Source organism: Paenibacillus sp. MMO-177 (genome assembly GCF_037147795.1).
GTDB lineage: Bacteria > Bacillota > Bacilli > Paenibacillales > Paenibacillaceae > Pristimantibacillus.
In genome coordinates, this window is record NZ_JBBCUR010000006.1 from 115,343 (window position 1) to 230,685 (window position 115,343).

Here is a 115,343-nt window from a genome sequence, read left to right on the forward strand (position 1 = left end):
TTAATTTTGACCGCTGGTGGCAGCTGCTTTAGCGGTCCTTTTTTATTACTTAAGTTTTTAATATAAGACAGGTATAGAAAGCATAGATTCCGTTCCCTCTAAGTTCGTTCTTTCAATAACTTGAACCGTATTATTTTGCTTTTCGTCCCAAACGATATACCATGGAAGTATCACAATGAATTAGGCGGGTGTATATAATTGTCATTTGAAATAAAAGTATCTTACTGTATTCATTTAATCAATATTCTTGATGATCTCCTTCATGATTTACGTATTAATAATCCTGAATACCGTACTGCTTTTGATGTTGGAAATAATCCAGTTGTAAAGACCTTGGCATCAGAGTTAGGACATTTATCTACTTATTACGCCTTACCAACGGAAAGAGGAGTTACTTTCGATATCAAAAGATTGCAAACTCTCCGTGAGGAACTACTGAGCGCAAAAGTCGAAGCAATCGATGTTGCCAACCAGGTAATAGCTTTCGAATTTGAACGGCTCTTAGCAACGGATAATAAAATCGAATTTACTTTTACAGAAGATAAATACCAACTATCTTATGAAGATAATATTTGGTACGGATCCGCTGAACATATCATAGGCTGCACGATGAATGTAACTGACCCGCTTCAGCCTAAAGATCTTTGGCATTTGATAACCGTATAAGAAAAAGTATATGAACTAGCTCATTCTCCTAAAGGATTCATAGAATAAAGAAAATTTGGCCCATGAAAAATGGCAGGCGTATATTGATTTATCTGTCATTGTTATTTCTAAATCTACATCTAGGTATATAGTAAAGTTAATGGGGAATAACTGATAGTATAGGTTCGATATTGCTAGACTTCAGTTTTACTTTGACGTACCTTTACTCCGGTAGTGCGCACCATCCGTTATGCGGATGCGGGGACAGTCTTCTGAGAGGAAGCAACTCGAACCCACGAGCGCTCGTGTGTGACAACGATTCGCGTTGCACTTCCATTAGGCGATCCGCGACTAATTGACAGGCTATACAGGCCAGAACATAGCATGACAAAGCCCCGAAGTACTGAAAGGTGATGCGGGGCTTTTGGTGCTGCTTTAATATAAATCCACCTGATTACTCGGATGTAGTGAATCAATATGTATTATTCCTGGATTTTACTAGTCCAACCGCATCTAGTACATCTTCTTTTCCCGTATGAATTTCTTATGTGAATGGTAGACTTTCCACAAATAAGGCACACCCTACTAACTTCAGTAGCAGCTGAGGCCATTTTCAAAGATTCGTTAATAAAGCTGACAGCAAATCTAGTAGCATAACCCACTTTCTTTAACCACTTAAACAACTTTTGCTCTCCTTTATGATGTTAGTATTATTTGGAAAAACATTACTCCAACAACACACCTAACCTTTAGCTGATGCTTCGTACTCCAATATAATCTTAATGCTTTCATCGTGTCCTAATTATTCAATACGATATACAAATTGAATAGAGCAAGTAATGCGACAATAATCAGACCGGTATTTTTTTGTTTATATTCTTCCCACATTACAGCAAGCAGCGCCATATCTATTTCTCCTTCTTTATTACATTGTAACAAGAAAACACCACTTTGGTTAGGGGACTGACCCCCAAAGTGGTTTTTTTCTAAATACTATTTAATATTAATAAGGTCCATAAGCAGTTTCATACATACAAGGACAGAATGACCACAGCATTCTAAGGAAGGTATTGGAATTAAGTAAGTACAAGAGAAAGTAATCTCTTAAGTAATAACTTCTTTATTCCAATTGTCGGCAGTGGTATAATTTCTTCATTGCATAGTATTAATAATTTTCCTTGCTTACATGATACAGCAGGGAAGGGGCAGCTTTTTTCAGCTATATATAAAGAGTACGAACAATGAGACGTTTAGAAAAACATACGGGATCCGTTTGTTTTTTGCCGTCTCTTTTTTGTGTTCTAAAAAAGGAGGTTAGGTTTTGCATACATTTATTAAGGTAATTAACGGATACAAGATTAAGTACTGGTCTTTTGGCGACGTTTATTACATTCCAATGTCTGCAGACTGGATTTATGAGGATAAAGAGCTTTCGAAAGTTGAAGAGTTTGCAAAGTCTTTAAAAAGTAAAAATTAGAGTAAAGGCTATTATTACAAACTAATAACCGTTATAAAGCGGAAGGAGGAAGTCCCTCAAAGCGAGTTGAGGGGGCTATCTCTCATCCGCTTTAGGACGAACATAAAATGTCAAATTTATTATTGAAGAAGGTCTATACCGTCAGTAGCAAGAGAGAAAAACCGCGACTCTGGCTTCAACACCTCATTTGTGAAGCTAGTAATTTCCAGCCAGGTGATCATCTCTTTATTCATGTTAATGAAGAAGAAAAGACGATTAGTATTCAAAATTCGCCGCATGGAAAAGAACTTGATTCTGACTATGGGGTAAGCGTATCATCACGAATGAACCGAATTAGCGGTAAACCGCGTCCACTGGTTGATGCTAGTGGAGATAAGTTCGCAAAGGTTCTTTGCATTCAGGATAAAATAGAAATTAGTGTTTATCGGGATGGTGAAAAGGGGAGAGTTATTGTTCGTCCTCTGCGTTATCGGTTATTTGAATCCGATACGATTGAGACATTAGATGATGAGCGGTTAAAGCTGCTATCCATCTGTGCTGGCTCTGGAATTGGCACAGCAATGTTTCGCGCATCCTCTTATTTTACACCTACCATGGAAATAGAGATGGAGGATGACAGCGCGTGTGTGTTGAAACATAATTTTCCTCATAGCTACTTGTTCCAAGGAGATTTAAGAGATTGTCATACCATAACCAAGGCAGATGTGGCTTTAGTAACGTTAGATTGTTCCGAACATTCTCAAATTGGGGATATGGATCAGGGCTATTTTGACAATCTGATATTGGGCACATACAAGATATTAGATGCTGCAGAGCCTCGTGTTATCTTTTATGAGAATGTACCGAATTTTTATAATTCTTCGGTGTATCAGGAACTGCAGGAGCTGCTTTCTCATGAGTATCCATACCAGATTGGACCCATTCGTTTAGACAGTTATGATTTCGGAAGTATCGCTCACCGTGATCGCTCTTATGCGGTATCTTTCCGGGATAAGGAAGACTTTGATCTATTCCGCGTTCCGAAGCCTCCTGCAGTACGTAGAAAGCGTCTGAAGGAGTTTCTAGACCCTAAATCCACGGAGCATGTCTGGAAACCGCTTGAGAAGTGGATGGAGAGCTTTCAATCGAAAGCTGAAAAAAATAATGCATGGGCAGACCGTAATATTGATAAAACCTTTGTGGATAGAGATGCTCTTGAGTTGCAATGCATACCAAGGCGATATCGGTCACAATCCGCGAGCAATTCTTACGTATTGAGTGAAGACCGGAAGAGCTGGAGATTTCTAACGATAAGCGAGCTGCGTCGTATTTTCTCAATACCAGAAGAATTCGAGTTTCCGGAATATATTCCGATGTATCGCATTTATGAAATGATTGGCCAAAGTGTATGTGGAAGGGTACTTCGAAGTTGGGCTAATAGTATCGCTTCTGTCTTCTTTCGCCGGCATGCTGCTGAGAAGAAGAATTTGAAGTCACCTGTGAGGCCGGATATGTCCCATATGGATCCGATGAGGTTCACGTTAGAACAGACGGGACAAATTGGATTTTTAATTTAGCGAAAAAGCCCTGCAATCTATGCAGGGCTTTTTTATCTAGATAAAGCATACTATGAAGTCCGATTAAATGCTTCTCTGCCAAGGGGGTGAATAAGGTCATCAGCGGATAATGGCCGCATATTCCGCTTTCTCCGATAATCGTTCGTTCTTTCTATTTCGTTTATAAGGTTAACGGTGAGTTCCCGCTTCGCCTCTTGATTCGATTTAATCTCTTCTTTCAGACATTGTTCGTAAAAAGAAATATTGTTAGCGATCCGTATATTCAATTGGGGGATAGAAGTCGTACGGTCGGTTTCGTCTTCCGGAGCATATACCTTTTCGGCGTCTGCGTAATTTTCTTTAATTGCTCTTATGATATAACCAGATAAATTAGCAATTTCCGCATTACGCTGCTTCTCAAATACATATTTGATATTGTTACGAATATGATCCTCACCATAAGCGTAAAGTAATTCATTCGCTGTTTTTTTATTGATTTCAAAGCGTTCCAGGAGTGAAAAGATGGATTCATTATCTATGTATTCTTCATCATTAAGACCGATCCGTGGGGAGCGGGAATTGGGATAGATGTGGAAGGTTACGCCAACCACTTTGTTTCCGTTTTTTATTTCTTCTATTGTAAATCGGATATCCGTTTTTTCTTCCAATTCACGCTGCGCATTTAATAAAATCCGATTTTTTAGATGGCTATAGAGGACGTATTTACCCTCTTCGATCTCGAGTTTTGCTTTTAGCTCAGCAAGCGTAGCAAATTTCCGTTTTCCAAGTGGTAAGTATTGCTTCAGCAACCGGTAGAGCTTTGATGAATAGAAGCTTTTAAGGTAAAGGACATTCCATAACTTGTAATTCGTAAAGTTATTCTTAAGCTCCAGTAGATAAGGCCCGAGCATTTGCGAAAATTCAAGTTCGATAGTCCCTTTTCCGTGATAGTAGCGCGAAGCTGATAACCACTGAGCTTTTAGGGTCGAATTTGTTGCTTTATCTTCGATAATGACCTGTTTATATTGCAGGCGGTCTATAATTTCACGAATTCGTTTGTAGAAGTTTTTTTCTTTGAGATCCAGTTTCTCAGCAATATCCTTAACACGGAAGAAACAAGTTCGGAAATGAGTATCATTGGGGTTAATCTGAGACGCCAGGATATAAATGAGCCGCTCTTCATAAATATCTAAGTTTGTACGGGCTTCAATGAGTGCATTAGACTCGGTAACGATATAGTGATCGGCGATGCGGTCTGGTTCAAAGTCAAATTGCAATTGAAATTGTTGTGTCAACAGCCGCGCCTCCTTCAATTTCATAGGTTCAAAGTGATTATAGATGAATTTGGTAGTTTATATCTACTCCTTTTCATGTGGCATCTTTTTCTTGTACAGAAATTGATTAAATGCCACACAAAAGGGAGTAATAACAGACTGGAGAAACCAAATGAGGGGTTATAAGGGCTGAAATTGGGTGATTTTAGAAGTGCCACACGAAAGGGCATTGTTATGGTTACTGCATTTAGGAAGTGCCACACCTGCGGGAGTCTCATATATCGACATAATTCTATTCTTTATGATTTATATTTATTTATTATTTTTAGGTTTTATGTTTTATATGTTTTAGATCTTGTTTTCTAAAGCTGAGATGCCTTGTTATAAAAGGGGTTTTAATAGGTTACTGCCACACGGAGGGGAGTTATATGCCACTTAGAAAGGAGTGAACTCTCACAATTAGAGGAGTTATACTGCCACACGAAACATTGTGGGCAGTTACATGAACGGGAGTGAAGTGCCACACGGAAAGGAGTTGGACCAAAGAGGACTTCACACTTCCTGAACTGCCACACAAAACATTGTGGACAATCACACAGAAGGGAGTACAGTGCCACACGAAGGGGAGTATAATAAAAATTAAGTATAAGCAGCAAACTGAGGGGATTTGGTTTTGTAGTATAGAATATGAATAAGAGAGAGTCATTATGACTAAAGGAGTGGGAAGTATGAACATAAATACGGTCATTTCCTATGCAGAAGAAAAAGGCTGGAAGCAGGTAAATTATACGTTGGTTTACGAGAACGGCGGGCAAAAGAATATAGAATTATTTGACGTTGCTCCAGAGGATATATTACTACAGGATGTTGCTTCTAGCAGTGCTACTTTGTCTGATGAAAGTGTTGAAGGCAGGGCCATGTTTATGAGTTATGCTGAAGCTAGGTCAGCCTTTCTTGATTTAAAGCAGCATTCTTCAACGGAGTCTCCTGAGAAAGTATTGATCATCATGGAGAAATCCGAACTGATTTAAAGCATACATTCCAATAGGAGTGCTTTTTACAAGTTGGCTTTCGTTACTCCCGTTTATGTGGCAGTTCTAAATTGAAGTAGGTATGACTAAAAAAGGAAGAAGGATTTAAATTACTCCCGTCTATGTGGCAGTATAGCCGACAATTGAATATTGTCAGTGCTGCTACATCCAAGGTATAATTTAGTTATTCTGATTCACTTTTTTATGTTCTCTGCCGTCTTCATTTTCAGCAGAGATAATGCGGGCTATTATTACGAGCCATTATTAATAAATGAGTTTTAAACTTAGAAGGCATGATAAGCATACGGGATCCGTGTGCTTTTTTCATGGCCTTCTTTTTTTATGGCTCGATAATTAGGAGGATTTTAGATGGAACGCTACGCGTTTGTTGAGAACAATCAAAAGGTAGAGACCAAACTCAAACTCAAGGATTATAACGGTATCGTTACGCTGGTATGGGATTACATGGAGCAGTCTGGATTTTCTTATCATGGAACGGTACGCGACTGGTCTGCCGTCTTTTATCAGGAGACCTATTATGTACGTACTGCATCATTTTATTAAAGACCAGCCTGACGAGGCCTGTATTGCTGCAGATAGCGGATTCCGTTGGGAGCAGATATTCAGACAGGATACGGAAGCCGGCTTCCTATTCACTCATTTGGAGCGGGTAGGCTTCCGTTTGTTTATCCCCGAGCAAGCTATGATTGATGCTCTGGTGGATGACGATGAAGATTGGCATTATCAAAGCCCAAAGCATAAATTCCAAATGTATGCATTTCACCAGGACTGTTCATTTCTTGTTGAGGTGTATATGCAAAATCAGATTCCGCCTTACGGTGCGAACAAAGACCCGCTTCCATATCCAGATAACCGGTGTCAATTGATGTTCGACATTGATTCTGAAGGATCTGAGAGTACTAGCAATCCTAAAAGAATGCGGATTATTGAAGGGGAAACATTAGATATATTGGATGAGCTCGATGAAGAGTTGCTTACGGCCACTCGTGCAGGTATTAAGAAGATCTATGACGAGAACAGTACGATCGCTCTATTAAATTCAGGTGGTAAGGATAGTAGAGTTGTGCTGCAGTTGATGCTTGAGCATGCTATCCAGCATCCGGATCCATCGAAGAAGATAATGGTCATCAGTGCGGATACGCTCGTTGAAAACCCTGGTGTAAAATCGATCATTCATGGGTTAAAGGATGCGTTAGCAGAGGCGCTGCCGTGGGTGGAATATCACGTGGTGAAACCAAGGGTTGATAATACGCTACTCGTTTGCATTATTGGTAAGGGGTATCAAGCTCCTTCTACAACCTTTCGCTATTGCGTCCGTAGACTCAAGATTGAACCTGCACGTGATTTTCTTGAATCTACCTTTCTTTCCGATGGTATTGTAGCGAATGAGAAGACATGCCTGGTGATGGGTAGTCGCGATAATGAGAGCGGAAACCGAAAGCGAAGTTTACAAAAGTATTTTGGAGAAGATTTTTATGGACAGCATCCTGTAGGTTCGATTCGTACAGCGAGTCCAATACGAGATTGGACAAGTCAAGAGGTTGTCACGTATTTAGCCTTTAATCGGGCGCCATGGAGCCGATATGGTGCACGTAATACAGAACTGCTTGCCTTCTATGGATCGGCAGCCGGCAGTGAATGTCCACTTGGTGCGGCCGTCATTAATGACAATGAAGCGATGATGCAATGCGGGAAAAGCGCGAGAACCGGTTGTTACCTATGCACGATCTCGAATGACAAGAGTATGGGTAACCTGATTTCGACGTACCCCGAGTACGAGAAATATTATCGCTTCAGAAGTCTCTTGAAGGCGATTGGCCAAGATATTCGTTATGGCGGAATCGTAGGACTTCAACGTATCGGTAAATCCAAAATTGGGAGCGGAATTGGTGATCTTACGATCGATGCCCGCACACAGCTGCTTCAATCTATGGTGAACCTGGGTATTGAATGGGAACGAGAAGAGATTATGACAGCCTATCAGATGGTTATGGAGCGGGAAGTAACCGAAGGATTTCCTGTGACAGAACGTTTTCGCTCGGTTATGTATCAGCTGCTAGGCCTTCGTCACGGCTTCCGCGGCGTATTCGGTCATTCCGTATTCGATCCTTATTGCACCGGCGTTGATCAACCTACCGAAGAAGATGCAAGAGTGATTCATCGCATTTTAGAAGAGCGAGCTGCAGCTGCTGTCTTTGAGTCAGGCTATTTGTTCTAGCCTCATTTTTTCCTCTCTAAGGGAATATATACCTGGCCAGGCGGGATGGATTAAAAAAATCCTCCGCCTGGAAGCGGGGGGGAACTATGGAGGAATTCGAAGATGAGTGAGCATGAATATTCTTTATTTGATTTTTCATTTGAAGATCAGCAAAATGGAGGGCAGCCGGCCCTTGCAGGGTGGTTCAACCAGGAAGCGCCCATTGTGGCTCCGGCAGGCAGGTCCTATGCCTATGATGTTGGAGAGGAGTTGCGGGGTGCACGAAAGCATTTGGCGGCGCTGACGAAGTTTACACCGGAATGGTATGACATGCTTAAATCCGATCATAAACAAGCCTTTGAAGAAATAAGCAAAGATAACCTGGTTGGTAAAATTATTGCTGATCAACTCCGCGAAAGAGGATTCTCTTCTGAAGCTGCTTATGCAATTAAGTTAGTTTGGCATAGAGTTGCCCAACGACCCGAAGATTCACATCAGAAGCGGGAGGATTACGTACAAGCCATTAATGCTTTACAAGAGATATTCGCAAAGACAATCAGTGAAGACCTTTTTCGTGAGGCATTCGAAAAGCTGAAAGTAGTTGTGAGGAAAGGGTACTACTCTGGCTATCAACTGCAGCTTGAGAAAGATAAGGATCTTATAAATTATCGCTATTGGGTGTCCCTTGGCGATCGCTTTGTAAATCTCTTTTTCAATTGGAGCAAGAAAAAATCCGGTTCTACTGAACTCTTTGAGAAAGCTTTCAAACTTGAAGAAGGAAAGGATTGGACTTGGGCAGATCCGAAGTCTCGATCTTCTGCAGCTGCAGTGAAAAGAGAATCGAATAAAGCACGCTGGGAACGTATGGTACCGGAGGAAGTGATCCGTCTATCTCAGCAACCATCGGGAGTAAGTAAACCCGACGATTTGCTCGAGCATTACGGGTATCGAGGAGCTCAATTCGGAAATTATGTTAATGATCATTCCGGGAGGTATCACGTACTCTGCAGTGGTAATGCACATGCAGACTTAGCAGACATTCTCTCTATCCCGCGGCAAGTGATCGGTTTTCACGGACGGCTCGGTATTGCCTACGGAGCCCGGGGATCAGGGGCTGCATCCGCACATTTTGAGCCTTTTAGTAACGTCATCAACCTCACGAAGCATCGTGGAGGTGGGGCACTTTGCCATGAATGGGCACATGCGCTTGACTTCAACCTATATTCTTTATCTCATGGTTTTACTAATGGTAAGCAAGCTGCCTTATCCGATGATTCGGCCGGGATGGAATTGCCTTATGTCGTTCGAAGTGCTTTTGAAGAACTCATGAAAACCATCATAGAAGGAAACGGAAAAAGGCGTGTTGATGTCCCAGAAGTATTGCCAGATGTAAAGGGGAGGTATCGAAGTTCGATTTACCAGTATTTAAGCCGCAATGATGGAGATATTTCTCGCGCACTTGCAGCTATAAAAGGTAATTATCGCATTAAGCCTAAGCAATGGGATGAAATAGGTTTTGCATTTTGTCATCGATTGAAAGAAGAAGGCAAGGAGATTCCTACTTCATTTTATGTTCCAACAGATAATAGCCAATATTATCTCGATGCAGTATCTCGTGGTGCCTATTGGTACCGCAAGCATGAACTATTTGCCCGTGCGTTTGAATCATGGATTGAAGACGAGCTTGCTGAGCGTGGAATGACCAATTCTTATTTGGTCAGCGGCACACAATATGGTGGTCCTTATCCAACCGGCAAAGAGCGCGAGACCATTAATGCTGCGTTTCGCATATGGTGGACACGATTGCTCAAATCCGGAATTCTCCAGGATGAGCAGCTATGGGAAGGGAAATAGTTTGCGAAATGAATGGAGGGCATGACATGGATAAGAAGGCTCGGATCAGAAATGATATTGAACGGAAGCGGGATGAAATGAATAAGGCCAGTGTTAGCCATGGGATCTCTTCAAAAATTGTTCTGAAGATATCTCAGGAGCTAGATAAGCTTCTCAATAAATATCATCATATTCAGCAGTAATAAAACTTTATTATGAGCCACTCCCAAAGAGGAGTGGCTTTTTATATTTTCATAGCCCTATATGGTGGATCCTTGTAGCAGCATTTTTCTTGAATGCGTGAAAGAAAGATTCAGACTCGTTTTTCGATGATGATGATTAATTGTATTTCTTAAAAATAAGTGCTTAATATATTGTATTTATTTGATCTCAATATCTGAGGGAGGGGGGTCAGATTTTGAGATAGGGGGGCTCAAAATTTGAGAATTGATATCATCCCTCAAATTTTGACATAGAGGGGTCAAATTTTGAGGAGCGTAGAATCTCGCCCCTCAAAATATGAGAGGCGAAAAATATTTCGCTCCTCAAATTTTGAGATAGGGGTGTCAATTTTTGAGATATATACATGTCAAAAATTGAGGAGCTGGTATAAGTTATGATCTAGCATGGGGTTTGCAAGCTGAATATTTATAAATCGAAGAAGGCAATGGAGTTTGCTTTGGAATTCATCGGTTATCAGAAAAGCAGGAATACTTGTCCATTTGCCGAATCATGATAACGAGGAGGAGATATGAGTGAAAGCACCCCGTGACCGTATTTCAATTGAAGAAGTGTTGTCTACTGAGCCCGAACTGATCGAGAAAATAACCGAGTTTCATGATGCATCTGCAGGAGAGTTTTTCTTTATGAAAGACGCACCTGATAAAGTTCATTACATCACTGAGGAAGTTTACGATGAGGCGGAGGGTTTTTGGAAAGTCCGGAACGAAAAAGAAGAAATAATCGATTATTACGGTAACGCAGTGCCACTTTTTTCATCAACCGCCATGATGGACATCATTCGGCAGCATTGCCGTTTGGAAATCCGGTCTTTCAAGGGTGGATGGCTGGTGATCTTGGAAGGATCTGAGTTAATGCAATCTGAAGAAGGTGATGATCTGGTTTCACTCCTGTGGAAGGTTATGAAGAAAGTTCATCTTGACTATCCGATATAAACGAGGTCGTATTTATGCGGCTTCTTTTTTTATAAGCTAAAAAATCTTGACCGTGATAAAATGGAAATAGAACAAATACTAATGAATAAGGACATGATCAACCGTGAATCATGGGAATACGATACGTACGAAGCTAAAAGACAACTGCGAATGTGTAAATTGCTTGATTGGAAAAGATTTGAAAGGTAAAGTTAATGCGACCTATTTAAACTGGGAAAGATCCACCGGACGAAAGATAGATGGTGGCAATCTAGCCATGGTAGCATTTGAAATCGATGGACATGTAGGGACATTTGGTGCTCACAGTAGGATCAATGACAGTGATCCATGGTTAAAAATTCCTGAAAAAAATCCATCTTTCTCATCGCTGACTGTTAATTTATTCCGTGAGATGGGTACCGGAAGCTACAAGGGCTCGAGCACTCGAATGCATGATTCTGAGATGCGTCTTTTAGATAAACTGCACAAATATATTATCCGATATGGGATTAAAGAAAAGCCGGGGAGAGTAAATCTTTACACCCGCCTTGAGCCATGTCTAAGCTGCGATAATGTCATCATACAGTTCTTAATCCAACACCCGGAGCTCTCAATCTACATCTATTATGATAACGACTACCCAGAAACGCCAAAAAAACATATGAAGTGAGGTGATTCAAATGCCCATTAAAAGAGACCAAACTCATAAGAATGAAGAGACGAAAACCAATCGTCCTAAATCTGATATTAAGTCCCGGTCGTATGCAAAGAATATGAATGAGAATGGATTTATTGCCCCGCTTCTTGGAAGTAATGTTAATGATAAGATTCACCGTTATAGGAATAAAGCTAGTCTAGCGAGGGTTATTGGAGCTAGATTGCGTAATCAATTTGCTAATATTCAAGAACCTGAAGATGACGAGGAGAATGATTTTGAATTTTTTACGGACTCAGCGTACTATTCTGCAGAACCTGTAGAGATTGATTTTTATGAAGATCAAGAAATAGCTTATGTAGTAAAGCGAATATGGGATCGCTATCGTGAAGAAGAAATTCCGCTCAATCAAATCCCGGACAAAGTAATCACGGATATGCTGGGATCCATCCGGGTAAAACGCAACCAGCACAATCTTGTGTTCGCTACTGTTGCCGAATTGTATGGTAAAACCGTTTCATATGAGGATGATTATTATATGACCCTTAGCCAGCTCCGTGTACGAGATGAGGACGATGAACAGCATTAGCCGCGATAGGCTGCGCCGGTTAAGTAATGTCTAAAGTAGAGGACTGTGAAACTGATTGATATTCCAACTCCTACAGGCCCTTAACAAGAAAGCTGATGGGAAAGTTAGGTGGGAAGTGAGTTCAACAAAACAGCAGCAGTCATGGACTTATTTTCAAGTCCATGACTGCTGCTGTTTTGTTTCCAGGGGTCATTCCAATATTTATGAGCCTGAAAGTTTGCAATTCGAAAGACAGCACAAATGCAATACATCCAGTCTAGAAAAGGAGCCTAACGGCTCCTAAGTTTGAAGAGTTTCAATGATAATATTTGTCATTGTTGGGTCAATGTTACGAAGTACATCTCCAATAACGGATAGGTAGCGATCCTTCAGCCAGTTTGTAACAAAGTCGCTTGGCGTATAGATCGTATATATTGTCCCGCGCTTAATCGCAAAGGTATTCTTAAACCAAGTATCATAAGTCGGTTTGGAAAGTTTTTCTTCTAAGCTTCTTAAGCAGGTTGCCCAAACCTGTATATCTTCTTCGGTTTGTTCTTTTAAAACGAGCTGCTTATGTATCAGTTGCTGCTTCTCTATTTCAAAGAGGGACATTTGTTTCGGCTTATTTTTTATAGCCTGAACATCACCTTTTTCAATAAGGTCCGAGTACAGTTCGTTATAATCTACATCGAAATCAAGCTCAAGATCGTCACGTTCACATGTATCGACCAGCTGCTGGAGATAGCGGTCATGATCAGCTTGTAGTATTGGGGGCAGCTGCTCATACAAAGCCTTAGAGAGGAACGGGACCTTCTTTCGTACTTTAAACAAAGCACTTTCATTGTTGTTGTAGTTCGATTTGTTTTTCACTTGGAATTGATAGACAAAGCCATAGGTCTCCAGGATTGCGAGGAACTTTTTGACCGTGTTTCGACTCTTGTTCATCTTAAGTGAAATTAGTTCGAGATTTGGCCAGCAGTAGTCCTTTTCACCGTAGCAATAGCGCTTCAAGTGACCAAATAAAGCGATCCCCTCAGCAGAGAGGAAATGACTCCAGTAGTCAAACATGTAATTATTAATAATCGTCAGATGGCCATCAACATAAGGAATGTTTTGACCATGCTTGTCGAGTGAGAATTTCTGCACATCGTCTTCTTTAAAGATAATTTGCTCGACTTCATCTTCGTAGTAGGGGACATCCTTGTCACCAACTTTTTTGGAACGTGCTATTTTATTTCCAGTGGGCCGGCTACGGTAGTATATGAGCTCGGAGGTACCGCCCTTCAAATTCTTCTTTTTTTCCATAAGAAAACTCCCTTGTTGACCCCAAAAAAAGGCAATACTCAAGAGAGAATAGATACTTTATTTTTCAAAATTGCTATGCTACAATAAAGGCATAGAATTTGGTGAATAAAGTCTCTACTCCTGATTCATTCATTGTCTGAACGCTGGCGGGCCGAAGGACAAAGAATGGTGACCTGGTAGGGGCTTTTTTTCTTGTGTATGTGGTTGAGAGAAAAAACGTAATAACAAAAAAAACACACAATCATTTATGTGTGCAAAAATAAGAGTATGAGTCTCGACGAATTTTTAACGAATCGTCAGACTATACCCAACTGCACGCACTTAAAATATAGCACTTCTCCTTAATGCGGTAAAGTAGTATTTTGTCAGATTTACGCGGAAGAAGGTCCTTGTACGGGGCAATAGGCTGTGTTACAATGATTTTAACTATATAGCGTAGCACGCGCAAAAAGCCCCGGAACTGGTTGATCCAGCCCCGGGGCTTTTTGTATGAGGCTAGGGCTTTTAACCCTATCATCTCTTTACCATTTGTAAGAAAGAGTGCTATAATACAAACATTATCGAGTACTAAATTATATTCTTCGCTGCTGTTATTTCAGCGAAGACCAAGCAGTATGAAACTGATGAAGTACATGAATGAACACTTTTAAAGACAAGCGCTATAGCTATGTCTTTTTTCGCGTTCATTCCAGGAGGCGCATTCTATCGAATGCGCCTTTTTTGTGCGATTTGAAGCAAGAAAAGATCATGGAGACATGATCGCTATTCTTGCAAGAAGCCAGGGTAATTGATATTAAAGAAAATGGAGGAATGCGCAAATGAGCAACAACCGTAGTCAACAACAACAAACTGGTGAAAGAGAATACTTGGCGGGAGGTCTCGAGCAGTTTTTGTTGAACACGGCACTTGAAAAGAGAATGTTAGCACATAAGCACATAGAGTCGGTTTATAGCAGAGTGCCGGCGGAATATCACAAACATATCAGGCTGCTATCCCAAAAAGAAAAAATATTTGATTGCGAATACAGGCTGTCTGCCGCACACAAGGAAAAAGGTCTACATTCCTATCACGGCAAAACCTATGTTGAAACTTTTCGTCCCTATGTTGATGTTGAAGGCAGAATTACTGAAATGATCGACACACACAAAAAGTTTGACAAAGGTTATTTGCTGGATACGTATGCAGAACAAATTGGATCAGTGTGGGTCATGACATGCGTATTTGAGGGTCTTAATAAAATGGGTCAACCATTTAAGACAAAGGAGCGGTCGATGATTGGTTTTGGAGGTTCCGGGGTTGATGCTTCAAATCCGGTTGAAAATGCCTCTACCAGTGCTGTCGGTCGTGCTTTGTCCCATGGTGGTTATGGCAATATAGGTTCCGGCTTAACTTCTTTTGAAGACACATATACCGGGATTTCTCGACAAAAAGCAGTTGATCAGTTAAATGGTAATGGAGATGAAAGTAAGCCAACGAACCTTCAGAATACAGATCATAACAGTGATCCGGGATCGGAAGCAGGGCAAACGAATAGCAGGCAGCAGCAAGGAAATAAGCAAGTTGCTCCTCCTATTGGACAAGGCAATCTTCGTTCACAATCAGGAACTGGTCAAGGGCAGCAGTATAACGGCGATGGACGCGATTCCAAGCAGGAGAAATATGTCTTGGTCAGCCGACTTATGGATATGACCAAAGGACTTAACTCTTCCTATTTGCAATCCCTTGTTATGTCGTGGATTGGATTACAATCCTGGAATGGGAAGTTTAATTCACTTGAACTTGCCCAGCTGCGTATTGTCGAAGAAAAAATGAAAGTAGAGCTTAATTACCACGCATCTTAGATAGGAGAATGACCATGAAGCTAAGAAGGACAAAAAATGAGAATTGGTTTGAGATCAGATCGCAATGTCCGATTTGCGGCCATAGCGGATGGTGCGCGATCAATCGTGAGCAAACGATCGTACACTGCATGCGTGTACCTTCCGATGAATTTATTGATACCGCAATCGGAAGACAATTCAAGCATTATCTTGATCCTAATGCCGTTCCTAAGACGAAAATTGAGATTGAGTTGAGCCAGTCGGTAGATAAGAAGCCGAATTATCAGCTTGATCGCGTTTATCGTGCCTTAGCGAGTGAGATTTCCCTATCTCCGGATCATGCTGCACATTTGCGGCATGATCGGAAAATGGATATGGATGCGATACGGTCGCGAGGATATCGAACGATGCCAACGCAGGAACGATACAAAATAGCGAAATCGGTTATTCGTCGCTTAAATGATCAAAGTGACCTGCTTGGTGTACCAGGTTTTTACTGTGTAGAAGGTCAATATGGACCTTACTGGACGATGTCTGGTGCGCAAGGTCTGATGATCCCCTATCGCTCGGTGACAAACGAGATAACAGGTTGGCAGATACGAGTAGATAAACCCATGCTCGAACTTCATATGAAGGGGCATATCAAAGGGGAAATTCTTGAAGAGCTAGCTCCCGAGAATGGTAAGCGTCGTGCCAGGTGCGAGATTCATGTTGGAGATAAGACATTACAAGTCACTCTTATTCAGAATGACAAAAAAGAGAGTTACTCGAGTTCGTCGGGGCAATTTATTTTTAGTATTGAGCTGAAACAGGGGAATAAGTATTGGTGGTGGAGCAGCGGAGATAAGCTAAATGGCTCGTCTATCGGTGGACCTCTTCCTGTACATTTGGCATTGCCACATCAGATACTAGGGGATTGGGCGAAAGGTGAATCGGCGAATACGATTATTGACTGCAAAGAAGTATGGGTAACGGAAGGCCCGCTTAAAGCGGATAAAACCGCGGATGGTCTTCAAAAACCTTGTTTTGGCATCCCAGGTGTAGGCTCCTTTTCTTTATTACTGGAGCCGCTTAAGCAACTTGGATGTGAGCATGTTGTGCTGGCTTATGATGCGGATGTCATTCATACCCCTGAGGTGCAGATGGCATTAGAACAATGTGCGAATTTCTTTGCAGAGAAAACGGATATGTCGATCAGTCTTGCGATGTGGAATTTAGCAGATGGTAAGGGAATCGATGATTTGCTAGACAACGGTTTTGTTCCCATGTTGGCACAAATGGTATGAAGAAATAATTAATGGCATTAAATAATAGATTGATATTCAATTATATTAATTTGGATATTGCTAAAGGGGAAAGGACAATCTCTTGCTACGAAAGGGATTGTCCTTTGAACCTTAGTGAAAATGGGAATAATAAATCACATATTATTGGAGGAATTCGAATGTTGAACCGCACAATATTGATAGGCAGATTAACAAGAGAAGTAGACTTGAGGTATACTCCCGCTGGTGTGGCAGTATGTCAATTTACGCTAGCAGTCGATCGCCCATTTACTAGTGGGCAAGGAGAAAGTGAAGCCGATTTTATACCGGTTGTGGTTTGGCGGCAGCTGGCTGAGACCTGTGCGAACTATTTGCGCAAAGGCCGTTTAACAGCAGTTGAGGGGCGAATCCAAGTTCGTAACTATGAAAATAACGAGGGCAAGAGGGTATATGTGACGGAGGTCATTGCGGATAATGTACGCTTCTTGGAATCGAATCGTGAACCTAGTGCCCAGCTGCGCGAGGAGAGCGGGAACAATAGAAGCAGCAATAACAATGCTGGTAATTCATTTGGTGGAAATGGTGGAAGTGCTGCAGGTCAATCTCGTAGTAGCGCTAATAACCACTATGATCCTTTTGCGAATGATGGAAGACCTATCGATATCTCCGAGGATGATCTACCATTCTGAGATTTTGTTGATGGTGATCCAATAGAAAGGGCGTGAAGCACATTTCATTGTGGTTCGAATTTCCAACAGAGATGCTTCCACAAGAGACGCAAAGCTGGTTAAGTCAGCATGACCGATCTATCTTACCGGTTTATAGTAAGGGTGATGGGTTTGTGATTCTGTTGCCGGAAGCGGGGCAGGATTTATCTAAGCTGCCCGCTGGGTTGATTCAACTAATAGAGATGGCGCGGGCACGTAAATGTAATCGAATTTATATCCGGTAACACCCCTGCATGGAGGGATAAGAAACTGCCCCTCCATCGCAACAGGGGCTGGTGAAGGAGAACATATATTGAAATGTTAACAGAACAGGACAATCGTACGGATACTCTTAAGGTAGATCGTGCGCTCGAGATTCAATTGACCTTAACTGAGCTCGAATCGCTACATGTGCAAATGCTAAAAAGTTGAATGGGATCGTTTTTTATTGATTCCTTCGAATAGTAGGAATGAACTTCAAAAGAGGTTTCACATTTGGCAGCCGGCAACAAAGCGTTTTGAGGTTATGTTATGGTTCGATAAACTATTACTTGATTTATTGACCGGCGGATCCGATAAACTTGACTTCAAAGAAAAAGGGATTACTAATAGTCGGATATGTGAGTGTGGTCAGGTGATTGCAGCAGAGATGCCATGCTATTGTAATCGAATAAGCAGCGTGGTCTATTGTCAATCCTGTGGTAATAGGTCCATGATGGATGAACGCATTTATCGTGGATTATTTGCTGCTTCACTTCTTTCTGAAGTATACGATGAGTTAGTTTGGCAGCCGTAATGACTTGAGCAAATAGGCTGCTCAAATGATATGAAGATGGTTAGTGTCCATAGTAGTGCCCTAGCATGGAGGGTGAAAAGCAGTACCCTCCATGTAAGAGGGGCTGATAAGGAGACGATCCGAATGACATTAGCGATGACATTACATCATAACGATTACGACACAAAACAAGCCACACTTTCTCCAGCTAATAAACCGTTGACGCTTGAGCAATTAAAAGCGCTGCAGGTAGTTCAGTTAAATGCAGAATGGCTAGTATTCCTTAGCTTACCTTGTAACAAGAAAGGTGAGATCATGAAAACCTTCCACATTTGGCCCTCTTCGACGAAGCGGATAAAAATTCTGGCATGGTTTGAAGATCAGCTGCTTAGCGTAATCAATCGTGCCAGCTCTTTCTCTTTCAAAGAAAAAGGAATGATTACAAACCGTTTTTGTGCGTGCGGAAAAGTGATACAAGCTGGTGAGCCATGCTATATACATTCGAGTAGTGGAAATGTTCATTGTGTCGAGTGTGGAGGATTGTATGATAATCGTATGAGTGATGGACTGGCGGCCTCGAAGATGCTTGTTCAAGTCTTTGAGCAGTTATTACTCGCTCGAAGGTAATCGTGGTCCAGAATACAGTTTGGTAGAGGCTATTTATTAATTGACAAGCCCATTATAATTTGTTATTCGACTAATGACCGAGTTGAAAGATATAACAATAAAAATGATTATAAAAATTAGTAGATTCTCTTTTAGCAAAGGCTAATCATGCCGTTATAATTAATATAATGAGTGAAGGGAATGGGTTATGAAATCATTAAGAAGTTATAAGAAACAATGGGAAAAGATCAGTATTATCCCAAGAGTCGCTACACTATTAATTTGCGCATTCGGAATATATAGCAACCTATCCGGAAATGTTGAATTTTCTCGTCCATGGGCAATTAGTCTAATTATCGTTTTTTTGTTTGTCGCTCAAGGCGACATTTGGATTGGACGGCCACCTAAAGAAGAACGTGGATGGATTTATGGATCTGTCAAAAGATAGAGCTGTGGACGCTCGCTGAAGAAATAGCTCGCATAAGCAAATAACAGAAGGAAATTCCACAAAAATAGTGGTACCTAGGGTTGATCCCTAGACCGCAATTTTTGTTTTTGGATCTCTTGCTGCTTTCTTTTATAAATTGTGGGCAAGAGAAGGCCTCCTGACCTCTAGACTGTCTCCTTTGGCAAGACTTGAAACAGGAACCGGCGGAATCTAGAATTATTCTTTATTTGATTCCTTCTTTCTGAGCAATGGCGATATTTGCTCTTATATACTTCCTATTGCTCATCAAAGTATGGACCTGTATAATAAAGGCATTATGTACCACTTTTAATTGTCACCGCCGCTACTTATTCGGCGTGTGAAGGAGCATGTCCTTAACCGGACAATTATCATATTAGAGGCATATTTGCCATGAAGATTTTTAGAAACATACCTGAGGTATGTTTCTTTGTCTTCATGGCCTTTTTTATGCCCAAAAACAAGGAGGAAATTGACAATGGTAGCAACTAAGATGAGAGAAATTAATGAGAATAAGGGTGGGGGCCAGGCAAAAGGGAAAACATCTTTTCAGATCGAGAAAGATACACTGCTCGATGCACTGTTGTTCTGTGCAAAGATTGTTCCTCGCGTTGCTTCGATCCCGCTTCTGTCTTGCATTAAACTCGATATTCAAAAGGATACTTTGTTTGTTACAGCGATGGACGTGGAGCAATCTGCGCTTCAATTTCTTAAAATCAACAATGTAGGTGGCGTAAACGGTAGTTACTTGCTGCCGGCGAAAGAAGGCATAGATCTTGTGAAAAAAATGCCTGCAGGCGAAATTACCTTCAATCAGAACGATAATATGGTGGAGATTACCTACGGTAGTCGCGGTAAAGCCCAACTGGTCGTCCTGAGTGCGGAAGAGTATCCTGCGCTGCCTAAACCCGCGGATATCCAATTTGTAGCTACGCCGATAGAGACGCTTAGAAAAGGAGCGCTTGCTTCTCGCTTCGCATCTACGGACGACAAAAGGCCGACCTTAACTGCTGTTTATATATACAGTGATCAAGGTCAATTAGCATTTATGGGAACCGATAGTCATCGAGTATACCGACATATCTCGAAGGTCAAAATCGATGATCCTGCTCTTTTTCACAATGCCATGATACCCGCCGTACGGTTTAAAAGCATTGTTGACTCGTTGAAATCGGAGAAAGTAGATCTTGCGATAGATCAGCAGACCAGTCATGTAGTCCTTCGAGACCAAAACGTCATTTATTTTGGACGGATGCTCGATGGTACCTATCCTGAACTTAGTAAATTCTTTGTCAAGAAGGATGAAGGTCCAGCAGTAACAGTTTCCCGAGGAGAGTTGGATGATACGCTCAATCGAATGCTATCCCTTGATGGCGTAGACAACAATCGCGTAACGCTGGAAGTGAATGAGGACAGTGAATTTACGATCCATTCACGTTCGCAGAAAGGCGAGATTTGTGAGGGATTCCCTGATGCCAAAGTGGACGAAGGGTTTCCAACGATCAAATTTAACGCCCGTTATTTGAAGGAAGCGCTCCTTGTAGGTGACCGGGAAGTCAAAACGGCTACTTTACGTGTTATGGGGGTTACTTATCCAGGGTATATCGAATTTGATGGCGACCAGAGTGTCTGTGTAGTGGTGAACCAGGTCAGATAATTGGAATGATTTCATATCGGAGTAGTGGCTGCTGCAGCTGCTACTCCGAATTTATGATTGTACAAGATGAAGGATATTGATATCGACAAATCAGTAAAGTGGCATCGGATGGCCAAACGTTGCCGAACCCGCCACTGAGCGCTAGGAGGAAATAAGTATGAAATCAAATCAAGTGCCGGCTCCACAACCTATGTTTGAGGTAACATACAACTACAACTACGATGGCAAGGTGTTTCCTTACCAAGAGGAAATGACCGAATCCCAGTTGCGGAGAATGGAAAAATACATTGCTGACGGCGGTGTAAACCAGTTTGGTTCGTTCTATTCCAACTTAGTAATTGTGAAGGAGTTGGGTATGACGGACGTATCCAATCTGGAAATTTGGTTGAAGATTGGAATGGAGAATCCGTGGATTGCCGAGGCGTATGATCCTACGTTCACTTATAACTCGTTTAGTGAATGCAAATCCTTGGATTACCTGATCTCTAAACTTGAGAGTGGTAACTGGTGCCTAGGGCAGGCGTTCTATTATAAGAACATGTGCTTTATCCAGCAGGTTGATAGTGGCGATGAATGGCTTGTTATCCGGGGAGGCATAAAGTTCGAGAGCTGGAGCTGCGGCCGCGTTATCAGAGAGGATGGCAAGGAAAAGTTCATCAATCAGCTCAACCGGATGTTCGCGGCTACTGATCAACAGCTTCGCACACTAGAGTACATGGATGCTGGGGAGATTAGCTATTGCGAACATTGCACTAATAAGATGTTCCCCGGTTGCGATAAGATATATCTTCGAGGTACTACCTGCAAAGATTGCTACATTAGCAAGAAACTGTACCTGCAAGCAATAGTCGATAAGGTGAAATCTGGTGAGCGACTGGTTAAATCCGACTTAAAGTATTTGGGGTACAGGGACAGCTTTTTCGGAATCGGCAAGGGTATGGAGGATAACCGAGGCTTGATTTTCTGGGATACAGAGGTTGCAATTGGTTACCCGTATGGTGAACGTGATTCACTAGATATCACGCTTTATAAGCCGATCTCTGGAAACGGCAATCCAACCCAACTCCAGTGGCAACTAGTGGATGAATATAAAGCTGAGGAAGACAAATAAGATGGCATTTCAACTGATGACGGTATTCTGAATTGGAAGCCGGACAAGCATTCTCGAACTGGTCTGTCAGTTCCAGAGTGCGAACAGATCGCAAATCGTATAGTCCGCACTTACTGTTGCGGCATTCCTGATGGCAATCATTAATCCAATCAATGCATTTAACTTTGGGAAGCATTCTTCTATGAGAAGAACCAATAAGAAAAGACCCGCTTCTAATTGGCGGGTCTTTTCTTATTGGTATTGGCTTATTTATTGTCGAGTAGTTTTGGAAGAATCGATACTTGATGAATTCACCATTAGTAAGTAACAAGCTTAGTTAACCCACCTTCTGTATATCCCGATCCCGGTCTTCAAATTCAATTGCGTTATGCAGTGACGGCTGGATCACTCCGGACCGGGCAGGCTCCTCTTATCACGAAAGACGATGCTTACCGCCTGTCGTTGATCAATGAAGCTGCGGCGTTGTCGCAGCGGCTCGGCCGGAAGGTCGAGCTGGCTAACTATCCGCTGCGCGGAATTAATAATATTTTCTCCATCCGATTTCTAAGCTAACCGGCTTGCCGGTTAGCTTATTTCTTTCGTCATGGAGACGCGGAATCAAGGGGCGTCTGTATAATGTTCGCTTTCCCCGTACGTTCGCTCATGATATAGTTTTCTATGCTTCGGCACTTGCCGGGATTCGATGCGGCGGGTTGAACTTGGGGAGCGGCCGTTCCGGCGTTCGCTGTCCGTCTATGGAGGGGGAATCGTGATGCATCATCTTGCAAACGGCAGACTCGGCGTGTTTCGTTTCCATACGCTGAAACAGAGACTGGTCTTTATTGTTCTGATGGAAGTCTGCGTAATCATCGGCGTTCTTGTACTCGCATCCTACAGTACGATCCGATCGATCGAAAATAACAAATTGAAAACGTCCATGGTGCTGGATTTGCAGCAGATCACCGACAAAATGACCGAGCAATACCGTAATATGACACAGATCTCGCAGCAAATGTCGACGGGGGGGGCCGTCGGTTCCTTATTGAACAGTTATTTCGAAAGCGGTACGAACTTTGAAAAATACGTAAGCGACCAACAAATTTCGCAAAACTTAATCAATATCACATTTGCAAATATGGACATCGTCTGTCGGGCTTATTATGACCCTGTTGACAAGCGATACTATTTCAACAATTACACCCCCAATATTGCAATCAATACCTTTAACTCCCTTTTGAAAACCGGTGTCATTCAATTTCACCCCCTGCACCGCTCCACGATCGAAGGTCTGGCGCATTATCAAGTTATCTCGCTGGCAAGATCAATTAGTCTTGATAGCGGCCGGGAGTTGATCATTTATCTGGAGTCCCGATTCGAGGCCCAAAAGCAAATTGACAATTTATCCGTGTCCCAACACATGAACTACGTGATGCTGCAGCTGGATGCCTCGGGTCACATTCAGTATTCCAACAGCGACGAGTTCCGGCTTGGAGACCGACTCGGGATAAAGGGAGAAGAGCGGGTAGGGAGTGGCTTCTTCGGCCGATACGGCAAATTTGTGACGGTGCGGCAAACGTCGGATATGGATTTCACCAATATCCTGCTGCTGCCGAGCGCCGACTATAATCGCGAGTTTAATGCATGGATACTCGATGTCATGCGGATCTTGGTCATTTCGCTGATCGTCTTCGCCGTCTCGATGATTGCGCTGCTGCGTCTGATCGTTTCACCGCTGTCTCGGTTTATGAGGGAAATGGGCAAGCTGGGAAGAGGAGACCTGAATGAAATTTCCATTCATACGGGGGTAAGGGAGTATGACAAGCTCTTCCAACAATTTAACACGATGAAGCTGGAAATCCAGAACCTGTTGATAGAAGCGGAAAAGATGGCGCATGACAAGCACATGCTCGAGATCGAAAAAATCTATTACCAGATCAATCCGCACTTTTTGATGAACGCGCTTCATTCGATTCATTGGCTTGCAAAGATGAACGGGCAGCATCAAACCGAAGCCTTCATTACAGAGCTCAATTATATCCTGGCCTACAGCCTCGGGAAAATTGACAAGCAGGCAACGATCCGTTCGGAAATCAAGATGCTGATGTCCTATCTAGAGCTTCAGAAAATGCGATATGATGTTCAGGTTCATGTAGTTGTAGAGGAAGGTGGCTATTTGGATACGCCTACGGCGCGGTTAATTCTGCAGCCGCTCGCGGAGAACGCAATCCAGCACGGCCTCGGAGAAGAAGGGGTTCTCCGCATTCAGGTAGGACATGATCCGGAGCACAAACGAATACGGATCGTGCTGGAGGATAACGGCAGGGGGCTGGCGCCGGACGAATTGAAGCGGATGAACGATCTGATCCATCATACCGGGGAATCGGGGTTAAGAATCGACGGCATCGGAATCAGATATGTGCATTCGATGCTGGAGTCGTTCTACGGCGACAAGGCGTCGATGGTCTTCGAAAGCGAAGTTTCGCAGGGCACCAAGGTTTCGCTTCTCCTCCCTGCGGAATGAACTGATCAAACAACTAGGCTTTAGAGAGGTGGAGGAACTATGTACCGCGTATTGATTGTGGACGACGATCGGCTGGCACGGCAAGGCATCATCTCTATGATGAAGTGGGAAACTTACAACATGACGGTCGTTGGCGAGGCGCAGAACGGGGAGAAAGCGATGCAGTTTCTAGCCCAAAATCCGGTGGATATTGTATTTGTCGATATCAGCATGCCGGTCATGAACGGTATTTCCTTTATTGAGGCCAGCAAACGGCTATATCCGGACCTGCTGTATGTGGTGCTTACGTTTCATGAGGAATTTCATTACGTACAGACGGCATTGCGGATGGGCGTCATCGATTACATCTCCAAGCTGCAAATGGAAAGTACGGATTGCAATTTATTGCTAAAGGATATCAGCCGTAAGGTGGACCTCTACTTGAAAAGCGACATCGGCCGCGACCCTATAGACGTCGGATCCGAACGCTCAGAGCCGAAGCTAACGGATGAAGAAGAATGGAATCGGGTGATCGCGGAATGGAGGAGCATGTATTGGCTGTATGACGATCTGGCTTTCGAGAGGCTGAGCTCACGCACCATCGAACTGAACGTTCCGATCTGGGAGGCCGCGCAGGTCCTGCTTCATTTGGTTACGGTTGCGGAAGAAACCATATGCAGGGTGGACAAGAACGTCCGGGAGTACGGGAACCTCCGCGACTTTTTCGAATGGATCCGGTCATTTCGGCTGGCTTTATACCGTAAGGCGGCGGACGAATCGAAATTCGATCGTCTTCCGCTTTGTATTCTGAAAGTGATCATCTACGTGAAGGAGCATCTGGATGAGAAGCTCTACGTCGATAAGCTTGCACAGCTCGTCAATCTGAGCAGAAGCTATTTATCGGTCAATTTTAAAAAGTATACCGGAAGGGCTTTGAATGAATTTATCCGTGAAGAACGGGTAGCCGCCGCCAAAAGGATGCTGTTCGACACGGAAGATCTGGTTTCGGACATTGCATTAAAGATCGGGTATGAGGACACGAACTACTTCATTCGGGTATTTCATGAGGTGACGGGTATGACGCCCGGAGAGTTTCGAAAGCGGGAGGCGGGGGGGCGAAGCCGTTCGGAAAAATAAAAACAAAAATGCTATCCGCCGCAGCTTGACTCCTCACGCTCGAATTCCTCCTTAAAGATCCGCCTCTCTTTAAACGACATCACTCTATACGTGCCGTTAAACGTGCGTTGCTATACTATGTGTGCGGCGAAATTCGGATAGGGTTATTATGAAAGCGTTTGAAATTGGAGGAGGGAAACGGATCGAATGTTTGACAGGAAGTACGTAAAGCATTACTGGCTCATGATGTCGCCAGGTTTCATCTGGTTGGTGCTATTCAGTATCGTTCCGATGTTCGGCATCGTGATGGCTTTTCAGGACTATAACCCGTCGCTCGGGATCTTGAAATCCGAATGGATCGGACTGGAGAACTTCAGCTACATGTTCAGCATGGACGATATCACACAGGTATTTATCAATACGATTGTGATCGCTGTTGGAAAGCTGGTCGGCAATATCGTCATCCCATTGATTTTTGCGCTGCTGCTTTATGAATTGACGGTGAAGAAATTGGTAAGGCCGATCCAAACCATTGTATACTTGCCCTATTTTTTATCCTGGGTCATTCTGGGCGGTATCGTTCTTAACATTTTCGGCACTGTCGGGCCGGTGAACCATTTCCTGCAGCTGTTTGGCATGGAGCCCATCGTCTTTTTCGGAAGAGAGGATCTGTTCCGACCGCTGGTCGTAGGCACGGATATTTGGAAAGGGTTCGGCTACAACGCGGTCATCTACCTTGCGGCGCTCACTGCCATCGATCCCTCGCTGCACGAGGCGGCTGCCATCGACGGCGCAGGACGCCTTAAGAGGCTGCTTCATATTACCCTTCCGGGGATTCGGCCTACGATTATGCTGCTTGTCATCCTGTCGCTTGGAAACGTCCTCAATGCCGGATTCGATCAAATTTACAATCTGTACAACCCACTTGTTTATTCCACGGGAGATATTATCGATACCTGGGTGTACCGGGCCGGTCTGGTTGAGATGCAGTTCGGCCTTGCCACCGCGGTTGGCCTGCTGAAATCCGTGATCAGCTTTATCCTGATCGTGACCAGTTATGTATTGGCAGATCGATTGACGGGCTATAAGATTTTCTGACGCATCCTAACCAATACAGAACTGGGGTTGAGCGATTTGGTTGAGCAAAAGACACTGGGTTCGCGACTGTTCAACGGATTCAATGTTGTAATTCTAGTATTGATAACGCTGACATGCCTGCTGCCGATTTGGTACATTCTGATGCTGTCGCTTAGTGAAAAAGCGGCGGTGAATGCGGGCACCGTCACATTCTGGCCAATCGGTTTCAATTTTCTGGCTTATAAAAAGATTGTATCCGAACATGCGTTTTTCATTTCCTTCTGGGTATCTGTCAAACGCGTTTTGCTCGGAACAACCGTTACGCTGGCGTCGGTTTTGATGATGGCCTATCCCTTGTCGAAAACAGCGAGGCAGCTTCCTGCCAGAAATGTTTATATGTGGGTCCTGCTCTTCTGTATGCTATTTAACGGCGGAACCATTCCGTGGTATCTCACCACTCGCAGCTACGGCTTGATCGATTCGATATGGGGACTGGTACTCGCGGGGAGCCTGCCGGTATTCAGCGTCATTCTGGTCATCAACTTCTTCCGGAACGTTCCTTCGGCGCTGGAAGAAGCGGCTTATGTCGACGGAGCGGGACCCTGGCGCACCTTTCTTCAGCTGTTTATTCCGATATCTGCACCAGTCATTGCAACCATTGCTTTATTTACGATCGTGGGGTATTGGAACGAATTCTTTCAGGGATTGGTCCTGAGTACCAAACAGTCCAATTATCCCTTGCAGACCTATATTCAGCAGCTCGTCGTCAGTCTGAATCTGTCTACCGTGGATACGGAGCAGCTTGAAATGATGGCGCAGCTCAACAACAAGTCGTTGAATGCGGCCAAAATTTTCATCGCGATGATTCCGGTCCTTCTGATCTATCCGTATTTGCAGAAGTTTTTTATCACAGGGATAACGCTGGGTTCCGTGAAGGAGTAATCGCGGCACACAGGAGATTTTAGTTGCGGCGCATGCGGCAATTAAGATAGATGCACATAATCATCTGGGGGGAAAACGAATGAAAGCCAGTAAGGTAATGATTGCAGGATTGATCACTTTAATGCTCGCGGCCGGCCTGGCCGCATGCAGCAACGACGCCGGCAGCAATACGGGCAACTCGGAAGGCAACGCGGAGCCCGCGGCCTCCCAGACCAAGACGCCCACTGCGGCATCGGCGGATCCTTTCGGGAAATATGAGGAGCCCGTGACTATCCATTTGGTCCGAACGCTCGACCCGAACGCGAAATTCGATCAAGGCAAGTCAATCGAGAATAACGATTTTCTCGATGAAATCAAAAAACAGTTCAATATTGAGGTCAAATACGACTGGATCAGCGCCCCCTCCGATTGGGATCAAAAAATCAGTCTGGCGATTTCCTCCAACAATCTTCCGGACGCTTTCGTGGTCAACCTGACGCAGCTGAAGTCGCTGGAGAAATTCAATTTGATCGGCGACCTGTCCGGCGCGTTTAACGACTACGGCAGCGACATGCTGAAAAAATTCTATAACAGCGGCGGCGATATCCTGAAGAAACTGGTGGAATCGGACGGTAAGATGATGGCGATTCCGGCACCGGTTCCGAAAGCGTCCGGCATGAGCGAAATGTGGATCCGCCAGGACTGGTTGGACAAGCTTGGCTTGCAGACGCCGAAGAATATCGATGAGTTGAAGAACGTAGCCAAAGCCTTTGTCGAACAGGACCCAGACGGTAACGGCAAGAAAGACACAATCGGAATCGTAGGGCCGTCCAAATCGGGCCTGCTCGCAAATACGGACGGCAATCTGTACGGTCTGGATCCGATTTTTGCGGCGTACAAATCGTTTCCGAACTACTGGTTAAAGGACAAGGACGGCAAAGTTGTATACGGCTCGACGCAGCCGGAGACCAAGCAGGCTCTCCAAACTTTGTCCGAGATGTACAAAGCGGGTCTGATCGATAAGGAAATGCTTGTCCGGGACGACAGCGTACAGCCGATTCTCGATAACAAGGCCGGCATCTTCTTCGGGCCATGGTGGACCGGATATGTCCTGTCCGACGTGTACAAGAAGAGTCCAGCACCGGATTGGCAGGCATACGCTTACCCGCAAGCCGCGGACGGCAAATACTATGCACATATGTCCGCTCCGGCGACATCGTTTATGGTCGTGAACAAAAACTTCAAACATCCTGAAGCCGCATTGAAGATCATCAATCTGCTGCTGCGTGACGAAGCGAAATGGGTGGAAACCGGGCTCGGCAAAAATCCCGGAACCGGCGGTGCCTACCCGCTGTATACCGTGTACGACAATCTGGACGAAATCGAAGTATCGTACGATACGCTGCACAAATATGTAAAGGGCGAAATCGGGATGGATCAAGTGGATTTCAGCTCCCATAAGCTGCTGAAGGACGACATGAACGCCATCAAGAAGCTCAAAAAGGAACCCTTTGACGATTATTCCATCAATAATTGGGATTTGAAGGGCGGCGGCGAGATGATCTCGACGAATCTGCCTCGTCTGGTTTCCATCATGGTCGGCGACAGACCGCTCTCTACCGATCAAAATATAGAGGAAGTATACAGCCTCTATTATGGCCAGACCGATACGATGGCGTCGAGATGGGCGAACCTCCAAAAGCTGGAGAAGGAGACCTTCGCCAAGATCATCATGGGCGGTGCCCCAATCAATTCTTTCGATGAATTCGTAGAGAAGTGGCATAAGCAAGGCGGAGACAAGATTCTTGGCGAAATTGCCGAAATAAGCCGCTAAGCAGAAGCAGGTCGACCGGCGTCTGCCGGCCGACCTGCTTCGTTTAACGATAGGTCCGCGTTTCGTAGAAACAGAAGCCGCTATCCCGTCGGGATGCCGCCGGGTCGGTGTAGCAACCATGCCGCCGATATCAAGCTATATCTCGTGGCCATTGGAACACCTCGCGATGAGGTGCTCTTTGTCGTTCATCAATAACCGTAATATAACTACATGGCTTGGGCTGTTCAGGCCGGCCTTGTGAACTACCGCTGCCGAGAATCCGCCTTCGATGAGGCACTTTTTGGTGTGGCCGCTTGCTTGTATCCGTTTTTTCCATATTATAGTCTTGAAATCCATTGAGCTTTTATTGCGATTACCCTAGCATTACAGGCAAAAGAGACTAGAGGGGGCAGGAGATGTGGTACAGCCCGCGTTATTTTCATTCTTGAAGCGTTGGAATTTGAAGCGCAAGCTGATCCTTTTCTATCTGCTGTTCCTGATCCCCATGCTGCTGCTGAATTTATTCGCCTACGTGTCTTCGACGCGCATGATCCAGAATCAAGTGAAGGATTCCCTTGCCGTACTGACCGGCCAGATCAACACCATGATCGAGCAGAAGCTAACCGACATCGAGAAAATCTCGTCCGCTGTCTATTCACCTGCGCTGCTCGACGTGGTCAGAAGGGGACGGTATATCGGCGACGACCCGGTCTATGTCAAGGATAATCGGGAGATGAACCGTTTCTTCTCCTATATCGTGAACGATATCGACGAACTGGACGGTGTCTATGTGTTTACCGAGAACGGCAATATGTTCTACAAATCGGTGATCGATCAAATGAAAGCGGTTTACGATCCCGAACGGGACGAATGGTATGGGGAGACGGTAGCCCGCATGGGCCGCCCCGTTATTTTTGGCGCGCACATGCCCTGGACGCTGCAGCTGTCCTCCAACAGACACGTGTATTCAGTGGCCAAGTCGATCCGCGGCATCGACGGCAGCCGAATCTGTACGCTTCTGCTGGACCTGAAGCTCAACTCCATCGGCGAGCTCGTCGCGTCCTATAAGAAGCAGTACGACAGCCAGATTCTGGTGGTGGATGAAACGAATCATGTGCTTTTCGGAGACGACCTGTACGATGTTGGGACAGAGCTTCAAGAGCCCGCCATTTTGACGCCCGTTCGCGGAGGAATGAGGCAGGCGGGCATCCGTGTGGGCGGTGAACGGCAGTTTCTCGTATACGATACGTCGGTCATCAGCGGCTGGAAATTGATCGGGCTTACCGCGCAAAGTACGCTCGACCGGGAAATCTCCGGCCTACGATCGCTGAATGTTGCGGTGACGGCCATCTCGAGTATTGTGTCGCTCGGATTTCTGACCGCCATCTATCTCACGAATTATAAGCCGATTCTAAGGCTCAGGCGGTCGATGAAAAAGGTAGAAATCGGAGACTTATCCGCACGGGCGGAAATCACAACGATGGACGAAATCGGCAGCCTGGGCAAGAGCTTCAACAATATGCTGGAGAAAATCAACGAATTGATTGAAAGCGAATACAAGGCAGAGCTGCGGAAACGGGATGCCGAATTCAGGGCGCTGCAGGCGCAGATCAACCCACATTTTCTGTATAACACGCTCCAAATGGTCAGCAGCATGTCGGTCGTTCACGGGCTTCCAGAGGTCGATCAGGTTGCAAATTCGTTGGCCGGTATGTTCCGCTATTCGATCGACAACGCCACAGACACGGTGCCGATCGAGAAGGAGGTTGAGCATATCCGAAACTATTTGTTCATTCAGCGTCTGAGGCTCAACGAAAGCTTCGACGTCGAGCTCGACATCGACGCTGAGGCCGCGTGGTGCTCGATCCTGAAGCTGACTCTTCAGCCGCTGGTCGAGAACATCTTCGTTCACGGCTTTCGGGAATTGCACATGAAGGGGATGGTCCGCATTTCTGTGAAACGCCACAGGTCGAGAATCATTGTGAAGATCATCGACAACGGAAGCGGCATGAGGATGGGCGCGTTGCGAAAGCTGAAGCAGAAGCTTTATGAGGAGAGCAACGATGACGCAGGCGTCCGAAGCGTCAATATAGGCATCATCAACGTGCACGGCAGGCTCAGGCATCATTTCGGCCACGGTTATCGAATGTACTTCAAAAGCATGGATGGGATCGGTACGAAAATCATGCTTGTCTTCCCGGCGATTCCCTATGAAGGAGCGTGAAGCCCGATGTACAAGGTGTTGCTTGTCGACGACGAGGTGTGGATCAAAAGGAGCCTGAGGAAGGAAATCGATTGGCCATCGTTTGAAATCGGCGATGTCGCGGAGGCGTCCGATGGCGAAGAGGCTTACCGGCTCGCGACGGAATATAAACCGGATGTCATCATCACCGACGTAAAGATGCCCCGGATGGACGGGATCGAGCTCGCCCGTATAGTTTCCCGATCCATGCCGGAAGTGAAAGTCATCATTCTGAGCGGTTATGCGGAATTTGGGCTGGTTCGGCAAGCGCTAAACGAGCGCGTGATTGACTATATTCTAAAGCCGATCAACCGGCAGGATCTGGTGACTGCCATTCGTCGCAGCGTAGACGAGATAGGCAAGGAGCGGAAACGTCGAGAGCAGGATTTCCGTCTCAAAACGCTGCTCGACCGTAGCCTGCCCTTATGGACGGAGAAATGCATCTACGACCTCCTGCACAAAGAGCTGGACGAAGACAAAGGCGCGGAACTAGCCCGGATGACCGAACTGCCCCTGACAGAGGAGCCGCATGCAGTCCTGTTAATTAAGGGAAGCGGGACCCTGTCGGCGGAGGCGATCAGCGCCGCCTACACTCGCGCCCGGGACGGGAGCCGGACACCCCACCTGATACTTCCGCATTTCCAGACCGAGCGCGAATACCTGCTGATCGCTCCGTTCCAGGGCGGCAGTGCGGCAGCGTACGCGGAGCTCTCCTGCCGCATCGCCGCCATAAGGCAATTCCTCTCCGACACGGGTGAACAGGTGCATATCGGGGCTGGCTCCATACGAGCAGGCTGGCATGAACTCGGCGCGTCGTACCGCGAGGCGGTCTACGCATGCCGACAGGCGGCGCTGGAGCCGGATGGCGGAGTTGTGCTTTATGCCGTACGCTTCGGCCGCAAAGAGACGAGTGAAGTGATCGAGCAGATCAAAACTTACCTTGAGTCCGCCTACCGCGAGCCGCTGACGTTGGAAGGTGTCGCACAGCGGTTCTATCTCAATCCTAGTTACTTGAGCCGCTTGTTCAAGCAAGTCACCGGTGAAAATTTCATCGGCTATATCACCCGCATCCGGATAGAAGAGGCCTATCGGCTGCTTATGCATACCGAAATGCCCGTCCATCAGGTGGGCGAACACGTCGGCTATGAAAATACGAATTATTTCAGCAAATCGTTCAAAAAGGTGAAAGGGTTCGCCCCTGCGGAGTGCAAAAAGCTCTTCAGGTAGAATGATGAAACCGGTAAAAATAGTACTTCCCCAAAGTAAAAAACGTTCATTCCTTCATCCGCCTATGTGCGGCATGATGGGAGTACCGAACGGATGGCGCCCCGATCGGATCGAAATGAAAGCGTTCTATCTTCTAGAAGGACTTCTAAATTGACGATTGCAAGCCAATCATGCGGGGGGAATCGGGGATGACAAAGCTTTTGAGAGGGATCAGTCTACCGCTGGTGCTGGCCGTGCTGGTTGTACTGCTGGCGGCATGCGGCGGGAACGACGGAGGCTCCGCCAATGCAGGGACCGATACGATTGCGAATGCCGGAAGCGAGACGGCCGGCCAAAAGGGATCGAATACGGGAGTGGCTTCGACCGCCGGCGACGAGAAGTTCACGCTGACGCTGTGGACCATTTCGGACAACGCCGATCCGATGACGAACCGGGCGCTGGCAAAGGCTATCGAAATGTTCAAGGAACAGTACCCGAAGGGTGAAATCAAGGTGGAGGGCAAGGGCCGTCCCGAACAGCTCTACGACCAGCTCAATATCGCCGTAAGTGCCGGCAACGCGCCGGACTTGTTCTGGTCGAACGTAGGACAGAACGTCTCGTTTTACATTAAGAACGGGAAAGTGGAAAGTCTCGACAGCTACGCGCAACAGTTCGGCTGGTATGACGCTTACCCGCAATCGGCGATCGATTACCAGAAGAAATTCCTCGGCGATTTCTACGCGTTGCCCAGCAACTACAACGCGATGGGTATCTGGTACAAAAAGGATCTGTTCGAGAAATACAACATCGCGATTCCGCAGACGTACGAAGACCTGCTCAAGGCGGCCGACAAGCTGAAGCAAAACAACGTGATCCCGATGGTTATGGCAGGCAAGTGGCCGGCGATCGTGACCCGGCTGTTTGACGGCATTCTCGAAATGGAGACGGGAGCGGAGCTGCACGACAACCTGCTGCTGGGCACCGCCCGTTTCAACGATCCTGCCGTCGTGGAGGCGTTCCGCAAGCTGAAGGAAGATTGGGTTGACAAAAAATACTTCCAGCCGGGTTATCTTTCCAACGAAGAGGCGCAGACAAACAATCTCTGGTATTCCTCCAAGGCGGCCATGTGGTACTCGGGCTCCTGGGAGTTCGGCAACCTGCGGAACAACAAACAGGATCTCGAAAATTACGGCTTTTTCCCGTTTCCGACAGGCGTATCGCCCTACCGGATTGTAGCGTTCGGCGACGGCTACTACATGTCGTCCGATTCGAAGCATAAGGATGAGGCGGCCGCGTTTCTGAACGCGATGAGCTCGCTCGACGCGCAGCAGGCGATTCTGGAGACGAATCCCGAAAGCTCCTCCGCACGTATCGGTGCGATCGATCTTAATAAAGTGAACGAGACGAAGAAGCAAATCGTGGATCTGCTGCAAAACTCGGGCTCGTACGTACCGACGAACGAAATGGGAACCGAGCCCCGGCTGACGGACGTGCTGTTCGACGTGCAGACCCGCGTGCTGACCGGAGAACTGCAGCCGGAAGAAGCCGCCGACATTCTCGACAAGAAGGCGGAGGAATTCGGCTGGTACAAGTAAGACCGCAAAATTACCCGGATGGGAGGGCAGGCATGAAAAACATGGTTTCCGAAGTGCGCGCATCAAGGCGCGCCGTGCTGTCGGTTCGTTCGGCACGACAGCTGGACGGTTTTACGCCTTATCTGTTTTTGTTGCCGGCGCTGATTGTCTACAGCGTGATCGTCGTCTATCCAATCCTGAACTCGCTGTGGCTCACCATGTTCCAGTGGGACGGGGTAAGTCCGGACAAGAAGTTCGTCGGGTTCGGCAACTTCATTTACATCTTTACGGAAGATCCCGTGTTCTACATCGCCCTCAAAAACAACTTGAAGTGGAGCGCCGCTTCGCTTCTGCTTCCGGTATCGCTCGGACTCGGCTTTGCACTTCTGTTCAGCAAGGCGATCAAAGGCTTCTCGTTCTTCCGGGGAGCGGTCTATTTCCCGGCCACACTGTCGCTGGTCATCATCGGAACCATCTGGACGTGGATGTACGACCCGAACTTCGGCCTGATCAACAACGCGTTGCAGCTGGTGTCCGGCGGACACGCCTCATTCGACTGGTTCGCGAAGCCGAACAACACCATCTTCTTTGTCGTGCTGGCAGCATCCTGGTCATACAGCGGCATCTGCATGCTGATGTTCATGTCCGGTCTGCAGGCCATCTCGCGGGAAATTTACGAATCGGCCCTGATCGACGGCGCGACCCGGTTCCGCAAACTGGTCTATATCACGCTGCCGCTGCTCAAAAATACGCTGAACGTCGTCCTCGTCACGACGCTGGTCAACTCGTTCCAGGTGTTCGATATTGTCTTCACCATGACGAACGGCGGTCCCGGACGGGCTACAAACGTACTTGCCAGCTGGTCTTACGCCCAGGTGTTCACGTATCACGACATGGGCCGCGGCACCGCGATCGCATGGGTACTGTCGATCATCGTGCTAAGCATTACGATCCTGTCCAATCGGATTTCATCGAAGAACGACTATTAGAAGGAGGAGGGGGACCGTGAATCTAACCAAAGCCAGGAACGGCATACTCGCCTTCTTCATCGCGTTGTTCGTTCTGTTGTGGCTTACGCCGTTCGTCTATGTATTGTTCACGGCGCTTAAGTCGCCAGACGAGTATTTCAGCACGAATCCGTTGGCCTTCCCGAAAGTGATCGCCTGGGAGAATTTCCATAAAGCCTATATGGTGCTGGATTCGTATTTCGTCAACAACGTGAAGCTGGTCGTCATCTGTCTGCCGGTCATTCTACTGTTCGCCTCGATGGCGGCCTATTCACTGGCGAGACTGACGTTCCGGGGAAGGGAATTTTGGGCGATTTTCTTTCTGGTCGGCATGATGGTCCCGATCAGCATCACGATCGTGCCGATCTACATCATGTTCAAGGGCATGGGGCTGCTGAACACGCACACGGCTCTCGTCCTGGCGCTTGTGGCGTTCGGGCTACCGTTTACGATTTTCCTGATGCGAGGCTTTTTCCTCGGCATTCCGAAGGAAATCGAGGAGTCCGCCCGCATTGACGGCTGCCGGCACTGGGGGATCTACGCCCGCATCATCATGCCTATCTCCCGGCCGATTCTGATCACGGCGGCGATCTTCAACTTCATGAGCGTATGGAACGACTTTTTCTTCTCGTACACATTCATTCAGGACAACGACAAGCTGACCCTGAACGTTGGGCTTCTCGCATTCACCAAGCAATTCGTTACGGAGTATAATTCGCTTACCGCCGGCATGATCCTGATCATTCTGCCTTCATTCGTGCTGTTCGTCATCTTCCAGCGCTATATCATGGCCCGGACGAACGACGGGGCGGTCAAGGGCTGAGCGACGCTGTAAAGCTTACAACAGACAGATAGGAGGAATCACGAATGCGGTTTACGCCTTCGCAGATCGGGGTGCAGCTCTATACGCTGAGGGACCATTTTCGAACGAGGGAAGATGTCGTGCATACGCTGAAGGCGGTTCGCGACATCGGCTACGAGGCGGTGCAGTTCTTCGAAATGCCGATTCCAGTCGAGGAGATGCGGGACATTCTGAAGGGTTTGGGCCTCCGTGTTTGCGGTGTCGACGTCACCGTCAAGCGGCTCAGAAGCGAACTTGGGCGAGTACTCGAGGAGATGAAGTTGCTGGAATGTCCGTACATCACCTACTCGTACGGCGGTGACTGGGGCCGGCCTTACGCACACGGCTTGGAGGGCTACATTGCGGATATATCCGCCGTGGGGGAGCAGTTGAAGGAAACGGACTGCCGGTTCGCCTACCATAATCACAGCTTTGAATTCATTTCGTATAAAGGCCGGAACGCGCTGGAATATTTCTATGAGCAAACGGAGCAGGCTGGCATTCTGGCGGAAATCGACACGTTCTGGGTGCAGCACGGCGGAGGCGACCCGGCAGCCTGGATTCGAAAATACAAGGGACGCGTGCCAATCATCCATTTGAAGGACCTGGCCATCGGGCAGTCGGAAGGCAAGGTCAACCAGCTGTTTGCAGAAGTGGGGAACGGCAACATGAACTGGGAAGCGATTATTAGCGCTGCGGACGAGTCGGATGTGGAGTGGCTCGTGGTTGAGCAGGATACGTGTAAACAGGACCCCTTCCTGAGCGTCAAGGAAAGTTACAACTATATCAAAGCCGTTATCACTCGGTAACGGATTAAAGGAGGAACAAACATGAACATGGTCAACATCGGCTTTCTCGGACTGGGGCGGGTATTGGAGTATCATCTGCCCGCGATCGAAAGGGTGTCGGAACGATTCCGGATCGCATCCGTGTTCGACATGAGCGAGAAGCGCCGGGCGGAAATTGCCGAACAGCTTGGCGCAAAGGCGGCAGGCAGCTATGAGGAAATGCTGCATGATCCGGACCTTCATCTGATCGTCGTGGCCACGCCGCCCTGCTTCCACGCAGAGCACGCGATTCAGGCGCTGGAAAGCGGCAAGCACGTGATTGTGGAAAAGCCGATGGCGCTTTCCGCAACCGATGCCGCCCGGATGGCAGAGGCGGCGGAGCGGAAGGGCCTCAAGCTTGTCGTGAACCACAATCACCGGTTCAGCGGACACCAGCAGTACCCGTTCATCAAGCGCACGCTGGACGAAGGCACGCTCGGACGGCCATATCAGTACCACATCCAGCTGATGTCGCCGTGGGGCGGCTACGAGGGCTCGCCGGACTACATCCCGAACTGGGAGTGCAAAAAGGAGCACGGCGGGGGCACGCTGTTCTCCTGGGGACCTCATCTGGTCGACATGTTGCTGCATGCCCATCCGGCAAAGCCGGTCAGCGTATATGCCAGACTGAACAGTGGCGGCTGGGAGTTTGACGGTGACAGCAACGCGGCGCTCGCCATAACATTCGAGGACGGAGCTTCCGCCCAGATTGACATTTCGTATGTGTCGCCGCACGTATTTAATCTCTTCTACGTGCAATGCGAAGGCGGATCGATCAAGTACGAGCAAGATACAAACCGTGTCACCATACGCAGAGGCGCCATCCGGAAAGGCTTCGATGAAGAGACCTTTGTGCCGGAGCAACTGCCGCCGGATCTCGTGTACGAGAACCTGCATCAGGCGATCCATCAGGGTGAGGGGCTACTGATCGAGCCGCGCGACATTGAACTCGTCATTGCAATTCTGGAAACGGCCGTCCTGTCGTCGGAAACCGGAAAGGCGGTTGCTGTCGCGGATGTGCTTCAGGTGAGCCGAACGGGGATTACCTAGCATGCGGGCTCCCATCCTCATGATCGGGGCGTTCGATACGAAGGAAGCGGAATTTTTCTATCTTCGGGATCGGCTTCTCGATCGCGGCTATGGCGTCATCTCGATGAATGTCGGCGTCATGGGATCCCCGGACACCTGGACGCCGGACATTGAAGCCGACCAGGTTGCTGAAGCCGGCGGCGTCTTGCTTCAGGAGCTGCGGCGCAACGGCGATCGCGGCCTGGCGATGGAGGCGATGGCTAGAGGAGCGGCGGCGCTGGCGCGCGAGCTGTTCGAAACGGGACGGTTCGTGGCGGCAATCGGTATGGGCGGGGGCGGCGGAACGTCTATCGTGACGGCCGCGATGAGGGAGCTTCCGCTGGGGGTGCCGAAGCTATGCGTTTCGACGGTGGCCTCCGGTAACGTATCGCCATATGTCGGCACCAGCGATATCGTAATGTTTCCTTCAATCGTCGACATCGCCGGTCTCAACCGGCTGTCCCGGGCCGTTCTTGCAAGAGCGGCTGGAGCGCTCGGCGGCATGCTGGAAGTGGAGGCGAAGCCGGCCGAGGGAGGCGAGCGGCCTGTCGTCGCCGCTACGATGTTCGGAAATACGACGCCCTGCGTCCAAATGTGCTCCGCTTTGCTGGAGGCTCGCGGTTATGAAACCATCGTCTTTCACACGACGGGGACGGGCGGTCGAACGATGGAGTCGCTGATCGCGCAGGGCTACTTCGACGGTGTCCTTGATCTGACGACGACGGAGCTGGCCGACGAGCTCTGCGGCGGTATCATGAGCGCCGGACCCGAACGGCTGACGGCGGCGGCGCGTAATGGTATTCCCCAGGTAGTGTCGGCGGGCTGCATTGACATGGTGAACTTTGGACCCGAGGCGACCGTTCCAGAACGCTGCCGGAACCGAACCTTGTACCGGTGGAACCGGGACAATACGCTCATGCGCACCAATGCGGACGAGAACCGCGAGATCGGCACGCGGATCACGGAGCGCCTGAACGGTGCCACTGGGCCGGCGGCCGTGCTGCTCCCGCTGAGAGGTCTGTCCCTTCTGGGCAGGGAAGACGGGCCGTTCCGGGATACCGGCGCCGATGCCGAGCTGTTCGAAACGATCAAGGCGGAACTGAAGACAGGCATCAGACTGAAGGAACTCGATACCGACATTAACGATCCGGCCTTTGCGGCGGAGGCGGTCGAAACGTTGCTGATGCTTATGAAAGAGCGGGAACATACTTTACACGACGAAGGAGAGATCACGCATGCCGGCAATTCCCCGCAGTGAAATTCTGGAAAGATTACGGACGCATATCCGAAATGGACGCCCAATCGTAGGTACGGGCGCCGGAACGGGCATCAGCGCCAAGTTTGAGGAAGAGGGCGGCAGCGACCTCATCATAATTTACAACTCCGGCAGGTTCCGCATGGCGGGACGCGGTTCGATGAGCGGCCTGATGCCTTACGGCGACGCGAACGCGATCGTGATGGAGATGGCGGGCGAAATTTTGCCTGTCGTCAAACGCACGCCCGTGCTGGCAGGCGTATGCGGCACCGACCCTTTCCGTTCAATGCCGCTGTTCCTGAAGCAGGTAAAAGAGGCGGGTTTCTCGGGTATCCAAAATTTCCCTACTGTCGGCCTATACGACGGTAAGTTCCGGGCAAATCTGGAGGAGACCGGCATATCGTATGAGCTTGAAGTCGAGATGGTGCGGCTTGCACGGGAGATGGAACTTCTGACGACGCCGTACTGCTTCAACCGAGACGAAGCCCGCAGAATGACGCAGGCGGGAGCGGACGTTATCGTGGCGCATGTCGGCACGACGACGAGCGGATCGATCGGGGCGAAGACGACGATGTCGCTCGAGGAAGCGGCCGCCATCGTCCAGGATATTTGCGACGGCGCGCGCGAGGTGAATCCGGACGTCATCGTGATCTGCCATGGCGGTCCGATCGCGGAGCCCGAGGATGCGGCCTTCATCCTGCAGCACACCGTTGGCGTGCACGGCTTCTATGGCGCTTCGAGCGCCGAGCGGCTGCCGGTCGAACGGGCCATCACGGAGCATATCCGCAAGTTCACGACGATCCCCGTCAAAACTCGTGTTTAGGAGGAGGTGCCCGTGACCGGTATGGCAATGGAGGAGCAAACGGCGAGAAGCCAGGCGCTGGCCCTTCTGGAACAGGCTGATATTCCGCTTACAGAATCGGAGAAAGCGTCGCTCGACGTCATCGACTTCGGGATTGGAGATATTGAACGGTACGGCGTTCAATTGATCGAATACATCAATAATGACCGGTATTGCGCCCGGCAGCTCGTCTTTCTGCCTTATCAGACGATACCCGAACACATGCATCCTCCCGTGGGAGAGGATCCTGGAAAAGTGGAAACATTCCGGGTCGTTTGGGGATCGGTCCTGGCCTATACGGAGCAGGGTGAGCAGTCCATGCAGCTATCGGCCCGTCTGGCTGAGGAGGATGAGGCTTACTTCCGCGCGCGGCATGAAATTCGGCTGGAGGCGGGCGAGCAGTGCACGATCGGCGGCAATCAGTTCCACTGGTTTCAAGCCGGAGAACGGGGCGCGGTCGTCATCGAGTTCTCCAGCCCGGCGCGGGACAGCTTTGACCGGTTCCGGGATCCGCGCGTCGTGCGGGAAACCGGGGCAGGCGGTTCCGGGAAGGAGCGCCCCTAGCGAAAAAAGCTTTGCTTTAACTCTTTAGGGGTAACGCCCTTCAGCTTCTTGAAGCACTTCAGGAAGTAGTAATAATCCTGGAAGCCGGATTTCTCCGCGGCGCTTGCGATGCTTTCTCCCAGCATGAGGAGATTGAAAGCGTGATCCACCCGCATCTCGACCGTTTTCTGCTTGATCGTGGTCTGAAACTGGTTTTTGAAAATCAGGTTGAGCTGTCTGTAGCTTAGGCCGAAGCGGCGTTCGAACGTCGCGGCGTCGAGGTCGCCGGACAGATGGGCGAGGATGAATTTCAGCATATCGTCGCAGAGCCGGCTGTTACGGCTGTTCATGAGAAGACGTTTCTGCATATGGAAGCTGAGCTGGTAGAGCAGCGCCTCCAGCTGGACGTGCAGAAACCGCTTGCCGGCCAGCTCCGACCGGAAAATCTCGTGCAGGTAATGGAAGCTTCGCTGCACATTGGCGTCGGCCGGCGATTCGCCGAAGATCGGCAGTACGAGATCGTCGGCGTTGAACCGGTTGGGCGGCTCCGCCGGTGCGCCGTCCATGACGAAGTGGATGAAGGTGACGTCGTGCACGTCCTCGTCAATCCCTTCGTGGTAGATATGGGGAGGGAGTAGAAAGTAGCCGCCCGTACCCAGGCGTCCCGCGTCCGCACCGACCTGAATCGTGCGTTCGCCGCTGTGGACGATACCGAGCACCCAACAGGGCAGTAACCGGTTCGGATGCTTGTAGTTGGCCGCGATCCGGCCGATTGTGTCGATAGACGACGTATTGCCCCAGAGCCTGTACCACGGTCTATTGCCTGCGGAAACGGTCATGCATGGATCATCCCAATCCTCAATAATGGAATATTTTCTGCCTTTACTATAATCTTTTTCGTCAATGACGAAAACCCCTGCAAAACTACAGTGAACACATTGGAGGTTAAACCATGAGCAAGAAAATCAAGGTTGCGGTCGTAGGCATGAGATTCGGCGCGGAGTTCGTTCCGATCTATCTTCATCATCCTTGGGTCGAGGCAGTGGCGATCTGCGACAGCAACCCGGATGCGCTAAATGAGGTCGGGAACAAATTCGGGGTGGAGCGCCGATTTACGAGCATGGACGATCTGCTGGCTTCCGGAGACTATGACGCCGTGCATCTCGTGACACCCGTTACCTATCATGCGGAGCATTCGATAGCTGTTCTGAACGCAGGGATGCACTGCGCCTGCACGATTCCGATGGGCCTGTCGATGGAGGAACTGTACAGGGTGCTTGAAGCGAAGCGGCAGTCTGGGAAAAATTACATGATGATGGAAACGGCCTGCTACACTCGGGAGTTTCTGTACGCCAAAGAGATGTACGAGAGCGGCGAAATGGGGAAAATCCAGTTCATGCGCTGCGCCCATTATCAGGATATGGACGGCTGGCCGGAGTACTGGAAAGGGTTCCCGCCGCTGATGCATCCGACACATGCGCTCGGACCCGTACTCGACCTGATCGGCAAGCGCCCGCTCAAGGTGTATGCGCTTGGCTCCGGTTCCATGCGGGAAGAGCTTGTCCGGAAATATAACAATCCGTTCCCGATCGAAACGGCGATTTACCAGCTCGAGGATTCCGACGTGGCGGTCGAGCTGACAAGAACGATGTTCCATACCGCGAAGGCTTATTCCGAGTCGTTCAACGTCTACGGGGATAAAGCGTCGTTCGAATGGCAGCAGATCGAGGAAGAGCTCCCGATCGTCATGCGGATTGGCGATCTGACGGAGCACCGCGGACGCCCGATCAGCATTGAGCGCGTCGAAGTGCCGGACCGCGCCGAACTTCTTCCGAAAGAGATTCAGCGGTTTACGAAACGAGGCGTGTACGACGAGAACAACCCCCACCTATCGTTCCTTCAAGGCGGGGGACATGGCGGTTCACACCCGCATCTGGTTCACGAGTTCGTCTCGAGCATTCTGGAAGGACGCGCGCCTCATATCGATGAAGTGAAATCCGCAACCTGGACCGCGGCAGGCATCTGTGCGCACGAATCGGCTTTGCAAGGCGGCCGGGAAATTGCGATACCCAATTTCAAAGAATACAGTCTAAATGAGACTGCATTAACCCAATCGGAGGGATAATCGATGCGTCTAAAAAGAAAGCTTGCATGGCTGTTGGCCGCAATGCTTATCGCTGGCCTGATGGCGTGCAGCAATGGGGGAACCAGAGACGGCGGCGGTAACGAAGGCAGCGGCGGGAATATGGCTCCCGCAGACAACACAGGTGCGTCGGACAAGACGACGCAGACCAGCGCCGAGAAGGGGCCGGTCAAGCTGCGCTACATGGTGTGGGGAAGTCCGAACGAGAAGAAGGCGGTGGAGGAATACTCCAAAAAGTACATGGAGTTGAATCCGAACGTCTCTATCGAGGTCATTCACGTTCCGAACGACAACTACGCCACGAAGGTGGCGACGATGGTGGACGGAAACGATGCGCCGGACCTGGCCTACATGTCGGAAGCGCAGGCATATGAATTGGCAGCACAGGGCAAGCTCGTGGATATCTTCGAACGGCTGGATGTCGATCCGGATTTCAAGCAGGAGAACTATGCGCCGAACGTATTCTATCAATACGAACCAGGCAAATCGCTGGGACGGCGGATCGGCATCGGCGCGATGGGCATGTATTACAACACCGAGATTTTCGAGAAAGCGGGCATCGATCCGTTGCCGCGAGACCCGGCCAATACGATGACATGGGATCAATTCGTGAACCTAGCGAAGAAGCTCACGATCGACGCGAGCGGCAAGAATGCGCTCGACCCGGCATTCAATCCGGAAAAAATCAAACAATACGGTTTCATGATGGAAACCTGGTGGGCGAATTATTTACCGATGGTCATGTCGAACGGCGGCAGCTTCGTGAACGAAGACGGCACGAAGTTCGGACTGTCCGAACCGGCCGCCTATGAAGCGATCCAAAAGCTGGCTGACCTGATCAACGTTCATCATGTGGCACCAAGCCCGGTGCAACTGAAGAGCTTACCGAACCTGGCGACGTCGCTTCAGACAGGCAAGGCAGCCATGATCTTCGGCGGCAACTGGCTTACGCTGGACCTGAGCGCGGCCAAGGCGAAGTTCGGGTACGGGCTGTTCCCAAAAATGAAAGAGAACGCGTCGATCATCCTCGCGTCGCCAGTCGTCATCTTCAAATCGACCAAAAATCTTGACGAAGCCTGGAAGTTTTATAAATACGCTGCCGACCCCAGCGCTGCGATCGGCATTTACGCGGACGGCCTTTCGATCCCGGTGCTGAAAGACTGGCTTACCGACGAAGAGAAGCTGAAGCAATGGGCCGTCAACGACAAGCACCCGGACGGCTACGTCGACGTCATGATCAAGCCGCTGTTTGCCGAAACGACGAAACCGGGACCGCCGGATTTGCTCAAAAATTACGGCAAAATTGACACGATCGTAACGCCTGCGCTCGATAATGTATGGCTTGGGAAAACATCCGCAAAAGAGGCAATGGATTCGATCAAGCGGCAAGTGGAAGCCGAACTGCAGGGCGTGTACGAATGGACAAATTAGTCCGTTAAATACCAAAGCGTAAGCTGCCCTGGGAAACGTGCCTGTGCCTGTTTCCCGGGGGTTCAACTTGCAAAGGATGGTGAAGGCCATGGCGCAAGCGGATCTTCGCACGTCGCTCATCAAAACTTCGCTCCGGAGGAGAAGGAGCGAGAAATACTTGGGAATCTTGTTCGCCATGCCGGCGATACTGGGCTTTCTACTGTTCACGTTCGCCCCGATGGCCGGAAGCTTCGTGCTAACGTTCACAGACCTCAAGCTGATCAATCCGCCGAAATTCATCGGCTTCGACAATTATGCGAAGCTGTTCGGGGGCAGCGACCAACTGTTTTACAAATCGCTGGGCACGACCTTCAAGTATGTGCTAATGAGCGTTCCGCTCAATATCGCATTCTCGTTCTGCGTCGCGCTGCTCATGAACAAGGAGATCAAGGGCCGTGCGGTTTTTCGCACGATATTCTACCTGCCCACCATCGTGCCGGTGTTCGCCTCGTCCATGATTTGGATCTGGATTCTCGACCCGGACCTCGGGCTGCTTAACAGCATACTTCGGTCCGTCGGTCTGCCAACGGGAATGTGGATCTACTCGCCGGACACGGTTCTTCCGTCGCTCGTACTGATGGGCTTGTGGACGACCGGCAATACCATGGTTATTTTTCTCGCGGGCTTGCAGGGCATACCGCGCCACCTCTATGAGGCGCTGGAAGTCGACGGCGGCAACAGCCTGCACAAACTGCTGTACGTGACGATTCCGATGATGACACCCACGATTTTCTTCAACCTTATTATGGCTTTCATCGGCGGGTTTCAGGTATTTGCCGAAGCGTTCATCATGACCCAGGGCGGACCGAACAATGCAAGCTTGTTCATCGTCTATTACCTTTACCGTGAAGCGTTCCAGCTTTCCAATATGGCTTATGCGAACACGGTCGCCTGGGTGCTGTTCTTGATAATCGTGGCGATCACGTTTGTCGTGTTCCGCACGTCGCGGAGTTGGGTTTACTACGAAGGGGAGGGCGCCAAATGAACAGGAGGACTGGAATCGCCGCCAAAGCATCGATCTATCTGTTTCTGGCCTTCGGCTGTATCGTTTGTCTCTTGCCGTTCTACTGGATGCTGAGAAGCTCGCTCATGTCGCTGGATCAGATTTTCGTTTCGCCGCCGATCTGGATTCCGCCTGCGCTGCATTTCGCCAACTATGTGGACGCCCTGACGATGTTTCCGTTCGACGCTTATTTTGTCAATACGCTGACGGTCGTCCTGCTCAGTGTCCTGGGCGTCGTGCTGACCAGCAGCCTATGCGCCTACAGCTTCGCACGCTTGTCATGGCCGGGCCGCGACCGTTGGTTTGCGCTGATCTTGACAAGCCTGATGCTGCCGGGCGCAGCGACGCTCATCCCTACTTTCCTGGGCTGGCGGGAAGTAGGGGCGATCAATACGTTTCTTCCTTTGATCCTCCCGTCTTGGTTCGGAGGAGGGGCGTTCAATATTTTTCTGCTGCGGCAGTTCATGAAGACGATTCCACAGGAGCTGGACGAGGCGGCGCTGATCGACGGCGCGGGCGTTTTCCGGATCTACACTACGATTCTGGTGCCGCTGATCAAGCCGGCGCTAGTCGTTGTCGCGATATTTGCCTTCCTGTATCACTGGAACGATTTTCTCAATCCGATCATTTACTTGAACTCGGAGAAGCTGTACACCCTTGCAATCGGACTTCAGCAGTTCAAGGGACAATTCAACGCTCAGTGGAATTATATGATGGCCGCTTCGACTGTCGTCATTCTGCCTACGATCGCAGTTTTCCTTGTCGGGCAGAAGTACTTTATCGAAGGCATCGCGCTGACGGGGCTCAAGGGGTAAGGGCGGATGAAGGTGCTGGTGGCGATGGATTCTTTTAAAGGCAGCGTCTCTTCGTGCGAAGCGGGACATGCAGTTGCATCTGGCATTCGGAGTGTCTATCCGGACGCACAACTCGACGTGCTTCCGCTGGCAGACGGCGGCGAAGGCACGATCGACGCAATGCTGGCGGCATGCGGCGGGCAGCGCAGGACGGTGAGCGTGATGGGGCCGCTTCGGGAGAAACTTAACGCGTCGTACGTTGTCCTCCCGGACGGCCGAACCGCGATCATCGAGACGGCGGCGGTCTGTGGACTGCCGCTCGTGCCCGAGGAGCGGCGCAGCCCGATGGAGACGACGACCTTCGGAGTCGGTGAATTGATTGCGGACGCAATCGGTGTGGGATGCCGGGAGATTATCGTCGGGTTGGGCGGGAGCGCGACGAACGATGCCGGAATCGGAATGCTCAGCGCGCTCGGCTGGTCGTTCCGCAGTTTGGACGGCAGACGGCTGCTGCATGGCGGTGCCGGGCTGCTGGAGGTGAGTTCGATCGCCCCCCCTGCTTCCGACACCCTTGCCGCGCTTCGGGCGTGCACGTTCTATGGGGCTTGCGACGTGAGGAATCCGCTGTATGGCCCTGAAGGAGCCGCGTTTGTCTATTCCCCGCAAAAAGGAGCGCAACCGGCGGAGGTGGAAGTGCTGGATCGCGGACTGAGACGGTTTGCGAATCTTGTGGAGGCAACGCTTGGCGAGGACATCGCTTCGTTTCCCGGAGCCGGCGCTGCGGGTGGATTGGGCGGGGCGCTGGCCGGCTTCCTCGGCGGACGGATGCGCTCCGGCGTCGGGTTACTTCTGGAAAAATCCGGCGTGGAGCGCCGCCTTAAGGGAGCTGATATCGTTGTTACCGGCGAAGGACGGCTCGACAGGCAGACCTCGATGGGCAAGGCCCCGCTCGGCCTTGCGGAGGTGGCCGGAAAGCAGGGCATACCCGTCATCGCTTTGGCCGGTGCGGTCGATCGTGAAGCCACAGTTCTTAACGGGCTCGGCGTGTCGGCTTTTTTCTCCATCGCGAACGGACCCTTATCGCTGGTGGAGGCGATGGAGCCGGAGCGCGCGCTGCAGAACCTGTCTCTTACAGCGGAGCAACTGTTCCGGCTGCTGCGAGCGGGTGGAATTTTAGAGCGAGTAAAACTTAAATCCATTTAGTTTCCCTGCTGCGGGGATACCTGGGGCACAGAGCGACCGACATGCCTTTTATACTTGGCTTAGCAGCCGAGCTTATAACGTTGAACTTGAAGGTGCTGTCATATAGAAGGGGAGGAGGAAGAAACTTGAAAATCGGCTATCAGACGAATACATGGGGAGGCGTTGTCGGCCATCCGGCCGGGGTGACGTCGGTCAAAGATCTCTATTATCTGGCCAACGGCTCCACGGAGCAGGCTATCCGCGACATTGCGGCCGCCGGCTATCAGGGGATCGAGCTGTTCGACGGCAATCTTGTTCAGTACGAGAATCGGATGGACGAATTCCGCCAGCTGTTGAGCGGCAGCGGCTTGGCATTGACCGGTGTGTACACCGGTGCCAACTTCATCTATGAGGACATCCTGCCGGACGAAATGGCTAAGATCGAGAAAACGGCCGAGCTTGCCGCCGCAGCCGGCGCGGAGCATCTGGTGCTCGGCGGGGGAGCCGTCCGCGCAGCCGGTATACGGGACGAGGACTTTGACGCGTTGGCCAAAGGGCTTGATATGGCTGCTGCGATTGCACGGAGACACGGCCTGAAGGCCAGCTATCACCCGCACCTGGGCACCATGGTGGAGCGCCCCGACCAGCTGGACCGGCTCATGCCGCTTACGGATATTCCGATATGCCCCGATACGGCGCATATCGAAGCGGGAGGAGGCGATCCGCTGGAGGTCATCCGGAAATACGGCAGCCGGATTACGTACATTCACTTCAAGGATTACCGTTCGGGCGCATTCGTGCCGCTCGGTGAAGGCAGACAGCCGTTCGGCGACATGCTGAGGCTTCTGTGGGAACAGGGCTACGACGGGTGGGTTACGATCGAACTGGACAGCCACGACGATCCGGCAAAGGCGGCGGGCATAAGCAAGGCATACCTGAGCGATATGCTGCACTTGCAATAGAAGGTTATTAATTACCAAATTGGGGGGCCATAAGCCATGAAGAAATCGACCCTGCTTTCCATTATGCTCGTCTCGTCGTATGGGATGTGCCCGCAGAAGGCGCCATCGATCTGGCACGAACGTCGCCCTGGAGATCGCCAAGGGCGGCATGATCAAGGGACTCGGCGCCCAGCTACCATACGATCAGGGCGTAGCGGAGGCCATCCTGGCCGCCTATGCGCTGATCGGTAAGGAGACATCTCTTTATGTAGCGGTTCCGGCGCTGCCCGTTAATCATAAGAACATCCTGGATTCGTGGAATACCGTGTACCATGCGGATGCGTCCAAAACGATTCAGGATGCGGCCAAGAAATAAGGCGTTAAAGCAAATGAGGAAGTTCCCGTTCCACACGAACAGGTACAGACAGAAAAGGAGAGAATGCCACATGCGTACGTTAAATGTTGGAATGATCGGCGGCGGCTTTATGGGCAAAGCCCACTCGCTGGCCTATGCGGGGATGCCGATGTTTTTCTGGCCGGCACCGGCCATTCCGTTCCGCAAGATGGTTGTCGATATCAGGGACGATCTGGCGCAAGAAGCGGCAGCCCGTTACGGCTTCGAATCCTACGCCTCCGACTGGAGAAAGGTTGTCGAGGATCCTTCCATCGACATTATTGACATCGTGACACCGAACAATACGCACGCCGAAATCGCGATCGCGGCGGCCAAGGCGGGAAAGCACATTATTTCCGAGAAGCCGCTTGCCCGGACGACCGAGGAAGCCAAACAGATGCTGGATGCTGTTACAGCAGCCGGCGTGAAGCATATGGTCGCTTTCAACTACCGCCGGACGCCGGCTGTCACGCTGGCGAAGAAATACATCGAGGAAGGCGCGATCGGCCGCGTGCTGAACTTCCGCGGTACCTACCTGCAGGACTGGTCCGCCGATGCCAATTCGCCGCTGTCCTGGCGGTTCCGGAAGGACATCGCGGGATCGGGTACACTGGGCGACATCGGCACCCACGTCATCGATTTTGCCCGCTATCTGGTTGGCGAAATCACGGAGGTCATGGGCACGGCGCAGACCTGGATCAAAGAGCGTCCGGTATCGACCGGGCCGGTCGACAAGCTGGGAACCGTGAAGGCTTCGGGCGAGGTCAAGAAGGAAGCTGTCGACGTCGACGACGAGATCAGTACGCTGCTCCGGTTCGAGAATGGAGCGGTCGGCAGCATCGAAGCGACGCGTAACGCGTGGGGACGAAATAACTTTCTGACGTTCGAAATCCACGGAGAAAAAGGTTCCATCGCGTTCAACTACGAACGCCGCGACGAGCTGCAGATCTGCTTCGCCGACGATCCGGACGAACGCCGCGGATTTCGGACGATCCATACGGGTCCAGCGCATCCGAACGGCCCGGCGCTTTGGCCGATTCCGGCGCTCGGCATCGGCTATGGCGAGACTAAAATCATCGAAGCGCATGACTTCATCTCCGCCATTGTAAACGATACCGACGTATCGCCGAACTTCCACGACGGCTACCGCATCCATGTGATCTCCGACGCCATCATGGCTTCCGCGGGGAGCGGCACATGGGTCAAGACCGTCGAGTAACCCTCCCGGAACACCCGAAACATGAGAAAGAGACAGTCCCGAACGGATCGCCGTTCGGGCCTGCCTCTTTGTTCTCCTATATTCATTACCATAAGGGGGTTACCCTGAAATTATTATGGATGGAAACCATATATGCCTTCTTTCGGTACATGGTGAGAAGTTGCAGATCAAACTAAACAAGCACATAAGTCTGATTTAATCTCATAATCTAGTATAAAGCTGCCCCCACCTATTAAAATAGGTGGGGTTTTCCAAGAAGGTCAAACGTTTGCCGTAAGAAGTCGACAGCATCGGTCATGGAATGGGTGTTGCCGGGACGTAGCCTCGCATTCAGATTCAAGTGAGTTTGCCCTTCAAAAGCAAGTAGCGGATGGTAGCTATGGCGTTCGGGCTTATGTGAATTGACGCCTTTGGCGGCACCGGCTTGCTCCGCGTAAACCGTTTCCACGGAAGAATCGAGATCGAGGATCTGCTTGTCGGGCAGGCAAGGGCGAACAACTTCCGAACTGAGCTTGCGCAGTTCCATAGGCAACTGTGGGCAGGATCGGCCCAGATGCGCAAGTTCCTTGTACAACAAGCTGTGATGCGGCAGACGTCCGCCTAGAAAACGAAGAAGTAACGCATCGTGTTGCAGCTTGCGGAAGTGAAAGATACGTCCGCAGCCGAGCATCAAGCCGATGATGAGATAGAGCAGGATACGATGTACGGGGAAAATGGCATTACGCGCTTTTTCGTCGGAGAAATCTCGTATGACCTCAACGAACTTGATTTTTTCGAGGTAACTCAGAAAAATTTTAACGCCACCGAATCGCCTTGGGGTTTTCGTTCCGGTGGAAGGAGTTCTTTAATTTTGTTCCATTGATCGTCACGTATCTCATATCGTCTTTTCATATGAAAAGATTATCATAGTTTATTAGATCCTGATAGTTTAAGACACGCTCTAGATCAACATGCGGAAGGTTGTCGGTTCGATTGACGTTAAAACGAAGGATATTTCTAATTTTTATCATCAGTTCGCTGGTTCCCTTTGTGAGTATTTTTTTCATCTCGAACTATACGATCGATCATATCTTCGATAACAAGATAGACAGCGGCATTAAAAGCAACCTGAGGCAGGTTGAGCTTTCCCTGGAAAATACGATCAGCAACCTGAATCATGTCTCACAGTATCTCGCATACGGCGAATCGGTCATCAAACAACTCGACGATGTATGGTACCGACCGATGGATGCCTATCAGCGCGTACAGGCCCGAACCCAGTTGAAAAGGGAACTGAACATGGTGACATTCACGAACCCAAGCATAGGATTATCCTTTTATTATATAAAGGACAACGACAAAATCGAGTTCGAAAACTTCCCGGTGAAACAGGCCTTTTCACTGAAATCGTTACCATTGCTTGCCCAATATTACGGGATTACCTATTTCGGCCCGCATCAAAGCATGAATGAATATGACGACCAAGTTGTGCTGTCTGCGCTGAGGAAGGTGGGCCTTCCGGATCGGGACGATGTCTATGTGTACATGGAATCGGGATTTTCCTTAACGCAAAATCTCCTCGACAGCAGTGAATACGGCGGAAGCCTTTCTCACCTGATCTTGGACGGCAACGGCCGGATTGCTTACAGTGAGAAACCGCATATATTCGCTGCCGGAAATCCCTTTCCCGGTTTTGATAAGGAGGCGGAGACAGGCCTGTTTAAGGGCTATCATTGGTTCAGGCAGACTTCCAATCAAGGCTGGAGTGTCGTGTCCATTATTTCCGAGACGGATTATAACAAGGAGAAAAACCGTTGGATTCTGCAAATAATTTTGGTTTCCCTGGTGTTTCTTAACTTGACGATATTGTTTGCCTGGCTGCTCTGGAAAATGGTGTACAGGCCGCTGAACATATTTCATGCGGAGATCAAGTCGATGTCTCGGAATCGGTCGCCATCGCAGCCGGTGCCAACGAAAATTCCCGAATTCGATCAATTGTTAAGAAAATTTTCGGAGATGAAAGACCAAATCTGGAACTTGTTTAACGAGAATGAGCGAAAAGAGAAAAACCGACTGGATCTCGAGGTGGAGAAGCTGCTCTACCAGATCAACCCCCACTTCTTGATGAATACGCTGGATACGGTACACTGGCTCGCAATGATGAACGGGCAAAAGGAGATCGGCCGGCTCGTCAAATCACTGAACAAACTGCTGTTTTACAATTTGGGCAAGCTTGGTCAAGTATCAACCATTCGGGAAGAAATCGATGCACTCAGGCAGTACCTGGTCTTGCAGCAAATCCGGTATGACTTCAAGTTTGATGTTCGCATCGAAGTGGACGACAGCATCCTTGAGATGACCGTACCCCGGTTTATTCTTCAGCCGCTAGTCGAGAACTCGCTTTATCATGGAGTAAGCGATGACGGTAATATTAACGTCAGTGTGAAGCGGGGCGAGGACGTGGTGATTACGATAGAGGACAATGGAGCGGGCATGTCAGAGGAGACGATTAGGAAGCTGCTGAACGATCGGACGGTCGCTCAGGAAAAGATCGGCATGGGGATCGGAATGAATTATGTAAGACGCATCCTCGAGGCCCGGTATGAGAACAAGGCAAGGCTGGAGATCAGGAGCGAGATCGGCAAAGGTACCCAAGTTGTGCTCACCCTGCCTTTGAATGGAGTGGATATGGCATCATGATCAACGTACTTGTGGTCGACGATGATAAACTGGTACGAAAAGGCCTGATAACATTTCTCCCTTGGGCCAAATTCGGCATGCATGTCTCAGGGGAGGCCGGCAATGGCGAGAAAGCAATGGAATTCCTGGAATCGCAGCCGGTTGACCTGCTGATAACCGACCTTTCCATGCCTGTCATGTCCGGCATTGAATTGCTGCGGATCGTCCGCAAAAAGTATCCCCGTATACATGTGGTTGTCTTAACACTTCATCGGGACTTTGAGTATATCCAGGAGGCGCTGAGGCTCGGAGCGATCGATTATATTGCGAAGGTACAGATGGAGGAGGACCAGTTCGAGGAGATTCTCGGCCGAATCGCCGAACGGATCGCCGAGTCAAACCCGCCGCTCCCGGCCGCTTTGCAGAATGATAGCATCGTGCCCTTCGTTAAACAGAGTTATGCGTTGCTGCACCTCGAACGCGAAATCGATCATGGATGGCTGAATCTAGCGCATGCTGACGTAACCCTTCTTGAGGCGGATGCACGCAGTTGGATATGTGTGCCCATGGCAGGCCGCGAGGATGAAGGATTTAAAGTCCTATCGGATATAGCGCGCCTGGAACCCAACGTTGTGCTGCTTATTTTGTCCGACTTCCAGGGAATGACCGTGAACGATATGAAGCGTTGGATAAGAGACTATTCGCAAAAAGCACTTTTCTATGCGTATCATCCGGACCAGACGATCATAACGGTTTCCAGGGCCGATCTCCAGATGGAGATTAGCGAAACGGATCATCTGGCAATGGAGAAAATAAAGGATCGGTGGTTGATATCCACATGGATTCATAACGAAGAAGAGTTTCAAAGCCTTCTGATTGAAACAAAATCGCTGCGGCTGCAGCTGAATCAGTTAATAGGCATGTTGTATTCGCTGGTCACAGAGTGGAAACGGATGTTTGTCCATACCCTGTCGGGAAACATTCCTGCGATTCCCGCGGTGCATTCGTGGTTTGCGGTCGAGCAGTGGTTAGGCGAAGTCCGCGGTTGCATCCGGCAGTCGATGAAGCATCTGTCCTATTCACCCGAAATCGTTGAACTCATCACGAAGGCAATCATGATCATCCACGAGGAAATGGACAGGCAGGTTACAGCCGCCGAACTGGCGCAGCGGCTCATTCTGAGCCGAAGCTACTTCAGTCAATGCTTTAAGGATATCATCGGAAAAACGTTCAACGAGTACTCCCGTTCCGTCCGTATAGAAAAGGCCAAGGAGTATTTGTTGAATACAAACAAGCCCATTGTCTGGATTGCGGAACAAACCGGGTACACGGACGAAAAGTATTTCAGCCGGATTTTCCGCGAATTGGTTGACGAGCTTCCGAGCGAATACCGCCAGAATCATCGAAGGTAGATAAATGGCACCCAGTTGGTGGGGGAAATGTCGGGAATTGCATTGGGAGATTGTTGGATGCAGTGATGATTACCTTCATTCCCCTACCTGAACACCCGTCCGCTTCCTATCTCGGCAAGCCCTTGGCAGCGTTTAAACTAATCGTGTAACCAACCATGATAGGGGAAAGAGGGGCTTAGAATGAACAAGAAGATTGCATTGGGGTTGCTTGTGGCATCCATGGTACTCGCAACGGCCTGTTCAAACGGAGCTAAGAACTCTGGTGCGGCTCAAACGAATACGTCGAAGGCGCCGACGTCAGCGTCGACCGACCAGACGGCCACCGCGGATCCGTTTGGCAAATATCAGGATCCGGTAACGGTAGGCATTGCCTACAGTGTGGACCCGAGCTTCAAGTCTACCAAAGGGGAAACACTCGAGAACAACGCCTGGAAGAAGGCATTGAAGGACGAATTGAATGTCGAATTTAAAATCAATTGGCAGACGTCTAAAGAAAACTTTGACCAGAAAATGAACTTGTCCATCGCCAGTAACGATCTGCCCGATGTGGCGGTTGTCAATCAAACGCAGCTGACACAAATGGTTAAAGGGGGCCAGCTCCAGGATTTAACGGAGGTTTTCAATCAATATGCGTCACCGGCCGTCAAAAAAATCATTGACAGCACGAATGGTCTTGCCTTGAAGCAGGTAACCTTCGACGGCAAAATGATGGCCGTTCCGAATGTGTCCGCCGAAGACTACAATTTCATGTGGATCCGTAAAGATTGGCTGGATAAGCTTGGCCTTGAGGTTCCGAAAACGGTGGAGGATGTCGAGAAGGTGGCGAAAGCCTTCGTTGAGCAGGATCCTGACGGCAACGGAAGGAAGGATACGATCGGAATTGCCTCCGGTACCACATTGTACAACGATTTCACGGGCGGCCCGGCGGGCTTTGACCTGACGCCTATCTTCAGCGCATTTAACGCATACCCTGGTTATGTGGTAAAAGGCGCGGATGGCCAGCCGGTATACGGTTCGACGCTGCCTGAAACGAAAACCGCCCTCGCCAAGCTGCGCGACATGTATGCCAATGGCCTGCTCGACAAGGAAATCGGCATTCGCAAAGCGGCTGAAGAGACGGTTATCAGCGGCAAAGCAGGCATGTTCTTCCTGGGCTTCTACGGCGGCTACTGGCCGCTGCCGACGGCATGGGCGAACGATCCGACAGCCGACTGGCAGGCTTATGCGGTACCGCTCGATGCGCAAGGCAAGTACAATGTGAAGGTGACGAACCCTTCGAACGGTTTCCTCGTCGTGCGCAAAGGCTACGAGCATCCGGAAGCGCCGATCAAGATCAACAACCTATATCTTCGCGATGAATCCATCAACGGCAATGACTTCATGCTGGCGCGCAATTTCTTTGCTCCGCTTGACGAAATCGGATTTGAATACAAAGCATTGCAAGAGGTGCTGGCCGGAACGAAGAAGCCGGAAGATTATGCGGATAAAACGGAGTATAAGCTTCTTAAGAACTCCCTGGAAACGATTAAGAATGCCAAGAAAGAGCCATACGACAAGCTTGATATCCAATACTGGAACCAGAAGGACAAAGACTTTATGCGTGCCTATTCCGTCATGGTCGGCGCGAAAAACCACTTCGATCCGAATCTGAACAAAGTAGAAAGTTTGAGCTATATGCGTACCAAAACGATGGAAAAGCGCTGGACGAACTTGACCAAGCTGGAGAACCAAGCCTTTCTGAAAATTATTATGGGCTCCGCGCCGATCGACTCTTTCGACCAATTCGTCAAGGACTGGAACAAGCAAGGCGGCGAGCAAATCCTGAAGGAATTGTCAGAAACGATCAATTAATTCGGTGTTCCAAGCAAAGAACCCTTTCAGCTGAAAGGGTTCTTTGCTTTTCGCGGGACACGGGTTAGATAAATGTAGGTTGGAGAGGGGTGCAAATGTGTGGTGGCCCGGCTGCGCCCGAATCCAAGTCCGCGTCATGCGTGTGTTTTCCCTTCATTTGTCTATCCAAACGTCCTTCCGCCTTCTAACTCGCTCCGCAGTCGTTCCTGTATATACTTGTACAAGTAACAGATACAGTGAGGAGTGACTGCAGCGTGAAAAATAAAGGGTTTGCCAAACATTATTATTTAATGTTACTGCCAGGATTAGTGTGGCTGATTATGTTCAGCATTGTTCCGATGTTCGGGATCCTCATTGCTTTTCAAGATTTCCAGCCTGTTGACGGGGTGTTCGGATCGGATTGGGTTGGACTCGAGAACTTTAGCTACATGTTCGATCTAACCGACAGCAAGGTTATTTTCATAAATACCATGCGAATCGCCGTCATGAAGATTATCGCCAATCTGATCGTTCCTGTCGTGTTTGCGTTGATGCTTAATGAGCTGCGGGCGGCCATTTTTAAAAGATGGGTCCAGACGATCGTCTATCTGCCGCACTTTCTGTCCTGGGTTATTCTGAGCGGCATCATTATCAATATCCTTTCGTACACGGGTCCTGTGAACAACTTGTTTGCTGCATTCCATATTGAACCGGTGCTGTTCATGGGAAAACCCGAGCTGTTCCCGTATCTGGCGGTCGGCAGCGACGTGTGGAAGGAATTTGGCTTTAATACCATCGTTTACCTGGCGGCCTTAACGGGTATCAATCCGTCGTTGTATGAGGCGGCCGCACTGGATGGAGCGAATCGTTGGCAGCGGCTGACGACTATTACGCTTCCGAGCATCACGCCAACCGTTATGCTCCTGCTCATCCTGAGTCTCGGCAACGTGCTAAATGCGGGATTCGACCAAATCTTCAACTTGTATAATCCGCTTGTCTATTCGACTGCCGATATCATCGACACCTGGGTGTACCGCGAAGGTCTGCTGAAGATGCAGTTTGGATTGGCTACCGCCGTCGGATTGCTGAAATCCGTCGTTGGCTTCCTGTTGATCACTTGTTCCTACTATCTCGCCAACCGGTTTACTAACTACCGGATTTTCTAACAAAGGAGTACTGATATGGTTAGAGAAACGACCGCAGTTTCCAGAATCGTCGATACCGTTCTGATTCTTGTGCTACTCGTTGTCACGCTGTTGTGTGTCCTTCCGATCTGGTACACATTAATGATCTCGCTCAGCGACAAAGCCGCCGCCGCCGGCGGGACTGTTAGCTTCAGGCCGATCGGCTTCAATGTGGCGTCTTACCGCGAAATCATGAAGGACACCGCATTTTTGCACTCGTTCTGGGTATCCATCCAGCGTGTCGTGCTGGGCGCCGCCGTCAGTTTTATCGTTACGGTGATGATGGCCTATCCGCTGTCCAAGAGCACCCGGGATTTTCGCTTGCGAAATGTGCTGATGTGGACCTTGGTATTTGCGATGCTGTTCAATGGTGGCCTGATTCCGCTTTATCAGACGGTTAAGGCTTACGGCTTGATCGACAACATCTGGGTATTGGTGCTGTCCGGTGGACTGCCCGTGTTTAACGTGATCCTGGTTATTAACTTCTTCAGAAATTTGCCCAAGGAGCTGGAGGAATCTGCTTTTGTAGATGGCGCCGGTCCCTGGTATACGTTGCTCAGGATTTTTGTCCCGCTGTCCGTACCCGTGTTGGCAACCGTTACCCTGTTCAGTATTGTAGGCCACTGGAACGAGTTTTTCAGCGGCTTGGTATTTATGACGAGGCCCGAAAATTATCCGCTGCAGACCTACATCCAGCAGATGGTCGTCCAGATAGACCTCTCGGAAATGAATAACGATCCGGAAGAACTGAAACGGCTGAGCGAATTGTCGAACCAGACGCTCAATGCCGCCAAAATCTTTATTGCTATGATTCCCATTCTCGCGGTATACCCGTTCCTGCAACGATTCTTTATCCATGGCATTACGCTGGGATCGGTCAAGGAGTAATACAGTCTGGGAGGATTGAAACAGAGATTCACGGAGCTGCATTGGTTCCGTTGAGTCATATACGTATTGGAGGGATGGATATGATTCGCGTTACGGTATGGAACGAGTATCTGCATGAGAAGATCCATAAGGAGGTTGCGGATATTTATCCGGACGGCATCCATCAGGCGATTGCAAACGGTATTTCATCGGAAGCGATTGCGGTGCGGGTGGCCACGCTGGAGCAGCCGGAGCATGGGCTAAGTGAGGGCGTACTTCAGGAGACGGATGTGCTCATATGGTGGGGGCATATGGGCCATGACAAAGTCGATGATGCCGTGGTCGAACGCGTTAACCAGCGCATCCTGGACGGCATGGGGCTCATCGTGCTGCACTCGGGTCACTTCTCAAAGATTTTCAAGAAGCTGATGGGCACGGGCTGCGATCTCAAATGGCGCGAAGCCGGCGAGAAAGAGCGGATCTGGACGGTCAACCCCGCCCACCCTATTGCTGCCGGCATTCCCGAAACGTTCGTCATTCCGCATGAGGAAATGTACGGAGAGCATTTCGATATTCCTGCACCCGATGAACTAATCTTCGTCAGTTGGTTCGAAGGCGGCGAAGTGTTCCGCAGCGGATGCACATTCCTTAGAGGGCAGGGGAAAATCTTTTATTTCCGTCCCGGTCACGAGACTTTCCCCACTTACTATCAGCCTGAAGTGCTGCAGGTGATCAAAAACGCGGTGAAATGGGCCGCTCCGTCCGAGGCGGCCAAGCCGGTCCGCGGATTGCACGCGCCGCTTGAAAACGAAGAGGTAAAGAAGAACTTCGAAGAGGTTCTGAGGCAGTGGGAGGCTTTCCGGGCGCAGCAGGAAACCGGGCAATAAGCCGCAAAGGCGAATTCCAAAGTACAGGCTTCTCATGAGTTCATCGAAACCATGAGAAGCCTGTTGTCATGTTACGTCCGTGCGTGTGTTTGGACAAATTCGGCAACGGTTTCAGCATAAAGCTCAGGCTGTCGTATCGCGGCATATGTCTACTTTGAAATAAAGACCACCTTTAACGATTAAGTTGAAAGGTGGTCTTTATTTCTTATTATTTATCTACCCGGTCGATTGCTTCATCCAGTGCTCTCTGGCCAACATGTGTGTAAATTACAGTAGTTTTAGGATCAGAATGACCTAATAGTTTCTGCAGTTGAAGATGATCTTTTTCCTCTCTATAGAAGCGGGTAGCAAACGTATGTCTGAGTTTATGCACGGTCAAGGGCTTACCGTAGTAATTTGCATATCGCATGATCATCTTTTGAATAGCATTTTTGGTAATAGGTCGACCACCTTTTGTAAGAAAGAAGGTGCTCTCATTATTTGAAGGTTTATATCTCGATGCTCTCACTTCTAAATAAGCACGAAGATCCATCTTTGCTCTCTGAGAAAGGTAAAGATTGCTCTTTATTTCCTTTCCGCCGTATCAGAATTCGTCTAGTATCCCAATTAAAAGAATCAAGGGTAATTGAAACAACCTCACTAACGCGAAGTCCTGAACTTAATATCAGGCTTACGATAGCAAGATCACGTTCTTTGTTATCTTCATACCAACTTAATTGTTTTTTTGATAAATCGGGAATTTTGGAATATCCACCGGCTACAAAACTTCGGAAGTCCTCGATTTGCTCCTCATCACTCAGAATCTTGTGTTCGATAATTGCGGCTTTTGTCTCAATGTCCTGACTAAGCCGAATCAAATCAATTTTAGCCATTACATCCCTTTGTAAAAGAGGACGTTTTTCACTATCTTCAGCCTTGTTTTGCAGATAATTAAATAATGATTTCAGTGAAGAGAGCTTACGATTAACCGTTGAATCGTTGTTACCGTTTTTAATTTTGGTGGTGCGTTTTAAAAATCTAGGAAAATTAGAAGCATCATCTAAGCTAAGAACTTCAAGATCAGAAAGAGGGATATCTCTCATTAAAGTTGCAGAGGTCAGTTGTTCGCTAATTAACCAAGAGAAAAAGATTTCGTAGTCTGATAAATAACCAAGTAGAGAAGAGGGCGAGAGTGTACCTTCTTTATTGTTAATAAAATTTGCCACATACCAGGGGAAGAAAGGCAATTTTTCATTTACTTTAATCTGATCGATTTCTCGTTGAAGTATTCTTGCCATTCATTTCACTTCAATTCAACTTTCAACAAAAAGTGGATTTTATTTGTATTTGAAATATAAAAATATTGTCCTATAATAGATTTATGGAAAAGACTGGTTTAAATTTTGTTTTCATATAAATAAGGAGGAGTCTATCTTGGACGAAAATAAGAACAATAAGTTGATTGACGCTTTGCTATCCAGATTTCCTTTAATTCGTAAAGAAATTTTAGCTGGGCCGCCTGATGATATAGTAAGACTAATTATACCAAATGGATTACTTCCGCAAGTTGATGATTTCATTAAATCACATCATCCAAGTAATATCCTTTCTCCATGTAACCCATTTAAGGAGGACGAAAACTACTCGGTAGCCGGTATCGCGCGAGTGGTTTGAGAATAAAAAAGTTCTAGGAATTGTGTGCGAGTTGCAAACTCAATACTTGAAACTAATCTTTACTCGTCATTTTGGTACTTATAATCTGAGACTGCACAATAGTGCAGCTGATCGATAGATTCAATTTAAAATTGTAGATATACAGTTATTAAAGAAAGACAATGGTAGGAGACTAAAAGAAATGTAAGAATTCTTAGCAGGAGCAGGAGGGGATTACATGACAAGAATATTTCTAACAGGTATTGAGTTGTTGAGAGAACGTGCAAAGGAACTACGAAATAATGATTATCAAAATTCAAAAAAAACTATCCGTATATCCCTTAAAACAGTTGATGAAGTGATTAAAAAAATAGAAGAACTGGAGCAAGAAAATAAAAAACTAAAGTACAAAGATAAACTAAGTTAATTATATTAACGTCCGCGAAAATCGCGGATTTTTTATGAGATCAAGTTTTTGTCATGCCCCAAGGAACAGTCTAATCACTTATGAGTTTAGGACGTTGATATATCAAGCCATCATCCAATGAGACCGCTAGCATTGGGATGCTAATCAGATATGATCGTTCAATCAAACGCGAGGGCAGTAAACTTCGTTGATTATGTAGTAGAAATACTTTCGTTCAATTAATCAGTATAAATATTCGTAACCGCCGTTTCTACCCAGGAATAGTAGTTAAATCGGAAACACATACGAGCTATCGACTCGCAGTTCCGGATTATGTCAAATAGAGATGTATAATTATAATCAAAGAGAAAACATGTTTAAGGTGGAGAGTTATATTGATTAGTGTACTGGTTAACGGGGAAATTACTGAAAAAATTTTCGTAGGAGATGAAAAAGAATTACAGCAGTTTACTGGTCCAGGTATTTATTTTCTTAAAGACAAAAGCGGAGGGATCTTATACATTGGCCAGGCAGTGAACATATGGAAACGATTGAAAGAACATATTGACGGCAGTGATGATGTAACAGGAAAGTGTGTAAAGTATATTCATCATATCGATATAATGTATTTTCTAGAAAACACTAAACAAAGAGAGGCTCTCGAGACGTTACTAATTATAGAACATCTTCCTCCTTTTAATGAAAAGGATACACCCGAACAAGGTAATCTAGCTAAAATGAAAGCAAAAATGGATAAATATTTAAAAGAAGTACCAGAAGGTTATCACATAAATAACTGGGCTAATTACGAAAAGTTATCTTATATAAACCGAGAATGTCTTGAACTCTCTGTTTTTATGGGAGCTGCAGAGATAAGTTGGGGGATAAAGCCTCATCTTCCAAACGAGTGGACATGGAGTGTTTGGCGTAATGTTAAGGATAATTATATTAGTGAAATGCAAGAAAAAGGTAAAAGTTATGAGGAGCTAAAGATAAAGGCTTGGGAAGTGATAAATGCTGATTACAATAGTGAAAAAGCCTTTCGGGAACTAATTTCTATTACTGAAACCACTGATTCCTATATGGGTAAGGACAGCATAAGTAGAATGAAAATTAGTAAGGTAAATCGAAGTAAAAGAGGTTCAACTGAAACTACAGAAACTGGCTTTGATTCGGTTAATTTCCATTCAGCGGAAGATTCAAGAGTGAACACAGAGGTAGAAGAAAAATTTGCTCAATTATTAGAAAACCTACAATCGGAGCACAAGTATACTGGTGTTGAGGTTTATCATAAAGTTTCAGTTGAGAAATTAAAAGATACAGAAATCTGGCCATATATATTAAGAAACTTACAAGGTAGATTTTTTGATACTCCTCTATGCCGAAAGGATGATGCCTCTGGGGAGTATATCCTTGCCATAGTGACTCATGATGAGTGGAGAGAGCTAAGTTTTCTTGCTGAAGATCCCCTCGTTACCATAGATGAAAGAGAAGAATAGGATGCAAAAAATCACATTGGCATCTGACCGCGCGTTTACAACAATGAATGAACTGCAGTCACAAAAAGTGCCGACATCGTCACGATGTCGGCGCTTGTTTTTGATTTCTAATCTTCGTTTGAATTCCTCGGTGGTACATACTTTTCCTTGATCACTCCACCATAAAAAATTCTGCTTTTTTTTCAAAATACATATCTTTCAGCACAGTAAAGCTATTCATTTGGGCGACAAACCTTTTGTTCGGCGCAGTGCCAACGGAAGGAAGATCATCTTCGAATCGTTTTATTAGCATGACTTCTCGTAAATTGTCGGATAACAATAACATATATACATTGAAGGTCGCATAAATTGCGGTTTTTTTATTTTTTGTATAGAAGTTCTTGTCGTGAGCGCAAGACAAGAACTTCTATACAAAGCCGTATTAGGACAAGAACTTCTATAATGTCAAACACTTCCCACCTACAACATCTAATTCCGCTATGAGATTATGAGCTACCGCGGTTTGCTTTTCTTGGCCTCGGAACGCAAAGGAGGAAAAGAGCTGCAAGCGAACGACTGATCGAGCTGGGGGATCCGATACAATGATTTACGACGGACAACGGGACCTGCAACGCCAAGATGGTCCAATGCCACGCAGCTTGTGGCCAAACAGGAGTCTCGCGAAAAATGTGTCATGAAGTGGCGTTTTTTAGTCTAACCATTGGGTATAGGCGCTGGCTGGGGCTCCAGTTTTAATGTTATTGCCACGCATAAGGCACATGGTCGCCTCGCCAGCAAAATAGCTGGTGTATTTGCCAGCAGGGTGTCGATACACTCCCCGGTGCAGCCATGCATGAAACATTGAACCGCCTAAGAACAGGGTACCTACACTGGTCCTCGAGACGTCTGTAGCGTTGACTGTAAAGGTCAAGGAATTTGTCGCCGGGTTGGATGCATTGACGGCTCTAACCGTTGAGGCTCCGTCTTTGAGGTACATGATATAAGCCTTGGACCTACGCGAAACGTTATGTTGGGCTGCAGTTTAGACGAAATCCACCGCCAATTGAAATTGACTGTTCTTCATTTACGCAAATGGTGTTTGCGAAAGATGGAATAAAATTCCCCCGTATATCAGGAGATCAAACTAGGCAGGGGATCAAGGTCAGCAAAGAAGATCTTCGTACTGGAGATTTGGTGTTTTATCATATCCCCGATCGGAACCCCGAAATAGGTGCGGTCGGGCATGTCGCCATTTATGCAGGTGATCAAAAGATCGTCCATTGTCTACCGACATCCAATTTCTTTTTAACGGATATGAATAAGCCGTATTGGAAGAGTAAATACCTATTCGCAAGAAGAATTTTATAATAATCGAAGATAGCATTTGGTTATTGACGGAGAACGTTAGCTCAATTAAGTGACCAGGACGAAGCTGGCGTTTAACTCGAAGCAATAACCTCCGCGCCGCCTGAATGCTATCACACCTTGAGTTTCCGATCACACGTTCGATAATATATGAAGCTTCTAATTTCAGGCTGTCGATTATCCGATGGCTCTTCTTATTACTTACAGGAGGTCAGCATATCCGTAGCTTCCTACCGTGGACTAAAGCAGTCGGTCAGATGATCGTCTGCTTTTTTTATTTTTGCTTGAATCGTCAATAGAACATAGGCTACCTGCAAACGAAGCGGGATTTGGTAAAGCAACCTAAAAACCGATTTTCATAATGCAAGTAGGCTGCTGGTCGGTTCAGGCGTATGGGAATTATTTACTAAATTAGTTAACATGGTATCATTTTCTTATACTACATATTAATATTAGTGGATATTTACTTAAAAGCTATCTATATCCGCTAATGGACATTTAGCGGACATTATAGAATGGCAATTTTCTTTTATAGTTTCAAGCGTACGGGTGATTTTTAACCAACCTAATGGGAAATAGAGAGGGGATCCTCTTAAGGAGATTGCGATGCTCTCAGTCAGAGTTTTTAACTCAATTTATTAGATAGGTAAGGCAGCAGATTGACCGACCGGCTGCCGTTTTAAAATTTCAGAATGGAGAGATCAGAATGCAAAAGAAGGAACTAGGAGAAGTGGGACAGCCAGAGGATGATTTCCTCGAAGAGGTTTCCTCTGACGATCCATTGAATGAGGAAGAACTGAAGAAAGCCCTCGATGAAAACCCAGAGTTAGCGGATGAAATCCGGAAAACCAAAGATGCTCTGATGAAGGATATAACCGATGAGGAACAGAAGAGTGGAGTATGGTTTGCAAAGCTCTTGGCTAAAGTGATGGAAACACACGCGAAAAACGTTAGCTTTGAGTACTTCCGGGACAAATACAAGACATCCGTTCGTGATATATTGGCCAAGAAGATAATTGATGGTGCAGCAAAACACGCTATGATAACAGGATTCGTTTTAGGAGCAGGTGGAGGATTCGGTGGAGTACTGACGGCCGTAGGAACTACAGCCGGGGAATTGGTATACTTAACACACATTCAATTGAAGATGATTTATGACCTCGCCCTTGTCTATGATAAACCAATTGATCTAGAAGACCCTGAGGAATCTTATCAAGTATTAATCCTTGCTCTAGGCATAAAATCAGCAGATCTTATGAACGGATTAATTAAAACAGGATCTCGTAAAATAGTAGTTCGCGTAGCTGCTCCCTTGGGTCGTAAAGTTGCAGTCCAAACGATTCAAAGACGACTAAAGCGTGTCGGCGTGGAGCTCACACAGCGAACAATTAAGAATGTTATAAGCAAATCGATCCCATTTATTGGAGCTGGTATCGGAGCTGTTGCATGTGCAACATTTGATTATCAATCTACAAAGTTAGTCTCTAGGCGGACCTTAACCATATACCGAGCACCGAAAACGCTGATTGAACTTTTTGAACGATATAACCGAATTGATATTCGGGACGAAGCTGGTTATGACGCACTCGCCCTTGGTTGTTTTGTCATGGCCAATACGGATAAACAGGTTGCAAATCTCAAATTGGCATTGATTGACTACCTGTACGATCGTATAGCTACACTCAAGGATTACAGCGGGCGAAATAAAATCTACGAGCGCGATTTCCTTGAAGCGTTCGATAAATTGAAGGACAACGAGGTGCAGCAAACCATTTTCTATTCACTCAAGTTAATGGCATGTTCGGATCAAGCCGTCTCCAAGAATGAGCGTAGGCTGCTGGAAATCGTAGCAGGTAAACTCGGTGAAGATAAGCGAACTCTAAAACGAGAACTCGATGAAATGATTAAAGAAAGTCAGCGCTTATCTTTAAGGAGTAGCTACGAATCATCATCTAAAGGTAATTGTTAGATTTGAAGTAACATATTGGCATGGGGCTATTTTCATATTAAAATAGTCCTGCTAGACATACAAATATTGGGGAGTGTATTAGTTCATGGCATTTATCGGTTTACTATCAATACTCGGGATTGTCTTCTTCATTTTGACAGCGATTATCCCTCCTCTCAGACGAAAGATTTCGTCAAAACTCACTGTTAAGAGGAGCCTGTTATGCAGTCTTATCTGTTTTGTTATTATGATTATCGCCATGATTAACACCGACACGCCAGATAATACGGCAACGACGGCTGCTGTCGAGGACAAGCCTGCTGTTGAAGCTAAGTCCGATGATACAGCGGAGCCAACTAAAGAACTTGCGAAAGAAGAACCTGCAAAAGCTGAGCCAACTAAGAAGCCTGAGAAAACGCCTGAGCCTATACCTGGAATCGGTACTCCTCTGCAGGTCGGAGACGTGGTGTTCACAGTATTAAAGAAAAGCAGCTCGAACAAAATCGGCGACGACTTTTTAACAAAGGAAGCGTCGGGCAGGTTCCTTATCCTTGAAGTTAGTATTAAGAACATGGATAAGAAAGCTATCACGACTGACTCGTCGTTCTTTAAACTGAAAATCGGTGATGTTGAATATAAAGCCGATGGGGAAGCCGATCTATACGTTAACTCGGCCGACCATATGATGTTCCTGCAATCCATTAATCCGGGCGTTGAGTTTAAAGGTAATGTAGCATTCGATATTCCTGCAGACAAAGTTGACTCTCCGGATCTTCTCCTCAACGTTCAAACTGGTTTTTGGGGTACTGAGCAAGATCAAATAGCATTGAAATAGATATAAAGGGGCACCGCACCATGAAACGGCTTATCGTACTATTTACATGCGTCTCAATCGTATTTATGGCTACTGCTTGTCAGTCGGAAAGCGATAAGAGAAAAGCTAGAATCGATCAGCTTCAAACAGAAATTGATGAAGCTAATAAGAAAACAGAAATGTATGACCGGATGTTGGATGCTTATGATAAGCAAGGAACAGACGACCCAATCATCTTAGGAAAATAAACTTTATGGCCGAGGACATTCGTGTTCTCGGTTATTTTTTATTTCTAGCAGGTTAAAGATGACACCGATACGAATTGTAAGATCATTAACCAGGTATAACGAAACATGGGGGCCTGGGGTATTTACTTAATGCTTAACATGCAGGGGTCATACTTAAAACTACCCGGTAATGGTAGTCCCCGTTCTAATTGTAATCATCAGAAAACCACGATTGAAACCAGTTTAGCCAGATGTGAGATAATTGCTTCTCACCAAATACCTTGGCATGGTATAATTGTCCTATTCTGATTTTATTATTTTCATGATCTCTGCCTCTCAAATTTAGGCAGAGAACGGGCCCGCTTGCGGGATATGACACAGGCTCAAGAAATCTAAGGCGATCTATATACTATAGGTCTGCCTTTTTTGTTGGGCACACATACGGAAATTAGAGCTTTTCGCTTCGGCGGAAGGCTCTTTTTTATTTCTCAGGGGAGGTAATAAGAAAATGGCAGCTGACAACATGAAAGGTATGTTTGACCGAACGCTCCGGAATAAGATCAGGATGGGGAACTTTGAAAGTACCGAGCAGGATATGCTCTGTCTTCGCAGTCTCTTTCAATTTCCATCAAAACCATTTTCCGTGGCAGATTTTTGTGCTGGAAGCGGGAGAGCCCTTGAGGTTCTAACGCAAGAAACAGCAGCCGTAACTTTTGGTATCGAACCGAACGAGGAGAAGTATTTACAGATGCGCGATCGTCTTTCACATGCGTTGTATGGAGGGTATGAAGAATGCAGGATATCCCGGGATACGTTCCGATTATTCTATCTAAATCCACCATATGACACTGACTCCAATACGGTTGAGGACAAGACTGAGCGTAAAGAAAAGCGATTTTTACGCCATCTATTGCTGTATGTCTCTGTTGATGGGCTTCTCGTTTATAACATCCCGCGAGGACGAATGACATCGGACATTGTAAAAATGTTGGTAGCCAACCTCGATGATATCCGAGTTTATCAGTCGCATGATGATACGTATGATCAGGTCTATGCGATTGGTCGGAAACGGAAGCAGAAGTTTTTAGACCGGAATGAAGTGGAACGGATTTTAGGGTTATTGGAGGAAGGCAGTGATCTGCAGCGGCTTCCGCTGCTCGATGATCCAATCTATAAGGTCTTTCCAGGCAATGTGACTCCAAAATTGTTCCGTTCAAATCGTATTGACGTGGACCAGCTACGAGAAATCGTACACCATTCCGCCCTTCATCAAAAAGGGAAGGAGTGGTCAACGCCAAAGCCGCCAGCTTTACGGCTTCAGCCGCTACTTCCGGATAAGGAGATGCACCGAGTACTTCGTATGGCCAGCGGGCGCCTGAACGGTAAAGTGGGAAAAGGCAATCTTCTTCATGTACTTAAAGGGATTGTGAAGAAGGAAGTCGTGACGAGTGTAGAAGAGACTGAAAGTGAGATTATTCAAAGTGACAGGGATACTTTCCGTATTTCATTTAAGATGGTTGACCGGTACGGTAACATGCGGAAGCTTGAAAACTAATTCGTAGAGGGGTTATTGGAATGAAACATATGGAGTTCCGGCATAAGGACATTAACGTGAGGGTTCATACGTCGCTCATGGTAACTCGACTGAATGGTGATCAGAAGCATGAGATGGTTTATGCGAGCATTATCGATATTGATTCGCGTATACAAGCGGTCTTCGCACAATTTCATCATTCACGGAAAGCATCCGATGTGGCCTTCTGGATTCGGCATGCGCCGAGAATTGGAGAAAAGGAATACGATCGATCAAATTTAGTCGTATATCCAAAGGGGAATTATAAGCATTTGTCCCAAAGGGAAAATGATACGTTTGTTACTGGCTTGGTTGCCAGTGAACGTGTGCTTTCTCGAACGGGGGAAGGATTCATTATCTTTGCATGGGACGGCAACATACACGAGAAGCTCTACCACGCCATCGATGCGTACTATGAGACGCCAATGCTGGAAGAGTGGACGCCGTATCTCTATCGCCAATTGATAAACGATCAATTAATAGTGCCTCTGGTCGTGCATGATTATATAGGGGATCATCCGGATTTGATTGCTTATGAACTGTTGGCAGGAGAGGATGCGCTTGATAGCTACATTTCTTTTGGGCTGCGCAGTGGTGCAATCGTACTTGCTGAAGATGTGAAGGAGGCTATCTAAAGATGATGAAGACATTGGAATTGGAACATGGTGAGTTAATTGCTGCGGGTTTGGAAGCGGGCGATACCGAACCCTCTCTCCAGGAACTGAATAACATCGGGGATTACTTGTCGTTGTTTGGTGCTGACTTGATCCGTCGGTTAAATACAGAATATCAGCCGCATCATCACCCGGTAAATGATGATATGCTCCCGCTTCTAGGCGAGCTAAAACGACCGCTTTTTAACGCGCAAGCGCATGTGGTAACCGCATTGATGAAAGGGTTTGAGGAGCATCGAAGATTACTTTTAATCGGTGAGCCAGGTACGGGGAAAACGGCAATGAGTATTGCGACTTTTTTTGCTTTGTTGAAGATGAAGTTCGACGGTAAGGGACGCGTCCTTTATATGGTGCCGAATCATCTGATTAAGAAGACGAAGCGGGAAATAGGTGTTCTCCTGGATAAGCAGCTTTTTGATGTCCACTTTATCCGTGATTACGTCGATGTGATTCGGTTGCGCGATAGCGGGAAGATGAATAGTAAGCCGACTAAAATGGAAGTTTACATTATCGCGAGGGACACGGCAAAGCTTGGTTATATCTATGAGATCGCTGCGAAGTGGGTTGATCGCACCTATACTAAACGTGTGAAAGGTGAGGGATCTGTACTAGGAGCAAAGCGTACGGCTTTTCGAGGTTTTGTATGCCCGGAATGTGGTGGCCAGCTAATGAAAGAAGAAGATGGCAGCATGGTTCCTATGGAATGGGATGACTTCCACAATAAGCATGGGAAAGCGACTCGTCGAAAGAACAATTTGTTTTGTTCAACTTTAATTCGCCAGTACAAAAATGCAGATCCGGATAAAGATTCGTATCGTCCATGTGGAGCTCCGCTGTGGCAGGCGAAGAACAAGGACAAATCGAGTATTTCTGGTGAACGCCGCAAAGTAGAAGGTACAGCTCCTCGTAAAGTCTCTCCTGCAGATTTGTTCAAACGTTATTTTAAGAATAAATTTGAAGTGGTCTTTGGAGATGAGGTCCATGAACTTGCAGGTGGTAGTGCACAAGCTCATGCTTTTCATGTCTTTATGGGATGTGCAAAATATTCTGTTGCGATGACCGGAACCTTATTGTCAGGCTACAGTAGTTCTATTTTTGAACTACTGTTCCGCATGTTTCCTGATCGATTACGTAAGATGGGCTTCCAATGGGGAGAGGTCGGCAGGTGGATTGATTATTATGGACTTCGAGAAAAAATAACGAAAATAAAGAAGGATAATGCATTAAATAGTTCTAGTAACGGGTCATCCAAACGGACGAACACGAAGGAATTGCCGGCTGCAGCACCGCAATTATTCACGGATATGTTAAGCGATGTTGCTTGTTTTATCCAAATGAGCGATATGTTTGAGAGGCTTCCGGAATTAAAGGAGTATCCGGCTACTATCCCGCTTCAGGGTTATAGAAACCTCATATCGTGTATAACGAAAGTTGAACATAGGCCAGGTCGTAAGACAAAACCACATAAGGGGATGAGGCTACTCGCTCCGAAGTGGTACTTAGAGCGTAATCTAAAGGCTGTTGAGGACCAGCTTCGTGAAGCGGTTGTAAAGGAGCTGCAAGGCGGCGGACAGTCTGTGCTGCTTGGCAGCTTACTTAGCACATCACTTAGTTATCCGGATGTACCGTTTAACTTTAAGGGTGTTTATCATCCGGATACGGGAGAAGAGATTGTTTCTCCTGATTATCGTCTTAGCGATCGTCTCCTATACCCGAAGGAACTCGACTTGATTCAGTTTGTTCGGAAGCGGCTGAAACTCGGACGCAAAGTTGGTGTCTATGCGACTTTCACAGGCGAACTAGGTACGCTCGAGCGATTACAGATGCTCTTTGAGGAGCGGGGTATTAAAACAGCCGTGTTAACTTCTGATGTTGATGGTCCGGAGAGGGAAGAATGGATTGCGAAGCGGGAACAAGAGGGTGTTCAGGTTTTACTAGTAAATCCCATTTTAGTTTCTACGGGTCTAGATTTGTACAACTTCCCGTCTCTATATTTTTATCAAACAGGATACAGGCTTTCCATTGTCCGACAAGCATCTAGACGACATTGGCGTATAGGTCAAATGAATACCTGTGAGACGGTTTATGCCGGCTATAAAGACAGCATGCAGGAACTGGCTATCAATCTGATGGGACAGAAAATGAACGCAGCACTTGCGATTGAAGGACAGTTTAGCCAGGAAGGTCTTTCGGCATTAACAGAAGGATCTGGGGGCAGTCTGACAAATGAGCTAGCTAAACGTTTTGTAGGCAACAATATAGAAGGCGTAGAGAGTGCAGAATCGATATGGGGCAAAATGTCATTTGATCCTACACAGCTCGCTATTGTAGCGCCTACTGCTCCTACAACTAATAATACTTCTACTGAGGAAGAAATGGAAGCGGGTCTTACGATATCAAACGTAGCAATTGCAGCTTCACCGGTGCCTGCTTCAGGTGTAAGAATGATTTATGCGGCATCGGTGCAAGAAGCGATTTTGGACTGGGCGTCTGAAGAGGTTCCTGCAGATCTCTTTGCTCGTATCGAACAACAAATTACATTCGTAGAAGAGAATGTTTTGAGTGGCTTTAAGGGACTTTCAATAGCCCAAGAATCACATTTAAGCGATTGTGCTTTGGTTTGGGATCCGACAGCTGCTCCTTCGGAAGAAGCCGACTTTAGACGATGGGTGTATAGCTTAACAAACAAGCCTATTGCTAAGGAAGTTAAGGCAGGTAAGGAATTGTCGGGATTTGAACTAGCTGTGGTTGAAGGTAAAAAGGCTAAAACGAGAACCAAAAAGGCTTATAATGTCACAGATGGTCAATATGCTTTTGTATTCTAATGAGAATGGTGCCAGGTCAACTGGCACCATTTTTTGGTTCTTCCGCAAGTCGTAATGATAATTGGGGAAATTTTGTATAGGGATTGTGTAATATGTATATAAGATGGTCTACAAGTATCTCAATGAAGCTATGAAGTAGGGGCGTATCATTAATACTAAGAGAAGAGAAAAGGAGTGGGAATATGACAGAAATCTCCCATAATGAAACAAGCATTTATTTGAGGTTTAAATCGACAGATAAGCTAGCAATTACGAATTATAGTGAGGAATTGTTTAATAAAATTACTGCGGTGGGCTGGAGCAAAAATGGCGACTATGTTAGGTCAAGTAAGTTAAAGATGTCACTACATCAACTGGTAATGGAGCATTACTACGGTGCCGAAGAGCTTGCAGCTGCCAGGAGTAAGGGCTTTATTATAGAACATCATAATAATGACGGGTTCGACTGCCAAATTAGTAATCTTAGTTTTGCTCCTGAAACCCAAAATAAAGCGAAAGCATTTACCTACGATAAAATGCGAGAAGATATGATGAATTCCGTTGCTGTTAACTTTTATAAAGATTTCGATTCAGGAAGGTATCAAATTACGATAGGTTTCAATAAAGAGCACTCTCTTATCGACTCTTCAAAGGGAATGGCAATACCTATTGTGGCTATGTACCTCGTTTATAATAATGATTTTTACCGAACTATGACCGATGCTACAACCATACTACATGAACTTAATCTTTATGGGAAATTTGATCTTACAAGTCTCAGATACGAACGATATCAATATAAAGAAGCTATACCTTTTCCAACGGATGTTGCTGACGATCAGGTGTTTTATTTCGATGAAAATGGGGAGGTGTTAATCAGATTAGGAACACCTCATCTGGTAATTAATCAGATTGCTGAGGATAAGGATCTTTATAAGGATGAAGGATAGCTAATAAAAAACAGTAACAGTTTGTTCTACCAAGGCTGCTACTGTTTTTTTATAAATTCCGGACATAAAAAGAATTTCATAAAAAATTTTGAAAAAGGCAATTTCCGTATTATGATAATTATCAAATAGCTGAGAGGAAGATTCTACATGGCGGAACAAATAAAGCAAACAAAATCGAAAATTCATCCGACTTGCCGCATTTGCGATAAGTTGAATGCTGAGATGACACACTGTGCGATCTTTGGAGCGCTTGTGCCAGGGCAACTTGATAACACAGCACTTGCAGCCACGTGTGATAAATCTGGTGATTATATTCGCTACATTCATGCTGTACCGAATAATTTCAACTATGGAAAGACCTCAACCGGTAAACCAATCGATGAGGAAGGCGACAGCCAGTTGCTCGTATATAGCGCCGATGATGAAACTCTAGATTTTAAAGAGAGACATGGAATAAGTTTAGAGCAATGGGCGCAGGAGACCTTTTCGAAAAATCAAGAGTAAGCAGTGAGTAGAAAGCAAGATAGTAAACATCAGGAGTGAATTCAAGATGAGTAACTTAGCGGAAAAGAAGAGAGCAGGAGACAATTTGCCTATATATCAACAGATTAAGGATGATCTAAAAACAAGAATAATCTGTGAAGTGTATAAACATGGGCAACAATTACCGTCTATTCGCGAATTATCTGTCCTTTATGAGTGTAGTGCTATTACAAGCAGGAAAGTGTATGAAGAGCTAGAGAAAGAAGGGTTTATTCGTACGACTCCTGGACGAGGAACATTTGTGAATGTCGATTCGGAGACTATCCAACATTTTCGCCGTCTCAATACAGAGAAGGCAATGAGGGATGCTGTTAATACCGGTTTGAACTGTGGTTATACAACAGAAGAAATGATTCATCTTTTTAGCGCATTGCTTTATCAGGCACAGAAGACACAAGAATAAGTGATTGAATTCATGTATATGTATATATTAATATATATGTATGGATTAAGGTTCGAAGGATTCATTCCCAAGGAGCCAATTGATCTACTACTGACTGTGTATGATGGTTACTTGAATAATGATTCTGATGAAATGAAAGTGCGATATTATATAGATCCATTCCATTATGTACAGTACAAAGCTCATAAGGAGGGGGGAAGTAATATTGGAGAAAATAAATAGTGTAGTCCGAACGCCGGTTGGAACGAAAGAACAAAAATTGAATGAGCAAAGCGATGAATTTGCCGAAAAGTATGTCGCTGCTTATATAAGGTTCAAAGAAAAATATACGGATAATCGATTTGCTCGGTGGACAATACTGACGACTCTCACTGTAAAAGCTCTCTTGGTTTGGTATGCTAAGAGAATAGTAGTGTCTTTTTCAAAATAAAAATTCGGGAGTGAGTACACATGAAAGAAGAAAAGAGCATTTTCTTTCATCCAGGCATTTATAAATTTCAGTGGCCGTATATCATGAATAACTTCGTTACGGACGATCAAGGGGAAGTGAGGGTATACAACTGCAACGTGGAGATACGAGTAGGTCAAGAGGATGATATGAATGATGGAAAATTGGTAACGGTTGTTATCTCGGGAACCGCTGCAACTCCAGGAGTACAACCCGTAATAACAGACATAGCTACTAAGGTCCGTCTTTCTTTCTTTGACTCCATTTTTATCGAAAAGCATTGGGAAAAATCAATCGTTCCAGAGCATCGTATTCGTTGGATCGAGCAAAACTTGTTTTCACTAAACTCCAATACGGTCGAAGATGAAATTTTTGAGGTAACTATGAACTGGGATGAGAAACGACATATCTATACTTCGCCATCATGGACAACTTCAAAAGTGAAGTATATGGTTACATCGAGAGATAATTAAATCTCTGCCCATAAAATTGATAAGTTCCCCCAATGGTAAAAGAGCAGCCTAACCGGCTGCTCTTTTACTTCTTCAGTGATAATTTTAATTAATTCCTTTCCTACTCATTATTAATGAAGACACCAAGCAATGTATTGTTTGGTATAATTATAGGAGTAAGTGGTGTATTACGTAATCTAACGGAACGGGTCCGAGCCCGATTTCAATGTCCGATAATATCAATTAGCGGACAGTAAGAAATCTTCCACCGAAGTCTCTTTTTAGACCTTAAATAGAGGAGAAATATCTAGTATGAATACATTATTCTCAGCCAGCTCTAGAACGTATATCGTGGCATTGCTGGTAGTTATTTTCATTTGGGCATTAAAAGAGCTAATAAGAGCAGGACGTCTTTCAAAAAATCCAACTATTATCATGTATGTAAATAAAATGAGTAACTCTGAACTAGAGAAGAATGAAATAAACCAGGAGGTGCTTTCCGAACTTCAACTACAATTAATGAAGAAAGATATACGAGCAAATAGGTTAACCATTAGACAGTCCATAACAATGGCCATTTCGAGTAAGAAACAAAGTGTGCGTGAGCAAGTAGTTATTGACCAAGTTCAAAAATCTATAAACGTAGATGAAATAGATAAATTAAGTGGAGTACAGTTTGAATCTTTACTGAGAGATTATTTTGTAAGTATTGGTTTCAAAGTAAGTATGACCAAAGCATCGGGTGATCAAGGCGCTGATTTAATTTTAGTAAAGGAGCAACGCAGAATAGCCGTTCAAGCGAAACGACATGCTACTCAAGCAAAGCTTGGAAACGCATCTGTTCAAGAAGTGATTTCGGGAAGAATTTATTACGAATGTACAGAGGCCTGCGTTATAACAACAACTTATTTTACAGCTCAAGCAGTAGAATTAGCTAGAAGAGCAAATGTTGTTCTAATTGATCGCCGTGAGCTGATTAAAATGTTAAATGGAAGATATTCCTTATGAACTCTATATGCTCGGATACTTAAAATGCCATAGCTACGGAACTTTGGAGCAGATTGCAAAAGAACTTACTCAGACATTCTTTTATAATGGAGGGGAGTGGACAGGTCATGATACTTAGCGTTGAAGAACGGGATCAGATATTAGCTCAGTTGAATGAAGAACAACGGCAATACCTAGCGGATTTTCTTGTTAGAGGTCATCGAACAATATTTGCTAATGTGATGGCCAAAGAGAAGGGCTTTCACATTCCAGAGGATTCGGATCCGGCAGAAATCGAAGGTTATTGCAAGACTGGATTTACGTTGGATATATTGATGGCGGCTATGTTCGGCAGGATCTACGATGTGAATGCGGCCGGCCGCTGAGATATCAGCACCAAGTGAAAAATAAATTCTCTGACGAAACAAAGTTTTTTGGTATTGAGCATTTAAAAGAGCATCTGGGCATTGGAGCAGCTACAGTAGCTGCCGTTAAAAAGGGGTTCGATGCCATTGATTATGAATTGGATGAGCTACTAACAAAGTGGAGAAATAAATGGGTCATGGACCCGGAGTTGCTTCAAGTTGAGAGTATTCCAACACCAGTGGACGAACAAATTAAGCTCGGCCTCCCGTTGCTTGAAAAACAAATACGTAACTTGAAACAGAATCGGATACGATTGCTCCCTAGTAAGCAAACCTTTGAGGAAAGAACGCCATCACCTGCACCTGTAGAAAGAGATTTATTCAGCTGGAACGATCCTCCCCAGGCTTCACAGAACGATCCTTTTTATCTACCGGAGAATTTTAAGTTAGCAATACAAAGTTATATTAAGGGCGGTACTCAAAGCGCCCGTATTATTTCTGATTTACTGATTCTTGAGCACGCAGCTTCGAATAAGCGCTTGATTACCGGTAAGCCAGAAATTTATGCTGCTGTCTGTATGTATATTGAACGTCATTATAATGTAGCAATTACTACATTGGGTTCGGAAGATCGTATTTACACGATTAATTCATAAGAAGGAGAAGTACTCCACATGGGGAAGAAGCGTCAAAAGGGGACATCACATAAGAACGGTGCTGCAGAGAAGCTCGCGAGGATTTCTTTCTCGGATGTTCGGTCTGCTATGCGTGGTCGGCCGGATCCGTCTCTACGTACAGCCGGGAAGAATGTTCGAGTCGTCTCGGGGGGACGCTGCTCGCCAAGATGAAATGTCTGATTTCCCCAATTGCACATGTTTCAATTTTACGGAAGGGGATAAGTTATGCAAGAGAAATATTCACTAAACGAACAAGCTCTTCGATTTATTCAAGAATTCGAAAAGAATGTAGAATCAGGTAAGTCTTATGATACACAAGAACTTGTCGCAATTTTTGATATCTCCACTTTTAATAAGGAACAATTTGATTCGTATAAGAAACCAAAAAATAGTTCAATTTGGTGGGCATTAACGCGTAGTGGAAAATGGTTAATGGTCAAGAAAGGAACATACATAAAGAAATAACGGAGACAAGAAGGCAGCCATTAGAAAAGGCTGCTTTTTCGTTAAACTAACGTGCAGCCGCAGCTATATTTTGATTCGACTATTGGCCACCAGTGAATTAAGTCTCCTTATATTTCATGTGGTAATGTAGGACCTTTCGGAGCTACATAACCAACTAAACTGTTTAACTCCTCACAAAACCGAAGATAATCACTTCCTTGACCATCATTTTCTCTGGAAACAATCGCCTTAGTCATATTCTTTCCTTCAACATCAATATACCCAATATGAATGACAAAGGATTCTCTAGGGGAGTGCATACCCGATCCAATATACTGATTTCTTGTATGTTTCGTCATTTCAGCATACCGAAGTCTTTCTTTGGATATGATTTGAAGATTATTAATTATTATCTTATTTGGATATAAGTAGACCGTAGAATTTTCAACTTTATCCACCTGTCCAATAACGAGCGCCAAATATCCCATGCTTTTTTTTCTATAGTAAGTAAATGCAAAAGGTGCCGTAATAATGAAAGGTAGCAAAATAAATAACCAGGGTTTAAAAATAGCCACAATAAAATAAAAAATAAACAGTATGATTAACCATCGTAGCAATACCACATCTGCACCTCAATCTATTTTGTTAGGACTTTCTTCGACAATTATCTAGGTATTTCCTTTAACTTAGGTTTTATTGCACAATACATTGCAGTAGAATATTTTCGCTGCTCAACAACGGAAACTAGACGGAGAACGTTAGTTCAAAAAAACAGCAGCAGTCTAGGACTTTATTTTCACGTCCATGACTGCTGCTGTTCCGTTTCTTTTCAAGACACCATAGGATGTCACCCTTGAATGATCACTCATGTATAGCAGTAACAATACCATCATCAAAATATACGTATCTGTTATCATCATAAACCCATTGTTCACTAACACCATACTTAGTTGTAGTTTTATTAATGTCTTTCGGTTTTCCCCAACTTGACAGGAGTACATCGTCTGTTGACATGCCAATTACAATTCCTCTTGCTCTTCGATCTTTAAGTTCTTGCTGTTGAGCATCGTGTTGTTGTTGCTGTGCATTGTATTGTTCACCAGCCAATGTTGATCCCACAGCTGCTTGCAGAATCGGGTATGCATCCATAATCTCTAGTATTTCATCTGGAGTCAAAACATTATCAATTGGACGAAGAAAGTTGACATACTTAAGAGCCTCATCATAGTTAGAGTCAAAAGCTTTTAATTTTACATATGAAATGAGATATAGAGACTCCTCATCATTACTGTCAGTTGAATTAATGGAATTCAATGAAACGGAGCTTCCAAGGGAAGATAGGACTTCCTCGTACCTCTTAGCTTTGTAAAGTTCGACTGCATGATTATAATCCACGGTTTTTGTAGCGGCTTTCGCTTCTTCGTTAACTATTGTAGACTCTGAATTTGCCATACATCCAGAAAGTAATATAGCAAGAAGAAGTAGAGGCAGGAGGAATCTATTCAAAATATACACCATCCGTGTGCATCAATTTATTTTTGTCCTGCTTTCCAATTGTGACCACATTTTAAACAAGTAATCACTATTTTCTTACTTCCCACTAATCCACCAAGCAATCCAACTGGGCCAAGAGCAAGACCACCTACAGCAGCTTTACCTAAACCAAACCCTTTAGTGTTGGCTGTTATTTGCGTTGAGCGACAATTTGGACATTGGATCGCTGCGTCATTGTCTTCGTTAACTCCAGTAGTTAATTCATGATTAAAAAACTCTTTGTTGGCTGGTTTCTTTATGAAGTTTGAAGTTTCTCCACAGGAGCACATGACGGGGGAGAGGGATTTATATCCAATGTTATCACTAATGCAGTTGGATACAAGAACGCGATTTTCTTTAGAACATTTTTCACAAGTTACGTAATAGTATTTTCCTGTGGCATGTATAAGCTTCAAATTAGTCACCTCGTAATCGGCATTGGTAATATTATACAACATAATGTATAAAAGATCGATGAATATTAGCTTCAGGAAGTGACTGGGATCCAATGTAATAGCATAATGAAGAGCCTCATAGCGTGCTTTCCTAATATTTAGAGCCTGGTTAACTCAAGGTTCTTTTTCATTTGAACGTATTTTCTTATCTTTTATTTTTTGACGTGAAAATGCCTTATTAAGCGCAGGCGCCAGAAGATCACCTTATTAAGTGTTTTATGAGCACTATTTGAGCTAGTTAGGGTGAATAAAGACAGACAAGCCTTCTTTAAGCAACGAGGAACGTTCAAAAAACAGCAGTAGTCAGAAGACCAGGATTATCTTTTTACTTTTAATCAATATACGTGTAAACACGCATCTCTAGCGCCTGCCCATGCGACATTCGCTTCACCGGCGATCTCTGCCACGTTATCCCGCTTCGCAATCTTTACTTTCGTTCGATCGCCGCGGACTTACTTACGGCATCCGCTGACTGCAACACCCACAGCAGCAAAGCTCTGATCCCGCTTCATCCATCTACGTATCTAGCCCGTTTGTACATGGGCCATTATTACGCACTTAAGTTTACCCGTTTACTGGACCTGCTGCATCACGACTCTTTTTGTAACTTTCAACTTTAGTTTCTTCTTTTAGAAATCCCGTTTCGACCATATTTTGATTTTGCGCGTGTGCGCGGCGGCCGCCCCGGCGGACGGGAACTGCAACTTGATCCGGATTAAGTTGCAGGGAGGTGGTCTGCTACTTGGTAAAGAAACCCCAAAGGATAAACACGGATATAGGAGGAGAGTTGAAATCTGCAACTAGATATAAATCTAGGTACAGAATGAGTAGAAAAGATGGTCGGAAGGGGATAGAAGAAAAGAAAGGGAAGCGGGGATGACAGCCTTCGATATGCGTGTTTACAAGTATATTGTTTGCGAGTGGTTGTGGTATAATTAGGAGGGGTGGTTTGAAATTTAGCGCCCTCCCCTGCCAGCAGTCTATATGTCTATAGGAAGGTGGATGATTTTATGGGACGTAGTGAAAAGCCTATCGAAAAAGAAGAAGCTCTCGGGTATGTTGTTAAGGTCCAACAAGTCATTGATTTTGTTGTGCTCTCTGAGCTGCAGGAAGGCCGTTTATATCAAAGAGAACTTGATGCCCGTATTATAGCAGCACTCGGCGGAAAAGTTGGCGTAAATGACGCTTACTTAAGCCAGCGTCTTAAAACATTAGCTGAAAAAGGACATGTTACGCGTGAGTGGAGTACGGATAATCGGTATAACCGGTATTATGCGATCACCGATCATGGTCTGGAGTATTTTAAAGAGCTCATGCGAGAATTGCCTGGGCGGGTTAAGCGAGCTCAAGAAGTATACAATCAATTTGAAACTTACATAAGTAAGTACGATCTGATGGATTTACGATAGGAGGTAATGGGAATGGATGAACTGGAATACAAGAGTATTATCGAGCAATTGAGAGCCCCGTTCCCTCCAGGAACGGTTCAAAAACGGGGAGATAATAATCGGGCCTACATTCCGATCCAAGTTTATAATGATCGGGTAGAAACTGCTACATCAGGACGATGGAGCTTAGACATAAAAGATATTCAAATTGATGTGCCAAACGCGTTTGTATGTGTGATTGTCCGGGTAACGATCGGAGAGCATTACCGTGACGGCAAAGGGTTTGCTGTCCTTGATCTTGGGACCGAAGCCAAGAGCAAAACGATTACTAATAAAGTCGATCAAGCTTACTCAGAAGCGCTGCGTGAAGCTCTGGATACTTGGGAGATGGGGTGGAAGGATCTTGCTCCTCATTATCAAACAGAAAGGGATTGGGCCAGTAATCCGGCTCTGCATCATTTATTGCAATCTGTTCCGCCAGTAAACGATGTTTCTGGCCAGTCACCAAAAACAGTTGTAAGACATGAATGTAATATCTGCCATCAGCAAATTTCACATGAAGATTGGGAATTCTTAAGATCGATACCTGCGATTAATCTTAAAACTATGAAATATTGCTTTAAAGATTTGCCGGGTCATTTGAAGAAAAAAGCACCGGCAGACGTATTGCTTCGGTATGAACAATCAATGAGACAGCAATAGATAAGTATCTCTAGTATTATGGTGAGGGGGCTCACTGTTCATGCAACTAATTAATGATTGGCAGCATCCGTTTTTAATTTGAGCTCAATGTTGATTTTTATGATATGGGGGAAACAATGTGACTAAATATCAGAATACAAGTCAACAAATTGGGGAGCTGGGAGAGGCCATTTTTAACTTGCACGCAAGGGAAAAGCTTAATCTCATACCAAACAAAGTGGGGTCTGACTATGGTATAGACTTCAATTGCCAGATTGTCGGTGAAACTATTGGAAGCAAAAGGTCAATAGTTGCAGAGTTCCTTATGGCTAACGTAAAGAGCTCATCTTATCCGAACCCGGCCGCAACACTGGAACAATCTGATCTGGAATTCAGTTTAAAAACATCACAACCACTTGTATTCATCCTGGTTAATGTGAATACAAAAGAGGTTTATCATCGCTTCCTTGATGAAGATTTAATATCAATGTTCTTTGATAGGCTAATGAAAGGGAAGAAGTCTTTTAGTCTAAATAGCAAAATAATGAGTAAAGATCCCGATAATTTTACAGAGCAGCTTACTCTTGTTAATACACGTAAGTATCAAAACAAACTGGGTTTAATGAAGGCACGCCTTGGCCTTGAAAAAATAATTGGGAAGACTCGGCTTGATATACACCAAACGGAAGATGGCAGCATTGCAATCGTTGAAGTTGACCAATTAGAAAACCTCTTTGAGAAAACTCATGCGCTATTTCCACATGTCAGAGTATCTTTCCTTGCACATGATCTCGATAAGTTGGAACTACCTCGTGACGCATTTAAAGATTTCTCTGCTAATCTTGACGACATAGCCGATCACACTTCACTTGTTGCTCCCATCCATAATGATGTAGTTCAGTTGTCATTATGCCGCAATGGAAGAGAAGTAATGTCCTGTAATTGGGAGTTTAGATGGTTTGGAGACGAGATGGCCTATTATCATCCGAGTGGGTTAAGCCTAGTCTTTTCGCAGAGAAGAAGGGGGGATGATGATCACTATCACCACCACATGGAAATTATTTTCTCTGAAAAGAATGCAAATAGTCTGTTTGAGCATCCCGATATTGTGCTCTTTCTAGGCAGAATGAGACCTGGCGACACCATAAAGAGTTCGCTAAGTAATGCGGAATTTTCGTTTGTTGACTATTGGCCAGACCTTCTTCAAATCACTAAAATTATTAAAGTCATCCCCAACATCTACAACAAGCTCGATATAGAACCTATTGTTCAGTTGAGACACTTGCAGGAGCGGGATATTGCTTGCACGTATCTGATTATCAACCAATTCGTACAAAAGACAAAATCAATAATCGGATTTGTTGTCGGAAATGAGGACATTGACATTTCCGTTTATAGGGTTATGAAGACAGTGATGGTATGTCCATTTATTGTTACTTTGCCTGAGGGTCAATCTCTACTGAAAATTAAATATGACGGCGAAGTATTGTATAGTGAAACCCCCGATCAGATAGTTGGAGTCAAGTCAGCTAAAAATCCAATTGTCATATCGTGTACACCAATAGAGATTCCTGGTTTTAATGGACCCGCTCTACTAGTAATACCTGATAAAGTCGCAATTATTTACTCAGGCTATCAAGAACCGGAATCAATAAAGAATCCTTTGAATGAAGGTATATCATTTATAAATTAACTATATAAGATTCAAACACTGGGTTATCGTGAATGCTTACGATTACCCTAATTTGTATTAAAACTTGCTGCAAAACAATCTTCTGAAGAAGCGGGTCAGTGCCAGTTCTCATTATTCCTCAGACCCGCTTCAGCTGCGAAATAAGGAAAGACAAACGGTAGAGTAGCAGAGAAATGGGTGAATAATATGACTTGGAGTTTTGATGTATATATATTAATATGTATATATACATATATAAATATTATCAGGAGGCGACATCTTGGAAGACTTTATTCATAGGGCTCTCGGCGATGGTGGTCATCTTTCCAAGCTTGTTAAAGGATATAGCCCTCGATCGCCACAGATACTGATTTCAACCAAGGTAGGTAATGCTCTTGAGCAAGGAAGGCATTTACTTGCAGAAGCCGGCACAGGAACCGGTAAATCCCTTGGCTATTTGATACCTGCAGCGAAGTGGGCCGTGAGTAATAATAAAACCGTGATCATCTGTACACATACGATTCCGCTCATGACACAGATCGTTAACGAGGAGCTGCCGCGTGTTGCTCAAATTATGAAGATGGAGAATCAAAAGCTGAAATATCAGCTCGTTAAAGGTAAGGCACATTACATTTGCCAAACTAAGCTGGAAGCCTTATGGCAGGATACCCTTCGAAACAACAACGAGGAATCAAAAATGATACAGCGCATTTCAAGAAAGGTTAGTCAAGAAGGTATAGCTGATCGTACAGAGCTTGGTTTTGATGTTGATGATCGACTATGGAGTAAAATATCCGCCTCCAATTGTCCTGCCCTTAAAAAGCCAGATAACTGCATGCTTGAAGATTTGAAAGAGAAGATGCAGAAGGCTCACATCATCGTCACAAACCATGCTTTCTTCTTCAGCGATCTAATTATGCGTAAGAAAACGGGAAATGGATCACTTCCTGCCTATGACGCCGTTATTTTTGATGAAGCCCATGAGATAGAAGATACCGTAGGGGGTATCTTTGAGAAACAGGTGTCTATTGAGCATTTTGAGAAACTCTTTGAATTTCTATTCAAGAAGGAATCTTTTGCAGATCTTGATCAAGGTACGCAAATCGAACTCACACAGCTGCGACAGGATTTTCAAATGAAGCTCGACGAATTATACGGAAAAATCGCTCTAGGCATGAACAACGAAGCCTTTAAATTGCTCGATAACAAAATCGATGTCTCTGAATGTTGCCAGGCTATGACCGCCTTCATCGAAAGAACAAAGAGTCTTAATATCCGCGGCATATCCGATGTCCTTGACCGGCTCTTTGAAGGAAACGATAACCTGGATTTTATCGGAGAGAATGAAAAGAAGTCTTGGGGGTATTGGGTAACAGTCAAGGATAGAGGATCCATTACCTTGCATGCAGCGCCGCTCTTTCCAAAAGTTGTTCTTGCTTACGGACTGTTTGACCAAGTTCCCGTGATCCTCGCTAGTGCCACCATGTCAACGAACGGCACATTCTCCTTTTTTGCTGGCAGGGTAGGGGTTAAGGATTATGACAGTGTGATGGTTGGCAGCCCTTTTGATTACGAGAACAAAACGATGATTATCTGTCCGAGTGACGCACCTAATCCAGATAGCCCTGAATTTATCTCATATACCGCAGAAAAACTTGAAGAGATCCTTATGTTCTCCGGCGGACGTATGTTAGTACTTTTTACAAGCTTCGATACAATGAACACGGTAGCTAAGGGTTTTCAAAGACATTGTGAAGAACGTGGGTATCATCTACTTACCCAATACCCAGGTTGTGATCGTGAGAAGATCGTTCATCAGTTAAAGACTAATCCACGGACCATTGTCTTTGGATGTACTAGCTTCTGGACAGGTGTGGACGTTGCCGGCGATGCCTTAACAACGCTCGTTATCCCTAAGCTACCGTTTCCGATGCCGAATGAGCCTCTTATGCAGGCACAAATTTCTTTAATTGAGAAGGCCAATAGAAGTAGTTTCTTTGATTTCATGTTCCCTAAAATGATGATTAAGCTAAAGCAGGGGTTTGGCCGGCTTAATCGTTCCATTTATTGTCAAGGCGCTGTCATTATTTTGGACAATAGAATTCGTACAAAACGGTATGGAAAAATGATCATCAAGAGTCTTCCAAAGTGTAAGTATTCCGATACCGTTGACGATATGATCTACATTTTACCAACCTAAAAGGAGACGAATCGTTATGATGGGAAAATCCCACTTAGTTATTAGCACAGGTCTTACACTTTCTGTTCTTGGCTTGACTGGCCAGTCGATTACGCTGCCACTTATCGCTGTCACAGCTATAAGCGCTCTCTTACCAGATATCGACGAGCCCAATTCTTTGCTTGTTTCTAGTGCGCTTCCTAAGAGTTTTCTTCAATATCTTCAAGGATTACTGGTGTTGCTGAGTCTCGCAGTATTCTTCTTCGGACAAGCTTTTACACCTTGGAATATGGTTATAGCGGCTCTAACGGGACTACTTGCATTCTTGCCATTCCGTTCCATGCGTAAGGTTGTAATGATCGTCATAGGTGTCAGTTTAATAGCATTCGCACCATTATTTGTACCGTGGTGCTACATTATTGGAAGTTTGTTAATTGTCTGCGCACTTCTGCCACATCGTGGTCTTACACATACGGTTTACGGGTTACTGGTATGGTCAGGGATCCTATACTTTACTTTAAAATCCTATGATCAAAACATTTGGCTAGCCGGCGGTCTATCCTACTTGCTCCACTTACTCGCAGATTCACTTACTAATCATGGTATTAGACCAATCCCGCCTTTTAAATGGCGCTTACGCATTGATTTGATGAGTACTGGCACATGGAAAGGCTCCGTTGTAGAGGGTATCTTCATCGCTCTCACGATCGTAGCTGTATGGTCCGTATTCATCCAACATCTTGAGCTGTAGCGGATTCTCAACGAAAGGGGATTTCTATGTATTTAGATCAAATTAATAACCAGCTCATTAAAAATTTCTATTTAACGATTAAACAGAAGTTTTCCTTAACCAATCGAGAACTGGATGTACTGGTGGCGTTATCTATAAAAGGTGGAAGCAATCGTGAGTTAGCAGATACTCTTGGGATTGCAGAGAAAACAATCAAAAATCACATCTCGAACTTGCAAGCAAAATTAAATGCTCACTCCAGTAGAGAAATTCAAGCTGTTGTATTCCGAGAGACTTTACTGCCGGTATTCGTTTTTGGTCATGAGAATAAGCAGAAAGGACGACGCAAAAATGGGATTGCTTTTTCAGTCTAATAAAAGGGTAGCGGAAGCAAAAGGTATCACTGATCCGCAGCTGCGTAATCAAGAACTGCAGGCCATTGCGAGACAATATAGTATTAATCCGCCAGCTACTACTAATCTAAAACCACAATCCAAACCCTTACCATCTTAATAAAAGGCGCCCGCTCCATCTGGGCGCTTTTTCCTTTATAACGGGCATTTTCTATGCTATACTACTAATATTACGTTATTCTTTATTTTTTATCTTCGTCGTTACTTATTCGATGAAGAGCAAGTTATGTCGGCTTATTGCTGTCAAATTCAAATTAGGATGTAAATCTACCGGAAAACATTAGTATGCCTATTTAGGCGTGCTTTTTTTGTTTTCCGGTTTTTTTGTGTCCAAAAAAGAGGAGGAAGTTAGAAAGATGCACCTTAATTTGGAGACCTTTAAATCAAACTTAGAACCTATCTCGACGGAAGGATCGCCTTATTCAGATGGTCTTTTCCGTGCTATTGATGCTGCGCACAATTATACCAAAAGCAGTTCAGTGGATTGGGGCTCATTTACTTTACAGGAAGCTAAACAAGCACTCGACCATGCTCTAGGCTATGTAGATTCAGAAGCTGTCGATGACATCGACCTAAGTGGTATGGAGAGTTGGAGTGAGGAGAGAAAGCGGATGGCGACATTTCCAAATGAGAAAAACGCGATCCATCAATTTCTCCATTCTTGTGAGGCGATTCTAAAATTGAAAAAGATTTCCCCTCTTCCTTTAGATGAGGGCGATTTTTTTTAAGGGAGCGTGAGGTAATTGGAAAAATCGTATTTGTGTGCTGAACAGGTTTATCAGATGCAAGCGGTTTATGATGGAATGGTGATGGTCAAGATTGCACATGATGCTGGCTGCGATGTGAAGACAAATCCGATTACGTATTATGTGTATGAGTTTGGCTACCAAGGATCCGTTTTTGAGAACTGTTTAAAGCTCATGTTTGAAGAGCTCACTATGCATGAAGGGGAAAATGAAGAAGGTATGCCTGTCACAACTTACCGTTTAGTTTTTCCGGAACTGCTCGAGTTTTTCAGATTAATCTCTCCGTCAGAAAAAGACCACATTGTAAATCGACTGAATGCACTAATGGGTCATTCAGACGACTATTTTTGTGAATTTGAGATGGAAGGATTCATAGCTGAAAACTGTATTCACTTTACGCTAACGGAGTCCTATGGCATTTATTCAGAAAAACTTCAGTGTCTTGCTGCTGTTAGAAATGAAGTTTTAATGGAAATTCAAAAAAGAAAGATGAGACTTATTCAAAATTTGAAGAATCTCGTCCTACTTAAAACCGTCTATGACCGCTTCGGTGTAAAGATCGAAGTACCGCTTGATGAACAGGAACATGTAATTTGTCATTTGATTAATGAGCAGCTAAAGCTTGATCTAGAAGCAGATGCTGCACTAACTTATGACACGATGTCCCAGCTGTTAAGCACGTTTATAGACCATAGGGCTAATCAGATTGATAAAGGGGAAGAGGCAGCATGACAAATAAGGTTGATCAAAAAATGGAAACTGGTATAAAAATGGTGATTACTCTTGCAGAACATAGTTTGCCGGTCATTGAAGAGTATTCGAACGGAGTACGAATGGCATCGGGTCAATACTCAAGTGAGAGTGTCGTTCAAGCTATTCTTCTCTCAATGGGAACAATAAATAACAGGACACCTATCCTACCTCGAAATGCTCTTTTTTATGCAGAGGGACCTGGAATGCGTTTCTGCGTTATTGAAATGCCTGCGCAAACACGGAAGGCCTTCTATCACGAAGCTGAAATAAAGGCTGTTCCTTTTCCGCGGCTTCTCTTTGGATTCAAGTTATATGCAGAGCAAGAACAATTCAAGATAACAGACGTAATGGTAGCAGCGTTAGAGAGTGATACGATCGTTTCAGATGAGGCTAAAGTATATTTCTACCCCTATACCAATGTGAATAACACGGTAGATTATCGAGTTTGCTGGGGCGGAACTACCTTACCAAGGCTGAATCATATCTCTCAACTGTCAACGATTCCTGAGCTTTTTTTTAACACGCCTAACTCAGATAGCTACTATTCTTCGGCCAACTTAAGTGGTTTGACGTATCGGGAATTAACGAATTCCTTAACAGGATTAGCTTTTCCGGATTCGATCTTAAAACCGAGTGGTTTAACACTTAAATCTTGGATTGATCAAATAACTGGTAATTAGTATTTCTTACAAAATTAACTGGAGGTAATCGATATGTCTAATGATAATTATGATTTGTTTACTTATTTTGGTGACTCTTCTTCATTTTCCACTGGTACGACTAGCGATAAAGCAGAACCCGCTCCTGTAAGCCCTTCTGTAGTAACAGAATCAACTTCAGAAGATCCGAATGGAAAAGAGACAAATGTTGTTTCTTTTTCTTCAAGACGGGGAACTCATATCGATCAAACGAGTACAGTTAAGGATAACGATAGTTGTGAGACAGAGGAGCCGGAAGAAGACGACGAAGATAGAGATGCAATGAGCGATGAACCGGTCGAGGATGAATCTGCTGCAAATAAAGCAGAACTTGCCGGCAAGTCATCGATTGCTACCAGTAATTCCACCGCTAAAGGAAAGAAAGAAGAGGAAAAGCCGGTCTTTAATCAAACGACGTACATTTGTTATTCGGGCATGTCTTTGCCGATAACCAAGTATTTCATGGATGATCTGGCCAACCTCACTCTTGAAGATGTGCGTAAACGCTTAGAGAAAGATTTTCCGGAATTGTCTAAGCAACGCACCAAAATGGAATGGGATAAGAGTAAGAATATTATCTGCCCTATGGTAACAGGGGGCAAAAAAGGGCTCCTTCTTCAGCCAAGGGCTGAAAGGTTTCTTTTTCCGCTCCAAGGATCTTGCAGAAAATAAACAACCTATTAATATCCTGGCCGCACGAAATGGTTATTTTGAGGTTCGTGAAAATGCGATCGGTGTTTTTGTTTCCAAGCTCGATCAGGTCGATGAGCTGGAAGCATGCCGGGAAGCATTTAAAATGAACCTGCCTAAAATACCAAAAGCAATGTTATGTCAGTTGATCACATTTTTTGCTGATTATGCTGACCAGGATGTTGAAGTAATGGGTGCGTTTTATTGGTGGCGGCAGACGATGTCTGCATAGTATCGTGACAACAAAGTCACCGCGGCGGACTAGCAATGGAAAGCTTAGGGTAGTACGGTGCCCGCGACCTAGTCCCTCTCCACATTAAGAAAATACTTTCTTAATGGCGGGTAAGCTTGGAGGGTGAAAAAGGGGATGTTGAGCCGAAAGGATTGTAGGCAAAATGACATTTCTTTATGGTGTATGAATCCATGGTTAACGGGTTATTCGTGAAGTCGAGATGTGCGGGGGAGAACGTCACCCTTGAGCGTAGAATCCTTGATAAGCTCTATCTGTCAGACGTTTACTTATCCCAATAGAGTGAATGTCCCTGCGGACTTGTCCCTTGGAAACCAAATCCCGTATTGATGGGGTTTTTGACAGACGCATACACAGATTGTGTAGGCATCGGAAGACAACCTAAAGATTCACTTTCATACTATGTAGATAACCTGCAACGGTATCTGTTGGGAGAATGGTGATTATTCGATGAAAAACAGATACCTAAAGATGCATCGGAGTAGTCGGAGCTAGGGAAATCCTACGCACATCGGTATTGAGGAATATCGGACATTCATTTGAATGATGGCGAAAGATGCGAGGTCAATCGGAGGTAATTCATAAAATAGAATCGGAGGCGAAGCCCCATGTTTGAGGCTATTGAAAGAATTACCTATCTATCCAAACTCGCAGGGAAGAACAAGGATTTACGCTTTAAAGACCTCTACAAAATCATTGAACGCAGAGAATTTCTAGAGTTTGCCTATCAAGAGATCCGAAGCAACAAGGGTTCCATGACTTCAGGGGTTGACTCAATGAACAGGAACGACCTCGAGGAAACCGAGGAAAACAAATGGGATGAAATCTTTAATCTTCTCACTATGAAGCTTAAGGACAAATCCTATAGTCCGCTTCCAGTTCGCAGAGTCAGTATTCCTAAAAAGGGCAAAGGAAAGAGACATCTCGGCATTCCTGCGTTGAGAGACAGAATTGTACAATCTGCCATAAAATTGATTCTCGAAGCAATCTTTGAACCTACATTCAGTAAAACCTCTCACGGTTTTAGACCTAAGCATAGCTGCCAAACAGCGATTAACGATATCGTTACTCGAAAATATGATTGGGTCATTGAAGGAGACATAAAAGGATGCTTCGACCATATCAAGCACGGTAAACTTCTAGATATTCTTAGAAAAAGAATTGCGGATGAGGACTTGATCCAGCTAATAAATAAGTTCCTTAAAAGTGGCTATCAAATTGGTTATGGAACTGATGGGAAAACTCCGTATTTCCAAACTCCAGAAGGTACTCCGCAAGGTGGAATCATAAGTCCAATCCTGGCCAACGTTTATCTTAGTGAATTTGATAAATTTATGGAAAAGAAAATCCATACAATGGATCAATCCATTAAAAGGCCGGGAGCTGAATACAGATTCCTTACTAATAAGGTAACTAGGCTAAAGAAAGCTCTCAAAGAAGGTAAGTCCCAATTCAGAATATCCCTAGAAAGAGGCAACCAGAAGACAATTCTGTTAGAAAATCGTGAAGCAATGGTTAATGCTCTACGTCAATTTAAGAAGGAGAGAGCTAAAACTCCTTCAATTGACACTGAGAATTATTTCAGCAACACGAGCTTAGGATACGTACGGTACGCGGACGATTTCGTAATACTCATGGGCAATTATCATAAAGAGGACGCCAAAGTCCTGAAATCACAGATTTCCGAATGGTTCTTTATCAATCTTGGATTAACCCTGAGTGCAGAGAAAACTGCAATTACTCATTCGACCAAAGGTTTTAATTTCTTGGGATATCATATCCTACAAATCCCTTCAGATAAAGGAATCGGATATCTACCATTTGCTAAGGTATACGTTAAAAGGGAAGCTATCGATAACATCTCCGTCAAGTTGGAGACTTACGCGAAGCTTCATACAAACTATCCAGCTGTTGATGTGATTGTTGGATTAAATCGTATCATTACCGGATGGAGTAACTATTATCGGGTATCTAACAACTGGCACAGCGTAGCCTCCTCCTTAGACAATAAATTGTTTTGGCTTATGATGCACTGGCTGGCCAGGAAATACAAGAGCTCAATACCAGCTATGTACAGAAACCATGTCAAGAACAACAAAATTGTCATTATCTCGGGTGATAAAAGATATGTGCTTAAGAAATTTAGTGATTTCAAGTTCATGGTCCTAAGTGATTTTGCGAGCAAAGTGAGAAAAGGTCAGAGTAACGTAGATTTGCTATTCCCGATTTCAAAGGAATATCAGAGAACCGTTGGTAAAGCGTTAAGTGGACATTCATTGGAGTTTCGTGATGAACTTTCCAGCAAGTCGGGAGAGATATGCGCAAAATGTGGCGAAACCTCTAAACAACTTGTAGTCCACCATACTCGAATGGTGAAGCGATCTACGAGAAGAAATGGAATTGCTGTCATGCAAGCTAGTAGAGACCTCCCGAAAATCCTTATCTGCGAACACTGTCATCGAAATGTTCATCCGAACACTAAAATGATAAGAGGATAGTTAGGTTGATCGTGAGCCGTATGCTTGGAAACTTGCTCGTACGGTTCTAACGGGGGCTGGAGGGAAACATGCCGAAGGGCAGTGCGCCTTCCTTCTACCCAGTGATTCTATACGCAACCGATACATTTTAGATGTTCCTCAACAATACGTCACCAAAGTCTCTGTAGATGCCCGTTACAGCGAGTTTCCGCAACATTATATAAAAGTCTGCGAGCTCCATTCACACAATACCATGCGGGCATATTTTAGTTCTATTGATGACAAAGATGAGGTTGCCACAATGCTATATGGTGTAGCCGGGAGAATGCAGTATATCGATAGTAGAATCTCTTTCGATATGTTAACTCGGGCAGGTGTTGCCGGTCGATTTATTCCAATTGAGCCAGGAATCATCTTTGCCGAGCTGTCGGATGGTCCGATAACTCCTGTTCCTTACCCTAGTGATTGGCAGCATAATGTTAAAATCGGAAAAGGTAATTAGGAGGTTTCATCCCTTGATCAATTTACTTAAATATCACAAACAAATTCTCTATTACATCGTAATGGTTGGCTGCGGCGGAAACGGCGGGTATGCAGTTCAACGGATTACCAAGATGATGCATGCCTTTACACATGTGCCAAGCTATCTAATGTTAGCCGATCCGGATCAAATTGAAGAAAAGAACCTGCTTAGGCAGCCGTTCGTAAAGCAGGACCTTGCTAAGAAAAAGAGTGAAGTGCTTGCTAACCGCTATGGTGCAACGTATGGTTTAAGAATCGGCTCCTATTCAGATTCGTATATTGAATCTGTTGAGCAACTAGAAAATTTGTTTAACCAAACGGATTATATGCATAAACAAGGCCAACACATTCAAAAGGTGTTGATTGGTGCCGTGGATAATGGATTTTCACGGAAGATCATGGATGATTACTTTCAAAAGTCTGACGATATCATATATATCGACGCCGGCATTGAAGGTGTCTATGTACCTTCCGGTGACCGCTCTCCGGAAGAATGGACAGCGGATGAGCAACAGGAACATATTGAGAGTGGATATTCAGGACAAGTGGTCATTGGCTTAAAGAAAAATGGGAAGGTGCTCCTTCCTCCACTTAATGAGGTTTATCCAATAGATGTGAAAGATGCAATCCCGCCTTCTCATAACTGTGGACTTGAACCATATCAACCACAGCGCATGATAGCAAATGAAAATGCAGCCTTGCAGATTTCCACAATAGTAAATGAACTTTTTTCTTCAAATAGCATTCTTGTGAATGTAGTAAACTTTAATGCTAGGACAATGCTTTCACGTCCTACGTATGTCGATGAGATGAAATAATGTTCAAAAAGCAGAGAGGCACAGCTTCTCTGCTTTATTCTATTATTCAGTAAGAGAAGAAGGGTCAAAAGTCTCAATTTTTCATTGACGGCATTAATGATTTGTAATAATATGGTGTTATTACGAAGCAAATGCATTTTTCTTTTCTTTGTCGCTACTATTTCGACAAAGATCAAGTACACCAGATTACGCTATTTATTTACTGGTATTCATATATAAGGCTTATTTAGCCATGGAGACGCTAGACACCCTGAATTGGTGTCTTTTTGTGTTTCTATGGCTATTTTTATGCCTTAAATTCCAAGGAGGTATTATTCATATGGCAGCTTCTAATGGATACAAAACACTTATTCACTATTACCTGCAAAAAGACTGCTGGAGTATTCATGTTAAATCCTGTTGCTATCAAGGGCATTACGTTATCGTCCAAGGGCCTTGGGAAACTGAGGTTAAGCCTACTCGGAAAAGTAACCCTCGAGGATGGGTAACAGCGCGATCACACCAGGTTACATACTTTTGCAAGGAAGATGCTGCATTATCGGATAATCATCTGGCCCTACAGGATGCTCTAAAACGAGCAGGAGACCGATTGCAGTATGACAAGGTGAATATGACGTTTAATCATACACAAGGGAATGGCGGGCTATTATTTACGCCAGAAGGAGCCTTTATCCTTCAGCTGCAGCAGACCGATGGTTTCTGTGATTACCTTTTTGATTTTATAGAACCGGAGGTAGCAGCCCATGTCGGTTAATCTTGTAGATTGGTACAAAAATGTAAGTGCTGAAGCTTATGTTTTACCCGAGTTGCCGGAAGGCATGCTCCCGATCAATGAATATGATCAAGTTCATGTGAATGTTTCCGGAGGAGCTGATAGCGTAGCTACTGCATTAGTGGCATTGTACGGTTATCGTATTCCCAAAGAGAAAATCACACTCGTTCATATGCGTGTTGATGGCGATCCAAACGATAAAACCAAGCGCCAGTTATTTGATTGGCCGCAAACCGATGACTACCTGGAATACTTGAGCAAAGCGCTCGATCTTCCATTGGTGACGATTTGGGGCGATATGAGCTTGGAAGAGCGGATCCGGAGTAGAGGGATGTTTCCTGACTCAAAATGCCGCTTCTGTACCTCTTATCAGAAACGAGATGTTTACGCAAAGTGGGTACGTCAGTTTAACGATTGTAAAATATTACTTTTAACCGGCGAGCGATCGGAAGAATCAACCGAACGGGCCGCAAAGAATGTATTTCAGATTCACTCCGCTCAAGCAACGGGCAGGAAGGATCGAATCGTTCATTGGCTAAAGCCGATTAAAGATATGCTGAAAATACAAGTTCGTCAGCTGATAGCCGATTATGGAATCGAATTACATCCTTGCTATCAATGGGTGTCCCGCTGCTCCTGCAAATTCTGCATCTTTAATACCTCTGCAGAGATGCAGCACACGTCCAAATTATTCCCGGATGACTGGGAGTACCTAAAACAAATGGAACGTGAGCTCGGACATACCATGAAGAGTAAGAATGGCGGCTCTCATTCACTTGCTTCCTTTATTAACGAAGATCAAATATCACTCTTTATATAAAGGACTTCTCGAATAGAAAAATTAACTTGGAGGTTGATTTATATATGAAGATTAAATTCACGGAACGTACTGTGAACACCGAACTTCCTGACTTAATAGCAAAGATGCGTAATATCGTTCACACGATAGTTGCAAATCCTAAGTTTCATGCTGATTTTGAAACAAATGATTGCCACGTGTTAGCTCGCTGCGAGAAACCAGGAATATTTGCTTGGTACGTCTACGATAGCGGAACGCATCTCTTTTCCTTAATTGATATGAACGAGGTTCTAGCCTTTCAACGTGAATGGCTCGATAACAATGTAGAAACTAACAAAGAAAACAGCAAAAATCGTCTTTATGTAATCGATGTTTTTGCCGGTCAACTTTACCGTGTTTACGAGTATCACAAACAGAAAGATCTGGCTGCTCATCTGATCCAATCCGTTGGATGAACGGACACCTTGAGGACAATGGAATAAGCCCTGTGGCATATTCGGTTGTCCGATTAGGTTGCCCGTTCCCCTTGCAGCCTGCTTATTACCCAAACCACATATTCTAGGAGGAATTTTTTATGTCAAACCAAAACAATATTACATTTCAAGTATTGATCGAAGAAGATAAAGTAGCTGGTGATTTTACTGCATACGTGCCCGCTCTACGTCTTGGTGCGCAAGGAGAAACGCTAGAAGAGGTGAGGAAGAATGTTACTGACCTCATTTCAATGGAGTTAGAGTCCCGCTCCCGCAAAGGTCAAACGCAGTTACCAGATGATAATACGGCTTTTATGGAATCCCTTGAAATTCCGATTCCTGTCGTGTTCTAATGGAACTTATCGAACGGGTGTACGTAATAGAAAATATAGGAAGAACAGGGGCCTTACAAAGCGAGTGCTCCTGTTTTATTAACTACACCAATCGTGAGGGGTTATATGGATGAAGAAGAAAATGTCGATAGAGGACCAAATAGTAGTATTAACAGAAAAGACAGCAGAATTCAGAAAAATGGATCTCAATCTTCTTAAAACTCATAAAGCTTTGTACACAGGGAAAAGGGATCACCTTAATGTAAAAATAAACACATTTGCTTTTATCTCAGGTTTGTTTGCGTTGATAGTAGCTGTCTGCGGTTTTATCATTCAATCTTTTGATGGAAAAGAACCGGATTTAGTAACCGCTAAGATCGTTTACTCTTGTGCCATTGGCATTTTAGTCTTCATTATGGCCTTCTATTTACTTGGTAAAAGTAAAAGAAACGATGAAATCTTTGAATATTCTTCCTATGTAAGCATAATTGATGATGTGATTAAAGAGAAAGAAAGAGAAGTTGAGGAGCAGCAAGTAAAACATCAAAATGATCTTCATGCGATCCCATCAGTAGAACCAGCCAGAGTAAGTTAGAAAATACATTTCATCATATGACCAATGTGCTTTTCAATGCCGATGCTCCAGGCTTAAAAATGGAGCTTATTTATTATAGTCATTCGGTTGCATAGATATTATCTAATAGGAAAATTTCCATCAACATAGTAAAATGGAAGAAATACCAAAAGAGAGGTCATAAAAATACATATGAAAAAATTACGCAATCTTACGCTCGCAACCACACTGTTCGCATCTATTTTTGCATCTCCAGCATATGCAGCTGCACCTACCAAACCTGAAAAAGGTAAGCTCTCCGTGTATTTTCTCGATGTAGGCCAAGGCGACGCAACTTACATCAAAACACCGAATGGTGACGATATCCTCATTGACGGGGGTAACAATAAATATGGTGACACTGTCGTTGACGATTTGAAGAAGCTCGGTGTTGATGATATCGAAATTATGATTTCAACGCACCCGGATGCTGACCACGTTGGTGGCATGGACACAATTCTCAGCGCTTTTAAGGTAGAGGCCGTTTACGCACCAAAAGTGTCCCATACAACGCAGACTTTCAAGGACTTCCTTACCGCGGTTAAAAATGAAAAGTTGACGATCAAAGAAGCAAAAGCCGGTGTTACACTGCCTCTAAAAGGAATTACAGCTACTTTCGTTGGTCCTACCAAAGAATACGCGAAGAGTGATCTTAACGACTGGAGCGCCGTGCTGCGCGTGGTCAACGGTAAAAACTCGTTCTTATTCACCGGTGATGCGGAACAGAAGTCAGAGGCCGATATGATCTCGTCAAAAGCCACGCTAAAATCAGACGTATTAAAGGTAGGCCACCACGGGTCGGATACCAGCTCATCAACTGCCTTCATTAAGGCTGTCGCTCCAAAATACGCAGTCATCAGTGTGGGTGCTAAGAACAGTTACGGTCACCCAACGGCAACGACTTTAAATACGCTGAAAACCGCGAATGCTACCGTTTACCGTACGGATAAGAGCGGCACTATCACATTTGTAAGTGATGGAACAAAAATCACAGTAAAAACGGAGAAGTGATGCAATGAAACGCGGCGTAATCGATCGGTTCGAAGGTGATCTCGCTGTTATTGAGGTGGATGGTGATACCATCGATGTTGCTAAAACGCTATTACCCAAGAAGGCTCGTGTTGGTGATGCAATCGTCATCGAAGACGACGGGACCTTCCGTATTGATAAGGAGGCCACTAAGAAGCTGCGCAAAGAAATTGATGCGTTAATGGACGAATTATTCGAGTGAGGTAGTCACTAAGACGGACAGCGGGATTAAGTATGATCCGGGATTATTACGATACAGAATGGGAACAGTATGAAGAGCTCTTAGATATTTCATATTTTCAATTAAATCATTGCTGGGGGATATCCCTCAGCAATTTTTGCGCCAGTAACTCCCATTACATCACCTAAACGATCAATGTTACCATTAATACGGGTGATTATTATGAATTCTTTTTATCCGCAAATGCTTCTTCAAAATGCCATTAACAACGAGCCATTTGACCATCCTGATTACCTTGCAAGCCTAAAATTAGATGGGATTCGGTTACTTGTATCTAATATGGATAGTTTAAGGCTATATACAAAGAATATGGACGTCACAGCCCGCTTCCCTGAGCTTCACAACCCTCCAATCAGTAAAGGTACTATTTTGGACGGGGAGCTAATTGTAACGGATGAGAAAGGCCATCCTGACTTCGAGGCATGTATGGCACGATTCCAATCCCAAAAATCGAAGCATCGTATTCTTTTTTGTGCATTTGATATCCTCTATTACCGTGGACAGCGGGTTACCAATCTGCCACTCGAGCAGCGACTTGCGCTATTAGAGGATGAACTAATTGAAACCGAATATTACTCCAGGATGCGGATTTTGAACGGCAGTTCGACAAAACTGTTTGATATCGTGAAAGCAGCTGGTCTTGAAGGCATTATACTGAAAAAACGTGAAAGCCGCTACGAAACGAGTATCCGGCCATGTGCGCCAGGTTCGAAAGCGATCCGATCGTGGTCATGGCAAAAGGTAATTAACTATGATTATTCAGATGTGGTAATCACAGGCTATTCAAAACAATCTGGCGCTTGGTTAATTGGTGGATTTGAGGGAGAGCGTATTAAACCGTTAGGAACAATGGAACTTGGGATCACTGGACCGCTCAGGAAAGCTGTATGGCCGCGTCTAAGACGTCTCAATGAGAATAAGCAGTTTGTGTTCGTTAAACCCGAGATCTTGTGTAGGGTGAAACATAGAGGCTTTTATAAATCAGGGCTAATGAGACTCCCAGTGCTTGAGTCTGTTATTAATTAAAGAAAAAGGAGGCAAACTATATGCCTCCTTTTTCTGTTGCTTAGTTAGCCCGAAAGCTTTCTAGAAGAGGAGGGATCCGTACAGGCCAATCAGTTTTCATCTCATTGTTACTTTAATCTGGAGCTAAGTTTTTAATATACACAAAATGGAAATACTTATCTCTAAATGATACCCCAAGGGAAGGCGATACACATGATTCAAAATCGAAAAGACATTTGGACACCGGACGAAGATCAAACACTGGCGAGTATCGTGTTGAGTTATATACGTGATGGAAAAACTCAATTGAATGCTTTTAAAACAGTAGGAGAAAATATAGGTCGAACTGCTGCAGCTTGTGGTTTTCGGTGGAATGGCGATGTTCGTAAAAGGTTTGAGGAGTCTATTAATGAGGCAAAGAGAGAAAGATTGAAGAAAAAATCCCGTCAAAAAGGCAATGTCTTACCTTTTAGCACTCCTGGGACACCTGAATCCATAGTGGAGATTAGTGATCTTTTAGCAAGTATACGCCAGCTTGCAGAGAGCTATAAGTCACAAATACACACCCAACAAGAAACTATAAGCGCATTGAGGTCACAACTTTTAATTCGAGATGAGGAAATTCTGATTCTTAAAGAACAAGTAGCTAAAAATGCACCTTCTGATTTAGAAACCTTAATGGGGATCATGGATCGTGCCAGGAGTCTCGGAATTATTGAAAGAGCACAGCAGCATTAGTGTGAAATATCGCTTGTTTGCCCGTCCGCAATCAGTACCTAAAAATATTAGCGGTCGAATTCAATCCGGATTCGGCCGCCTTTAATTGATGATATAACAAAAATGGTCTTTAAATTGAAGCACTTAATAATGTTGCATTTATTGTTCTAGAATGAAAGTTCGAGTACTTTAGAGGTATTATTCCGAAATATCCTAAATAGAATAATTGTAGGTTATGTTATAAGGCGCGCATAACCTTTCAATGCAGACCTCTAATTATGGGGTCTGTTTTGCATTTCATTTCTATTCGTCTAGTAATCAGTTATGCGGGGATAATGGATTTATCGAAACCGTTAGGAGGGGCGTATTATTGACAATTGGGATCTCAACCATTCCGCCGATAAATCAAATATAGATATTTTAAAGGCTGCTGGTCTTGAAAGGCAGCCTTTTTCTGTTACTATGAAAAATATGGGATTATAACGTTAGGATGTTCAACGAATAAGGGAGAGGCTAAATGTCATGTGGAAAGCTAAAATTGCAGTTATAGTACTGATTCTACTACTTACTGCTGCTTGCGCTGAACGAGAGTTAAAAAATGATACACCAATGGAGGCAGCAGAAACTTTCATGAGCTCGGCAATAGCTGGGGATATCACAGCTAATGCAAAAATAAATCATTCAGATGACATGGACTTCCCACCACAGTATATTATTGACTTGGCTAATGAATATGACATCGTTGACAGGAAACCTAAAGAGATTTTCTTAGGTGTTAGTAGTGACAATGCCCGAGTTATTATTGCGACTTGGAAAGACAACAATGGGGAAGAGCAAGTCTGGAATCTAAAGTTTAATAAAGAGAAAGATGGTTACTACTTCAGATCCGTTGATATCGAATAATAAGATCATTCTTCATCTTTTAACCGGAAGGGCACACCCGCTTCCGGTTTATCTTTTATTCCCTGATCGTTCCCGACTAATATCGTGTGCAGGAGTCGGTCTTCTTTGGATTTGGAATCGCGCTATAATCGCCATTGTTATAATCGTCTTATACTCTTAGAATCAAATGCAGTTTAGGAGGAACAATATGAGTGAAAATAATAAAAATTTAACAGCAAGAAAAAAATTTTTGATTGGGGTTGCAGGGGTTGCTCTTCTAGCAGTAGCATATACCCTCGGTGAAATTGAATGGACTGGCAAAAACACGTCTCCAGTTTATGATCAAACAACAGATAAAATAAAGTCCATTACAACTGAAGAAAGTCCAGACACATCAGAATCCAGTTCCAGTAGCCTAAATGGTAGCACAGATACTAATGAACCAGATCAGAACTATTCCTTTCTTATTAACTCCTATCCAGATTCTGATTCAAATAATGTTTATGGTGAAAATTGGGACGGATCCTACTGGATATATCTATCACAAGAAGAAAAAGCTTCACTGATTTCCCCCTACTTAAAAAAGCTTCAGAATCAAGGAGTGACCACCAATGAAACTGAATGGTTTGTGGAGGCTCTCGATGCTTTCTACGGCCAATGGGACAATGATGAGAATACTGATAATGAAAAAATAATCGATGTACTTAAGCTATGCGCTAGAGCGGGTGGTTAGTGTTATAGTATTACAGGACGATGATGCCAATAGAGCACGATTTCTACGACCTGTCGAGTGCCTAACGAAAAATTTCATGAGGGTATTAAACGACGTCCTCTACAAGAACCGTCGGATCCTGACTGGAAAGAAAAATTGAACACAATTGCCCTTGGAAAATCAAGGTCAAAGTGAATTTCGAAATAAGAAGGAACTATCCTAAAAGAGATGGAGAAATGTCATCCATTTTGAAACTGAAATCTTGCCTTCAGCATCTGAGCTCATAGTGGATAAAATTAAACGTGATCTTAGAAAATATGAAGTGGAATCTTTTAAAGATGTTCCGTATGAACCTTGGTTATTGCTGGGTTTTGTCACACCCAACAGTGAAACAAGTATTGCATTTTCGCCTTCGTTTGAAGTACCAAAGCTACTATGGGAAAGTGATACCGAGGTCCTTCAAATGGAATTAACTCCTTTGCTGTTGCTTAATATTGTCGAGAGAATAATAAAGATATTTACACGGCCATATAAAATAACAGAGAATACTGACCCACTCTTTACTGATCTATTTTTGCAAGCCCGGTATCAATTAGAAAATGAATATCCTTTCACAGATCGAACGAAGATGTTTTTCCATAACTTCCGTGAAAGTAAAAAATGGAAAGCTGCTTTTGCTGCATTCGTTAGAAATAACGATGATAATGAGAAAACTGGAGTTCCAAGTGGATAACCTAGCGAGTGCTGTCGGGTGACAAGAACATATATGCCTAAGAAGCCGCTAATTACGGCTTTTTTCTTTTTAACGATATATGTTCATGTCAAAAGCCAGTGACAAGAACATATATCGTTAACCGATTTAGGACAAGAACTTGAAATGTTAGCCTTAGTTAAACGGGAATGGGGAGCGCACTTATGTCGAATGACAATAACATCTATACAATGGAAGTCGCATAAATTGCGGCTTTTTTATTTTTAGTATAGAAGTTCTTGTCGTGAGCTCACGACAAGAACTTCTATACTAAGCCGTATTAGGACAAGAACTTCTATACAAGGCCGTGTTCCCCAAGAACATCAGATCGAGTTATTAACCTAAGGGGAGTCAAAAAGCTCAATAAAAAATAAGGCAGCAGATCAAAGGATCCCCTGCCTTATTTTATTTCGGTATATGACATTATTTCGGTCGAGATTGCATTAGCTCTGCCTTTGCTTCGGCTAGAAAAGTTTCTTCTCTTACTCTATCCAAAGCAGATGAGGATAATATCTCATTCAACGCAGTGTTCATTTGTACCTGAGAATCCGCAGCATTAATACGAAGCATAAATTGTTGCCGCAACTCTTTAGCGGTTTGCAGCTTGTTCTCTATTTGAGCTAAAGTTTCTTTCATCTGATCGGTGCTTTGCTGTAATCTCTCCACCTCTGGCTCTAACTTGGCTAGGTAAGATTCCTGTGAATGTGCTTGCACCAGCCAATGCTTTGCCATGTCTGCATTTCCAACTTTAGCTTCTTGATCGGCTTTATCCCGGTACATAGCCGAATTGACTAAATGAAGATCCATTTTTCGTTTTTGAAGCAGCCATTCCGATTCCGATCTGTTTACGGAAACAGTTAGTTCGCGTAGTTTTTCTGAGGAAGACTCGATAAAGGCACTCAAGACTTGCAGTGGATGATCTTCCTGAGGGGAATTCGCTTTGAAGAGAACCCTTATGCGGTCAAAAAGCCCCATCGGCTGACCTCCTTCTAACTCGTTAATTAATCTTCACAATATTTCCGATCCACACCAGTCTGGAAAGAAACTGCCGTAATAAACCTTCCAGCTGCTCCATCATCACCATATTCATAAACAAAAACATGGCCTCGAGGAAGTATTCTGCCTAGCACATCAACCGAATTACTGGTGACCTTATATACAGCAGGGAAGGGGCAACAGTACCAATAGCCATCTTCTCTAATGAGATTTTGTTTCAGAAGGTCTTCAACTGTAGTTTCATACTCACGTTCAATAGGCGTAATTTTACAAGAACCCCAATGTTCTTCCAAGTCTTCAACCGCTTGTGCATATTCTCCGGACTTAATAATATCATTTCTTGCTTCAGTCGAAGTTACTTTCCAAATGTCTGATGAATCAAGTTTGCAACGAGGGTCTGCAAAGGAGCCTTTTGATGTGTTCAGGGTTTGACGCTTAATTAAGTCAGGTGCTTCCAGTCCCTGCGCAACAAGCAGGTAATCTGAAAGTGCCATCCAATACTGCTTTTCTGCATCTTCATGACTCTCTGTGGATACTTTACGACCATTCGTGATATTTCCGACAATCGCATCGCCGGCTTGTTTGCGTGTTTTAGCCGATTCGTACAATAAAATAATTTCTTTAAACTTCTCCCCTTGATTTCGGATCGATTCAACGGTTTGTGCAATCATCTCATCCATCTGTTCCGCAGAACGTCTCAAACCTGCCAGGTGTTCAACAGGGCAGGGGGAAGGGCCTTCCTCTTGCTGTCCAAGATAGATAGGTAATTGCATGGCCGCAGCGTTTGCAAATGCAGCTTCTTGCCTTGTAGCCACCATTAAGTCGGGAATTTTGCCATACCAAATATCTGCCTGATTGTGTGTGATCACTGGCACGGCTTTTGGTTCACTCAAGAATGCATCTCCTAAAAGAGCGTCTGCCATGGTTTGCATGCTTCTGGCAGCCTGCAGGAATGCACGAGCTCGGGGCGTATCGCTTTGGGCAAGCTCCACATGCAAGCCGTACACTTGTTCTCCAAGTCGTTTATAGCTTTCAAGATGCTCCGGAGGACAAATTTTTTGTCCTGTAATACTCTCACGAATCCAATCGAAAAGTCCCATTATTGCACCTCCATAAAATTTCACGCATTGTAATTTACTTTATCACTAAAAGTCTTACCATATAATACGTATTGAATTAGACGATAGTTTCTGCCTGTAATTTTTATTGCAGGAAATATCGTCCCACACATTACCATGCTCATTACTTTGATCAAATTTATTAGCATGATACAATGAATCAGAAGAAGAATGTCCGGAGGTATCAGACATGAAGATTAAAAAAATCAATATGGAAGAAGAAGGGCTGCTTCGTTTTTTTGGAACACTAGAACTGAAAATTATGAACCTTATGTGGAAAAAAGAAAAGCTGACCATTAAACAAGCTCATGAACTTATAAATCATGAAGATCCCATTTCACTGAACGCTGTAATGACAGTCATGATCCGTCTGGTAGATAAAGGTCTTCTTTATAAAGAAACAACTGGCAAGAGCAGAAACCGCTTGACCTATTTTTATCCAGTACATACAAAGGATCAATTTATTAATGAACAAACAAAAATTGTAACAGATGAATTAATTGATGATTTTGGATCTGTCGTTGTAATCCACTTTATTGAGCGTCTTGATAAAGCAGATGCATCTTTGATCGAAAAGCTGCAGCGTAAACTGGAAGAGATGAATGGACAATGATTGATAAGGTGAAAATGCCTCGAAAACCTAAGATAGCCTTTATTGCCCTTTTACTGATTACAGGTTGGATCGTATCCCAAATAACCTTTAATTTAGTGCATCAATTAATAGATGTACCCAATACATCTGATTTCCGGCATTTATGGTTAGCGATTATTCGTGATTTAACAACCAATCATTTTTTTACGGAGCAAATGATAAATGGCTTTATTGTATATGCTCTGGCCACTACCGTATCGTATTTATCAATTCAAACGATAAAACAAATACGACTCAAAAAACTTATTTTGGATCGTAGAGAAGACGATCTGACTAAAGAATGGAATCAACGCTATAGTCCTACAAAGAAGAATATAGTAATTATCCAAGAGCCCGTTTTTATTGCATTATCATATGGAATATGCAAACCTAAAATCCTCATTTCTACTTACGCGCTCTCTAAGTTTAGTGAAGATGAGATTGAGGCTATTTTATATCATGAACAATATCATTGTTTAGCCTATCACCCTCTGCAAATAAACATGTTGAAGTTACTAAGTAAAGTGTTATTTTTTATCCCTGTGATCAAAGAATTATCTCATTTTTATTATATCTGGATGGAAATCATGGCAGATCGGTATGCTATTTATCGAATGAAAAATACAGCACCTATAGGGAGAGTACTTCTTGGACTGGTCGAAGATGTAAGGACCACGCATAAACGCTTTCCAATAAGTTCTCATTTTGCAAATGAGGCAATCAATTATCGAATGCAACAAATCATTGATCCTTCTAATGAACTGAATATTCCCTTTTTGAAGAGAAGGAGCATTATTATATCCATCTCTATTCTCATTACATTAACGTTGTTTGGCTTTGTCTGTAATCAATTTGGAGGGCTTGTATAAGCCCTCCATTTTTTATGTGCCCGAGCTGTTTACAAGAAAGGAGCTACTCAAATGAAAAGAATCTAATGAATAGATGAAGGAAAAACAACAAAATAAATCGAATTATACTACTCTGTGTAGTTTAATGTCGCAATATCTTATGTTGTGACTTAGCTTGATAATTCATTCGAAAGGAAAAATGAGGAGGCTTAAAATTAGGAATTAATCATAATGGTTAACAACATGCAGAGAATTAGAAAATGTAGGTGAAAATTTTGCGAAAAACGAAAATAATTTTAATGGTTATCGCAACGGCGCTCTTGATACAACCTAACGAAAAGGTAGAGGCAAGTACTTGGGATCAAATCAATCAGGAGATAAACTCGGTTCAGGAACAAATTCAAGACACAAAGAAAGAATCAAATCGAACCAATGATCAATTAGAAGAAATACAAGCTGGAAAGGTCAATGTGGAGCAGGCTATCGAAACCGTTATGGCAGAGTTAAATATGGTCAATGACAACTTAAATGCCGTTCAAACTCGAATTACAAGTAAGGAAAAAGAACTCATACAGATTCAGAATGAACTAGAAGAGGCCAAACAGCGTGCTAATGAACGAGATACATTATTGCAATCCCGTATGCGACTCCTCTATATGAATGGGGCAGTATCATATGTAGATGTCTTATTAAATGCAACAAGCTTTTCCGATTTTATAGATCGATTTGATGCATTGCATTCAATCTTGAGTCGAGATCGTGATCTGTTAGAGCAAACTAGAAAAGAGAAAGCAAGTATTGAAGAGACAAAACTTCAAGCCGCAAAGCAATTGCAGGAAATTAACAATATGTATGCAAAGTTAGAAACCTATAAAAGAGAATTGAGGAATAAAGAAAATGAAAAAGCTTTATTACTTGCCCGTTATGAACAAAAAATTGAAGAACTTGAGGACATCTCAGAACAGCAAGAACAGACCTTAATTTTGCTTGCAAATCAAGCGTCAAAATTGGAAGCACAGAAAAAGCAGCAGAACCCAGGAACTAAAACGTATCATGGTGGTAAGCTAGGGATGCCTATTATTGACTATTCCCGTATGAGTTCTCCATATGGCTCTCGGGTTCATCCCGTAACAGGTGTCAAAAAAATGCATACGGGAATGGATTTTGCCGCGTCGAGCGGAACAGAGATTATTGCCGCTGAATCAGGAGTGGTCTTGTTGGCTCAAACTGTAAGTGGTTATGGGAACACTGTAATTATAGATCACGGGCAAGGAGTATGGACATTATACGCTCATATTAGAAACGATGGAATAAAAGTTGCTGCTGGTGACAAAGTTTCGAAAGGACAAAAAATTGCTGAAGTGGGGATGACGGGTACAGCAACAGGTAATAATCTTCACTTTGAGGTAAGAATTAATGAAAACGCAGTTAATCCGGAACCATACATTCAATAACCTGAACGTATGTCTTTAATCAAGTAGAGATCTACGCAATTAAACTATTTATTGTAGTATAATTTTCCGCAGTTCCTTCTAACCGGAGGGAACTGCTTTATTCTTGTTGGTATATAAGAGCTTTCTATTACATTCAAGCCTTTAATTAAAATTAACTTCGAAAAAAATAGGTGTTATCTTTTGTGTGATTTATTAATTCAGCTTTAGCTTCGGCGAGAAATTTTTTCTCTTTCACTGTGTCTAATGAAGAAGGGGAGAAGGTTTTCATTTCTAACGGGGAATTGGCTGCTTCCAGACGAAGCGTGAATTGTTTATGCATCTCTGTAGCAATAAACAATTTGTTTTCCAACTGGGATAAGGCATCTTTCAATTGAGAGGTGGAGCGGTGCAATCTTTCCATCTCCAGGATTAACCTCTCATAGTCCAGTTCCTCCGAGTTTGCTTGTATAAGCCATTGTTTAGCCATGTCGTTATTTCCAAGATTACTTTCCAGTTCTGCTTTTTCTCGATAAATGGCCATATTGACTAGATGTAACTTCATTCTCCCTTTAATAAGTAGACACTCAGATTTCGATTTATTCAATGATATAGATAGTTCATGAACTTTATCTGAATAGAATTCAATAAAAGCATTTAAAATTTGCACCGGCTGATCTTCTTCCGGTTTGGCTTTGAAAAAATGTTTCAACCGGCTAAAAAGCCCCATGAAATGACCTCCTTTATTCTCCTTAGATCATCATTATTAATTCATTTCGGTCTAAATAACCGATTCATGACAGGGAAGTGGCAATAGCTTATAATTCATATATAAGACGATCAAAAAATAAAGCCCTAACAACTGTTGTATTAGGGCTTCATGTCTTTTACATCTTATTTTTTTTACCTTCAATTAAAATGGTCAAACTTACAAGTGTAACAAATATGGTTGCTCCCATGTCGGATAGAATAGCAATCCATAAAGTCAGCCATCCCGGAATGGTCAATAATAATGCAATGATCTTCAAACCGAGTGCAACTATAATATTAAAACGGATAACTCGATTGACGCGTTTAGCAACTGAAACCGCAGCCGGCAATTTACCTAAGTGATCCTGCATAAGTACAATATCTGCTGTCTCAATTGCGCTGTCTGTTCCTTTACCCATTGCAATTCCTAATTGGGCTGTAGCAAGAGCAGGGGCATCGTTAATCCCATCTCCAATCATGGCTACAATACCTTTATCAGATAATTCCTTTATATGATTAACCTTGTCTTCAGGCAGCAAACCTCCAAAATATTTCGTGACACCAACTGTACTAGCTACCTTCTCAGCTGTTTTTTGATGATCACCAGTAAGCATTACAGTATTTTTTATTCCCAATCGATGCAAAGCGTTAATGACCGACTTACTTTCTGGACGAATTTCATCTGCAATGCCAAAGATCCCGAGAATTTGATGCTCATCCGCAACTATAACTAAGGTGAGACCATCATTCTTAAGTTCTTCAACCCGTGTTCTAATGGAATCAATGATTTGAATATGTTCAATACTTTTTTCATTCCCCAGCCAGTAGGATTGGCCCTTAACCTTGGCTTTTATGCCTTGACCAGTTACAGTTTGAATTTCATCTGGTTCTGGTGTAATAATGTTTCTGCTTGCAATTTCCTTCATTATAGCTTTTGCCAGCGGATGAGACGAAGATTTTTCAATGGCTCCAGCTACTTCGAAAAAGCGATCTTTATCATAGACCTCAAGTTGTGCTACATGTGGCTCACCTTTTGTTAGGGTACCTGTCTTATCAAATGCAAGGGTATCGATTTTCCCGAGTTGTTCCAGGAACACGCCGCCTTTCACGAGGATACCATTTCTCGCGTTACGTGTAATACCGGATACAATGGCAATAGGCGAGGACAGAATTAATGCACAAGGACATCCGACGATCAGAACCGACAAGCCTTGATAAAGCCATGTTACCCAGTCCCCTTGTAAGAGAAGAGGAGGGACCACTGTAACTAATGCTGCAACAATCATAATTAGCGGTGTATAGTATTTGGCAAATTTATTGATGAACAATTCAGTAGGTGTTTTCGTTTCCTGAGCTTCTTGAACAAGGTGAAGAATCTTCGCTAAAGAGGAGTCATTATAGGCCTTTTCAATTTTTACAATAAGTAGTCCTTCATTGTTAATGCTTCCGCCAAAAACAGGCTCACCGGCTTCTTTCTCAAGGGGGAGAGATTCCCCAGTTATGGCAGCTTCGTTAACTGAGCTTTTCCCCTCTAGAACGACACCATCTGATGGAATTTTTTCACCCGGTTTAATTTTTACGAGGTCTCCAACTTGTAAGGAAGAGATAGGTACAACGATTTCTTGACCATTTTCCAGCTTTATTGCCTCTTTTGGAGCAACTTGAAGTAGAGTCTCCATGGAACGTCTTGCCTTCTCCATGCCATAGCCTTCGAGGAGCTCATTTAATCCAAATAAAATAGCTACTAAAGTCGCTTCTTTCCATTCACCAATCGCAACTGCGCCAACCAATGCAATAGTCATAAGCGTATCTATGTTAAATTTAAGCTTTCTCAAGTTCTTTAAACCGCGGAAGAAAGTCGTGTATCCACTAATAACGGTAGCGACTAAATAAAGAAGAATAATGGACCATTTCGCCAAAGTACCATCCAAAAAGATTGCCGCAATATAAATGACACCTGAGGCAATAAGGAGTTTTAACATTTTGTTTCCATCACCATGTTCGTGATCATGATCACCATGACTATGCCCGTGATGTTTGTGATCGCCATGCCCGTGATCATGATCATCGTGTTTGTGATCGCCATGTGTGTGATTATGATGACTGTGATTCTTACTAATCGCTTGCTCATTTAACTGCTCAGAGATATATGCACCGTCTGACTTTAGGATCCGTTTGACATCCGTCAATGAAACATCCGAATTAACCTTTAATTTGCCTGAGTTATAGCTAAGAGTCGCATCATTACCATGATCTAACTGTTTAATTTCATCTTCTATCCTTTGCGCACAACCTGCACAGGATAGCCCTTTAATGCGATATTCATTCATGTGAACTTCCTTCTTTCTTTATATGAATAGTTGCTCATATATTATGCCATTAACATAAAAATGTCAAACCTAATTTGCCCAAAAGTAACGAATCAATTGCATTTCATTATTTGAATTCGAATTTATTTTACAGATAGAAGGAGACCCAAAAAAGGAAATACCACGGCAATTAAAGATAAAGTGAAGAAATGACCAATTTTGTACCTTCTGTACGCTGTAAACAATAGAGCAATTGAGATAGCTCCCATTAGAAAACAACCTATTCCAAGAAAACTCCAGTTCCATTGCAGGGATAGATCGACCAAATTTGGATGTAGAATTTTAAATAAGGAAGAGGCTACTGCTTCTTCTGATTCCGTCTCGTGAGGAGGCTCTTGGATTCCCATAAAGGCAGTCGTTATAAGAATGAGTACGGCAATAAGACTCTCTGCCTTAAGCCAGGAACTTAGACCACGACTATTGTGGCCATTTGCATACACTTTGGTAAGAATCCCATTCATAAAAGCTAATAAAATAAGTGGAATAAACAATAAATGTTTGAGTAACAAGGCCTCGCCATAATCAATGCCCCATGAATTGATATACCCAACTTCTATAATTATTGACATCATTACAAATCCTGCGATCAAAATAATTATCATACAAACAATAGACAGTGGGGTATACCATCGAGTAAAAGCTTTCCAATTCCAATTTCCTTTATTAAACCATGCAACAAGAATAAGGATTCCTAGCCAAACAGAGACTGCTCCAACATGAAGAGATTGTGATAAAAGTCCCCATGTCTTAGAAAGGGATGCGGGGTGACTTGCATAACCATGAATAAATACCATGCAAAGCCAAATTCCAACTGCAATCCATTTTGATGGCTTGTGTTTTAAACCATTAAAAGAAATGACCATAAATAAAGCGCTGCCGAGAATAAAATTCATAATCCAAGCACGTCCAAATGAATAGTCATTCAAAACAATTAAGAGGACTTCCCAAAAAGACATTTGTGGAGCAAAATCCATCAGAATGATGGATGTTCTTACGATTGATGCGAAAGAAAATAATGGAATTCCAATTGCAGCCAATTGAAATAATCGAAAAGGTACATTGGTTTCTGGCTTTAACCCTTTTGGGACAAACTCAAGTAAAAGGTAACCAGCAGAGAGTGCAAACGAAAGATAAAGAAGAGTTTCAAATAGGTAAATATACAACGTATCAACTCCAAAAATAGGGAATGGTTGCTTTAATCTATTTTATCATGAACTGCACACTTGAGAATATGTTCATTTGTTCGAATGTAGAATATAATTAAATACATGTTCATGTATCTAATTGTCATGATTTTGTGATAAATAATATGATCTTGGTTTTTAATCATTTGCTATAATCAACAGCAATTGAAAAATTCCGGAGGGAAGGTAAAATGAGTCGATCTAAAGCTATCGTATGTTTATCATTGATTTTGTTATTTATTTTTCCGCAGTTGTCAAACGCACAGACCAACATGGAATTCTCAGAACCTGCATCAAACGCTACAGTATTAAAACCTGTAAACCACATTACCATGCAATTTAATACAGAAGTCGAGAATCTCAGTACGATTCAATTGCTAAACGGGAAAGGTGAGGAGATAAAAAACTCAGAAATAAAAATTAAAGATGAAAAAATGGAAGCAGAATGGAGTGAGCCTCTACCAAATGATACCTATACCGTGAAGTGGAAGATCGTAGGTGGGGATGGATATCCCATTGAAGGGGAATATAATTTTCTGGTAGCTGTGGCTAATCAACCAGAAGAAACTCCAGAACCGACCACTGAAAATGGATCTGAATCAACAATAATATCAAATCCAAGTCCTACGATAGAACCTTTGCAAAGCTCGGATTATACGGACATTTCAACAACTACAAGTAAACAAGATAACTTTGCCCAAGGTACTTTCTGGATTGTATGTGGGATTGTTATAGTAGCCATCATCGTATTTTTCACAAGAACAAAAAAGAGAAAATAAACGTGCATCAGGCATCCTGTTTAACAGGATGCCTGATGCATTTTAAAAATTAAAATTTCCCCATTCTTTTGTTCGACAATTGATGAATACTTGTTCATATGATACTTTTTAGGTGAGTAGATATTAAGGAGGTAGGAATGATCCATTCATTACAACAAAAGTTGAAGTTAGTTCTTGTTATTTTCCTTTTAACACTATGTACATGTCTTATATTGGGTATGCAACTTAAAACAGTATACCAAGTTGAATTTGATGGAAAAAAACTTGGTTATATTTCAGAGATGAATTTACTTAAAAAGTGGGGCCAAGAACAATCATCCATCGTTCAATTCAAGTATCCGGATGCTGAGTTAGTATCAAATCAGGCTTTGTTTAAAATTAAATCGGTCAAGCGATTTTTTACTAAAGCTCAAGATGAAAAGGTGGAACAAGAATTTAATCAGAGGTTTATTGTTGAAAGTTCAGGTTATACGATTCAAGTGGATGGAGAAGTAGTAGGAGTTGTTGCAAATAAAGAAATGGCTGAGCTCATCCTCCAAAAAATTAAAAACAATTTCTCCGTTCGAAATCAAAGTATGGAAGTAACGTCTCTTTCATGGAAAAAGGAGCAACAACAATATAAAACAGTGACTTATAAATCAGTTCAATTTGTTGAAAATGTTATTGTATCCACTGTGAAAACAGATCCAGCTCTACTTTCCAATCCTGAGGAAGTCATCAAGAAATTAAAAGGAGAAGATATAAAAAGAACAAGCTATACCGTAAAAGAGGGGGATTGTGTTTCTTGTATTGCACAAGATTTCAATGTTTCTCAAGAAGTTATTTACTCGAATAATCCCTGGATTCAAGACGATTTTATTGCTATAGGTGATAAATTGGATTTAACTATTAGTAAACCCAAGCTATCTGTAAAAACAACCGAAGAATATACTGAGCGGCTTCAAGTACCGAGCGGGGTCAAGATCATATACGATAACAGCATGAGAGTCGGACGTTCGAAAGTTTTAGATCAGGGGAAGCCAGGTATGAAAAAAATCACATACTTGCGAACTAAAATTAATGGGAAGCTAATAGATGAAAAAGTAGTTAAATCTGAGATTCAACAAAAAGCAGTTCCAAAAAAAGTTCTGCAAGGCGCTAAGATTATTAAAGGCATAGGATCTGGCGTATTTGACTGGCCCATTATAGATCCAACAGTGACAAGCCAGTTTGGTAAACGTTGGGGAAGATTTCATGCTGGAACGGATAGTGTTTCATCAAATCGTACGATTTACGCAGCCGATAGTGGTAAGGTAATTTATGCGGGGTTTACATCTGATTACGGTAATCATGTCATTATTGATCATCAGAACGGCTACCAGACCTTGTATGCTCACATGAGTAAAATCAATACTAAGAAGGGGAGTCTCGTTGAAAAGGGGGACACGATCGGTATTATGGGGACAACAGGTCGCTCCACCGGCGTGCATCTTCATTTTGAAATTAGGAATAAGGATAATGAAAAAATTAACCCACTAACTTTCTTAAATGAATGACAAATTTCTGAACGATCAGTTAAACGAATTGTTGAATATATGTTCATGTGATATTTTAGTCATAGTCGAAATTCAAGGAGAGGTGATTTGCGTATGCTTCAGGTGACTATTTACTTTGCTGTTGTGGTTGTTGCGGTATTATTTCTTGGCTTTAATATCTACAGGTTGATTAAATCTTCTACAACCGCTTCAACACGATCTAAAGGTGAAGATAGCAATCAATAAACGTAAGCATATGGAAATATCATCTAAAACTCTTGAAGTCAGATGGCGATATGACTCTTGCTTCTAACACAATAAAAAAGCCCAATGATAACTCACCATTCTTTTTGAATTGGATAGATAACAAAAGTGCCGAGCTATATAAAAAGCGGCATTTTTTGTTTGCTTCATAATAAACTCACAAGCCAAGTTATTTTGAGTTCAATCAATTTTCATTTAGAAACATGATATGAATAGATGATAATGTCTTGTAGAAAGGGGAAGGCGATGAAAAGGTTAAGTTTAAAAATGATCTTGTTATTGCTAGTCTGTGTAGTTTTCTCTGGATGTTCGATTTTAGGACAAGATGATTTGTTTGATATAAAAATATCTATTAAAGACATCTCAGATTCCAGTGATAGTGTTCGCGTTACATTAGCTATTGATGAATCGGTTGTTACCGATGAATCATGGGTGCTTTTTGAAATTCGGAATTCTGAAAATAACGGTTCTGCCTGGCTAGAAACCAAGTATGAGGGAAAAGGTATCTATACAACAGAAACGGATCAATTAAAAGGAAAATATAAATTAATCGGACATTTTTATGCTAGTGGCGGGATTCACTACTCTAGGGTATATAATCCGAGTAATGATCCTTCTAGATAGTGCCCTCAGGTGCTTGGGGGCACAAATAAGTCAGGGGTTCCATTTGAATAGTGATATGATCGATATTAAACTTTTCATGTAATGCTTCCCGGCATGCTGTTAATTGATTGTCGTAATTAACCGTTTGATTTAAGACTAAATGTACGGTTAGGGCGATTTCGGTTGTACTGATTCCCCAGATGTGCAGATCGTGAACATCTTGGACACCAGGAAGTCCCTCAAAATAAGCTTTAACTTGTACAAAGTCGATATCCTTAGGAACGGCATCAAGGGACATGTTTATCGAATCCTTTAACAAACTCCAAGTACTAATGAATATAACGACGGAAATTACCAAACTGACTGTAGGGTCAAGCCATAGCCAATCAGTAAATTTAATGATGAGACCAGCGATGACTACACCGAAGGATACGCCAGCATCAGCTGCCATATGTAAGAATGCTCCTCGAATATTGATATCGCCTTTGCTGCCACTAAGAAACATAATGGCTGTTAGGGTATTAATTATTATTCCGATTGCCGCTACCCAAATAACGGTATTTCCTTCAATTGGAGAGGGCTCTGCAAAGCGGCGGATCGCTTCCCAAGCGATTGCTCCCAATGCAATAAGCAAAAAAATGGAATTAAATAAAGCAGCTAATATGGAGGATCGTCTGAATCCGTAAGTTCGGCTCGAGGTTGGGCTTTTTTTAGTAAGCAAACTTGCAATCCATGCAAGTACAAGGGCTAAGACATCGCTTAGATTATGACCTGCATCAGCGACTAGCGCTAATGAGTTGCTTATAATTCCATATGTTGCTTCAGTGGCAACAAAAATGGTATTTAGGATGATACCGATTAAGAAGGCCTTGTTATAATTTGCAGTTCCATGGTTATGACCGTTATGATTATGTGAGTGTCCCACAGCTGATTCCTCCATTGCATTATGTATTAAGATGACCCCTGAAAATACAGGAGTCATCTATCTTGATTATTGGGGCTTATTTCATTTTAGATATTTGACTCGTGCTTCCAAGTTGTTGCTTTCCCGGTCTTAGGACAGTTAGGGAACGTATCTCCAGCTTGCAGCACGACATGTCCTCCATCACTGTCAGTGTAATGTCCATTTTCAGTTACTTTTTCACCACTTCTATGACGATGGTTTGCGTTTGCCATGTAGTTCTAGCCTCCAAGTTTAATTTGGTGTTTTGCCTGTCTAATTATTTTCAATATTGCTCAAAATCATTCATATGAAATGCCGAGTTAAAATTACGTTTTAAAATCCATTGTTCAATTATTGAGCGTATGGTTTAATCCATAATTCAACCAATGAAAAGGGGGAGCGAAGTGGTTTATTACTTGATTGCAGTATTGATGATTCTAATGGATCAATTGAGTAAGTGGATAATTACGAAATATTTGGTGATCGGTGAAACAATT

112 protein-coding genes and 2 pseudogenes (1 of these 114 cut by a window edge) are annotated in these 115,343 nt (G+C 44.6%); 98 read left to right on the forward strand and 16 right to left on the reverse strand.

What is annotated here, in order from left to right:
* Positions 1-198 precede the first annotated feature (198 nt).
* The 3 genes from WFK81_RS21265 to WFK81_RS21275 all read left to right on the forward strand — a co-directional run bounded on the left by WFK81_RS21265 (position 199) and on the right by WFK81_RS21275 (position 3,678).
* Positions 199-666: a hypothetical protein gene (locus WFK81_RS21265; protein WP_336788383.1), complete on the forward strand. Its 468-nt coding sequence runs from the start codon at positions 199-201 to the stop codon at positions 664-666.
* Between the two features lie 1,300 nt (positions 667-1,966).
* Positions 1,967-2,122: a hypothetical protein gene (locus WFK81_RS21270; protein WP_336788384.1), complete on the forward strand. Its 156-nt coding sequence runs from the start codon at positions 1,967-1,969 to the stop codon at positions 2,120-2,122.
* Between the two features lie 107 nt (positions 2,123-2,229).
* Positions 2,230-3,678: a DNA cytosine methyltransferase gene (locus tag WFK81_RS21275; RefSeq protein ID WP_336788385.1), complete on the forward strand. Its 1,449-nt coding sequence runs from the start codon at positions 2,230-2,232 to the stop codon at positions 3,676-3,678.
* Between the two features lie 50 nt (positions 3,679-3,728).
* Here the strand turns inward: WFK81_RS21275 and WFK81_RS21280 are convergent, their stop codons facing one another.
* A complete protein-coding gene (locus WFK81_RS21280) occupies positions 3,729-4,952 on the reverse strand; it encodes a replication initiation protein (RefSeq protein ID WP_336788386.1) in 1,224 nt (407 codons plus the stop codon).
* Between the two features lie 707 nt (positions 4,953-5,659).
* On the opposite strand from WFK81_RS21280, the gene WFK81_RS21285 reads away from it, so the two are divergent.
* From WFK81_RS21285 to WFK81_RS21320, 8 genes are all read left to right on the forward strand, one after another.
* Positions 5,660-5,962, forward strand: a complete 303-nt coding sequence (locus tag WFK81_RS21285; RefSeq protein ID WP_336788387.1) for a hypothetical protein — start codon at positions 5,660-5,662, stop codon at positions 5,960-5,962.
* Between the two features lie 369 nt (positions 5,963-6,331).
* Positions 6,332-6,526, forward strand: coding sequence for a hypothetical protein (locus WFK81_RS21290; RefSeq protein WP_336788388.1), 195 nt, complete (start codon positions 6,332-6,334; stop codon positions 6,524-6,526).
* The gene (locus WFK81_RS21295) at positions 6,501-8,201 is read left to right on the forward strand and encodes a phosphoadenosine phosphosulfate reductase domain-containing protein (RefSeq protein ID WP_442956085.1); all 1,701 of its coding nucleotides are present in this window, start codon (positions 6,501-6,503) and stop codon (positions 8,199-8,201) included. Before WFK81_RS21290 ends, WFK81_RS21295 begins: the two co-directional genes overlap by 26 nt.
* Positions 8,202-8,303: 102 nt before the next feature.
* Entirely contained in the window at positions 8,304-10,034 is a 1,731-nt protein-coding gene (locus tag WFK81_RS21300) for an LPD1 domain-containing protein (protein WP_336788389.1), read from the forward strand.
* A 26-nt stretch (positions 10,035-10,060) separates the two neighbouring features.
* Positions 10,061-10,216, forward strand: a complete 156-nt coding sequence (locus WFK81_RS21305) for an aspartyl-phosphate phosphatase Spo0E family protein (protein WP_336788390.1) — start codon at positions 10,061-10,063, stop codon at positions 10,214-10,216.
* 552 nt (positions 10,217-10,768) lie between these two features.
* Positions 10,769-11,188: a hypothetical protein gene (locus WFK81_RS21310; RefSeq protein ID WP_336788391.1), complete on the forward strand. Its 420-nt coding sequence runs from the start codon at positions 10,769-10,771 to the stop codon at positions 11,186-11,188.
* A gap of 163 nt (positions 11,189-11,351) precedes the next feature.
* Positions 11,352-11,837 carry a deaminase domain-containing protein gene (locus tag WFK81_RS21315; RefSeq protein WP_336788392.1) on the forward strand — a complete coding sequence of 162 codons (486 nt, stop codon included), beginning with the start codon at positions 11,352-11,354 and terminating at the stop codon, positions 11,835-11,837.
* Between the two features lie 10 nt (positions 11,838-11,847).
* A complete protein-coding gene (locus WFK81_RS21320; RefSeq protein ID WP_336788393.1) occupies positions 11,848-12,411 on the forward strand; it encodes a hypothetical protein in 564 nt (187 codons plus the stop codon).
* Positions 12,412-12,690: 279 nt separating this feature from the next.
* On the opposite strand, the gene WFK81_RS21325 is transcribed toward WFK81_RS21320, so the two are convergent.
* Positions 12,691-13,695 carry a DnaA N-terminal domain-containing protein gene (locus WFK81_RS21325; RefSeq protein ID WP_336788394.1) on the reverse strand — a complete coding sequence of 335 codons (1,005 nt, stop codon included), beginning with the start codon at positions 13,693-13,695 and terminating at the stop codon, positions 12,691-12,693.
* An 818-nt stretch (positions 13,696-14,513) separates the two neighbouring features.
* Here WFK81_RS21325 and WFK81_RS21330 point away from each other — a divergent pair.
* From WFK81_RS21330 to WFK81_RS21435, 22 genes are all read left to right on the forward strand, one after another.
* The gene (locus tag WFK81_RS21330; protein ID WP_336788395.1) at positions 14,514-15,536 is read left to right on the forward strand and encodes a hypothetical protein; all 1,023 of its coding nucleotides are present in this window, start codon (positions 14,514-14,516) and stop codon (positions 15,534-15,536) included.
* 14 nt (positions 15,537-15,550) lie between these two features.
* The gene (locus WFK81_RS21335; RefSeq protein WP_336775104.1) at positions 15,551-16,801 is read left to right on the forward strand and encodes a hypothetical protein; all 1,251 of its coding nucleotides are present in this window, start codon (positions 15,551-15,553) and stop codon (positions 16,799-16,801) included.
* 158 nt (positions 16,802-16,959) lie between these two features.
* Complete coding sequence (gene ssb, locus WFK81_RS21340) at positions 16,960-17,469, forward strand: single-stranded DNA-binding protein (RefSeq protein ID WP_336788531.1); 510 nt, start codon at positions 16,960-16,962, stop codon at positions 17,467-17,469.
* A gap of 937 nt (positions 17,470-18,406) precedes the next feature.
* Positions 18,407-18,889 (forward strand): hypothetical protein, encoded by a 483-nt coding sequence (locus WFK81_RS21345; protein ID WP_336788396.1) that lies wholly within the window; start codon positions 18,407-18,409, stop codon positions 18,887-18,889.
* A 923-nt stretch (positions 18,890-19,812) separates the two neighbouring features.
* On the forward strand, positions 19,813-20,991 hold the full coding sequence (locus WFK81_RS21350; protein WP_336788397.1) for a DNA polymerase III subunit beta: 1,179 nt from the start codon (positions 19,813-19,815) through the stop codon (positions 20,989-20,991).
* Between the two features lie 157 nt (positions 20,992-21,148).
* Entirely contained in the window at positions 21,149-22,102 is a 954-nt protein-coding gene (locus WFK81_RS21355; protein WP_336788398.1) for a hypothetical protein, read from the forward strand.
* 372 nt (positions 22,103-22,474) lie between these two features.
* Complete coding sequence (locus WFK81_RS21360) at positions 22,475-22,654, forward strand: hypothetical protein (RefSeq protein WP_336788399.1); 180 nt, start codon at positions 22,475-22,477, stop codon at positions 22,652-22,654.
* A 130-nt stretch (positions 22,655-22,784) separates the two neighbouring features.
* Complete coding sequence (locus tag WFK81_RS21365; RefSeq protein ID WP_336788400.1) at positions 22,785-24,602, forward strand: sensor histidine kinase; 1,818 nt, start codon at positions 22,785-22,787, stop codon at positions 24,600-24,602.
* 39 nt (positions 24,603-24,641) lie between these two features.
* Positions 24,642-25,718, forward strand: a complete 1,077-nt coding sequence (locus WFK81_RS21370; RefSeq protein WP_336788401.1) for a response regulator transcription factor — start codon at positions 24,642-24,644, stop codon at positions 25,716-25,718.
* A gap of 186 nt (positions 25,719-25,904) precedes the next feature.
* The gene (locus tag WFK81_RS21375; RefSeq protein ID WP_336788402.1) at positions 25,905-26,795 is read left to right on the forward strand and encodes an ABC transporter permease; all 891 of its coding nucleotides are present in this window, start codon (positions 25,905-25,907) and stop codon (positions 26,793-26,795) included.
* A gap of 36 nt (positions 26,796-26,831) precedes the next feature.
* Entirely contained in the window at positions 26,832-27,716 is an 885-nt protein-coding gene (locus WFK81_RS21380) for a carbohydrate ABC transporter permease (RefSeq protein WP_336788403.1), read from the forward strand.
* Between the two features lie 79 nt (positions 27,717-27,795).
* Positions 27,796-29,529 carry an extracellular solute-binding protein gene (locus WFK81_RS21385; RefSeq protein WP_336788404.1) on the forward strand — a complete coding sequence of 578 codons (1,734 nt, stop codon included), beginning with the start codon at positions 27,796-27,798 and terminating at the stop codon, positions 29,527-29,529.
* 424 nt (positions 29,530-29,953) lie between these two features.
* Positions 29,954-31,732: a cache domain-containing sensor histidine kinase gene (locus tag WFK81_RS21390; RefSeq protein WP_336788405.1), complete on the forward strand. Its 1,779-nt coding sequence runs from the start codon at positions 29,954-29,956 to the stop codon at positions 31,730-31,732.
* 6 nt (positions 31,733-31,738) lie between these two features.
* Entirely contained in the window at positions 31,739-32,977 is a 1,239-nt protein-coding gene (locus WFK81_RS21395) for a response regulator (RefSeq protein WP_336788406.1), read from the forward strand.
* A gap of 188 nt (positions 32,978-33,165) precedes the next feature.
* Positions 33,166-34,551, forward strand: coding sequence for an ABC transporter substrate-binding protein (locus WFK81_RS21400; RefSeq protein ID WP_336788407.1), 1,386 nt, complete (start codon positions 33,166-33,168; stop codon positions 34,549-34,551).
* Positions 34,552-34,748: 197 nt separating this feature from the next.
* Positions 34,749-35,519 carry a carbohydrate ABC transporter permease gene (locus tag WFK81_RS21405; RefSeq protein ID WP_336788408.1) on the forward strand — a complete coding sequence of 257 codons (771 nt, stop codon included), beginning with the start codon at positions 34,749-34,751 and terminating at the stop codon, positions 35,517-35,519.
* 16 nt (positions 35,520-35,535) lie between these two features.
* Positions 35,536-36,360: a carbohydrate ABC transporter permease gene (locus WFK81_RS21410; protein WP_336788409.1), complete on the forward strand. Its 825-nt coding sequence runs from the start codon at positions 35,536-35,538 to the stop codon at positions 36,358-36,360.
* Between the two features lie 44 nt (positions 36,361-36,404).
* Positions 36,405-37,187: a sugar phosphate isomerase/epimerase family protein gene (locus WFK81_RS21415; RefSeq protein ID WP_336788410.1), complete on the forward strand. Its 783-nt coding sequence runs from the start codon at positions 36,405-36,407 to the stop codon at positions 37,185-37,187.
* 21 nt (positions 37,188-37,208) lie between these two features.
* A complete protein-coding gene (locus WFK81_RS21420) occupies positions 37,209-38,255 on the forward strand; it encodes a Gfo/Idh/MocA family protein (protein ID WP_336788411.1) in 1,047 nt (348 codons plus the stop codon).
* Positions 38,256-38,274: 19 nt separating this feature from the next.
* The gene (locus WFK81_RS21425) at positions 38,275-39,531 is read left to right on the forward strand and encodes a Tm-1-like ATP-binding domain-containing protein (RefSeq protein ID WP_336788532.1); all 1,257 of its coding nucleotides are present in this window, start codon (positions 38,275-38,277) and stop codon (positions 39,529-39,531) included.
* Entirely contained in the window at positions 39,509-40,351 is an 843-nt protein-coding gene (locus WFK81_RS21430) for a phosphoenolpyruvate hydrolase family protein (RefSeq protein WP_336788412.1), read from the forward strand. The genes WFK81_RS21425 and WFK81_RS21430 overlap by 23 nt, the downstream gene beginning before the upstream one ends.
* Positions 40,352-40,372: 21 nt before the next feature.
* A complete protein-coding gene (locus WFK81_RS21435; RefSeq protein ID WP_336788533.1) occupies positions 40,373-40,933 on the forward strand; it encodes a D-lyxose/D-mannose family sugar isomerase in 561 nt (186 codons plus the stop codon).
* Here the strand turns inward: WFK81_RS21435 and WFK81_RS21440 are convergent.
* Positions 40,930-41,751, reverse strand: coding sequence for a helix-turn-helix domain-containing protein (locus WFK81_RS21440; RefSeq protein WP_336788413.1), 822 nt, complete (start codon positions 41,749-41,751; stop codon positions 40,930-40,932). The genes WFK81_RS21435 and WFK81_RS21440 overlap by 4 nt on opposite strands.
* 113 nt (positions 41,752-41,864) lie before the next feature.
* Between WFK81_RS21440 and WFK81_RS21445 the strand changes: the two genes are divergently transcribed.
* From WFK81_RS21445 to WFK81_RS21480, 8 genes are all read left to right on the forward strand, one after another.
* On the forward strand, positions 41,865-43,037 hold the full coding sequence (locus WFK81_RS21445; RefSeq protein ID WP_336788414.1) for a Gfo/Idh/MocA family protein: 1,173 nt from the start codon (positions 41,865-41,867) through the stop codon (positions 43,035-43,037).
* A gap of 3 nt (positions 43,038-43,040) precedes the next feature.
* Positions 43,041-44,486, forward strand: a complete 1,446-nt coding sequence (locus WFK81_RS21450; protein WP_336788415.1) for an ABC transporter substrate-binding protein — start codon at positions 43,041-43,043, stop codon at positions 44,484-44,486.
* An 88-nt stretch (positions 44,487-44,574) separates the two neighbouring features.
* Positions 44,575-45,510 (forward strand): carbohydrate ABC transporter permease, encoded by a 936-nt coding sequence (locus WFK81_RS21455; RefSeq protein WP_336788416.1) that lies wholly within the window; start codon positions 44,575-44,577, stop codon positions 45,508-45,510.
* Entirely contained in the window at positions 45,507-46,343 is an 837-nt protein-coding gene (locus WFK81_RS21460; protein WP_336788417.1) for a carbohydrate ABC transporter permease, read from the forward strand. Before WFK81_RS21455 ends, WFK81_RS21460 begins: the two co-directional genes overlap by 4 nt.
* 6 nt (positions 46,344-46,349) lie before the next feature.
* Positions 46,350-47,525 (forward strand): glycerate kinase family protein, encoded by a 1,176-nt coding sequence (locus WFK81_RS21465; RefSeq protein ID WP_336788418.1) that lies wholly within the window; start codon positions 46,350-46,352, stop codon positions 47,523-47,525.
* 125 nt (positions 47,526-47,650) lie between these two features.
* Positions 47,651-48,466, forward strand: coding sequence for a sugar phosphate isomerase/epimerase family protein (locus WFK81_RS21470; protein ID WP_336788419.1), 816 nt, complete (start codon positions 47,651-47,653; stop codon positions 48,464-48,466).
* A 79-nt stretch (positions 48,467-48,545) separates the two neighbouring features.
* Entirely contained in the window at positions 48,546-48,821 is a 276-nt protein-coding gene (locus WFK81_RS21475; protein ID WP_336788420.1) for a hypothetical protein, read from the forward strand.
* A gap of 70 nt (positions 48,822-48,891) precedes the next feature.
* Positions 48,892-50,058, forward strand: coding sequence for a Gfo/Idh/MocA family protein (locus WFK81_RS21480; protein WP_336788534.1), 1,167 nt, complete (start codon positions 48,892-48,894; stop codon positions 50,056-50,058).
* Positions 50,059-50,311: 253 nt separating this feature from the next.
* Here WFK81_RS21480 and WFK81_RS21485 read toward each other — a convergent pair.
* Positions 50,312-50,866: pseudogene (locus tag WFK81_RS21485) on the reverse strand (transposase); the annotation flags it as partial.
* Between the two features lie 164 nt (positions 50,867-51,030).
* Here WFK81_RS21485 and WFK81_RS21490 point away from each other — a divergent pair.
* The 6 genes from WFK81_RS21490 to WFK81_RS21515 all read left to right on the forward strand — a co-directional run bounded on the left by WFK81_RS21490 (position 51,031) and on the right by WFK81_RS21515 (position 58,896).
* A complete protein-coding gene (locus WFK81_RS21490; RefSeq protein WP_336788421.1) occupies positions 51,031-52,737 on the forward strand; it encodes a sensor histidine kinase in 1,707 nt (568 codons plus the stop codon).
* Positions 52,734-54,128, forward strand: a complete 1,395-nt coding sequence (locus WFK81_RS21495) for a response regulator (RefSeq protein WP_336788422.1) — start codon at positions 52,734-52,736, stop codon at positions 54,126-54,128. Before WFK81_RS21490 ends, WFK81_RS21495 begins: the two co-directional genes overlap by 4 nt.
* A 180-nt stretch (positions 54,129-54,308) precedes the next feature.
* Complete coding sequence (locus WFK81_RS21500; protein WP_336788423.1) at positions 54,309-55,979, forward strand: extracellular solute-binding protein; 1,671 nt, start codon at positions 54,309-54,311, stop codon at positions 55,977-55,979.
* Positions 55,980-56,233: 254 nt separating this feature from the next.
* Entirely contained in the window at positions 56,234-57,124 is an 891-nt protein-coding gene (locus WFK81_RS21505) for an ABC transporter permease (RefSeq protein ID WP_336788424.1), read from the forward strand.
* Between the two features lie 15 nt (positions 57,125-57,139).
* Complete coding sequence (locus WFK81_RS21510; RefSeq protein ID WP_336788425.1) at positions 57,140-58,030, forward strand: carbohydrate ABC transporter permease; 891 nt, start codon at positions 57,140-57,142, stop codon at positions 58,028-58,030.
* Between the two features lie 80 nt (positions 58,031-58,110).
* Positions 58,111-58,896, forward strand: coding sequence for a ThuA domain-containing protein (locus WFK81_RS21515; RefSeq protein ID WP_336788426.1), 786 nt, complete (start codon positions 58,111-58,113; stop codon positions 58,894-58,896).
* 208 nt (positions 58,897-59,104) lie between these two features.
* On the opposite strand, the pseudogene xerS reads toward WFK81_RS21515, so the two are convergent.
* A pseudogene (gene xerS / locus WFK81_RS21520) lies at positions 59,105-60,173 on the reverse strand (tyrosine recombinase XerS).
* A gap of 136 nt (positions 60,174-60,309) precedes the next feature.
* Here xerS and WFK81_RS21525 point away from each other — a divergent pair.
* The 3 genes from WFK81_RS21525 (at position 60,310) to WFK81_RS21535 (ending at position 62,433) form a co-directional block, all read left to right on the forward strand.
* Entirely contained in the window at positions 60,310-60,549 is a 240-nt protein-coding gene (locus tag WFK81_RS21525) for a hypothetical protein (RefSeq protein WP_336788428.1), read from the forward strand.
* A 217-nt stretch (positions 60,550-60,766) separates the two neighbouring features.
* Positions 60,767-60,955 carry a hypothetical protein gene (locus tag WFK81_RS21530; RefSeq protein WP_336788429.1) on the forward strand — a complete coding sequence of 63 codons (189 nt, stop codon included), beginning with the start codon at positions 60,767-60,769 and terminating at the stop codon, positions 60,953-60,955.
* 374 nt (positions 60,956-61,329) lie between these two features.
* The gene (locus WFK81_RS21535) at positions 61,330-62,433 is read left to right on the forward strand and encodes a GIY-YIG nuclease family protein (protein WP_336788430.1); all 1,104 of its coding nucleotides are present in this window, start codon (positions 61,330-61,332) and stop codon (positions 62,431-62,433) included.
* A 151-nt stretch (positions 62,434-62,584) separates the two neighbouring features.
* On the opposite strand, the gene WFK81_RS21540 is transcribed toward WFK81_RS21535, so the two are convergent.
* Entirely contained in the window at positions 62,585-62,758 is a 174-nt protein-coding gene (locus tag WFK81_RS21540) for a hypothetical protein (RefSeq protein ID WP_336788431.1), read from the reverse strand.
* A gap of 722 nt (positions 62,759-63,480) precedes the next feature.
* Here WFK81_RS21540 and WFK81_RS21545 point away from each other — a divergent pair.
* From WFK81_RS21545 to WFK81_RS21620, 16 genes are all read left to right on the forward strand, one after another.
* A complete protein-coding gene (locus WFK81_RS21545; RefSeq protein ID WP_336788536.1) occupies positions 63,481-63,780 on the forward strand; it encodes a C40 family peptidase in 300 nt (99 codons plus the stop codon).
* 703 nt (positions 63,781-64,483) lie between these two features.
* Positions 64,484-65,746, forward strand: coding sequence for an EcsC family protein (locus tag WFK81_RS21550; RefSeq protein ID WP_336788432.1), 1,263 nt, complete (start codon positions 64,484-64,486; stop codon positions 65,744-65,746).
* Positions 65,747-65,972: 226 nt separating this feature from the next.
* Positions 65,973-66,560, forward strand: coding sequence for a DUF4352 domain-containing protein (locus WFK81_RS21555; RefSeq protein ID WP_336788433.1), 588 nt, complete (start codon positions 65,973-65,975; stop codon positions 66,558-66,560).
* A gap of 20 nt (positions 66,561-66,580) precedes the next feature.
* Positions 66,581-66,787, forward strand: a complete 207-nt coding sequence (locus tag WFK81_RS21560) for a hypothetical protein (RefSeq protein WP_336775095.1) — start codon at positions 66,581-66,583, stop codon at positions 66,785-66,787.
* Positions 66,788-67,274: 487 nt separating this feature from the next.
* The gene (locus WFK81_RS21565) at positions 67,275-68,321 is read left to right on the forward strand and encodes a DUF6094 domain-containing protein (RefSeq protein ID WP_336788434.1); all 1,047 of its coding nucleotides are present in this window, start codon (positions 67,275-67,277) and stop codon (positions 68,319-68,321) included.
* Between the two features lie 20 nt (positions 68,322-68,341).
* On the forward strand, positions 68,342-68,974 hold the full coding sequence (locus WFK81_RS21570; RefSeq protein ID WP_336788435.1) for a hypothetical protein: 633 nt from the start codon (positions 68,342-68,344) through the stop codon (positions 68,972-68,974).
* A 2-nt stretch (positions 68,975-68,976) separates the two neighbouring features.
* On the forward strand, positions 68,977-71,838 hold the full coding sequence (locus tag WFK81_RS21575) for a DEAD/DEAH box helicase family protein (RefSeq protein WP_336788436.1): 2,862 nt from the start codon (positions 68,977-68,979) through the stop codon (positions 71,836-71,838).
* A gap of 182 nt (positions 71,839-72,020) precedes the next feature.
* A complete protein-coding gene (locus tag WFK81_RS21580; RefSeq protein WP_336788437.1) occupies positions 72,021-72,767 on the forward strand; it encodes a hypothetical protein in 747 nt (248 codons plus the stop codon).
* 147 nt (positions 72,768-72,914) lie between these two features.
* Positions 72,915-73,271, forward strand: coding sequence for a hypothetical protein (locus tag WFK81_RS21585; RefSeq protein ID WP_336775089.1), 357 nt, complete (start codon positions 72,915-72,917; stop codon positions 73,269-73,271).
* A gap of 46 nt (positions 73,272-73,317) precedes the next feature.
* Positions 73,318-73,713, forward strand: coding sequence for a GntR family transcriptional regulator (locus WFK81_RS21590; protein ID WP_336788438.1), 396 nt, complete (start codon positions 73,318-73,320; stop codon positions 73,711-73,713).
* Between the two features lie 205 nt (positions 73,714-73,918).
* Complete coding sequence (locus tag WFK81_RS21595) at positions 73,919-74,143, forward strand: hypothetical protein (RefSeq protein ID WP_336788439.1); 225 nt, start codon at positions 73,919-73,921, stop codon at positions 74,141-74,143.
* 20 nt (positions 74,144-74,163) lie between these two features.
* On the forward strand, positions 74,164-74,634 hold the full coding sequence (locus WFK81_RS21600; RefSeq protein ID WP_336788440.1) for a hypothetical protein: 471 nt from the start codon (positions 74,164-74,166) through the stop codon (positions 74,632-74,634).
* A gap of 291 nt (positions 74,635-74,925) precedes the next feature.
* On the forward strand, positions 74,926-75,621 hold the full coding sequence (locus tag WFK81_RS21605) for a restriction endonuclease (RefSeq protein WP_336788441.1): 696 nt from the start codon (positions 74,926-74,928) through the stop codon (positions 75,619-75,621).
* 107 nt (positions 75,622-75,728) lie between these two features.
* Positions 75,729-75,986 carry a hypothetical protein gene (locus tag WFK81_RS21610; RefSeq protein ID WP_336788442.1) on the forward strand — a complete coding sequence of 86 codons (258 nt, stop codon included), beginning with the start codon at positions 75,729-75,731 and terminating at the stop codon, positions 75,984-75,986.
* 14 nt (positions 75,987-76,000) lie between these two features.
* Positions 76,001-76,621: a DUF3895 domain-containing protein gene (locus WFK81_RS21615; protein ID WP_336788443.1), complete on the forward strand. Its 621-nt coding sequence runs from the start codon at positions 76,001-76,003 to the stop codon at positions 76,619-76,621.
* Positions 76,622-76,867: 246 nt separating this feature from the next.
* Positions 76,868-77,107 carry a hypothetical protein gene (locus WFK81_RS21620; protein WP_336788444.1) on the forward strand — a complete coding sequence of 80 codons (240 nt, stop codon included), beginning with the start codon at positions 76,868-76,870 and terminating at the stop codon, positions 77,105-77,107.
* Positions 77,108-77,214: 107 nt separating this feature from the next.
* Here WFK81_RS21620 and WFK81_RS21625 read toward each other — a convergent pair whose 3' ends face one another.
* The 3 genes from WFK81_RS21625 to WFK81_RS21635 form a co-directional block, all read right to left on the reverse strand.
* On the reverse strand, positions 77,215-77,661 hold the full coding sequence (locus WFK81_RS21625) for a hypothetical protein (RefSeq protein WP_336788445.1): 447 nt from the start codon (positions 77,659-77,661) through the stop codon (positions 77,215-77,217).
* A gap of 286 nt (positions 77,662-77,947) precedes the next feature.
* Positions 77,948-78,538, reverse strand: coding sequence for a hypothetical protein (locus WFK81_RS21630; protein WP_336788446.1), 591 nt, complete (start codon positions 78,536-78,538; stop codon positions 77,948-77,950).
* A gap of 80 nt (positions 78,539-78,618) precedes the next feature.
* A complete protein-coding gene (locus tag WFK81_RS21635) occupies positions 78,619-79,077 on the reverse strand; it encodes a hypothetical protein (RefSeq protein WP_336788447.1) in 459 nt (152 codons plus the stop codon).
* A 1,007-nt stretch (positions 79,078-80,084) separates the two neighbouring features.
* Here WFK81_RS21635 and WFK81_RS21640 point away from each other — a divergent pair.
* The 25 genes from WFK81_RS21640 (at position 80,085) to WFK81_RS21760 (ending at position 101,399) form a co-directional block, all read left to right on the forward strand.
* Complete coding sequence (locus WFK81_RS21640; RefSeq protein WP_336788448.1) at positions 80,085-80,483, forward strand: PadR family transcriptional regulator; 399 nt, start codon at positions 80,085-80,087, stop codon at positions 80,481-80,483.
* Between the two features lie 12 nt (positions 80,484-80,495).
* Positions 80,496-81,164, forward strand: a complete 669-nt coding sequence (locus WFK81_RS21645) for a hypothetical protein (RefSeq protein WP_336788449.1) — start codon at positions 80,496-80,498, stop codon at positions 81,162-81,164.
* Between the two features lie 118 nt (positions 81,165-81,282).
* The gene (locus WFK81_RS21650; protein ID WP_336788450.1) at positions 81,283-82,836 is read left to right on the forward strand and encodes a DUF4365 domain-containing protein; all 1,554 of its coding nucleotides are present in this window, start codon (positions 81,283-81,285) and stop codon (positions 82,834-82,836) included.
* Positions 82,837-83,095: 259 nt separating this feature from the next.
* Positions 83,096-85,015: an ATP-dependent DNA helicase gene (locus tag WFK81_RS21655; protein ID WP_336788451.1), complete on the forward strand. Its 1,920-nt coding sequence runs from the start codon at positions 83,096-83,098 to the stop codon at positions 85,013-85,015.
* Positions 85,016-85,031: 16 nt separating this feature from the next.
* A complete protein-coding gene (locus WFK81_RS21660) occupies positions 85,032-85,745 on the forward strand; it encodes a metal-dependent hydrolase (RefSeq protein WP_336788452.1) in 714 nt (237 codons plus the stop codon).
* A 26-nt stretch (positions 85,746-85,771) separates the two neighbouring features.
* Positions 85,772-86,098 carry a response regulator transcription factor gene (locus tag WFK81_RS21665; RefSeq protein WP_336788453.1) on the forward strand — a complete coding sequence of 109 codons (327 nt, stop codon included), beginning with the start codon at positions 85,772-85,774 and terminating at the stop codon, positions 86,096-86,098.
* Between the two features lie 395 nt (positions 86,099-86,493).
* A complete protein-coding gene (locus tag WFK81_RS21670) occupies positions 86,494-86,865 on the forward strand; it encodes a hypothetical protein (protein WP_336788454.1) in 372 nt (123 codons plus the stop codon).
* Positions 86,866-86,880: 15 nt separating this feature from the next.
* Positions 86,881-87,615 (forward strand): hypothetical protein, encoded by a 735-nt coding sequence (locus WFK81_RS21675; protein ID WP_336788455.1) that lies wholly within the window; start codon positions 86,881-86,883, stop codon positions 87,613-87,615.
* Entirely contained in the window at positions 87,612-88,316 is a 705-nt protein-coding gene (locus tag WFK81_RS21680) for a hypothetical protein (protein WP_336788456.1), read from the forward strand. The genes WFK81_RS21675 and WFK81_RS21680 overlap by 4 nt, the downstream gene beginning before the upstream one ends.
* Positions 88,317-88,349: 33 nt before the next feature.
* Positions 88,350-89,006 carry a hypothetical protein gene (locus WFK81_RS21685; protein ID WP_336788457.1) on the forward strand — a complete coding sequence of 219 codons (657 nt, stop codon included), beginning with the start codon at positions 88,350-88,352 and terminating at the stop codon, positions 89,004-89,006.
* Between the two features lie 124 nt (positions 89,007-89,130).
* Complete coding sequence (locus tag WFK81_RS21690; protein ID WP_336788458.1) at positions 89,131-89,256, forward strand: hypothetical protein; 126 nt, start codon at positions 89,131-89,133, stop codon at positions 89,254-89,256.
* Positions 89,257-89,882: 626 nt separating this feature from the next.
* Entirely contained in the window at positions 89,883-91,772 is a 1,890-nt protein-coding gene (gene ltrA, locus WFK81_RS21695) for a group II intron reverse transcriptase/maturase (RefSeq protein ID WP_336788459.1), read from the forward strand.
* A 494-nt stretch (positions 91,773-92,266) separates the two neighbouring features.
* Positions 92,267-93,091 (forward strand): ThiF family adenylyltransferase, encoded by an 825-nt coding sequence (locus WFK81_RS21700; RefSeq protein ID WP_336788460.1) that lies wholly within the window; start codon positions 92,267-92,269, stop codon positions 93,089-93,091.
* A 319-nt stretch (positions 93,092-93,410) separates the two neighbouring features.
* A complete protein-coding gene (locus WFK81_RS21705; RefSeq protein WP_336788461.1) occupies positions 93,411-93,845 on the forward strand; it encodes a hypothetical protein in 435 nt (144 codons plus the stop codon).
* Positions 93,835-94,683 carry a phosphoadenosine phosphosulfate reductase domain-containing protein gene (locus WFK81_RS21710; RefSeq protein WP_336788462.1) on the forward strand — a complete coding sequence of 283 codons (849 nt, stop codon included), beginning with the start codon at positions 93,835-93,837 and terminating at the stop codon, positions 94,681-94,683. The genes WFK81_RS21705 and WFK81_RS21710 overlap by 11 nt, the downstream gene beginning before the upstream one ends.
* 44 nt (positions 94,684-94,727) lie before the next feature.
* Entirely contained in the window at positions 94,728-95,117 is a 390-nt protein-coding gene (locus WFK81_RS21715) for a hypothetical protein (RefSeq protein WP_336788463.1), read from the forward strand.
* Between the two features lie 119 nt (positions 95,118-95,236).
* Complete coding sequence (locus tag WFK81_RS21720) at positions 95,237-95,488, forward strand: type II toxin-antitoxin system HicB family antitoxin (RefSeq protein WP_336788464.1); 252 nt, start codon at positions 95,237-95,239, stop codon at positions 95,486-95,488.
* Between the two features lie 109 nt (positions 95,489-95,597).
* The gene (locus WFK81_RS21725) at positions 95,598-96,062 is read left to right on the forward strand and encodes a hypothetical protein (RefSeq protein ID WP_336788465.1); all 465 of its coding nucleotides are present in this window, start codon (positions 95,598-95,600) and stop codon (positions 96,060-96,062) included.
* Between the two features lie 171 nt (positions 96,063-96,233).
* On the forward strand, positions 96,234-97,091 hold the full coding sequence (locus WFK81_RS21730) for a ComEC/Rec2 family competence protein (protein ID WP_336788466.1): 858 nt from the start codon (positions 96,234-96,236) through the stop codon (positions 97,089-97,091).
* Between the two features lie 4 nt (positions 97,092-97,095).
* Complete coding sequence (locus WFK81_RS21735) at positions 97,096-97,311, forward strand: DUF3006 domain-containing protein (RefSeq protein WP_336788467.1); 216 nt, start codon at positions 97,096-97,098, stop codon at positions 97,309-97,311.
* Between the two features lie 201 nt (positions 97,312-97,512).
* Positions 97,513-98,376 carry an ATP-dependent DNA ligase gene (locus WFK81_RS21740; protein WP_336788468.1) on the forward strand — a complete coding sequence of 288 codons (864 nt, stop codon included), beginning with the start codon at positions 97,513-97,515 and terminating at the stop codon, positions 98,374-98,376.
* A 192-nt stretch (positions 98,377-98,568) separates the two neighbouring features.
* A complete protein-coding gene (locus tag WFK81_RS21745) occupies positions 98,569-99,093 on the forward strand; it encodes a hypothetical protein (RefSeq protein ID WP_336788469.1) in 525 nt (174 codons plus the stop codon).
* A 501-nt stretch (positions 99,094-99,594) separates the two neighbouring features.
* Positions 99,595-99,975 carry a hypothetical protein gene (locus tag WFK81_RS21750; RefSeq protein ID WP_336788470.1) on the forward strand — a complete coding sequence of 127 codons (381 nt, stop codon included), beginning with the start codon at positions 99,595-99,597 and terminating at the stop codon, positions 99,973-99,975.
* A 187-nt stretch (positions 99,976-100,162) separates the two neighbouring features.
* Positions 100,163-100,687 (forward strand): hypothetical protein, encoded by a 525-nt coding sequence (locus tag WFK81_RS21755; protein WP_336788471.1) that lies wholly within the window; start codon positions 100,163-100,165, stop codon positions 100,685-100,687.
* A gap of 265 nt (positions 100,688-100,952) precedes the next feature.
* Entirely contained in the window at positions 100,953-101,399 is a 447-nt protein-coding gene (locus tag WFK81_RS21760) for a hypothetical protein (protein WP_336788472.1), read from the forward strand.
* Between the two features lie 441 nt (positions 101,400-101,840).
* On the opposite strand, the gene WFK81_RS21765 is transcribed toward WFK81_RS21760, so the two are convergent.
* Together WFK81_RS21765 and WFK81_RS21770 are read right to left on the reverse strand one after the other, a co-directional pair.
* Positions 101,841-102,392, reverse strand: coding sequence for a PspA/IM30 family protein (locus WFK81_RS21765; protein ID WP_336788473.1), 552 nt, complete (start codon positions 102,390-102,392; stop codon positions 101,841-101,843).
* Positions 102,393-102,418: 26 nt separating this feature from the next.
* Positions 102,419-103,513 carry a hypothetical protein gene (locus WFK81_RS21770; RefSeq protein WP_336788474.1) on the reverse strand — a complete coding sequence of 365 codons (1,095 nt, stop codon included), beginning with the start codon at positions 103,511-103,513 and terminating at the stop codon, positions 102,419-102,421.
* 208 nt (positions 103,514-103,721) lie between these two features.
* On the opposite strand from WFK81_RS21770, the gene WFK81_RS21775 reads away from it, so the two are divergent.
* The 3 genes from WFK81_RS21775 to WFK81_RS21785 all read left to right on the forward strand — a co-directional run bounded on the left by WFK81_RS21775 (position 103,722) and on the right by WFK81_RS21785 (position 106,464).
* A complete protein-coding gene (locus tag WFK81_RS21775) occupies positions 103,722-104,144 on the forward strand; it encodes a BlaI/MecI/CopY family transcriptional regulator (RefSeq protein WP_336788475.1) in 423 nt (140 codons plus the stop codon).
* Positions 104,141-105,031, forward strand: coding sequence for a M56 family metallopeptidase (locus WFK81_RS21780; RefSeq protein WP_336788476.1), 891 nt, complete (start codon positions 104,141-104,143; stop codon positions 105,029-105,031). Before WFK81_RS21775 ends, WFK81_RS21780 begins: the two co-directional genes overlap by 4 nt.
* A gap of 278 nt (positions 105,032-105,309) precedes the next feature.
* Complete coding sequence (locus tag WFK81_RS21785) at positions 105,310-106,464, forward strand: murein hydrolase activator EnvC family protein (RefSeq protein WP_336788477.1); 1,155 nt, start codon at positions 105,310-105,312, stop codon at positions 106,462-106,464.
* Between the two features lie 151 nt (positions 106,465-106,615).
* Here the strand turns inward: WFK81_RS21785 and WFK81_RS21790 are convergent, their stop codons facing one another.
* The 3 genes from WFK81_RS21790 to WFK81_RS21800 all read right to left on the reverse strand — a co-directional run bounded on the left by WFK81_RS21790 (position 106,616) and on the right by WFK81_RS21800 (position 110,722).
* Positions 106,616-107,170 carry a PspA/IM30 family protein gene (locus WFK81_RS21790; RefSeq protein WP_336788478.1) on the reverse strand — a complete coding sequence of 185 codons (555 nt, stop codon included), beginning with the start codon at positions 107,168-107,170 and terminating at the stop codon, positions 106,616-106,618.
* A gap of 157 nt (positions 107,171-107,327) precedes the next feature.
* Positions 107,328-109,520: a heavy metal translocating P-type ATPase gene (locus WFK81_RS21795; protein WP_336788479.1), complete on the reverse strand. Its 2,193-nt coding sequence runs from the start codon at positions 109,518-109,520 to the stop codon at positions 107,328-107,330.
* A 122-nt stretch (positions 109,521-109,642) separates the two neighbouring features.
* On the reverse strand, positions 109,643-110,722 hold the full coding sequence (locus tag WFK81_RS21800) for a copper resistance D family protein (protein WP_336788480.1): 1,080 nt from the start codon (positions 110,720-110,722) through the stop codon (positions 109,643-109,645).
* A 212-nt stretch (positions 110,723-110,934) separates the two neighbouring features.
* Between WFK81_RS21800 and WFK81_RS21805 the strand changes: the two genes are divergently transcribed.
* The 3 genes from WFK81_RS21805 (at position 110,935) to WFK81_RS21815 (ending at position 113,924) form a co-directional block, all read left to right on the forward strand.
* Positions 110,935-111,522, forward strand: coding sequence for a copper resistance CopC family protein (locus WFK81_RS21805; RefSeq protein ID WP_336788481.1), 588 nt, complete (start codon positions 110,935-110,937; stop codon positions 111,520-111,522).
* A gap of 137 nt (positions 111,523-111,659) precedes the next feature.
* Positions 111,660-113,057: a M23 family metallopeptidase gene (locus WFK81_RS21810; RefSeq protein ID WP_336788482.1), complete on the forward strand. Its 1,398-nt coding sequence runs from the start codon at positions 111,660-111,662 to the stop codon at positions 113,055-113,057.
* 489 nt (positions 113,058-113,546) lie between these two features.
* Positions 113,547-113,924 carry a hypothetical protein gene (locus tag WFK81_RS21815; protein WP_336788483.1) on the forward strand — a complete coding sequence of 126 codons (378 nt, stop codon included), beginning with the start codon at positions 113,547-113,549 and terminating at the stop codon, positions 113,922-113,924.
* Here WFK81_RS21815 and WFK81_RS21820 read toward each other — a convergent pair.
* Together WFK81_RS21820 and WFK81_RS21825 are read right to left on the reverse strand one after the other, a co-directional pair.
* Entirely contained in the window at positions 113,917-114,843 is a 927-nt protein-coding gene (locus WFK81_RS21820; protein ID WP_336788484.1) for a cation diffusion facilitator family transporter, read from the reverse strand. The genes WFK81_RS21815 and WFK81_RS21820 overlap by 8 nt on opposite strands.
* A gap of 71 nt (positions 114,844-114,914) precedes the next feature.
* Positions 114,915-115,079, reverse strand: coding sequence for a YjzC family protein (locus WFK81_RS21825; protein ID WP_336788485.1), 165 nt, complete (start codon positions 115,077-115,079; stop codon positions 114,915-114,917).
* Positions 115,080-115,232: 153 nt separating this feature from the next.
* Between WFK81_RS21825 and lspA the strand changes: the two genes are divergently transcribed.
* Positions 115,233-115,343 carry the 5' end (the start) of a signal peptidase II gene (lspA, locus tag WFK81_RS21830; protein ID WP_336788486.1) on the forward strand. Its footprint extends 363 nt past the window's final position, so the window shows 111 of its 474 coding nt (coding positions 1-111); it begins with the start codon at positions 115,233-115,235; its stop codon lies beyond the right edge, outside the window.

Bases quoted from the DNA above. Each gene is read 5' to 3' on its own strand.
- WFK81_RS21575 (WP_336788436.1), top strand. From the start codon at position 68,977: ATGATGAAGACATTGGAATTGGAACATGGTGAGTTAATTGCTGCGGGT.
- WFK81_RS21630 (WP_336788446.1), bottom strand. From the start codon at position 78,538: ATGGCAAATTCAGAGTCTACAATAGTTAACGAAGAAGCGAAAGCCGCT.
- WFK81_RS21465 (WP_336788418.1), top strand. From the start codon at position 46,350: ATGAAGGTGCTGGTGGCGATGGATTCTTTTAAAGGCAGCGTCTCTTCG.
- WFK81_RS21500 (WP_336788423.1), top strand. From the start codon at position 54,309: ATGAACAAGAAGATTGCATTGGGGTTGCTTGTGGCATCCATGGTACTC.
- WFK81_RS21550 (WP_336788432.1), top strand. From the start codon at position 64,484: ATGCAAAAGAAGGAACTAGGAGAAGTGGGACAGCCAGAGGATGATTTC.
- WFK81_RS21440 (WP_336788413.1), bottom strand. From the start codon at position 41,751: ATGACCGTTTCCGCAGGCAATAGACCGTGGTACAGGCTCTGGGGCAAT.
- WFK81_RS21610 (WP_336788442.1), top strand. From the start codon at position 75,729: ATGATACTTAGCGTTGAAGAACGGGATCAGATATTAGCTCAGTTGAAT.
- WFK81_RS21710 (WP_336788462.1), top strand. From the start codon at position 93,835: ATGTCGGTTAATCTTGTAGATTGGTACAAAAATGTAAGTGCTGAAGCT.
- WFK81_RS21430 (WP_336788412.1), top strand. From the start codon at position 39,509: ATGCCGGCAATTCCCCGCAGTGAAATTCTGGAAAGATTACGGACGCAT.
- WFK81_RS21460 (WP_336788417.1), top strand. From the start codon at position 45,507: ATGAACAGGAGGACTGGAATCGCCGCCAAAGCATCGATCTATCTGTTT.
- WFK81_RS21450 (WP_336788415.1), top strand. From the start codon at position 43,041: ATGCGTCTAAAAAGAAAGCTTGCATGGCTGTTGGCCGCAATGCTTATC.
- WFK81_RS21445 (WP_336788414.1), top strand. From the start codon at position 41,865: ATGAGCAAGAAAATCAAGGTTGCGGTCGTAGGCATGAGATTCGGCGCG.
- WFK81_RS21755 (WP_336788471.1), top strand. From the start codon at position 100,163: ATGAGTGAAAATAATAAAAATTTAACAGCAAGAAAAAAATTTTTGATT.
- WFK81_RS21475 (WP_336788420.1), top strand. From the start codon at position 48,546: ATGGGATGTGCCCGCAGAAGGCGCCATCGATCTGGCACGAACGTCGCC.
- WFK81_RS21605 (WP_336788441.1), top strand. From the start codon at position 74,926: ATGAATACATTATTCTCAGCCAGCTCTAGAACGTATATCGTGGCATTG.
- WFK81_RS21740 (WP_336788468.1), top strand. From the start codon at position 97,513: ATGAATTCTTTTTATCCGCAAATGCTTCTTCAAAATGCCATTAACAAC.
- WFK81_RS21495 (WP_336788422.1), top strand. From the start codon at position 52,734: ATGATCAACGTACTTGTGGTCGACGATGATAAACTGGTACGAAAAGGC.
- WFK81_RS21375 (WP_336788402.1), top strand. From the start codon at position 25,905: ATGTTTGACAGGAAGTACGTAAAGCATTACTGGCTCATGATGTCGCCA.
- WFK81_RS21350 (WP_336788397.1), top strand. From the start codon at position 19,813: ATGGTAGCAACTAAGATGAGAGAAATTAATGAGAATAAGGGTGGGGGC.
- WFK81_RS21395 (WP_336788406.1), top strand. From the start codon at position 31,739: ATGTACAAGGTGTTGCTTGTCGACGACGAGGTGTGGATCAAAAGGAGC.
- WFK81_RS21660 (WP_336788452.1), top strand. From the start codon at position 85,032: ATGATGGGAAAATCCCACTTAGTTATTAGCACAGGTCTTACACTTTCT.
- WFK81_RS21295 (WP_442956085.1), top strand. From the start codon at position 6,501: ATGTACGTACTGCATCATTTTATTAAAGACCAGCCTGACGAGGCCTGT.
- ltrA (WP_336788459.1), top strand. From the start codon at position 89,883: ATGTTTGAGGCTATTGAAAGAATTACCTATCTATCCAAACTCGCAGGG.
- WFK81_RS21775 (WP_336788475.1), top strand. From the start codon at position 103,722: ATGAAGATTAAAAAAATCAATATGGAAGAAGAAGGGCTGCTTCGTTTT.
- WFK81_RS21750 (WP_336788470.1), top strand. From the start codon at position 99,595: ATGTGGAAAGCTAAAATTGCAGTTATAGTACTGATTCTACTACTTACT.
- WFK81_RS21345 (WP_336788396.1), top strand. From the start codon at position 18,407: ATGACATTAGCGATGACATTACATCATAACGATTACGACACAAAACAA.
- WFK81_RS21540 (WP_336788431.1), bottom strand. From the start codon at position 62,758: ATGTTATTGTTATCCGACAATTTACGAGAAGTCATGCTAATAAAACGA.
- WFK81_RS21405 (WP_336788408.1), top strand. From the start codon at position 34,749: ATGTTCCAGTGGGACGGGGTAAGTCCGGACAAGAAGTTCGTCGGGTTC.
- WFK81_RS21400 (WP_336788407.1), top strand. From the start codon at position 33,166: ATGACAAAGCTTTTGAGAGGGATCAGTCTACCGCTGGTGCTGGCCGTG.
- WFK81_RS21600 (WP_336788440.1), top strand. From the start codon at position 74,164: ATGAAAGAAGAAAAGAGCATTTTCTTTCATCCAGGCATTTATAAATTT.
- WFK81_RS21320 (WP_336788393.1), top strand. From the start codon at position 11,848: ATGCCCATTAAAAGAGACCAAACTCATAAGAATGAAGAGACGAAAACC.
- WFK81_RS21680 (WP_336788456.1), top strand. From the start codon at position 87,612: ATGACAAATAAGGTTGATCAAAAAATGGAAACTGGTATAAAAATGGTG.
- WFK81_RS21810 (WP_336788482.1), top strand. From the start codon at position 111,660: ATGATCCATTCATTACAACAAAAGTTGAAGTTAGTTCTTGTTATTTTC.
- WFK81_RS21665 (WP_336788453.1), top strand. From the start codon at position 85,772: ATGTATTTAGATCAAATTAATAACCAGCTCATTAAAAATTTCTATTTA.
- WFK81_RS21435 (WP_336788533.1), top strand. From the start codon at position 40,373: ATGGCAATGGAGGAGCAAACGGCGAGAAGCCAGGCGCTGGCCCTTCTG.
- WFK81_RS21455 (WP_336788416.1), top strand. From the start codon at position 44,575: ATGGCGCAAGCGGATCTTCGCACGTCGCTCATCAAAACTTCGCTCCGG.
- WFK81_RS21645 (WP_336788449.1), top strand. From the start codon at position 80,496: ATGGATGAACTGGAATACAAGAGTATTATCGAGCAATTGAGAGCCCCG.
- ssb (WP_336788531.1), top strand. From the start codon at position 16,960: ATGTTGAACCGCACAATATTGATAGGCAGATTAACAAGAGAAGTAGAC.
- WFK81_RS21670 (WP_336788454.1), top strand. From the start codon at position 86,494: ATGCACCTTAATTTGGAGACCTTTAAATCAAACTTAGAACCTATCTCG.
- WFK81_RS21770 (WP_336788474.1), bottom strand. From the start codon at position 103,513: ATGGGACTTTTCGATTGGATTCGTGAGAGTATTACAGGACAAAAAATT.
- WFK81_RS21640 (WP_336788448.1), top strand. From the start codon at position 80,085: ATGGGACGTAGTGAAAAGCCTATCGAAAAAGAAGAAGCTCTCGGGTAT.
- WFK81_RS21275 (WP_336788385.1), top strand. From the start codon at position 2,230: ATGTCAAATTTATTATTGAAGAAGGTCTATACCGTCAGTAGCAAGAGA.
- WFK81_RS21285 (WP_336788387.1), top strand. From the start codon at position 5,660: ATGAACATAAATACGGTCATTTCCTATGCAGAAGAAAAAGGCTGGAAG.
- WFK81_RS21795 (WP_336788479.1), bottom strand. From the start codon at position 109,520: ATGAATGAATATCGCATTAAAGGGCTATCCTGTGCAGGTTGTGCGCAA.
- WFK81_RS21585 (WP_336775089.1), top strand. From the start codon at position 72,915: ATGGCGGAACAAATAAAGCAAACAAAATCGAAAATTCATCCGACTTGC.
- WFK81_RS21685 (WP_336788457.1), top strand. From the start codon at position 88,350: ATGTCTAATGATAATTATGATTTGTTTACTTATTTTGGTGACTCTTCT.
- WFK81_RS21420 (WP_336788411.1), top strand. From the start codon at position 37,209: ATGAACATGGTCAACATCGGCTTTCTCGGACTGGGGCGGGTATTGGAG.
- WFK81_RS21580 (WP_336788437.1), top strand. From the start codon at position 72,021: ATGACAGAAATCTCCCATAATGAAACAAGCATTTATTTGAGGTTTAAA.
- WFK81_RS21330 (WP_336788395.1), top strand. From the start codon at position 14,514: ATGAGCAACAACCGTAGTCAACAACAACAAACTGGTGAAAGAGAATAC.
- WFK81_RS21305 (WP_336788390.1), top strand. From the start codon at position 10,061: ATGGATAAGAAGGCTCGGATCAGAAATGATATTGAACGGAAGCGGGAT.
- WFK81_RS21370 (WP_336788401.1), top strand. From the start codon at position 24,642: ATGTACCGCGTATTGATTGTGGACGACGATCGGCTGGCACGGCAAGGC.
- WFK81_RS21805 (WP_336788481.1), top strand. From the start codon at position 110,935: ATGAGTCGATCTAAAGCTATCGTATGTTTATCATTGATTTTGTTATTT.
- WFK81_RS21705 (WP_336788461.1), top strand. From the start codon at position 93,411: ATGGCAGCTTCTAATGGATACAAAACACTTATTCACTATTACCTGCAA.
- WFK81_RS21730 (WP_336788466.1), top strand. From the start codon at position 96,234: ATGAAAAAATTACGCAATCTTACGCTCGCAACCACACTGTTCGCATCT.
- WFK81_RS21510 (WP_336788425.1), top strand. From the start codon at position 57,140: ATGGTTAGAGAAACGACCGCAGTTTCCAGAATCGTCGATACCGTTCTG.
- WFK81_RS21820 (WP_336788484.1), bottom strand. From the start codon at position 114,843: ATGGAGGAATCAGCTGTGGGACACTCACATAATCATAACGGTCATAAC.
- WFK81_RS21325 (WP_336788394.1), bottom strand. From the start codon at position 13,695: ATGGAAAAAAAGAAGAATTTGAAGGGCGGTACCTCCGAGCTCATATAC.
- WFK81_RS21415 (WP_336788410.1), top strand. From the start codon at position 36,405: ATGCGGTTTACGCCTTCGCAGATCGGGGTGCAGCTCTATACGCTGAGG.
- WFK81_RS21765 (WP_336788473.1), bottom strand. From the start codon at position 102,392: ATGGGGCTTTTTGACCGCATAAGGGTTCTCTTCAAAGCGAATTCCCCT.
- WFK81_RS21690 (WP_336788458.1), top strand. From the start codon at position 89,131: ATGAACCTGCCTAAAATACCAAAAGCAATGTTATGTCAGTTGATCACA.
- WFK81_RS21785 (WP_336788477.1), top strand. From the start codon at position 105,310: ATGGTTATCGCAACGGCGCTCTTGATACAACCTAACGAAAAGGTAGAG.
- WFK81_RS21790 (WP_336788478.1), bottom strand. From the start codon at position 107,170: ATGGGGCTTTTTAGCCGGTTGAAACATTTTTTCAAAGCCAAACCGGAA.
- WFK81_RS21720 (WP_336788464.1), top strand. From the start codon at position 95,237: ATGTCAAACCAAAACAATATTACATTTCAAGTATTGATCGAAGAAGAT.
- WFK81_RS21745 (WP_336788469.1), top strand. From the start codon at position 98,569: ATGATTCAAAATCGAAAAGACATTTGGACACCGGACGAAGATCAAACA.
- WFK81_RS21300 (WP_336788389.1), top strand. From the start codon at position 8,304: ATGAGTGAGCATGAATATTCTTTATTTGATTTTTCATTTGAAGATCAG.
- WFK81_RS21620 (WP_336788444.1), top strand. From the start codon at position 76,868: ATGCAAGAGAAATATTCACTAAACGAACAAGCTCTTCGATTTATTCAA.
- WFK81_RS21355 (WP_336788398.1), top strand. From the start codon at position 21,149: ATGAAATCAAATCAAGTGCCGGCTCCACAACCTATGTTTGAGGTAACA.
- WFK81_RS21590 (WP_336788438.1), top strand. From the start codon at position 73,318: ATGAGTAACTTAGCGGAAAAGAAGAGAGCAGGAGACAATTTGCCTATA.
- WFK81_RS21780 (WP_336788476.1), top strand. From the start codon at position 104,141: ATGATTGATAAGGTGAAAATGCCTCGAAAACCTAAGATAGCCTTTATT.
- WFK81_RS21570 (WP_336788435.1), top strand. From the start codon at position 68,342: ATGAAACATATGGAGTTCCGGCATAAGGACATTAACGTGAGGGTTCAT.
- WFK81_RS21335 (WP_336775104.1), top strand. From the start codon at position 15,551: ATGAAGCTAAGAAGGACAAAAAATGAGAATTGGTTTGAGATCAGATCG.
- WFK81_RS21480 (WP_336788534.1), top strand. From the start codon at position 48,892: ATGCGTACGTTAAATGTTGGAATGATCGGCGGCGGCTTTATGGGCAAA.
- WFK81_RS21515 (WP_336788426.1), top strand. From the start codon at position 58,111: ATGATTCGCGTTACGGTATGGAACGAGTATCTGCATGAGAAGATCCAT.
- WFK81_RS21560 (WP_336775095.1), top strand. From the start codon at position 66,581: ATGAAACGGCTTATCGTACTATTTACATGCGTCTCAATCGTATTTATG.
- WFK81_RS21635 (WP_336788447.1), bottom strand. From the start codon at position 79,077: ATGTTGTATAATATTACCAATGCCGATTACGAGGTGACTAATTTGAAG.
- WFK81_RS21290 (WP_336788388.1), top strand. From the start codon at position 6,332: ATGGAACGCTACGCGTTTGTTGAGAACAATCAAAAGGTAGAGACCAAA.
- WFK81_RS21815 (WP_336788483.1), top strand. From the start codon at position 113,547: ATGAAAAGGTTAAGTTTAAAAATGATCTTGTTATTGCTAGTCTGTGTA.
- WFK81_RS21555 (WP_336788433.1), top strand. From the start codon at position 65,973: ATGATTATCGCCATGATTAACACCGACACGCCAGATAATACGGCAACG.
- WFK81_RS21425 (WP_336788532.1), top strand. From the start codon at position 38,275: ATGATCGGGGCGTTCGATACGAAGGAAGCGGAATTTTTCTATCTTCGG.
- WFK81_RS21735 (WP_336788467.1), top strand. From the start codon at position 97,096: ATGAAACGCGGCGTAATCGATCGGTTCGAAGGTGATCTCGCTGTTATT.
- WFK81_RS21715 (WP_336788463.1), top strand. From the start codon at position 94,728: ATGAAGATTAAATTCACGGAACGTACTGTGAACACCGAACTTCCTGAC.
- WFK81_RS21825 (WP_336788485.1), bottom strand. From the start codon at position 115,079: ATGGCAAACGCAAACCATCGTCATAGAAGTGGTGAAAAAGTAACTGAA.
- WFK81_RS21385 (WP_336788404.1), top strand. From the start codon at position 27,796: ATGAAAGCCAGTAAGGTAATGATTGCAGGATTGATCACTTTAATGCTC.
- WFK81_RS21725 (WP_336788465.1), top strand. From the start codon at position 95,598: ATGAAGAAGAAAATGTCGATAGAGGACCAAATAGTAGTATTAACAGAA.
- WFK81_RS21530 (WP_336788429.1), top strand. From the start codon at position 60,767: ATGACAAGAATATTTCTAACAGGTATTGAGTTGTTGAGAGAACGTGCA.
- WFK81_RS21365 (WP_336788400.1), top strand. From the start codon at position 22,785: ATGCGGCGGGTTGAACTTGGGGAGCGGCCGTTCCGGCGTTCGCTGTCC.
- WFK81_RS21565 (WP_336788434.1), top strand. From the start codon at position 67,275: ATGGCAGCTGACAACATGAAAGGTATGTTTGACCGAACGCTCCGGAAT.